This window comes from Rhizorhabdus sp. GW822-FHT03C02 (genome assembly GCF_058801765.1).
In genome coordinates this window covers 1-115,343 of the sequence record NZ_JBXANN010000015.1, presented here as the reverse complement: position 1 = coordinate 115,343, position 115,343 = coordinate 1, and the positions used below count along the sequence as shown (strand labels likewise).

Below are 115,343 nucleotides of genomic sequence, written 5' to 3'. Positions count from 1 at the left end.
CACTTCGGCGGCGAAGTCACTGCTTTCCTTCTCGATGCCTTCGCCGAGCTGGAAGCGGACATAGTCCTTCAGCACGATCGAGCCACCGGCGGCCTTGGCGGCCGACGCGATCACCTGGGCGATCGGGGTCTTGTTGTCCATCACGAACAGCTGGCTGAGCAGCGCGTTTTCCTTGCGGAACTTGGCGACGGCGCCCTCGACCATCTTCTCGATGATGTTGGCCGGCTTGCCCGATTCGGCGGCCTTTTCAGCGGCGATCGCGCGCTCGCGCTCGATCACGGTCTGGTCGAGGCCATCCTCGGTCAGCGCCTGCGGGAAGGCTGCCGCGATGTGCATCGCGATCTGCTTGCCGAGCGCCTCGAGCTCGGCGACCGGGGCATCGCCCTCGAGCGCCACGAGCACGCCGATCTTGCCGAGGCCGGGGGCCGCCGCGTTATGGACATAAGGCACGACCGCGCCCTGCGACACTTCGACGACCTTGGCGCGACGCAGCGTCTGGTTCTCGCCGATGGTGGCGATGTTCGCGGTCAGCTTCTCGGTGACGGTGCCGCCCTCGGGCCAGGCCGCGGCGCCGAGCGCCTCGATCTCGTTGCCGGTCGACAGCGCGAGCTTGGCGACGGTGCCGACGAAATCCTGGAACTGCTGGTTCTTCGCGACGAAGTCGGTTTCCGAGTTGACCTCGACCGCGGCGCCACGGGTGCCCTCGACGGCAACGCCGACCAGACCTTCGGCCGCGGTGCGGCTCGACTTCTTGGCGGCGGTGGCGAGGCCCTTGGTGCGCAACCAGTCGATCGCGGCGTCCATGTCGCCGTTGTTCTCGGTCAGCGCCTTCTTGCAGTCCATCATGCCGGCGCCCGACTTCTCGCGCAGGTCCTTGACGGCAGCAGCGGTGATCTCCGCCATATTCTCGTTCCTTCTCAGTTGAGCGAACAGGGGCTCAGTTAACGAACAGGGGGAGAAGCGTTGCCGCCTCTACCCCCGCTCCTGTCGATCGGAACCGGGTCATGATGATGACATCATGGCCCGGCCCGCTTGTTCTCGGCCTCCGGGCAGATGCCCGGACGACCTTAGCTGGTGGCGAGCGCGGCCTCGACCGGCGGCTCGACCGCCGCGCCGAAATCCTCGCCGCGAACCTGGCGGGCATCGTTGCCGCCGCGGGTCGCCGCTTCGGCCACCGCATCGCAGTAGAGGCGGATCGCGCGCGCCGCGTCATCGTTCGCCGGGATCGGGAAGGCGATGCCGTCGGGCGAGACGTTCGAATCGAGGATCGCGACGACCGGGATACCCAGCGTGTTGGCTTCCTTGATCGCCAGCTCTTCCTTGTTGGCGTCGATCACGAACATGACGTCCGGGATGCCGCCCATGTCGCGGATGCCGCCGAGCGACAGCTCGAACTTGTCGCGCTCGCGGGTGAGCTGGAGCACTTCCTTCTTGGTGAGACCATGGGTGTCGCCCGAAAGCTGCTCCTCGAGGGTCTTGAAGCGCTTGATCGAACCCGAGATCGTCTTCCAGTTGGTGAGCATGCCGCCCAGCCAGCGATGGTTGACATAATGCTGACCCGAACGGAGCGCCGCGTCGCGGATCGGCTCCTGCGCCTGGCGCTTGGTGCCGACGAACAGCACCTTGCCGCCATGGGCGACCGACTGGGCGATGAAGTCGAGCGCGCGCGCCATCAGCGGCACGGTCTGCGACAGATCGATGATGTGAACGCCGTTGCGATCCCCGAAGAGATACGGCTTCATCTTCGGATTCCAGCGGTGAGTCTGGTGACCGAAATGTGCGCCGGCGTCGAGCAACGCCTGCATGGAGACGGTGGGAGCCGCCATAGGATTTTCTCCTTACCCGGTTTGACCTCTGTGGGGCAGGAACCGGGAAACCCGGCACCGGTATGTGCGCCCCACATGTGGAATGGGCGCGCCTTTATGCGACCCGCCGTTGGAAATCAAGGCTTGACTGATGGGAACAAAAAGAGAACACAGGGAACGTGGAGCCGTTTCACGCGCTTTCGGTGGCATAAAATGCGCCGGCACGAGGGGGACGGACGACGATCGAAGGACGAAGATAATGCTTCATGTTCTGAGCCTTGCCACTTTCGCCGCCGTACTGACCCTATCGCTTGCCGTTCTCGTGTCGACGATTCGCGCCGAACTGCCGCTGATCCTCAAGGCGCTCGGCGCCGTTCCCGAACCGGTCGCGCCATTGCGCCCGCGCGGCGAGCGCCGCGTGCGGGTGATCAGGCAGGCCCGCCTGGTCCCGCCGCCGGCGCTGGCGCTGCGCGCCGCCTGACCCGCGAATAGGAAAAGGCACTGAACGGAATCGTCGCTAGATAAAAGAGCATCAGCAGGCTGAGCGTATGCCAGGGCACGGTGAACAAGGCCGCACCCGCCATCGCGACGATCAGCAGCGCGGGCAGTCGCCAGCCGCGCGAGATGTGCAGCGACGACCAGCTATAGGTCGCGACATCCGAGATCATCAGCGACCCCGACATCACCGCCCAAAAGCAGATGAAGGCCGGTTCGCGGAAGAAGGCGACATCGCTCCACAGCCAGAGCGCGACCGGCACCAGCATGATCCCCGCCCCCAGCGGCGCCGGAACCCCGGTAAGGAAGCCCGCACTCTTGCGCGGCTGATCGACGGTATCGAGCGCGGCGTTGAAGCGCGCGAGGCGAAGCGCCGCGCACACCGCGTAGCAGAGCGCGAAGATCCAGCCGAAGCGCGGAATGTCCTGCAGCGACCACAGGAACATGATGATTGCGGGCGACACCCCGAAGGCGATCACGTCGGACAGCGAATCGAGTTCGGCGCCGAAGCGGCTCTCGCCCTTGAGCATCCGCGCGACGCGGCCATCGAGTCCGTCGAGGACGCCGGCGATCGCGATCGCGAAGAGCGCCTTTTCCCAGTCGCCGCCGATCGCGAAGCGCACGCCGGTGAGGCCCGAGCACAAGGCGAGCGCCGTCACCGCATTGGGAGCGACCGCGCGTGCGGGAATGCCGCGGCGGATATTCTCGCGACGAGGGCGCATCACTGGGCCACCCCGATCGCCCGTTCGGGCTCACCGAGCCCGGCGATCACGGTCTCGCCGGCAATGGTCCGCTGGCCGATCGCGACCCGGTGGCCGGTGCCTGCCGGAAGATAGACGTCGACCCGGCTGCCGAAGCGGATCAGGCCGATCCGCTGGCCGAGACCGACGATATCGCCCGGCTTGACGAAAGGGACGATCCGCCGTGCGACGAGGCCGGCGATCTGGGTGAAGCCGATCCGGGTGCCGTCGGCGCCCTCGACCAGGATATGCTGGCGTTCATTCTCCTCGCTCGCCTTGTCGAGATCGGCGTTGAGGAAGCTGCCGGGAATATAGGCGACCCGCTTGATCATACCGGGGATCGGGGTGCGGTTGATATGGACGTCGAACACCGACATGAAGATCGACACCCGGGTCATCGGCGCATCGCCCAGACCCTCCTCGCCGGCCATCTCGCGCGGCGGCGGCACCGTCACGATCATCGTGACCAGCCCGTCGGCGGGCGCGATCACCAGCCCCTCGCCAACCGGGGTGGTGCGGATCGGATCGCGGAAGAAGGCCGCGACCCAGATCGTCACGCCCGCCATCGGCCATGCCAGCGTTTCCCAGGCCATCAGCGCGAACACCAGCGCGATCACGGCGGCGAGGAGCACGAATTTGCGGCCTTCGGGGTGCACGCTGGGCCAGCGCCACTTGACCGACGTGGTGCCGATGTCCGGTTTGTCGAGTGATGTCATCGCCCCACCCTAATGCCGCGCCGCGGTAGTGACAATCGCCGCGGCACCGGCCGGGTTCCATCGGCCTTGCGAATATCGACGCTCGAAGGTTGATCGCGGCGATATCGTGCAATAGGGACCCGGAGGAATTTTCTTACGGGAGTATGTGGGATATGGCGAAGATCAAGGTGAAGACCCCGCTCGTCGAGATCGACGGCGACGAGATGACCCGGATCATCTGGGAATGGATCCGCGAGCGCCTCATCAAGCCCTATCTCGACATCGATCTCGAATATTTCGACCTCTCGGTCGAGCATCGCGACGAGACCAACGATCAGGTCACGATCGATTCCGCCAAGGCGATCCAGAAATATGGCGTCGGCGTGAAGTGCGCGACGATCACCCCCGACGAAGCGCGCGTCGAGGAGTTCAAGCTCAAGAAGATGTGGAAGTCGCCCAACGGCACGATCCGCAACATCCTGGGCGGCGTGGTGTTCCGCGAGCCGATCGTGATCAAGAACGTCCCCAGGCTGGTGCCGGGCTGGACCGATCCGATCGTCGTCGGCCGCCACGCGTTCGGCGACCAGTATAAGGCGACCGATTTCCTCGTCCCTGGCCCCGGCAAGCTGCGCCTCGTCTGGGAAGGCGACAATGGCGAGAAGATCGACGAGGAAGTGTTCCAGTTCCCGGGCGCCGGCGTCGCGATGGGCATGTACAATCTCGACGAGTCGATCCGCGATTTCGCGCGCGCCAGCATGAACTACGCGCTCGACCGCAAATGGCCGCTCTATTTGTCGACCAAGAACACGATCCTCAAGGCCTATGACGGCCGCTTCAAGGATCTGTTCCAGGAGGTGTTCGACGCCGACTTCGCCGACAAGTTCAAGGCGGCCGGCATCGTCTACGAGCATCGCCTGATCGACGACATGGTCGCCTCGGCGCTTAAGTGGAGCGGCAAGTTCGTCTGGGCCTGCAAGAACTATGACGGCGACGTCCAGTCGGACACCGTCGCGCAGGGCTTCGGTTCGCTCGGCCTGATGACCTCGGTGCTGATGTCGCCCGACGGCAAGACGATCGAGGCCGAGGCGGCGCACGGCACCGTCACCCGCCACTATCGCATGCACCAGCAGGGCAAGGCGACCTCGACCAACCCGATCGCATCGATCTTCGCCTGGACCCAGGGCCTGGTGTTCCGCGGCAAGTTCGACGAGACCCCGGACGTCGTGAAGTTCGCCGAAACCCTCGAGCGCGTCTGCATCGAGACGGTCGAAGCCGGCGGCATGACCAAGGATCTCGCGATCCTGATCGGCCCCGACCAGCCCTGGATGACGACCGAGCAGTTCTTCGAACAGATCCGCGTCAACCTCGAAAAGGAAATGGCCGCCTGGGCCTGATCCTTTCCGAAGGCATTGGCGACGACATGTCACCCCGGCCTGACCGCCGGGGTGATTTGTTTTGGGGGCTGCCCACTTGGCTTTTTCGTCATGCTGAAACAAGTTCAGCATGACGGTGGGTAAGTGGTACCGTTACAAAGATTAATCTGCCGCTTCCGGTGATCTTACATGCTCACGCCGGACGCCCAGTCCGACGATCCGCGCCGGAATCCGCTGGAGCAGCGGCAAGCGGTCGAGCATGCGCAGCGCCCAGGGTGGAGTCCTTTCGCCCGTGTCGCGCGATAAAGTCGGTCCCAGGATGTTGGCATGGACCGCGCGCTGCATCGCCTGCACCACCCGGGTCGGGAACATCCGCCGCGCCTGGACCTTCGCGAGCAGCCCGTCGACGTCCGCGCCGGCGGCCAGCGGGGCGGCGAGGATGTTGGCGGCGGCGACCGCGTCCTGGATCGCCAGGTTGATGCCGACGCCGCCCACCGGCGACATCGCATGCGCGGCATCGCCGATCGCGAGCAGCCCGGGACGATGCCAGCGGGTCAGCCGGTCGAGCGACACCGAAAGCAGCTTCACATCGTCCCACGAGCCGATCTCGCCGACGACCGCGGCGACCTCGGGCACGGTGTCGGCGACGCGACGGCGAAAGGCCTCGATCCCGAGCGCGCGGATATGGTCGGCACCGCCCTTGGCGAAGACGAAGGCGCATTGCCAATAGGCGCCGCGGTCGATCATCGCGATCACCGTGCCGGCCGCGAACTGGCCGATGGTGCGGTTGCCGGGCTGGTCGGGCTTCGACAGCCGGAACCAGAAGACGTCGATCGGCGCTCCCAGATCCTCGCGCGGGAGCCCGGCGGCATCGCGCAGCACCGAACCGCGCCCGTCGGCGGCGATCACCAGCCTGGCCGCGATCGCGCGCCCGTCCTTCAGCCGGACGCCGGTCACCCTGCCCGCTGCCTCGATCAGGCCGACCGCCTCGGCATTCATGTCGAGGTCGAAACCCGGCAGGCGCCGTGCCTCGCCGGCGACGAAGTCGAGAAACTCCCATTGCGGCATCATCGCGATGAAGCGGTGGCGGACCGGCAGATGGCGGAAATCCGCGACGCGATAGTCATGGCCGCCGACCCGCGCACTGACCTCCGCGACCTGATCATGGTCGCGTGCGAGCAGCCGTTCGGCCAATCCGAGCTCGTCGAACAGCGCGATCGTCGACGGATGAACGGTGTCGCCGCGAAAGTCGCGCAGGAAGTCGCCATGCTTCTCGAGCACCCGGGTCGGCACCCCCGCCCGCGCGAACAACAGCCCCGCCATCATCCCCGCCGGCCCGCCGCCGACGATCAGCAATGGCGATATCGAGGCTCGGTTCATCGCAATCTCCCATCGGCGAACGCTTCGGCTGGCATTTTGCACTTTCAGCCGCCAAAGTCCCAGCATGGCTTTTTCGCTCAATACCGTCGCTTTCAGCGATGCGCTGGTGATCCTGGGGGCCGCCGGTCTCGTGATCCCCGCCTTCGCGCGTCTGAAGATCTCGCCGGTGATCGGCTTCATCCTGGTCGGGGCGCTGGTCGGCCCGACCGCGCTCGGCGCGCTCGTCCCCGAACATCCCTGGCTCTATTATGTGACGATCAGCAATCCGCACGCGATCGAGCCCTTCGCCGAATTCGGCATCATCCTGCTGCTGTTCTCGATCGGGCTCGAACTGTCGTTCCGGCGATTATGGGCGATGCGCAAACGGGTGTTCGGGCTCGGCTCGGCCGAATTGCTGATGTCGGCGGCGATTCTCGGCGGAGGCCTCTATCTGACCGGCCAGGGCTGGGGCGGCGCGCTGGGGCTGGGGCTCGCGCTCGCGCTGTCGTCGACCGCGCTCGTCCTGCCGATCGCGGGCACCACCGGCGCGGTCGGCCGCAATGCCTTCGCGATGCTGCTGTTCGAGGATCTGGCGCTGGTGCCGATCATCTTCATCCTCGGCGCGCTGGCGCCCTATGGCGCGTCCGGCGGCTGGGACGGAATCGCGCGGACGCTGGGCTTCGGCATCGCGACGATCATCGTGATGATGGTGGGAGGGCGTTTCCTGCTGCCGCGGCTGTTCGCGCAGGCCGCGCGCGCGAAGAATCCCGAACTGTTCCTGTCGGCGAGCCTGCTCGTCGTCATCCTCGCCAGCGTCGCGACCACCGCCTCGGGCCTGTCGCCGATCGTCGGGGCGCTGCTGGCCGGCATATTGATCGCCGAGACCGACTATCACGCCGAGGTCGAACTGGTGACCGCACCGTTCAAGGGGCTGGCGCTTGGGGTGTTCCTGATCTCGGTCGGCATGTCGCTCGACCTGCCGATGATCCTCGAGAACTGGCCGACGCTGGCGCTGGCGGTCACCGGCGTGGTCGTGATCAAGACCCTGATCACCGGGCTGCTGCTGCGCTTCACCGGCGCGGCGCGCGCGGTGGCGACCGAAACCGGGCTGCTGATGTCGGCCCCTTCCGAGACGACGTTGATCGTGCTCGGGGTCGCCGCGCAGGCCGCGCTGATCGCGCCGCAGACCGCCGCCTTCTGGCAGATGGTCACCGCGATCGGCCTGACGATCACCCCGGTGCTCGCGCGAATCGGGCATGACGTCGCGCTGCGAATCTCGGCACGCGAGCATGACGGACCGCAGGAGGCGCCGCGCGAGACCAGCGGCCGGGTGGTCATCGCCGGGTTCGGCCGGGTCGGCCGGCTGGTCGCGCAGATGCTGGATGCGCACAAGCGCCCCTATCTGGCGATCGACGCCAATATCGACACGATCGTTCATGTCCGGCGCCGCGGCTATAATGCGACGTTTGGCGATATCACCCGCCCCGGCATGCTCGAACATCTGACGCTGGAAGATGCGAGCGCGCTGATCCTGACGATGGACGATCCGGTCCAGACGGTGCGGATCACCCGTCGCGCGCGCGCGCTCCACCCCGACCTGACGATCGTAGCCCGCGCCCGCGACCCCAACCATGCCGCCGAACTCTATCGCGCGGGAGCGACCGACGCGGTGCCCGAGACGCTCGAAAGCTCGCTGCAACTGTCCGAAGCGGTGCTGGTCGATCTCGGCATCGCGATGGGACCGGTGATCGCCTCGATCCACGAGAAACGCGCCGAACTGCGCGCCAAGATCATGGAGATGAGCGAGACCGACCGCGAGCCGCCGATCCGGGGACGGCGGCTGAGGGACGCGGGCACGGAAGTTTAGGTCAACTTATCAAGGGGATGCTTCCCCTTGTTCTTCGTCACCCTGAACTTGTTTCAGGGTCCACCGTGCGACAAGGGAGCGTTCCCGAGCGGTAGAGTGGATGCTGAAACAAGTTCAGCATGACGGTGTCCGGGGGTCGGGTTAGGCCGGCACCTTCGCGAGCAGGTCCTTCACCGCGGCGACTGCATCGGCGGCCTTCGCACCATCGGGACCGCCGCCCTGCGCCATATCGGGGCGGCCACCGCCGCCCTGCCCACCGAGCGCCGCGACCGCGGCCTTGACGAGATCGACCGCGCTGATCCGGCCGACGAGATCGTCGGTGATGCCGACCGCGACGCTGGCGCGGCCTTCGTTGACCGCGACGATGGTCGAGACCCCCGATCCGATCCGGCCCTTGGCCTCGTCGACCAGCCCGCGGAGCCCCTTGGGATCGAGCCCCTCGACGACCTGCGCGAGGAAGGCGATGCCGGCGACGTCCTCGGGCCCGGCGGCTTCGGCCTTGGCGGCCCCGCCGCCGAGCGCGAGCGCCTTCTTCGCTTCGGCGAGTTCGCGCTCGAGCTTGCGGCGTTCCTCGACCAGCGCTGCGATCCGGCCCGGGACCTCGTCGGGCGAAGTCTTGAGCGCGGCGGCGGCTTCCTTGAGCCGCTCGTCGCGACCGTTGAGCCAGACCCGTGCCCCCTCGCCGGTCAGCGCCTCGATGCGGCGCACGCCGCTGGCAACCGCGCTTTCGCCGATGATCTTGAAAATGGCGATGTTGCCGAGCGCCGACACATGGGTGCCGCCGCACAGTTCGACCGAATAGCTGTTGGTGTCGGCCTGCCCCATCGACAGCACTCGGACCTCATCACCATATTTTTCGCCGAACAGCGCCATCGCGCCCGCGGCGATCGCGTCGTCGGGGGTCATCAGCCGGGTCGTCACATCCTCATTCTCGCGGATATGGCGGTTCACCTCAGCCTCGACCACGGCGATGTCCTCGGCGGTCATCGGCTTGGGATGCGAAAAATCGAAGCGCAGCCGATCAGCGGCGACGAGGCTGCCCTTCTGGGTGACATGGCCGCCCAGACGGTTGCGCAGCGCCGCATGAAGCAGATGGGTAGCCGAGTGATTGGCGCGGATCCGGCTACGGCGATCGCCGTCGACCGATAGCTGCAGCGCATCGCCGGGCTTGACCGTGCCGGCCTTGACCACGCCCTGCATCGCGTGAAGCCGGCCCAGCGGCTTCGACGTGTCGCCGACCTCGATCAACAGACCGTCTTCGCCGCGGATCGTACCCGCATCGCCCATCTGGCCGCCGCTTTCGCCATAAAAAGGCGTCTGGTTGGTCACCAGCATCACCTCGTCGCCGACGGTCGCGCTATCGACCTTCTTGCCGTCCTTGACGATCGCGATCAGCTGGCCTTCGCCCTGTTCGCTGACATAGCCGGTGAATTCGGTGCCGCCATGTTCCTCGGCGATGTCGAACCAGACCTCGGACGAGGCCTTGTCACCCGACCCCTTCCAGGCGGCGCGGGCGGCGGCCTTCTGTTCCGCCATCGCCGCGTCGAAGCCGGCGCGATCGACCGACAGCCCCTGCGCGCGCAGCGCATCCTCGGTCAGGTCATAGGGGAAGCCATAGGTGTCGTAGAGCTTGAAGGCGACGCTGCCGGCCAGCGTGTCGCCCTGCGCCATCGATCCGGTCGCCTCGTCGAGCAGCCGCAGGCCATTGGCGAGCGTCTGACGGAAGCGGACCTCCTCGAGCTTGAGGGTCTCCTCGATCAGCGGCTGGGCGCGGACCAGTTCGGGATAGGCGGCACCCATTTCGGCGACCAGGCTCGGCACCAGGCGGTGCATCAGCGGCTCGGGGGCGCCGAGCAGATGGGCGTGGCGCATTGCCCGGCGCATGATCCGGCGCAGCACATAGCCGCGACCTTCGTTGGCGGGCAGCACCCCGTCGGCGACGAGAAAACCCGCCGAGCGCAGATGATCGGCGATCACCCGGTGCGACGCCTTGTTGGCGCCGGTGGTGACGGTCTTGGTCAGCTCGCCCGACGCCGCGATCAGCGCCTTGAAGGTGTCGGTGTCGTAATTGTCATGGACGCCCTGCATCACCGCGGCGATGCGTTCGAGCCCCATGCCGGTGTCGATCGACGGCTTGGGCAGGTTCCCGACGATCTGGTTGTCGAGCTGCTCGAACTGCATGAACACGTTGTTCCAGATCTCGACGAAGCGATCGCCATCCTCGTCGGGGCTGCCGGGAGGGCCGCCGGGGATATGATCGCCATGATCGTAGAAGATCTCGGAACAGGGACCGCACGGACCGTTGTCGCCCATCGCCCAGAAATTATCCTTGGTCGGAATACGGATGATCCGGCTTTCGGGAAGCCCGGCGATCTTCTTCCACAGGTCGAACGCCTCGTCGTCGGTATGATAGACGGTGACGGTCAGCCGGTCCTTGTCGAGCCCCCAGTCGCGGGTCAGCAGGGTCCAGGCATGGGTGATCGCCTGGTCCTTGAAATAATCGCCGAACGAGAAATTGCCGAGCATCTCGAAGAAGGTGTGATGGCGGGCGGTATAGCCGACATTGTCGAGATCATTATGCTTGCCGCCGGCCCGCACGCATTTCTGCGCCGAGGTCGCGGTCGAATAAGGCCGGGTCTCGAGCCCGGTGAAGACGTTCTTGAACGGCACCATCCCGGCATTGACGAACATCAGCGTCGGGTCGTTGTGCGGCACCAATGGCGCCGACGGCACCACCGCGTGCCCGGCGGCCGCGAAATAGTCGAGGAAGGATCGGCGGATGTCGTTGGTCGAAGTCATTCCGACGACTTAGGCGACCCCATCGCAATATGGAAGATGCCGGACATCGTACCGGCGTCGAACATCGCGAAACCCGATCGATCTTCGTTCAATGGCTGTCGTCGTCCGGACGGTCGACGCAGCCGAACAGCCTGGGCAGGCCCTTGCGCTGTTCGGGGGCCATCGTCTGGACGGCGGGCCGATCGATATAATTCTGTTCCTCGCGGACCAGCTCGAACCGGCCATTGTCGGCCTTGCGCCACATCAGATAGCCGCACATCAGCTCGAGATTGACATAGCGCGCGGTGAAATCGGCGGCGACATAGAGGCCGGGGCGCGTCGCCTCGGGCGGGTCACGGGTCCAGGTCAGCCGGGTGACGACCCGCCCCTGCCAGGCGCCCGCCTCCGCCGCGAAGCGCCGGCCGGCATCCTCGTAGAGCGCGGGCGTCAGATAGGCGGTCATGCTGGGCCCGATCTGGCGATAGGCACGTGCATAGTCGCCCTTGTCGCGCGCCTCGAAATAGGCGGCCGTCGCCGCCAGCACCGCGGCATGTTCGGCGGTGCTGCCGATCGCGTCGCCATCGTCGATGGGGGGCGGCCCAGCGGCGGGCAGCAGGATCGCGGCCAGACCGGTGAGCAGCGCACCTGCCCTATGCATAGGCATAGGGACCACCGGCTTCGAGCGCCTTGTGATAGGCGGGACGCGCATGGATGCGGTCGAGCCATTCGATGATCGTCGGACGGCGGCCATCGAGTTTCAGCCGCTGGCGGGCGGCCTCGAGCGGAAAGCTCATCATGATGTCGGCGGCGCTGAAGGTGTCGCCGGCGAACCAGCGATGGGTGGCGAGTTCAGCCTCGACATAGTCGATATGCGCCATCGCCATCTTCTTCACCCGGCCGCGCGCGACCCAGCCGAACGGCCCCATCTTGGCGATGACGAGGCTGAGCAGCAGCGGCGGCATCAACGACCCTTCGGCATAATCGAGGAAATAGCGCCAGCGCAGCGCGCCGTCGCCATCGGGCGGCGGGCCGAGTTCGCCGCGGGCGACCGCGACCAGATATTCGACGATGGTGGCGGTCTCGGCGACGATCCGGCCGCCATGCTCGATCACCGGCGATTTGCCGAGCGGGTGGATCTTGAGCAACTCGGGCGGCGCCAGCATCGTCTTCGGGTCGCGCTCGTAGCGCCGTACCTCATAGTCGATGCCGAGTTCCTCGAGCAGCCAGAGCACGCGCTGCGAGCGCGAATTTTCGAGATGATGGACGATGACCGTCATGCGCGCCTCCCCCGAGCGATCGGAATCGATCGATCGGAGCCGAACGATCAGACTGGGCGACTATAAGCTCAGGACGGCTCGTTGATATAGACCGCCATTTCATTTCCCGACGGCTCGCGGAAATGGAAACGCCGCCCGCCCGGAAAGGCGAAGATCGGCCGGGTGACGGTGCCGCCCGCCTGTTCGACGGCGGCCAGCGCCGCTTCGAGATCGTCGGTCTCGATCACCGCGAGCGGCGCCGCGGTCGTATCCGACGAATCGCCGTTGAGCCCGAGATCGCAACCCGCGCCGATCGTCGCGGCATAATCGGGGCCGAAGGCTGTAAGATCCCAGCCGAAGGCGCTGGCGAAGAAATCGCGGCTGGCGGCGATATTGCCGACCGGCAGCTCGACATAGTTGAGACGCGCACTGGCCATCATCATGGCTCCTCGATCAGCTGGCCAGGTCGGCCGGAGCGATGGCGGCGCCGAAGACGCCGCCATCATCGGTTCGATCAGATATCGTCGCTATCGTCGGGACCGACCATCAGCGCGTCGCCGACCCCGGCCGAATTGGCGCGGATCGCGGCTTCGAGCCGGGCGGCGACTTCGGGATTTTCGCGCATATAGGTCTTCGAATTCTCGCGGCCCTGGCCGATCCGGATCGAATCATAGCTGAACCAGGCGCCCGATTTCTCGACGAGACCGGCCTTGACGCCGATATCGAGCAGTTCGCCGACCTTGGAGATGCCCTCGCCATACATGATGTCGAATTCGACCTGCTTGAACGGCGGCGCGACCTTGTTCTTGACCACCTTCACCCGGGTCGCGTTGCCGACGATATCGTCGCGATCCTTGATCTGGCCGGTGCGGCGGATGTCGAGACGAACCGACGCGTAGAATTTGAGCGCGTTGCCGCCGGTCGTCGTCTCCGGGCTGCCGTACATCACGCCGATCTTCATGCGGATCTGGTTGATGAAGATCACGGTGCACTTCGACCGGCTGATCGAGCCGGTGATCTTGCGCAGCGCCTGACTCATCAGCCGGGCCTGGAGGCCGACATGGCTGTCGCCCATCTCGCCTTCGATTTCGGCGCGCGGAACGAGCGCCGCGACCGAATCGATCACCAGCACGTCGATCGCGTTCGAGCGGACCAGCGTGTCGGTGATCTCGAGCGCCTGCTCGCCGGTGTCGGGCTGCGAGACGATCAGTTCGTTGATGTCGACGCCGAGCTTCTTGGCATAGACCGGGTCGAGCGCATGTTCGGCGTCGACGAAGGCGGCGGTGCCGCCCAGCTTCTGCGCCTCGGCGATCACATGGAGCGCCAGCGTGGTCTTGCCCGAGCTTTCGGGGCCGAAAATCTCGATGACGCGGCCCTTGGGCAGGCCGCCGATGCCGAGCGCGATGTCGAGCCCGAGCGAGCCGGTCGATACCGCCTCGACCTGCATCGCCTCGCGCGAGCCGAGCTTCATCGCCGATCCCTTGCCGAAGGCGCGGTCGATCTGCGCAAGCGCCGCTTCGAGGGCCTTCTGCCTGTCCATGCTTGCCACGTCCTTGGGGGTTCCTATCAGTTTCAACTGTGCCGACATGCGTGCCGCTCCCTCGTAGATAGCGCGTACCGAAGCTTCAATGGCTAAAGAGGTACACGAAATGTTCCGAGAGAACAAGAAGAGAACATAAAGGGATTTTAAGAGGCTTTCTCCATCAGCACGTCGCGGGCGGCGGCGCAGATCTGCTGGACCGAGAAGGGCTTGGGCAGGAACCCGATACGATCGATGTCGATCGATTTGCGCAGCTGTTCCTCGGCATAGCCCGACATGAAGATGATCGGCAGGTCGGGCTTGAGCTCGCGCGCGGCGCGCGCCATCGCCGGCCCGTCCATCGTCGGCATCACCACGTCGGAGATCACCAGGTCGATCGCCTCGTCGCTTTCGAGGATCTCGAGCCCCTCCTCGCCATTGGTGGCGGTGACGACCTTGTAGCCCTGGCGGGTGAGCGCGCGCTCGGCGACCGCGCGGACCATCGCCTCGTCCTCGACCAGCAGAATCGTGCCGGTGCCCCACAGCTCGGTGCTGGGCACAACCGCGACCGGCTTGGCGGCGACCGCCGCGGGCGCGCTCGCCTCGTGCACCGGCAGATAGATGACGAAGCTGGTCCCCTTGCCCATTTCCGATTCGGCGAAGATGAAACCGCCGGTCTGCTTGACGATGCCGTAGACGGTCGACAGGCCGAGGCCGGTGCCCTTGCCGACCTCCTTGGTGGTGAAGAAGGGCTCGAAGATCTTGGTGATGATCTCTTCGGGAATGCCGCTGCCGGTGTCGGAAACCTTCATCGCGGTATAATCGGTGACCGGCATGATCTCGACCCCCATGCGCTTCACCTCGGCGGCGGGCAGCGCATAGGTCTGGATGCTGAGCGCGCCGCCGTCGGGCATTGCGTCGCGGGCATTGACCGCGAGGTTGACGATCACCTGCTCGAGCTGGCCGGGGTCGGCGCGCACCGTGCCGAGATTGCGGCCATGGCTGACGTCGAGGGTCACCGTCTCGCCGAGCAGGCGCTTCAACAGGTTCGAGATTTCCGAGATGACGTCGGGCAGTTGCAGGATCTGCGGGCGCAGCGTCTGCTGGCGCGAGAAGGCGAGCAACTGCCGGGTCAGCGCGGCGGCGCGGTTCGAATTCTGCTTGATCTGCTGGATGTCGTCATAATCGCTGTCGCCGGGCATGTGGCGCATCGTCATCAGGTCGCAATGGCCGATGATCGCGGTCAGGATATTGTTGAAATCATGGGCGACGCCGCCCGCGAGCTGGCCGACCGCCTGCATCTTCATCGCCTGGGCGACCTGGCGCTTGAGCCGCGATTCCTCGCTATTGTCCTTGAGGCTGAGCAGCACCGTCGCATCGCCGAGCCCCTTGGTCGCGGCGATCGTCAGCGAGACATTCTCCTCGGGACGTTCCTTGAGCCGGACCGCGAGGTCGGTCGCCGAGCCGCGCCCCTGCGAGAAGCGCCGGACCGCGTCGGACACCGCCGCCTTGTCGTCCTCGACGACGAGATCGCTCGGATAGACGATCGACGATTCGGGGCCGAGCCCGGCGGCGCGGGCGAACGGCTCGTTCATGAAGCTCATCCGGCCGTCGGCCCCGGCGAGCGCGAGCCCGAGCGGCAGCATGTCGAGCAGGCCGTGGAGATTGCTGGTCGCGAGCAGCTGGCGTTCGTGCTGCAGCGCGAGCCCCGGATCCTCATCGAGCATCAAGAACAGGGTGGCGCTGACATCCTCGTCGTCGAGCGGGACCTGGAGCATCCGGAGCGGGGCGGCGTCGCGCGGATCGGCGGCGAGGCGGATATGGTCGCCGTCGGAGCGGAGCAGTTCGGCGAGCGACCAGCCCGACATCGGCGCCTCGCTGCTGCCGAGCGCGCGCCGCCGGAACACCGCGTTGCCCGACAGGCCGATGCCGTTGCCGTCGACCATCACCGCCATCATCCCGGCGCTGCCGAGCCTGCGCCCAGGTTCGCCGGCGATCATCCGCGATATGTCGCCGATGCTGTCGATATGGCTGGGCTTGCGGAAGCGCCAGACGACATGGCGGCCATCCTCGCCGGTGCGCCGCAGGACGACGTCGACCACCCCGCGATCGGTGACGAGCTTCTCGATCGCGGCGAAGCCGTCGCGCCGCGCGGCGATGTCGGCATCCTCGAGCCGCTTGCGCGAGGCCGGCGGCAGCGGCAACGCCGGCGGGGTCGGCAGGCCGCCGAACCAGCCTTCATATTGGCGGTTCGCGCACAGCAGCCGTCCGTCGGGCCCGGTGATCGCGAGCGCGGCGTCGGCGTCCTCGATCGTGCCGAGCAGCAGCGTCATGTCGGGATAGCGCCCGACCGCCAGATTGGTCCGCCGCGCCGCGATCGCGACCAGCGCGCAGATCAGCGCGCTGACCGCGAAGGCGAGGAAGAAGGCGACCGCGAGCAGGGCATCGTCGGTCGCGCCCCAGATCAGGGCGGCGGTGCCAAGCGACGCCACGCCGATCAGCAGGGCGAGGATCGGATAGAGCTTCGGCGTCGAAACCGACGGCTGCAGAAAGATCGCAGGAGAACGCGTGGCCATACGCCCTTCTGTTCTCCGGCCCCATCGCCACGTCAAGCATTTCGGGGGCGCCATCGTGCCGGCCGCCCCGTATGGAAGGGCCGTTCAGTCGATGAGCAGCCCGCTGGCGACCGGAATCCGCGTGGCCGAACAGGACCAGCTCGCACCGTCGTCGTCCGACAGATGGAGCGATCCACCGCGATCGACGATCGCGATCATGCCGTCGCGGGCGGCGATACAGCCGGTATCGACGATGCCGTCGAACCAGCGCGGACTGCCCCCGCCCAGCGGCTCCAGCGGCCCGTAGCCGTCGATCGGCCGCCGATAGACCGCGCCCTGCGCCGCGAACGGATCGACCGATGCCGACACGAACATGTCGTGCCGCCCGAAGGCAACCGCCGAGCAATGCTCGGCGTGCAACCCGCGCCGCTCGACGGTCCAGCTCCGCCCGGAGTCGCGGCTGATGCACAGCCCGACCGCGGCCGCCGCGATCAGGAGATCGGGCCGGGTCGGATGGGTGCAGACCTGGTGGACATCATGGTCGATGGCGATGGTCGGGGCCCAGCTGCGCCCGGCGTCGGTCGATCGCACGATGCCGCCGACATGGACATTGGCGAGCAGCGCCGCGCCGTCGCAGCTCGCCGCCATCGACCGGATGCCGAGCGGCGGCCCCATCAGCTTGCCGTCGACGATCGCCGCACCGGCGTACCAGCGGTCGCGGCCCTCGACCGCATCGAAGCCCGTCAGCCGGTGCAGCGTGCCATCGGGATCGAGCCGCAGCACGTCCGCATCGTCGGTGCCGACGAAGATGGCGTCGTCGACGGCGACGCAGCAGGAGAGCGGGGCTTCGCCGTTCGCGACCTCACGCCATTCGCCGCCGGAGGTTCGCCGATAGAGCCCATGCGCGCCGACGATGGCGAGCATGCCGCCCTGCCCGTCCGACGCCAGCCCGCGCACCGGCTGCCCGGCGAAGTCGTGACCGACGGCGTCGCCCGCAACGGTGAACAGCCCGTCATACCAGGTCGAGACCAGCAGGGTAGGTGTCGGCATCGCGGCTTGTCCTATCGGTCCTGGCGCGGCCCTGGCCGACCGGACGGCCGATCGTGCCGCGTTCGCGCCGCCGCTTCAATGGCCGGCGGCGCGAAACCGGAGGCGTGCGCTCACCAGATGCGGATGCGCTCCTCGGCCGGCAGATAGAGCTTCTGACCGGGCTTGGGCTGATAGGCCTCATACCAGGGATCGAGGTTGCGGACGACCGCGGCGCGCTCGGTCGAGGGCGCGTGCGGATCGGTCAGCAGACGCTGGCGCAGATTGGCCTTGCGATAGCTGCGGCGCCAGACCTGCGCCCAGCCCAGATAGAAACGCTGGTCGCCGGTGAAGCCGTCGATCACCGGCGCCGGCTTGCCGCCGAGCGACAGCTTGTAGGCGTCATAGGCGACGGTCAGGCCGGCGAGATCGGCGATATTCTCGCCCTGGGTGAGCGCGCCCTGGACATGCATCCCCGGCAGCGGTTCATAGGCGTCATATTGCTTGACGACCTTGTCGGTGAGCGCGCCGAACGCCTTGACGTCGGCCGGGGTCCACCAGTCGGACAGCCGGCCGTTCTTGTCATATTTCGCGCCCTGATCGTCGAAATGATGGCTGAGCTCATGCCCGATCACCGCTCCGATGCCGCCATAGTTGACCGCGGCGTCGGCATTGGGATCGAAGAAGGGCGGCTGCAGGATCGCCGCGGGGAAGACGATCTCGACCATGCCGAAATTGGCATAGGCGTTGATCTCCATCGGGGTCATTCCCCACTCGCTGCGGTCGAGCGGCTTGCCGAGCTTGTTCAGGCCACGCTGCCATTCGAAGATGTTCGACCGCACGACATTGCCGAGCAGATCGTCGCGCTTGATCACCACCGACGAATAATCGCGCCATTTGTCGGGATAGCCGATCTTCGGGGTGAAGGCGGCGAGCTTCTCATGCGCCTTGACCTTGGTCTCGGGGGTCATCCAGGCGAGCTTGTCGATGCGCAGGTCCATTGCCGCGATCACGTTGCGCACCAGCTTGTCGGCGGCGGCCTTGGTCTCCGGCGTGAAGAAGCGCTTCACATATTCCCGGCCGAGATCCTCGCCGATCTGGTCCTTGACCAGATTGACGCCGCGCTTCCAGCGCACCGAATTCTCCGGGGTGCCGCTGAGCACGGTCTGGTTGAACGCAAAGTCGGTGGCGACGAAATCCTTCGACAGATAAGGCGCGGCGGCGTTGATCGCGTTCGCGATCATATAATCCTTGAGCACCTCGATCGGGGTCGCCTCGATCAGCTTCGCCATGCCGGTGAAGGCGCTCGGCTGCGCGACCAGGAAGGCCGGCTGCGCATCGACCCCGGCTTCCTTGAGGAAACCGTCCCAGTCGAAGCCGGGTGCGTTCTTCGCGAAATCGGCGCGCGCCCATTTATTGTAGGTCTTGGTGCTGTCGCGCGAATCGATCCGGCTCCACTGGACCTTGGCGATCTCGGTCTCGAAGGCGACGATCGCCGCGGCGCGGGCGTCGGCATTCGGCTCGCCGGCCAGGGTCAGCAGCTTCGCGACGAACGCCTTGTAGGCGTCACGGGTCTTGGTGATCTCGGCATCGGTCTTCAGATAATAATCGCGATCGGGCATGCCGAGGCCGCCCTGGGCGCTGCTGACGATATACTGCTCGGGTTCCTTGTCGTCCTGGCCGACATAGAGAATGAACGGGACATTGGTGCCCGCCTTGCGCAGCTTCGCGAACTCGACCGCGACCGCGCCCTTGTCCTTCAGCGCCTTGATCTCGGCAAGGGTCGGCGCCAGCGGCGTGATGCCGGCGGCATCGATCGCCTTTTCGTCCATGAAGCTGGCATAGAAATCGCCGATCCGGGTGCCGGGCTTCTTCGACACATCCTCGAGGATCGCATGGCTGCGCGAGGTCGACAGGTCGTCGAGCACGGTGAACATGCCATAGTTGGAGCGATCGGCCGGGATCGGCGTCGCCTTGGCCCAGCCCGCATTGGCATAATCGTAGAAATTGTCGCCGGGGGCGACGCTGAGATCCATGCCCTTCGCGTCGAAGCCGAAGCTGCCATAGGTCGGCCTGGCGGGGGCCTTCGCCGCGGCGGGTGCGGCAAAGGCGCCGGCTTCGGGCACGAGCATGCTGCTCGCGGCCAGGGCGATCAGGATATTTTTCATGGAAAACCTCGGTGTATGATCTGACTATGACGCCGGCTTATCATCAACCGTGTCAGGATCAACCCTCGGGATGTTGCAGCTGGTGCGCGCGCTCGATCCGCTGGCGGGTGCGCAGCACCCATTTATGGTTGACCCAGATCCGCCAGAACAGCGCCGAGGCGAGATAGCCGACCGCCGCCGACACCGTCGCGATCACGAACAGGCCGACGATCAGCGCGGGGGCCGCCGACGAGGCGAGCCAGTTCACCCATTCGCCGATCGACGCGCCATGGTTGATCATCGTCGTGACGGTGCTGATGTCGGCGGTCGAATGGACGAAGCGGTTGCCGACGACGATCGCCAGATAGAGGATGAACGGGGTCGTGGCCGGATTGCTGAGGAAGGTTCCCGCCACCGCGATCGGCACATTGGCCCGGCACGGCAGCGCGAGCAGGCAGGCGCCGATGATCTGGATCCCAGGGATCATCAGGAAGATGCCGACGATCAGCCCCAGCGCCACCCCGCGCGGCACCGAGCGGCGAGTGAAGCGCCACAGGCTGGGTTCGAGCGCGCGATGCGCGAACGGGCGCAGCCAGCGTATCTCCTCGAGCGATTCGCGCGTCGGCGCATTGTTGCGCCACCAGTTGCCGATGCGGGTGAACATGACGGTCGCGCCTAGCCCCGGTCGCGCAGCAGGCGCTGCTTCTCGCGATTCCAGTCGCGGGCCTTTTCGGTCTCGCGCTTGTCGTGCATCTTCTTGCCCTTGGCGAGCGCGAGTTCGACCTTCGCCCTGCCCCGGCCGTTGAAATAGATGGCGAGCGGGATCAGCGTCATCCCTTCGCGGGTGACGGCGGTGCGCATCTTTTCGATCTGGCGGCTGTGCAGCAACAGCTTGCGCGGCCGTTTGGGCTCATGGTTGAAGCGGTTGCCATGGCTGAACTCGGGCACGTTCGAGTTGACCAGCCAGACCTCCTCGCCCTTCACCTCGGCATAGCTTTCGGCGATCGAGCCTTCGCCGAAGCGCAGCGACTTCACCTCGGTACCGGTCAGCGCGATGCCCGCCTCGAAAAAATCCTCGAGGAAATATTCGTAACGCGCACGCCGGTTCTCGGCGACGATCTTGGTCTTTTCGAACTCTGGTGGGCGCGGACGTACCATCTATCAGCCTGTCAAACCTGCATGGGCAAGCGCTGCATCCACGGCCTTCCGGCTCGCTTCCGACGGCCAGGTCATGGGCATGCGCAACTCTGCCGGGAAGTCCGCATAAGTGCGGGTCAGCGCATATTTGATCGGTCCGGGTGAAGCGTCGGTGAACAGCGCCTGGTGGAGCGGGAAAAGCCGGTCCTGCAACAGCAGCGCGTCGGCCCAGCGGCCTTCGGCGCAGGCGGCCTGGAAATCGGCGCACAGCCGTGGCGCGACATTGGCGGTGACCGAGATGCAGCCCGCCCCGCCCATCGCCATATAGCCGAGCACGGTATCGTCATTGCCCGAGAGCTGGCAGAAATCGGTGCCGCAGCCCAGGCGATGCGCCGAAACCCGCTCGACCTTGCCGCTGGCGTCCTTGATCCCGACCACGGTCGGCAGTTCGGCGACCCTGGCGAGGGTTTCGGGCAGGATGTCGTTCACGGTGCGGCTCGGCACATTGTAGACGATGATCGGCAGGTCGCAATTCTCGGCGAGATAGCGATAGTGGAGCATGATGCCGTCCTGGTTGGGACGGTTATAATAAGGCAGCACCACCAGGGCGGCGTCGGCACCGGCCTTTTGCGCGTGGCGCATATGGTCGAGCGCCGCCATGGTGTCGTTCGATCCGCAGCCGGCGATGACCGGCACCCGACCCTTCGCCTGGTCGATGCACACCTTCACGACATGATTATGCTCGTCGATCGACATCGTCGCGCTTTCGCCGGTCGTGCCGCACGGAACGAGCGCGCTCGAACCCTCGTCGATCTGCCAGTCGACGAAGGCCCGGAACAGTTTTTCGTCGAACGCCCCGTCGCGAAACGGCGTCACCAGGGCTGGTATCGACCCACTGAACATTCCACTCTCCCTTCACCTCGGGCTGCTGGTCGGGCATAGAGGCATGATGATGAACGCCCGAGATCGCGCTGCGCCCAATAGGTTTTCCGGAGCCGGCCTGTCCAGCGGCGTGCGTCGTCTTTTTGTACCGGGGCTGCTGCTGGCGTCGACCGCGGCGCTCGCGGTGATGGCCGCGCCCGAGCTGGTGAGCCCCGCGCCGACCGCGCCGCCGGCCGGTTTCTCGGTGTGGAACGACAACGCCCTGAGTGCCGCGATCGTCGAATGGCGGCGGCTGCGCGGCAGCGATTCGCTGGCCTTCGCCGATTATGCCGCCTTCCTGACCGCGCATCCCGGCTGGCCCGGCGACACCGCGATGCGCAAGGCGGCCGAGCGGCGGATCGATCCGAACAATTATGATCCGCGCTATGTCGTCACCTTCTTCACCCGCTATCCGCCGCTGACCGCCGCCGGCCAGGCGCGCTATGCCGAGGCGCTGTCGTCGACCGGCCGTCCGGCCGAGGCCAAGGCGGCAGCGGTCGCGGCCTGGGCGACGAAGGGGCTCTCGCCCGACGACGAGGGCCGACTGATGACCCGGTTCGGTTCGCAGCTGACCGCGGCCGATCATGACAAGCGCATGGAACGGCTGTTGTGGGACCGGTCGGCGGCTGCGGCACAGCGCCAGCTGGCGAACGTCTCGGCGGCACGGCGCCCGCTCTATGCCGCGCGGCTGGCGCTGATCCGCAACGATCCGCAGGTCGAGACGCTGGTGGCCGCGGCCGGCGAGGCCGCCAACCGCGATCCGGGCTTCGTCCTCGACCGCGCGCGCTGGATGCGCGATCGCGCCAACAGCGCCGGCGCACGGATCTGGCTGGCGCAGTCGCGCGACTTCTCCGGACTGCCGTTCGACGCCGCGACCTGGCTCGACACGCTGCTGAGCTTCGCCACCGCCTGCGCCGCCGACGGCCAGAACGACCTGGTGGTGGCGATCGCCAAACATGCCGAGGCGACCTATCCGTCGGGCACCAAGATCCGCGAACGGCCGTTCGACGAGCGCGACGACTATACCAGCCTGATGTGGCTGGCGGGCACGGTCGCGCTCGAAAAGCTCAACCGTCCGGCCGATGCGATGGCGATGTTCGACCGCTATGCGCGCGCCGCGCAGAGCCCGCAGAGCCAGACCAAGGGCTGGTACTGGGCGGGTCGCGCCGCCGAGAAGGCCGGCCGTAGCGACTGGTCGCGCAGCTATTATGCGCAGGCCGGCGCGCATATCGACCAGTTCTACGGCCAGCTCGCCTCCGAGCGGCTGGGCCGCGACCTCGCCATGCCCGCCGAACCGCCGCGCGGGGCGATCCCGGCGGGCGAGCGCGCCTCGTTCGAGGCGAGCGAGGTGGTGCGCGCCGCGCGGCTGCTCGGCCGGCAGGGCCAATGGCAGGACCAGACCGCGTTCGTGCGGCTGATCGCCGGCAACGCCAGGACCGATACCGATCATATCCTGGCGGGCGACCTGGCGCTGGCGATCGACCGGCCCGACCTGGGCGTGATGGTATCGCGCGCGGCACGGACCAGCGGCACCGCCGATCCGTTGCGCTTCGGCTTCCCGCAGGTCGCGGTGCCGCCGGCAATGGCGAGCCACTGGACGATGATCCACGCGATCAGCCGCCAGGAAAGCCAGTTCGACCGCCAGGCGACGAGCCGCACCGGCGCGCGCGGGCTGATGCAGCTGATGCCCGGCACCGCCAAGGAACAGGCCGGCAAGCTCGGCCTCGCTTTCGATCCAGGCAAGCTCGCCGAGCCCGCCTATAACGTCATGCTCGGGTCGAGCTTCTTCGACCGCATGCTGAATTATTATAATGGCAGCTATGTGCTGGCGATCGCCAGCTACAATGCCGGGCCCGGCAATGTGAACAAGTTCATCCGCGCCAATGGCGATCCGCGCATGCCCGGGGTCGATGTGGTCGACTGGATCGAGGCGATCCCGTTCCAGGAAACCCGCGGCTATGTCCAGCGGGTGCTCGAAAATGCGGTGGTCTACGACCTGCTGAACCCCGAAAAGTCGCGCGCCGCCACCCGCAACCGGCTCTCGGCCTATCTCGGCAAGTCCCAGCCAGGCTAAAAAGCGCGAGTTCGACATATCTGTTCGCACGATATGTTATAACGCCCGAAACCGCCGGCCGGTAACATTTACCACCTCATCGCCGGGGCGGCCTCCAACTGCCTTGCATCCCCCGACATCGCCTGCTAGTCGCCCGGCAACCCATGCAGGGACGTCGCGAGACGCCCCCTTTTTGGCATGGGGCCAAATCCATTTGGGGGATGTGAAGCGCGTGGAGAATTCCGGCGGTATTCAGGCTAGCCTCAGCGGACGTTATGCTACGGCGTTGTTCCAGCTGGCCCGCGACGAGAATGCGATCGACGCCGTTTCGGCCAGTCTCGCGACACTCAAGGCCGCGCTCGGCGAATCGGAGGATTTCCGTCGCCTGGTGACCAGTCCGCTGGTCGGGCGCGATCAGGCGGTGAAGGCGGTCGCGGCGATAGCCCCGACCCTGGGCCTCGATCCCACCACCACCAAATTCCTCGGCGTGCTCGCGCAGAACCGGCGCCTCGGCCAGACCGGCGCGGTGATCCGCGCCTTTGCCGGCCTCGCCGCCCGTCATCGCGGCGAGATCACCGCCGAAGTCACTTCCGCCCATCCGCTCTCGACCGCGCAGGTCGACGAGCTGAAGGCGAAGCTCAAGGGCCAGCTCGGCCGGGACGTCGCGGTCGAACTGACCGTCGATCCCGCGATCCTGGGTGGCCTGGTCGTCAAGGTCGGCTCGAAGCAGATCGACGGCTCCATCCGCTCCAAATTGAACACTCTCGCGATTGCGATGAAAGGCTGAACATGGACATCCGCGCCGCAGAAATCTCCAAGGTCATCCGCGACCAGATCGCCAGCTTCGGCACCGAAGCGCAGGTATCCGAAGTCGGCCAGGTGCTGTCGGTCGGCGACGGCATCGCCCGCATCCACGGCCTCGACAATGTCCAGGCCGGCGAGATGGTCGAATTCTCGAACGGCATCCAGGGCATGGCCCTGAACCTCGAGGCCGACAATGTCGGCGTCGTGATCTTCGGGTCGGACAGCCAGATCAAGGAAGGCGACGTCGTCAAGCGCACCGGCGCGATCGTCGACGTGCCGATCGGCAAGGAACTGCTCGGCCGCGTGGTCGACGGCCTCGGCAACCCGATCGACGGCAAGGGCCCGATCGCGACGACCGAGCGCAGCCGCGTCGAGGTCAAGGCCCCCGGCATCATCCCGCGCAAGTCGGTGCATGAGCCGGTGCAGACCGGCCTCAAGGCGCTCGACGCGCTCGTCCCCGTCGGCCGCGGCCAGCGCGAGCTGATCATCGGCGATCGCCAGACCGGCAAGTCGGCGGTCGCGATCGACACCTTCATCAACCAGAAGGCGTCGCATCAGGGCACCGACGAGAGCAAGAAGCTCTATTGCGTCTATGTCGCGATCGGCCAGAAGCGTTCGACCGTCGCCCAGCTCGTCAAGACGCTCGAAGAAAACGGCGCGATGGAATATTCGATCGTGGTCGCCGCGACCGCGTCGGACCCCGCCCCGCTCCAATATCTCGCGCCCTACACCGGCGTCGCGATGGGCGAATATTTCCGCGACCGCGGCATGCACGCGCTGATCGTCTATGACGATCTGTCGAAGCAGGCGGTCGCCTATCGCCAGATGTCGCTGCTGCTGCGCCGCCCGCCGGGCCGCGAAGCCTATCCGGGCGACGTCTTCTATCTGCACAGCCGCCTGCTCGAGCGCGCCGCCAAGCTCAACGACGCCAACGGCAACGGCTCGCTGACCGCGCTGCCGATCATCGAAACCCAGGCGGGCGACGTGTCGGCCTACATCCCGACCAACGTGATCTCGATCACCGACGGCCAGATCTTCCTCGAGACCGACCTGTTCTACCAGGGCGTCCGTCCGGCGATCAACGTCGGCCTCTCGGTCAGCCGCGTCGGTTCGGCCGCGCAGACCAAGGCGATGAAGAAGGTCGCCGGCTCGATCAAGCTCGAGCTCGCCCAGTATCGCGAAATGGCGGCATTCGCGCAGTTCGGTTCGGATCTCGACGCCTCGACCCAGAAGCTGCTCAACCGCGGCGCGCGTCTGACCGAGCTGCTCAAGCAGCCGCAGTTCCAGCCGCTGCCGTTCGAAGAGCAGGTCGCGTCGATCTTCGCCGGCGTGAACGGCTATCTCGATGCGGTTCCGGTCCGCGACGTCACCCGCTACGAGGGGGCGCTGCTGTCCGAGCTGCGTTCGAAGCATGCCGACGTGCTCGGCGGCATCCGCGACACGAAGGATCTGGGCGACGATCTCAAGGCGAAGCTCGCCGCGGCGATCGACGCGTTCACGAAGACCTTCGCCTGAGGTCATGAGCCCGGAGCACTCCCTCCTCGCCTGGACAGCGCTGGCGGTGGCGCTGGTGCTGACGCCTGGTCCCGACACGATGCTCGTGGTCGGCAATGCCTCGCGGCGCGGTTTCCGCGCCGGGATGGCGGCCGCCTCGGGGATCATGCTCGGCGGCGTCTGGTACATGGCGCTGTGCGGCTTCGGGTTCCTCAGCATCCTCAACGCGGTGCCGAGCCTGTTCACGATCGTGAAGATCGCGGGCGCGCTCTACCTCGCATGGCTGGGCGTCCAGCTGCTGCGCGGCGCGCTGAAGCCGGCGGTGAAGGTCGAAGAGCCCGCGCATCTGGGAGCCCCGTTCCGGCAGGGTTTCCTCAGCACGGTGCTCAACCCCAAGGTCGCGGTCGTCTTCCTGGCGGCGCTGCCCCAGTTCGTCGGCACCGGCCCCGATGCGCCGATGCTCGGCGTCGGGCTGATCGCGATCGTCTACGGGATCGGCTTCCTGTGGTGCCTGATCCTGTCGGCGCTGGCGACCAGCATGGGTCGCAAGGTCGGCCAGAGCGGGGTCATGCGTTGGTTCGAAGGCGTGCTCGGCGCCGCTTTTCTTGGTCTTGCGGGCCGTCTGGCCCTGGCGCGGAACTGATAGATTATGCCAAGTTTGAAGAGCCTCAAGGTCCGCATCACATCGGTGAAGTCGACCCAGAAGATCACCAAGGCGATGAAGATGGTCGCCGCGGCCAAGCTGCGCCGCGCGCAGATGGCGGCCGAGGCCGGCCGTCCCTATGCCGAGCGGCTGAGCGCGGTGATGGCGAGCCTCGCCTCGAAGGTCACCGTCGGTCCGCAGAGCCCCAAGCTGCTCGCCGGCACCGGCAATGACCAGGTTCACCTGCTCGTCGTCGCGACCTCGGAACGCGGCCTGGCGGGCGCGTTCAACAGCAACATCGTCCGCGCGGCGCGCAAGACCGCCGACAGCCTGATCGCCCAGGGCAAGACGGTGAAATTCTACCTGATCGGCAAGAAGGGCCGCGCGGTCATCTCGCGGCTCTATCCGGGCAAGATCGTCCACCAGGTCGACCAGACCCACATCAAGAATGTCGGCTTCGCCGACGCGCATGTCGTCTCCGAGGACCTGATCGCCCGCTATAATGGCGGCGAGTTCGACGTCGCGCATCTGTTCTTCGCCAAGTTCCAGTCGGCGCTGGTCCAGGAACCGACCGAGATCCAGATCATCCCGGTGCCGCTGTCGGCGTCGGCCGCCACCGCGACCAGCGGGGCGTCGGCCGCGGTCGAATATGAACCCGACGAGGAAGCGATCCTCGCCGAGCTGCTGCCGCGCAACGTCGCGATCCAGCTGTTCCGGGCGATGCTGGAAAATGCCGCGTCCGAACAGGGCAGCCGCATGACCGCGATGGACAATGCGACCCGCAACGCCGGCGACATGATCAACAAGCTGTCGATCCAGTATAACCGGACCCGGCAGGCGGCGATCACCACCGAACTCATCGAAATCATCGCCGGTGCGGAAGCGCTCTAAGCGATAGGAACTGGCGCGTCAGCGCCGCAGCGAAGCAGGGGCGCAGCAGCGCCCGGACAACGAACGAAGGCAGCAAGGAAGACACCATGGCTACCGCAACCACCACCAATGTCGGCCGCATCAGCCAGGTCATCGGCGCCGTCGTCGACGTGACCTTCGACGGCGAACTGCCGGCGATCCTGAACGCGCTCGAAACCAGCAACAACGGCAACCGCCTGGTGCTGGAAGTCGCGCAGCATCTGGGCGAGAACACCGTCCGCACGATCGCCATGGACGCGACCGAAGGCCTGATGCGCGGCCAGGAAGTGTCTGACACCGGTTCGCAGATCCGCGTGCCGGTCGGCCCGATGACGCTCGGCCGCATCCTCAACGTGATCGGCGAGCCGATCGACGAGCGCGGCCCGGTCAACGCGGCCGAAACCGCCCCGATCCATGCCCCGGCCCCGCTGTTCGTCGACCAGTCGACCGATGCCAGCATCCTCGTCACCGGCATCAAGGTCATCGATCTGCTCGCGCCTTATGCGAAGGGCGGCAAGATCGGCCTGTTCGGCGGCGCCGGCGTCGGCAAGACCGTGCTCATCCAGGAACTGATCAACAACATCGCCAAGGGCCATGGCGGCACCTCGGTGTTCGCCGGCGTCGGCGAGCGCACCCGCGAGGGTAACGATCTCTATCACGAGTTCCTCGACGCGGGCGTCATCGCCAAGGATGCCGACGGCAACCCGACCCCGGAAGGATCGAAGGTCGCGCTGGTGTTCGGCCAGATGAACGAGCCGCCGGGCGCGCGTGCCCGCGTCGCGCTCTCGGGCCTGACGATCGCCGAATATTTCCGCGACGTCGAAGGCCAGGACGTGCTGTTCTTCGTCGACAACATCTTCCGCTTCACCCAGGCGGGTTCGGAAGTGTCGGCACTGCTCGGCCGCATCCCGTCGGCGGTGGGCTATCAGCCGACCCTGTCGACCGACATGGGCGCGCTGCAGGAGCGCATCACCTCGACCAACAAGGGTTCGATCACCTCGGTGCAGGCGATCTACGTGCCCGCCGACGATCTTACCGATCCGGCGCCGGCAACCTCGTTCGCCCATCTCGATGCGACCACCAACCTCAACCGCGCGATTTCGGAGCTGGGCATCTACCCGGCGGTCGATCCGCTCGACTCGACCTCGCGCATGCTCGAGCCGCGCATCGTCGGCCAGGAGCATTATGAGACCGCCCGTGCGGTCCAGGAAACCCTGCAGAAGTACAAGTCGCTGCAGGACATCATCGCGATCCTGGGCATGGACGAGTTGTCGGAAGAGGACAAGCTGACCGTCCAGCGCGCCCGCAAGATCCAGCGCTTCCTGTCGCAGCCGTTCCATGTCGCCGAGGTCTTCACCGGCATCAGCGGCAAGTTCGTCGCGATCGAAGACACCGTGAAGTCGTTCAAGGCGGTCGTCGAAGGCGAATATGACCATCTGCCGGAAGCCGCCTTCTACATGGTCGGCGGCATCGACGAAGTCGTCGAGAAGGCCAAGAAGCTGGCTGCCGACGCGGCGTAACGACATTGGCCCCTCCCTTTCGAGGGAGGGGGGAGAGATTGCATGGCAGACCTTCACTTCGAACTCGTCACCCCGGAAAAGCTGCTCCGCTCGGAGGAGGTCTATATGGTGGTCGTCCCCGGCACCGAGGGTGATTTCGGCGTGCTCGCGGGGCATGCCCCGTTCATGTCGGTCGTCCGCTCGGGCGAGCTGTCGATCTATTCGAGCCCGACCACGGTCGTCTCGCGGATCCATGTCGAAGGCGGCTTCGCCGAGGTCAACGAAAAGGGCCTGACGGTCCTGGCGGAGCAGGCGACCGAAGCCTGATCGCCCTGCCCGACCGGTAGAAAGGCCCGGCCCGCCTCTGGCGCGGCCGGGCTTTTTCGTTTCGGTCCCCCTTCCCCAGCGGTTAAGCGCTTCTTCAACAGTCTCGGTTAGCAATGCTCCGGCGGCCCTGTATCGGCCATGTTGGGGTTGAGTACCGATGAGTGCATTCGGCAAACGTGGATCGATGACGAACGGCGCCAAGCCCGCCTTCGGCGTGGCGCAGCCGATGTGGACCAGCGACACCGCCCCCGCCGGCGGCGCGCAGTTCCCGCCGCTCAGCGCGGATCCCTTTGCCGCTACAGCCCCTTTCTCCGCCGCCAACCCGTTCGCGGACCTGCCGGCCTTCGATCTCGACAGCCCGCTGTCCGACGCGACCCCGGCGGCGCCGCGGGTCAACGATGCGATGGCGCGGCTCGCGATCCGCGAGGCCGCCTCGGGCGAGGCCGGGCGATCGAAGGTCGAGGGGTTCGAGGCGTCGATCCACAAGATCAAGGAGCAGGTGCTCCCTCGGCTGCTCGAACGGGTCGACCCTGAGGCGGCGGCGACGCTGAGCAAGGACGAACTGGCCGAGGAGTTCCGGCCGATCATCGGCGAGGTGCTCGCCGAACTGCGGATCACCCTCAACCGCCGCGAGCAGTTCGCGCTCGAGAAGGTGCTGGTCGACGAACTGCTCGGGCTCGGGCCGCTCGAGGAACTGCTCGGCGATCCGCTGATCACCGACATCATGGTCAACGGCCCCGACCAGACCTATGTCGAGCGCAAGGGCAAGCTCGAGCTCGCGCATATCAGCTTCCGCGACGAGGAGCATCTGTTCCAGATCGCCCAGCGCATCGTCTCCAAGGTCGGCCGCCGGGTCGACCAGACCACCCCGCTGGCCGACGCGCGGCTCGCCGACGGCAGCCGCGTCAATGTGATCGTGCCGCCGCTGTCGCTGCGCGGCACCGCGATCTCGATCCGCAAATTCTCGTCCAAGCCGATCACCCTCGACATCATGGCGAAGAGCGGATCGATGAGCGACCGGATGGCGACCTTCCTCAAGATCGCCGGCGCGTCGCGCTTCAACGTGGTGATCTCGGGCGGCACCGGCTCTGGCAAGACGACGATGCTCAACGCGCTGTCGAAGATGATCGACCCGGGCGAGCGGGTGGTGACGATCGAGGACGCCGCCGAGCTGCGTCTCCAGCAGCCGCACTGGCTGCCGCTCGAGACGCGTCCGGCCAATCTCGAGGGCCAGGGCGCGATCACGATCCGCGACCTCGTCGTCAACGCGCTGCGCATGCGCCCCGACCGCATCATCCTGGGCGAAATCCGCGGGCCCGAATGTTTCGACATGCTCGCGGCGATGAACACCGGCCATGACGGTTCGATGTGTACCCTCCACTCGAACAGCCCGCGCGAGGCGCTGGCGCGTATGGAGAATATGGTGATGATGTCGGACATCAAGGTGCCCAAGGAGGCGATTTCGAAGCAGATCGCCGACTCGGTCGACCTGATCGTCCAGGTCAAGCGGCTGCGCGACGGTTCGCGCCGGGTAACCAGCATCACCGAGGTGATCGGCATGGAAGGCCCGGTGATCATCACCCAGGAGCTGTTCAAGTTCGAATATCACGCCGAGGACAATGAAGGTAAGATCGTCGGCGAATATGTGCCGGCGGGCCTGCGCCCCTATACGGTCGAGAAGGCCCGGCAGTACGGCTTCGACCAGCCCCTGCTCGACACCTGCCTGGAATGATCAGCCGCCGTCCTTGAGCCAGAAGGCCGCGAGGAAGATCGCGCCGATCAGCCCGACGATCGTGAGCAACGGCCACGGTATCCAGCCCGGTCTGCCGCGACCCATCCGCCGGTGCCGCAGCCAGTCGCCGAGGATCGACACGATGGTCAGCGCGACGAAAATCAGGGTCGGGACCGCATAGTCCGATTGCACTCGCACGATACTCCGTCATGGTGGCGGCTCCCCTCACGATCAGGAGAGCGTCCTTGCGCCACCCGTTACTGAGTTTCGCCGCCGCTGTCGTCACCCTGCCCGCGATGCTGGCGGTTCCCGCCATGGCGGCGGCCAAGGCGGATCCCGCCATCGAAAAGGCGATCGCCGATCCCCGCCGCAGCGAGGCCAATCGCGCGCGTGACGTCTATCGTCATCCGGCGGCGACGCTCGCCTTTTTCGGAGTGAAGCCCGGACTGACCGTCGCCGAATTCTACCCGAGCGGGGGATGGTTCACCGAAATCATCGCGCCGACCCTGAAGGACCGCGGCCATTATATCGCGGTGCCGCCATCGTCCGAAAAATCGGTGACGGCGTTCACCGCGCTCGCCGCGAAGAACAAGGACTGGTGGGGACCGGCGACGATCGCGCCGTTCGACAAGACGGCGCCCAGCAGCATCCCGGCGGGATCGGTCGACGTCTTCTTGACCTTCCGCAACGTCCACAACCTGATCATGGCGGGCGACGATGTCGCGGCGAAGGCGTTCGCCGACTTCCATGCCGCGCTCAAGCCCGGCGGCGTGCTCGGGGTCGAGGATCATCGCCTGCCCGAGGACAAGGACAGCGCGCTCGAGAAAAGCAGCGGCTATATCAAGATTTCGACGGTGGTCCGGCTGGCAACCGCGGCGGGTTTCAAGCTGGCCGGGGAGTCCCCGGTCAATGCCAATCCCAAGGACAGCCATGACTGGCCGAAGGGGGTGTGGACGCTGCCGCCGACCTATGATCTCGGCGATGTCGATCGCGCCAAATATAAGGCGATCGGCGAAAGCGATCGCTTCACGCTGAAGTTCGTGAAGCCCTGATCGCGATCACCCGCCCGTTCCCCGGAGGGAACGGGCGGCCTGGATCACTTCACTTCAGATTGTTGATCTGTTCCTGCATCGCGGCCAGCTGGGCCTTGAGCAGATCGACCTCGGTGGTGGGAGCCTCCGTGGTGGGCTTGGTCGGCGCGGCGCCCGGCGCCCCGACCGGCGGCTTGAAGGCCGAGGCGGCGGCTTCGAACATCGCCATGTTGCGCTTGGCGATCTCGGCGAACGGGCCGCCCGCGAACGCGCCCTCCATCGCCTGGCGGAACTGGGTCTGGTTGCGGCGGAACGCCTCCATCGAGGCTTCGAGATATTGCGGCACCATCGACTGCATCGAATCGCCGTAGAGCGAGATCAGCTGGCGCAGGAAGCTGACCGGCAGCATCGTCTGGCCGCGGGTTTCCTCTTCCATGATGATCTGGGTGAGGACATTATGGGTGATGTCCTCCTCGGTCTTCGCGTCGATAACCTTGAAGTCGCGGCCTTCGCGCGTCATCGCCGCGAGATGCTCGAGCGTGATGTAGCTTGAGGTTTCGGTGTTGTAGAGCCGGCGATTGGCGTATTTCTTGATGATGACCGTTCCCGATCCGTCCGAAGATTTCGCCATATCGCCCCATCCTTGTCAGTCTATGGAGCCCAACATAGCATCAAATCTTTCCGCGCCGCAACACAGGCCGCGTCCGCTGCCCCTGTTCCTGGAATTGCTGCGCAGCGAAACCCAGGACGACCCGGCCCGGATGCGCGCGGCGCTCGCCGGATTGAAGGCCTATCAGACCGCGCCGCGTGCACCCCGCGCCGACCCGCCCGAGGTCGTCGCCCGCCAGGGCCGCGCCACATTGTTCGGCTATGGCGGCGCAGGCCGGACGATCCTGTTCGTGCCGTCGCTGATCAACGGATCGGAAGTTCTCGACCTCGCCCCCGGAAATTCGTTGATGCGGTGGTTCGCTGCCGAAGGCATGCGGCCGCTGCTGCTCGATTGGGGCGAGCCCGCGCCCGATGAGCGCGACCTGTCGGTCGGCGGCCATGTCGAGCGCTATCTGCTGCCGTTGATCGACGCCGCCGGACCCGAGGTCGCACTGGCCGGCTATTGTCTGGGCGGAACGATGGCGATCGCCGCCGCGGCGCTGCGCAGGGTTGCAGCATTGATCCTGATCGCCGCACCCTGGGATTTTACGGGCTTTCCTTCGCAAGCGCGGGAGGGGCTGGCCGAACTCTGGACGCACAGCGAACCGGGCGCCGAAGCCCTGGGCCTGCTGCCGGTCGAAGTGCTGCAACAGGCGTTCTGGAATCTCGATCCGCAGCGGACCGTCGCCAAGTTCGAGGCGTTCGCCGGCAAGGATCCGGCGAGCCCGGCGGGCGCGAATTATGTCGCGGTCGAAGACTGGGCCAATGGCGGCGCGCCGCTGACGCTCGCCGCCGGCCGGGAATTGCTGCGGTCGTTCATGACCGACAATGGCAGCGGCGACGGCCATTGGCAGGTCGGCGGACGGACGATCGACCCGGCGGCGATCGGCTGCCCGATCCTCAACATCGTGTCGACGGTCGACCGGATCACCCCCGCGGCCACCGCCTGGGCCGGCGGCGAGCGGATCGAACTCGCGCTCGGCCATGTCGGCATGGTCGTCGGCAGCCGTGCGCAGGCGCAGCTCTGGGCGCCGATTCGCGATTGGCTTTCGCAGGTGCGGCATAGCTGATAGCAGCCGTTCACAGGCGGCAATCACCGACTCGGGACCGAGAAGGCAGCCATAGCCTTCGCCGATGCGGCCGCCGCAGCAGGAGCATTTTGATCATGGTCGATATCGTCATTACCGGCGCCAAGCGCACCCCCGTCGGCAGTTTCCTCGGGTCCTATGCCACCCTCCCCGCGCATGAGCTCGGCGCGATCGCGATCAAGGCCGCGCTCGAACAGGCCGGGGTCGATCCATCCGAGGTCGAGGAGGTGCTGCTGGGCCAGGTGCTCGGTGCCGCGCAGGGCCAGAATCCCGCGCGCCAGGCAGCGATGAAGGCCGGGCTGCCCAAGGAGGTGACCGCGGTCGGGGTCAACCAGCTGTGCGGTTCGGGGCTGCGGTCGGTGGCGATGGCGGCGCAGGCGATCCAGTGCGGCGACGCGGCGATCATGGTTGCCGGCGGCCAGGAGAATATGTCGTTCGCGCCGCATGCGCAGTTCCTGCGCGCCGGGCACAAAATGGGCCCGGTCAGCCTGGTCGACACGATGACGCATGACGGGCTGACCGATGCGTTCAACGACTATCATATGGGCATCACCGCCGAAAATCTGGCCGAGCAATATCAGATCACCCGCGCCGAGCAGGACGCGTTCGCGGTCGGCAGCCAGAACAAGGCCTCGGCGGCGCGTGCCTCGGGCCGTTTCCGCGACGAGATCGTGCCGGTGACGATCAAGGGCCGCAAGGGCGACACGATCGTCAGCGACGACGAATATATCCGCGACGGCGCGACGATCGAATCGATGGCGGGGCTGAAGCCGGCGTTCAAGAAGGACGGCACCGTCACCGCCGCCAACGCCAGCGGGATCAACGACGGCGCCGCGGCGCTGGTGCTGATGTCGGCCGACGAGGCGGCCAAGCGCGGCGCGCCGGTGCTCGGCACGATCCGGTCCTGGGCGACCTGCGGCGTCGATCCGGCCTATATGGGGATCGGCCCGGCGCCCGCGAGCCGCAAGGCGCTCGAAAAGGCCGGCTGGACGCTCGCCGACCTCGACCTGATCGAGGCGAACGAGGCGTTCGCGGCACAGGCGCTCGCGGTCGGCAAGGAACTCGGCTGGAACCCCGACATCGTCAACGTCAATGGCGGTGCGATCGCGATCGGCCACCCGATCGGCGCCTCGGGCGCGCGGGTGCTGACGACTTTGCTCTACGAGATGGAGAAGCGCGACGCCAAGAAGGGTCTCGCCACGCTCTGCATCGGCGGCGGGATGGGCATCGCGATGTGCATCGAACGGTAAGATAGTCCGTCCTGCCCATCCGGGTCGGGGGGCAGGCACCAAGAAGAAGGGCCGGTCAGCAATGACCGGCCCTTTTCATGTTCGGCTTATTTCGGGTTGGCCTTGAGCCAGTCGAGGACATTGTCGGGGGCGCTGACGCCGTACGGATCCTCGTCGCTGCCATCGTCGTTGATGCCGGGTTCCTCGAACCAGGCGACGATCGTGCCGTCGTCGACGACCATCGCATAACGCCACGAACGGTCGCCGAAGCCGAGATGGTCCTTGTTGATCAGCATGCCCATGCGGCGGGTGAAATCGCCCGAGCCGTCGGGCAGCAGCTTGGTCTTGCTGAGGCCGAGATTCTTGCCCCACTGGAACATCACGAAGGCATCGTTGACCGACAGGCAATAGACCTCGTCGGCGCCGGCGGCGCGCAGTTCGTCATAATTGCGCTCATAGGCCGGGCATTGCTCGGTCGAGCAGGTCGGGGTGAAGGCGCCGGGCAGCGCGAACACGACCTGGCGGCCGTTGCCGAACAGGTCGCCGGTCTGGACGTCCTGCCAGCGGAACGGATTGGGGCCCTCGACGCTCTCGTCGCGGACGCGGGTCTTCAGGGTGACATTCGGGACTTCACGGCCGAGCATATATTCTCCTCCTCTGTGTGGACGGGAGCCAGGTGCCGAAAGCCGGGTGATCGATCCAATTGGAAAGAATGGTCTCAGTGATCGAGAACATCGAACACAAGATCAGCGGATCGGCCCCTCGGCCCGTCCCTGAACGAACTGATCGACATAAGGGTTTCCCGAATCGTAGAGCCGATCGCGCGGACCGCGCCAGACGATCTTGCCCTGGTAGAGCATCGCCACGCGGTGGGCGATCTTGCGCGCCGAGGCCATGTCGTGGGTGATGGTGAGCGCGGTCACCCCGAGATCCTCAACCAGCTCGACGATCAGATCGTTGATCACGTCGGCGCGGATCGGATCGAGCCCGGTGGTGGGCTCGTCGAAGAAGATGATCTCGGGCCGCGGCGCGATCGCGCGCGCCAGCGCGACACGCTTCTGCATGCCGCCCGACAGCTCGTTGGGATGAAGATCGAGGATCGTCGTCGACAGCCCGACCCGCTCGAGATTCTCGGCGGCGATCTTGCGCATCCGCGTGGCGTCCTTGGCGCGGCCCTGGGTCAGCGCGAAGGTGACGTTGCGCCAGATCGGCAGGCTGTCGAACAGCGCCGATCCCTGGAAGAGCATGCCGAACTTGGCACGGGTGCGCTCGAGCTCGCGCCCGGACATATGGGTGACGTCCTCGCCATCGATCGTCACCTGCCCGCGATCGGGCCTGACCAGGCCGAGGATGCATTTCAGGGTCACCGACTTGCCGCTGCCCGACTGGCCGATGATCGCCATCGACTCGCCGCGCTCGATCTCGAGATTGACGCCGTCGAGAACCTTGTTGGGGCCGAACGTCTTGGCGACGTCCTTGAGGACGATCTTGTGCTCGGCCATCAGCCGAACGCCACGAGGGTGATGATCATGTTCGACAGCAGGATCATGATGAAGGCCGACACCACCGCATCGGTGGTCGCCCTGCCCACCCCGGCCGCACCGCCCTGGGTGTGGAAACCATGATAGCAGCCCATCAGCGCGATGAAGAAACCGAAGAAGGCCGATTTCACCAGCGCCATCTGCAGGTCGGTGGCGGTCAGGAACTGGCGGGTGGTGGTCAGATAGCCGGTCGGGCTGAAATCGAGCTTGTAGACCGACACGAAATAGCCGCCGAAGATGCCGATCGCGTTGGCGGCGAGCACCATCAGCGGGGTCGCGATCAGGGCCGCCAGCAGGCGCGGGGCGATCAGATAGCGATAGGGATCGGTCCTGAGCGTGGTCATCGCGTCGAGCTGTTCGGTCACCCGCATCGTGCCGATCTCGGCCGCCATCGCCGACGAGACCCGGCCGGCGACCATCAGGCCGACCAGCACCGGCCCGAGTTCGCGGACGATGCCGAGCACGACGATCGCCGGCACCGTCGAGGTGGCGTTGAAGCGCGAGCCCGCGGTGAAGGTCTGCTGCGCGAGCGCGGCGCCCGAGAAGATCGCGGTCATGCCGACGACCGGCAGCGAGAACCAGCCGATCTGCATCAGCTGCTCGAGGAACCGCCCCGGATAATAAGGCGGGCGCACCGCGCGCGACACCGTGGTCCAGGTGAAGATGCCGACCCGTCCGACCGCCGCCAGCGCCGAGAGCAGCAGGCCGCCAATAGGCGCGAAAATACCGATAATCAGCTTAGAAATCTGAGCCACCATGTCATGTCCAGAGCCGCTGATAGCGGGTGCCGAGCCCGGTCAGCAACTCATATTGCGACAGACCGGTGACGGCCGCGGCACGATCGAGCCGGTAATCGACCTCGATCCAGTCGCCCTCGGCGACATCGCCATCGCCGAGATCGATCGCGATCAGGTCCATCGACACCCGCCCGGCAAGCGGAAAGCGCGCATCCGCCAGGCGGGCGCTGCCCTGCCCGGCAAAGGCGCGCAGATAGCCGTCGGCATAGCCGAGGTTGAGGATGGCGATGCGCCGCGGCGTGGTCGCTGTGAAGGTCGCGCCATAGCCGACGGTGTCGCCGGCCGGCACGTCGCGGACCTGCAGCACCTGCGCCTCGACCCGGACCACCTGGCGGATATGATCCTGCGCCTCGATCCGGGGAATGCCGCCATAGAGCGCCAGGCCCGGCCGGGTCAGGTCGAACCCATAATCGGGCCCGAGACACACCCCTGCCGAATTGGCGAGGCTGTAGCGATCGGCCTTCACCTGGTCCGCGACCGCGACGAAACCGGCCCGCTGCACCGCATTCATCGGGCTGTCGGGCTCGTCGGCGCAGGCGAGATGGCTCATCAGCACGTCGATCCGCAACCCGTCGAGCAGCCCCGACGATGCCTCCTCGACGGTCAGGCCGAGCCGGTTCATGCCCGTATCGACCATCACGTCGCACGGCCGGCCAGGCGCCGCCCATTTCCAGCGCGCGACCATCGCCGCGCTGTTCAGCGTCGGCCGTGCCGACGATGCGATCGCGACCGGCAGATCCTCTTCGCGCACCCCGTGCAGCACCGATAGACGGACGCCGTCGGGCAAGGCGCCCAGTGCTGCCGCTTCGCCCCAGGTCGCGACGAAGAAATCGCGGCAGCCGGCGGCGGCGAGCCGGTCGATCACCGCCCTGGCGCCCAGCCCATAACCGTCGGCCTTGATCGCGGCGCCCGCCGGAGCCCCCGCCGTTCTGCCGAGCCAGCGCCAGTTGGCGACCAGCGCTTCGCCATCGAGAATCAGTCGCAGGGGGGCATCTTCAGGGGTCACCCGAGCCCGATAGCCGCCCGCTCCTCGCTAATCCAGTTCCTTGCCGCTGGTCTCGGGCAGGCCGAAGACGGTGACCACCAGCGCCAGCGCGGTCACGCCGACCGTGTACCAGAGCCCCGCGAAAGGATCACCGGTCCGCGCGACGATATATTGGCTGATGAAGGGCAGGAAGCCGCCGAAATAGCCGGTGCCGATATGATAGGGCACCGACATCGACGTATAGCGCACCCGCGCCGGGAACAGCTCGACCAGCAGCGCCGCGACCGGGCCATAGGTCATCCCCGACAGGAAGCCGACGCCGACCAGGCACAGGATGATCTTCAGGAAGGCCGCGGTTCCGGGCACGATCTTGGCGAGATCGTAACCGGCCGCCTCGAGCGCCGCCTCGATCGCATCGGCATCGGTGCCGGCGACCGGCTTGCCGCCGATCGTCACCGCGGTGGCGCCGCCGGCCGGCCCCTCGACCTTGGTGTAGGCGACGCCCTTTTTCGACAGGACGTCGAGGACCTTGCCGCACTCGGTCGCCTGCCCCTTGGTCGCGAACGGATCGTAGCGGCAGTCGCTGCCGGTCACGACGACCGGCGCGCGCTCCATCGCCGCGGCGAGGCCGGGATTGGCGGCGGCGGCCATCCAGTGGAACAGCGGGAACAGCAGTATCAGGGTCAGCGCATAACCGATCACAATCGGCTTCTTGCGCCCGACCCGGTCGGACAGCCACCCGAACAGCACGAACCACAGGACGTTGACGATCGCACCGGCCCCGACGATCAGCCGCGCCGGCGTGTCCTCGATCCGCAGCGTGTTCTGGAGGAAATACAGCGCCTGGAACTGCGCGGTGTACCAGATCACGGTCAGCCCGGCGGCGATCCCGAACAGCGCGACGAGCATCAATTTTATCCGGCTCCAGCTTGCGAAGCTCTCGCGCAACGGGTTTTTCGCGGTCTCGCCCGCGGCCTTCATCGCCTGGAAGACCGGGCTCTCCTTGAGCTTGAGCCGGACCCACAGCGAGATCGCGAGCAAAGCGAGCGAGAACAGGAACGGGATCCGCCAGCCCCATGCGGCAAAGGCATCCTTGTCGACGAACAGGTTCGACACCAGCACGACCGCCAGGCTGAGCAGGAAGCCGCCGATCACCCCGGCCTGGATGAAGCTGGTATAGAAGCCGCGGCGCCTGGCCGGGGCATGTTCGGCGACATAGATCGCCGCCCCGCCATATTCGCCGCCCAGCGCCAGCCCCTGGAGCACGCGCAGGAACACCAGCAGGATCGGCGCCCACACCCCGACCATCGCATAGGTCGGCAGCATGCCGACCCCGGCGGTCGCGACGCCCATCAGCGCGATCGTCACCAGGAAGGTATATTTGCGCCCGAGCCGGTCGCCGAGCACGCCGAACAGCACCGCACCGAGCGGCCGCATACCGAAGCCGACACCGAAGCTGGCGAGGAAGATCAGAAAGCTGACCGCGGGGTTGTCCGAGGGGAAGAAATGCCCCGCGACGATGTTGGCGAGGGTGCCGTAGACGAAGAAATCATACCATTCGAATACGGTGCCGAGCGTCGAGGCCACGATCACCAGCCGATCGCGCTTCACGTCGATCGACCGCTCCCCCGCCCCGGCTTCCGTCCCCGCCATATCCGCTCCCCAGCTGCTATCGGTTCGACCTATGGCAGGCTCGCCGCCCGGGCAAGCGTGGAGCGTCGCGCAGCCCTTGAAGCCGGCCCGGGCTTTCCTATCTCAACCGCGTCGACCGTGCCCGGATGGGGCGGCCGGCACCGCCCGGCGGATGGTCCGCGGGCAACATGGTCCATCGCTTCGAGAAGGAAGACCTTATATGCGTAGCCTTGATTTCGCCCCCCTGCTCCGGTCGTCGATCGGTTTCGAGAATCTCAACCGGCTCGTCGATTTCGCGACGCGCGGCGAGGGCGACAGCTATCCCCCCTATAATATCGAGAAGACCGGCGACGGCGCCTATCGCATCCAGATGGCGCTCGCAGGCTTCACCCGCGACGAGATCGACGTCACCGTGCAGGACAATGTCCTGATCATCGTCGGCCGGACCGCCGAGGCCGCCGAGGGCGACCAGCCGCAATATCTACACCGCGGCATCGCCAAGCGCGCGTTCGAGCGCCGTTTCCAGCTCGCCGACACCATCAAGGTGACCAAGGCCGGCTATGACAACGGCCTGCTCAATGTCGAGCTGGTTCGCGAGATTCCCGAGCACAAGAAGCCGCGCCGGATCGAAATCGACGGTTTCGACGCGCAGCCGGTGATCGACGCCGCCCCGGAGAAGGTCGCCGCCTGAACGCTTGCCTGATCTGAAAGTCCAAGGAAGCCGGGCCCGCAGGGGTCCGGCTTTTTTCTTGTCGGTTCAGGCTATGATGTCGGGGATCAGCATGTCCTCGAGATGGGCGATCTCGTCCTTGAGGCGGAGCTTGCGCTTCTTGATGCGGGCGATCTGGAGCTGGTCGATCGCGGTGGCCGAGAGCAGCGCCTCGATCGCCGAGTCGAGATCGCGATGCTCCTGCCGGAGGATCTCGATTCGCCGCGCCACCACATCATTGTCCAAAGCGTCGCTCCTCGCCCGATCGAGGGCGAAGCATATCGGCAAAGCCCGGCATGGCTCAAGAGCGCGGGTTCATCCCACCCGTGCTTTTACGGATTTGCATCCGAAACGGTTAGTCGTGTCTTCTGTCAGACCTGAGCCATGCATCTGGGCGAGACATGGCGCCTGAATCATGATCTACTCGTGGGTCTGTCGGTGATGAAAAGGAGACAACGTCTATGTTGAACACTCATTCGTCCGCCCTTCTTGCCAAGCACGCCGGTATCGAGGCTCGCATAGCTGCGGAAACCCGCCGTCCCTCGCCCGATGGCGCACTGATCAGCCAACTCAAGAAACAGAAGCTGAAGATCAAGGAAGCCCTCGCGCGCCTTTAAGCGCCGCGCGACTCGGGTCGCTCCAACATTATGCCAATTGGATTGGGGGTCAGCGGACCCTCAATCCCGGGCGGCGGACATGGCCGTCCCCAATCGGCAGCCGCACGGCATGGCTCGTCGACAGCGGCGGACCCGACGACAGCGACTGAGCCTTGGCCAACGGCTTGCGGGCCAGCAGCGGATCGACCGTCCTGTCGAAGACGATCCCCATTCTCTTGCCGCGGATCCACGCGATCTGGCCCATGACCGGGCCGATGCCGCGCAGTTCGACCTCGACGCAGCAGCCGAGATCATAGTCGACCTGGGTCTCGGCCATCAGGCCGGTCGCCGACAGGTTGCGGACGCGTATCTGCTGATGCTGGCGCACGACATCGCCACAGGCACGGATCGTGCCCAGCAGCAGCATCGAATCGCGCGGCCGGCGGCGATCCACCCCACCCCGATTTACGCTTCGCCTCGTCATAGCCATCCCCGTCGACCGGAGGGCACAAGGCCCTCGCACAACTGGGGCAGTTGAACAGCAAAGCTTGGACAATCGGTTAAGATTGGACCGAACGCCGAAGCCGCATCGCGCGAAGGCAATAAAAAAGCGGCCCGCGAGCCGCCATTCCCTATTCTTCGCGCGAGATCTTCTCGTTGCGCTCGTGGCGTTCCTGCGCCTCGACGGTCATCGTCGCGATCGGACGGGCTTCGAGCCGGCCGAGCGAGATCGGTTCACCGGTCACCTCGCAATAGCCATATTCGCCCTCTTCGATCCGGCGCAGCGCGGCGTCGATCTTCGAGATCAGCTTGCGCTGGCGGTCGCGGGTGCGCAGTTCGATCGACCAGTCGGTTTCCGAAGACGCCCGATCGGTCAGATCGGGTTCGCGCAGCGAATCGACCTGGAGCTGCTGGAGGGTTCCTGCCGACTCGCGCAGGATCGATTCCTTCCACGCCAGCAGCTTGGCCCTGAAATAGGCCTGCTGGCGATCGTTCATGAAATCTTCGTCGGAAGACGGCCGATAACCGTCGTCAGCGGAATAGGCATTCAACGCCGCCTGTTCCTGGTTGTTCAGCACGCCACTCAGCGAGGTCGCCATCCCACTCTCCGCCCAATCGGCCCGGGAATTTGCCTTCACTCTGGCCAAACCCAGACGTCGCCCAAGCGCGGCCTATAGAGAGCGGCTATCGGCTGCACAAGCGCTGAACGGACACTCGATAAGCGCCAAGCCGATAAAAAATCGTGGATAAAATGCGAAAAGACCGGCCCCGCTTGTCGGGACCGGTCCATTTCGGATCAAGTCGTTGCATGTCCTCTCGGCATGCCGCCCGATCGGCCGCCTCAGCCGCCGCTGCCCTTGGCCGCGGCTTCGAGCTGAGCGAGGGTCATGCCGATGATCGGCCCGTTGGGCCCCTTGGCGAAGGCGCTCTTGGGCAGCTTCACCTTGGTGTTGGGTGTGGCGACGACGACGAACTCGCCCTCGACCGAGTCGACCTTGCCGACGGCGCCGCCGCTCTGATCGGTGATCGCAGTCCCCGGGGTCAGCGCGGCAACGAGCTGATCCTGCTGGCCCGCGGCTGCACCCTTGGCGGCGTTTTCGAGCTCGACCTTGGTCATCGAGATCAGCAGGCCCTTGTCGCTCTGCGCGAAGGCCGAGACCGGCAGGCTCGCCTTCACCACGCCGGTGTTGACCACCGCCTGGTCGCCCGCGACCGATTCGACGGTGCCGACGGCACCGCCCTTGGCGTCGAGAACCGATGCGCCTGCCGTCACATTGGCCTTGGCCGGCGCGGCAGCGGGTGCGGCCGGTGCCGTCTCCTGAGCGAGGACAGGGGCCGCAGCCGCTGTCGCCAGGAAAGCCGTCGCAAGAAAAGCAGCTCGCAAAGTCATACGGAACACTCCTTTTACAGATAAACAGATGCTACCGATATTCTGGTGCCATCGACGCCCGATCGATGGTTCGGGTTCCATTCGTTACGCTCAGTGTCGGTCAATCGAGCCGATAAAGGGGCGAAACGATCCGCACGGCGCTGTTGTCGCCGACGACGATCACGATCGGACGCCGGTAAAAATATTGCGCGGAGAAGGGCCGCGCGGCATAGGCGCGGCATGCATGACATACGCCTGATCCGCGATAACCCCGCTTCGTTCGATGCTGGCCTGACCCGCCGCGGCGCCGCCCCTCTTTCGGCGGAGCTGCTCGCGCTCGACGAACGCCGCCGCGCGATCGCCACCGAGTTGCAGGCCGCCCAGACCCGCCGCAACGAGGCGTCGAAGGCGATCGGCCAGGCCAAGGCGCAGAAGGACGAGGCGACCGCATCGGCGCTGATGGCCGAGGTCGCCGCGCTGAAGGAACGGATGCCCGCGCTCGAGAACGAAGGCGGCGATGTCGAGGCCCGGCTGAACGCCGCGCTGGCGGCGATCCCCAACCTGCCCGCCGACGACACCCCCGATGGTGCCGACGAGGACGACAATGTCGAGCAGCATCTCTGGGGCACGATCCGCCAGTTCAATTTCGAGGCGCGCGAGCATCCCGACTTTGCCGGCCCGCTGGGTCTCGATTTCGAGAGCGCGGCGGCGATCTCGGGTGCGCGCTTCGCGGTGCTCAAGGGCGGCATGGCGCGGCTGTTGCGCGCGCTCGGCCAGTTCATGCTCGATCGCCAGACCGATCGCGGTTTCACCGAATGCGCGCCGCCGCTGCTGGTGCGCGACGAGGCGCTGTTCGGCACCGGCCAGCTCCCCAAATTCGCCGAGGATCTGTTCCAGACCACCGACGGCCGATGGCTGATCCCGACCGCCGAGGTCAGCCTGACCAACATGGTACGCGAGAAGATCCTCGCCGAGGCCGATCTGCCGATCCGGCTGACCGCGCTCACCCCCTGCTTCCGCTCCGAGGCCGGCGCCGCCGGTCGCGACACTCGCGGGCTGATCCGCCAGCACCAGTTCGACAAGGTCGAACTGGTGGCGATCACCACCCCCGACCAGTCCGACGCGATGCACGAGGAGATGACCCGGGCCGCCGAGGCGATCCTCGAGGCGCTCGAACTGCCGTATCGCCGCGTGCTGCTGTGCACCGGCGACATGGGCTTCAGCGCGCGCAAGACCTTCGATCTCGAAGTCTGGCTGCCGGGGCAGCAGCGTTATCGCGAGATCAGCAGCATCTCCAACTGCGGCGACTTCCAGGCGCGCCGGATGGAGGCGCGCTACCGCCCGGCCGGCGAGGCCAAGGGGACGCGCTTCGTCCATACTCTCAACGGATCGGGGCTCGCGGTCGGCCGCACGCTCGTCGCGGTGCTGGAGAATTACCAGCAGGCCGACGGATCGGTGCGCATCCCCGAGGTCCTGGTCCCCTATATGGGCGGTATAACCGAGCTTCGCGGTTGATGCGCATCCTGCTGAGCAACGACGACGGCGTCGAGGCGCCCGGGCTGGCGGTGCTCGAGGCGATCGCACGCCAGCTCTCGGACGACGTCACCATCGTCGCCCCGGCCGAGGAACAGTCGGGCAAGGGACGCTCGCTGAGCCTGACCAGTTCGATCCGGCTGCGCGAGCTCGGCCCGAAACGCTTCGCGGTGACGGGAACCCCGACCGACGCGGTGATGATGGCGCTCGGCCTGATCATGAAGGACAATCCTCCGGACCTGATCCTGTCGGGGGTCAATCGCGGTGCCAATCTGGGCGAGGATGTCAGCTATTCGGGTACCGTCTCGGCGGCGATGGAAGGCGCCCTCGCCGGCATCCGCGCGATCGCGCTGAGCCAGGTCTATCCCAAGGAGGATGCCGGCATCGGCGTCGGCAACAATGTCAGCTTCGCGACCGCCGAAGCCTGGGGCGTTCGCGCGGTGCAGCCGCTGCTTGATGCCGCGTGGGCGCCGCGGACGCTGGTCAACATCAACTTCCCGGCCGTCGCGCCCGATGCCGTCCAGGGGATCAGGGTGGTGCCGCAGGGTTTGCGCGATTATGGCCGAACCGTCATCGATCGCCGCGTCGATCCGCGCGGCTTCGATTATTATTGGCTCAATCTCGGCCCGGTGGCGCACACCGCGCAGGAGGATACCGACCTCGAGGTGATCCGCGAGGGCATGATCACCGTCACCCCACTCCATTGCGACCTGACCCATCGCGCGTCGATGGCGGCGATCGAGCGCCTCTATAGCTGAACGGCGATCGGTCAGGCGGTTCCGGGCGCCAATGCGCCGGTCGCCTGATCGATGCTCGCGGCGAGATCGCGCTGGCGGAACGGCTTGGCGAGCATCGCGACCCCGGCGGCCAGATCGAGGTCGGCCGAGGCATAGCCGGTCACCAGCACGATCGGCATCATCGGCGCTCGCGCCCGCACCTCGCTGGTGAGCATCGCACCGTTCATCCCCGGCATCAGATAATCGCTCACCAATATGTCGAAACGCTCGCGATCGAGCAGGTCGAGCGCCTGGGCGCCCGACGAGGCCTGGCTGACCCGATAGCCCATCTCCACCAGCAATTCGGTGGTGCCCATCCGCACCATATCCTCGTCGTCGACCACCAGCACATGGCCGCGTCCGCCGACCGGCGGACGCCCGATCGCGACAGGGCGCTGTTCGACCACCTTCGCGGTGCTGCGCGGCAGCCACAGGCCGGCCCTGGTGCCCGCCCCCGGCGCGCTTTCGAGTGCGAAGGCACCGCCGGACTGCGCGGCAAGGCCATGGACCATCGACAGGCCGAGCCCGGTTCCCCTGCCCTGCGCCTTGGTGGTGAAGAAGGGCTCGATCGCCCGCCGCAGGGTCGCGGCGTCCATCCCCTGCCCGGTATCGGCGACCGACACATGGACATAGACGCCGGGCTCGACGCCATGATCATTGTCGGCCGCGAGCTGCTCCTCGGCGACGCCGAGGGTCAGGGTGCCGCCTTCGGGCATCGCATCGCGGGCATTGATCGCGAGGTTGAGGATCGCCAGTTCGAGCTGGTTGGGATCGACATGCGCCGGCGCGATGCCGGGACCAGCATCGATCCGCACCGCGATCGCCGAGCCGAGCGAACGCTGGACGAGGTCGGACATGCCGTGGACCAGCGCGGGGACGTCGACCGCCCGCGGCTGGAGCGCCTGACGCCGGGCGAAGGACAGCAGCCGCGCGACCAGCGTCTTGGCGCGTTCGGTGCTGGCCATCGCCGCGTCGATCAGCCGCTTGCTGCGCGGCTCGGCGCCGTGGCGGACCTGCAACAGATCGAGCGAGCCCATGATCGGCGCCAGCAGATTGTTGAAGTCGTGCGCGACGCCGCCGGTCAGCTGGCCGAGCGTTTCGAGCTTCTGCGCCTCGTGAAGCTGGGCCAGCGCGGCCTCGCGCTCGCCGATCGCGGTGCGCACCCGTTCCTCGAGCGAGGCGTTGAGCCGTTCGACCTCCTCGTCGCGATGGCGCAGCGCCTCGTCGGCATAAGCGAGCGCCAGCGCGATCGCGTCGATTTCGAGCGTGCCGGTCGGCGGCAGGTCGAACGGCTCGCGCCGACCGAGCGCCGCCGCCCCCAGCGCGAGCTTTTCGACCCCCAGCGTCGCCTGCCGGGTCCAGCGCAGCGCCACCGCGCCACCGATCACCAACAGGGCGAAGACGACCACCAGCCCGCCGAAAAACGCGACCCACAGCCCGCCATCGAGCTGGCGCCGCGGCGCCGCCACGACGAAGGTCCATCCGCTCACCGGCGACCGGCTGAACGCCGCATAGGTCTTGACCCCGTCGAGCGAGGTCAGCGGTTCGACCCCCTCACGCTCGCGGTGGATCGCCGCGATCATCGCGGGAGTCGCCTTGTGGCCGACGAACTTGTCGGCATCGCGGTTGCGCCAGACCATCGTCGAGGTCGTGTCGAGGATCGCACCATACCAGCCCGGCGGAAAGCGTTGCCGGCTGAACACCGGTTGCATCGCATGCGGCCGCATGATCACCGATATATAATAAGCGGCACCGCCACCGCGCATGATCGGCACGTCGACGCACAATATGTTGGGCTCGATCAGGCCGTGGGTGAGATCGCAGATCCGGGTACGGCCCTGGTCGAGCACCGGCCAGATCCATTTCGGATCGGGCCCCTTGGGCAGCCTGGTGCCGGCGGGCAGCCGGGTGTTGACCAGTTGATGGCCGAAGCGATCGCCGACCACCACCCAGGCATCGGCGCTGTAGAAGGCCGATCGCGCCTCGCGGTCGACGGCAGTCCAATCCTCATGCGCGACGCTCGGCGACTGGGACAGCGCGCGCAGCAGCGCCTCATGGCGGGCGAATTCGCCATCGACGACCCGCGCCATCGCCCGCGCCGTATCCATCGTCTGCAATCGGGCCTGCTCATGGGCGAAGCTGTAGGCGCTGTAGAGCAACACGCCGAGGCTGATCAGCGCGATCGCCAGCAGCATCGCCAGCAACCGCAGAAACCCCGTACGGATCGACTGCGACCCCGCGGGCAACCTTCGGTCGCGAAAGATGGATGGCCTGTTCAAATGTCGCGTACGCCCCACACCGGATTCGACGTTATCCCAACCAAAGCGCTGATACGAGAGGCATTTGACGAGAATGGGCAGCCCGACGCGGACGGTCCTCCTTGGCGTCGACGCCTCCGGATCGGCGCGCCGATTCCGCACATCGGCTGCCGGGACGCGGGCGCAGCCTGCCTGGGAAGGTCGAACCGACAGTCGCGGCTATCCGGCCGGAACCCCGCTCTTTGATGATGCGGATCAATCCGGTCCAAGATAAGGTCGGAAACGGGGGTGAAGATATGCGCAATCCGCAGCGAATAGCGAACCGGAGCGTCATGGCATGAGGGCCGCTGGTCTCGCCCTGCTCCTGACGATCACGCTGTTTTTCGCGGCCAGGGCCGACGCGCTCAACCCCGAACGGGCGCTGAGCGCTTACAAACATTCGCGCTGGACGGCGATGGAGGGCGCACCGGCGATCATTTACACGCTCTCCCAGGATCGCGCCGGCTATCTGATCATCGGCACCGCGACGGGCCTGTATCGGTTCGACGGGCTGACCTTCGAACATATCCCGTCCCGCGATCCCGAAATCAGCCGGGGCGGCCGTATCACCCAGATGCTCAATGCCCGGGACGGCACGATCTGGCTGACCTACACGACCGGTCACATCGCCACCTATCGCGATGGCGTGCTTCGCCTCGACCGCTCGGTACCGCCGACGACGGTCGAACCGCAGAGCATCGTGCAGACCCGAGATGGAACGATCTGGGTGAGCTTGCCGGGAGGAGGCCCAGCCCTCCTGCGACGCCAGGCCGGAAAATGGGAAAAGATCATTCCCGATCTCAATGTCAGCGACACCACGCACATCGTCGACATGTTCGTTTCAAAGACCGGATCGCTCTGGCTGCTGACCTATCGCTCGATCTACGTCCAGCGCGGACGGCAGCAGCACTTCGATCGGGTATCCGATGTCTTCGGACGCACCAAATTGAGCGAAGACCGGAACGGCCGCATCTGGGCCTCCGACGACCGCGGCACGAGACCGCTGCTGCCGACCGATTCCGGCGAACATCATTTTCCCACCCCGCCCTTTCACCGCTGGACCGCCATCACCAAATTCGATCGCGACGGCAATCTCTGGATCGCCAATGGCCAGGGCCTGTTTCGAGTCCGATCCCCGACCCCAGGCAGTTTGAAATCGTCGGCGGAAAGGCTGGACCATGTCGAAGGCATGACGTCCAAGGACGGCCTGACCGCGGATACGGCGACGCCGCTGTTCGAGGATCGCGAGGGTAATATCTGGGTCGGCACCACCCGCGGCCTCGACCAGTTTCGCGACGTCAGCGTCGTCGAGGAACCTGCGTTGACCGCGGGTTCGGGCAGGAGCATCGGCCTGCTGGCCGCGTCCGACGGGTCGGTCTATGTCGGCGCGGCGGACTCGCTCTACCGTATCGCGCCCGGCGGGCGCCCGCACATCGTCGCCAAGCCGCTCACCGAGCCCAGGCTGATCTGCGAGGCGCCGGGCGGCGAGATCTGGGCGATGGGCAATGATGCCTTCGTTCGGGTCCGCGGGCGTGTGGCCAAACGCATGGCGGTCCCGTTACCCTTCACGAAGCTCGGCCCTTACGACCTGGGGGGCTGCACGACCGATCGCCGCGGCGTGCTTTGGGTTTCCCGCTATTGGGCCGGCAATCCGGATAGCGGCCTATTCACGCTGAGCGCGGGGCGATGGCGGCACCGGCCGTTCGCATCGGGCGACTGGCCGAAGGCGCTCGAGAGGACATCCGACGGACGCCTCGTCGCGTGGCGGATGTCGGGCGACGTCGGGATACTCGACGCGAATGGCAGGATGGTGCGTCGTCTGGCGCGGTTGCCGCTGTCCAACGATCATATGCTGCAAGTCATGGGCGGGAAGATCATCCTTGGCGGCGAAGCCGGCCTGGTGAAAATCCAGGACGGCAAGGTCCGGACGATCGATCCCGGCCGTTTTCCCTGGCTGGCCGATCCCACCGGCCTCGTCGAAACACCGGCTGGCCAAAGCTGGATATTGGGACGCGCCGGCATCGTCGGATTCAGGACGAGTGCGCTGGACCGTGCGTTTGTCGACCGCCGCGCCCCTCTCGCCGCCACCGTCCTGGACTTCCAGGACGGCCTCCCCGAAGTCCGCAATCTGGTGAGCCAGCATGGCGCGGTGCGGGGCGGCGATGGGCGCATCTGGTTCGCCACGGTCGGCGGCGTGGTCTGGATCGACCCCGCCAAACTCGTTCGTAATGCGTTGCCGCCGCTCGTGCATATCCGGAACCTGACGGCGGGTTCGCTGCAATATCGCGACCCGCCAGCCTCGATCGATCTCACCCGCGGCACGACCAATATCGCGATCCGCTATGCGGGACTGAGCCTCACCCTCCCGCAGCGCGTGCGCTTCCGATACCAACTCGAGGGTGTCGACGACAAATGGGTCGATCCCGGCACCCGGCGCGAAGCCTTTTACACGAACCTGGGTCCCGGCACCTACCGCTTCAAGGTGATGGCGGCGAACAATGACGGCCTATGGAACCGGCAGGCGGCGACGGTTCAATTCACGATCCCGCCGACCTTCGTCCAGTCGATCTGGTTCAAGCTGCTCGGTGGCCTGCTGCTCGCCCTGTTCGTCTGGGCGATCGTCCGCATAAGGACGCGCGCGGTGCGTGCGCGACTGCAGGCCCGCTTCGATGCGCGCATCGCCGAACGCGAGGAGATCGCGCGCGAACTCCATGATACGCTCCTCCAGAGTATCCAGGGGCTCATCCTCGGGGTCCAGTTGACCGTCGAGCGCTTGCCCTCGGATGATGGACTGCGCCAATCGGTCGAGCAGGTGCTCGACCGTGCCGACACGGTCCTCGGCGAAGGACGGGACAGGGTTCAGGCGCTCCGCAGCGATATTGCCCCCGAAGACCTGCCCGATGCCCTGGCCCGAGCCGGGGCCGAGCTCGTTCCCGGCCCCGAGCCGGCCTTTCAATTTCTGCTCGAGGGCGTTCCCCGCGCGGTGCGACCGGCCGTCAGCCGCGAGCTTCTCCGCATTGCCGAGGAGGCACTCCGCAACGCGGCGCATCATGCCTCGGCAAGCAAGATCCTGATCCGGCTGGGATATCGCCGCCAGGCGCTTTGCCTCGTCGTCAGCGACGATGGGTCGGGTATCCCCGGCGCGATCCTGGGCGCCGGTCGGCGCGACGGCCATTTCGGCCTTCTGGGCATGCGCGAACGGGCGGCACAGATCGCCGGGCAGCTCGAGATCATCTCGGCCGACGATCGCGGGACCGAGGTGCGGCTGTCGATACCGGGCCGCGTCGCCTATCAGGGCTATCGGACGAGGCTGCGCGATCGGTTCCGAGCAGGTTCAGCCCGTACCGGGTGATCGAGGTCCGGATCCGCGAAGCGCCGCTGTGCACGGCGATCCCCATGGTCGCTAGAGCATTTTCAAGTCAGGTGGCATCACCTGACGGCTCGGAAAATGCGGAAAACAAAGGCTATTAGAGCATGTCCTGATCAATCTGATCAGGACATGCTCTAATATATGCTGCTCATGATGAAGCCGTCGCCATGCGGCGTCATCGGCCGGGGACTCGCTTCGGCGTAGAGGGGTATGTTGAACCGGGGGCAATAATGGGTCACCACGCTCTTGCGGGTTCGGTCCGGCGATACCGGCATGCCGCCATGGACGAGGTCGGCGTGCCAGATGAGCACATCGCCGCGGCGCGCGAGAAACTGGCCCCGTGCGATGTTCCTGGCAGCGACCTGTCTTTCGATCTGACCGATATGCTCGTTCATGAGCCGATCCAGATGGTCCTGCGGAACGCCCGATCGCTGCGCCTCCGAGACGCTTTTGAAGCCGGCATAGCTGAACTCCGGAAAGCGGTGGCTGCCGGGATAATAGAAGAGTTCGCCGGCGCCGGGCGTCACGTCTTCGAGTGCGATCCAGGATGCCGCGAAATCCCTCGGCAATGAATAAGCGACATAAGCCGAATCCTGGTGCGCCTGTTGCCCCGATCCACGCAGGAATGTCAGGGTCTGGGAGGCGAGCGGCCTGCATTCGAACAACAGGCTCAGATAGCGCACGAGCGTCGAACTCAGGATGAGATCGCGGATTGCGCCGGAATGGACATGAAGGTCGAGCGCCTTCGCCGCGTTCGAGCGGATTTCGGGCCGCCACGCCAACGGGTGCGGCGACACCGCATGGCATTCGAACAGCACGGACGAAAGGAGGCCACCATAAGCCTGGCCCAGAGCGGATTCGGCCGCGTCGAGCAATTTGTTCGGAACGGCCCTGGGAAGAACCATATAGCCGTTGGCGATGAAGAACCGCAGCCGCTCCGCCTCCTCGCTCGTGATCATGCCGATCTCATAGCGGCCGGCGACGCGATCAACCGCGTCCGGGGCGTCGATCCACAGACCGCCATGGATCGAGCGCGGACGATGGGCATCGGGGGCGCGCGACGCCGCCGGAGCCGGCAGATAACCGCGCGCCAGACCGCGAGTGCGATAATGGTCATAGGCCGAAGCCGTCGCCGCCCGCGCCAATTCAGCCCGCACCAGCGGATAGCGGCTGCGATAGAAATCCTCGTCGAAGGGCGACGGCAGGCGCCCCTGGGCCCGCCCGAGCCGCTCGTAATGGACTCGTCCCGACGGGATTGTCCGATTTCGGACGGCTTCGGCGACATCGGGATATTTGCCGAGATACCATTGCTCGTCAAACACCATGTCACTCATGATTGGCCAGCCCCGATGGCGCGATTCGATGTAAGGATGAACTCATCGGCAACCGACTCGTTGAAAAGATGGCGCAAGATTACATGATGTTGACCGACCCGTCTTTCGTTCGACGAACGATAGAGGAAAAATTCCGGCCGGAGACGCCCCGGCTATTGGAATCGTTGCTGACGGAGGCGGGGTTCGACCCCGACAATTATCGGCAGGCGTCTCCGGACCTTGCGGCGCTGCGGACAGACAACCAGGCCATCGTTCATTTCCTGACCCATGGCGTGTCCGAACGCAGGGGGTTCCCGATCGACCTCAACGTCCGGGCTATCCGCGAGCTCAGCCGGATAAGGCTGCGGCGACCGGGATATCTCGCGGAAATGCGTTCGGCGCTCTGTCACGCCTATGCGAACGGGTTGCCCGGCGACGATCCCGCGACATTTGCGGAAGGGGCCAGGCGACTCGCCGAACTCCGCGGGGCGGGATGCCGGCCCTATATTCTCATCGGCGACAGCCATTCGCACGTCTTCAGGCGCTCACCGGTCGGCCCGGGCACCTGGCTGACCCCGCTTCATCTGCTCTACAGCGCCGGCTCTGCGCGCAGTCTGGTCAATCCCGCATCCCGATCCGGCTATGGTCGCCGGATCGCGGCGCATGTGCAGGGATTTTCCGAAGCAGGCGATCCCTTGCCGATCCTGATCCAGTTCGGCCAGGTCGACATCGAATTCGTCAGCACCTTCCACCGCGTTCGCGATGGGCTGCGCCAACTCGACATGGGCTATTATCATCGCTTCTGCGACGAGGTCGTCGAGGCCTATATGGCCTTTCTGCTGGCGACCTTCGACCGCAGGGACAATATCGCCATCATCTCGATCTTCCCGCCGGCCCTGTCCGACGAACGATGGCGCGAAGGATATATCAACGGCCATGTCATGGGCCTGGAAGGCGATCGGGATGCCGGGGAGATGCGAAGCGCCATCGCCCAACTCGAAATTCCGACGCTCCGCCAGCGCACGGATATCCATGCCCATTTCAACGGCCGGCTTGAAAGCGCATGCCGGCGGTCCGGCTTGCGTTATGTGAACGCCTTTAACGGGCTGCTGAAAGATGGCCTGCTGGATCGGCGCTACGTGCCGACGACACGGGGTGCCGATCATCACCTGGAATATGCCGCAACCGAGGACTTCGCCTCCAAGCTGCTGTTCGATCAGACCCGGCGATAGACCCGGGCGCCGCAGTCATCGGCCCCCTCGACTTCCGGTTGCCGCCGTGGAAAGCTGGGGGATGGCCGCCATGCAAGATCCAGAACCCGGCCCCGATCCGGGCGCCATCCTGATTCGGCCGCTGGTGCCGGCCGATGCGCCGGCGGTGCTCGATCTCGCCCGGGCGGCCGGGACCGGCCTCACCAACCTGCCCCCCGATGGCGATGCGCTGCAGGCGCGGATCGCGCGCAGCGTCGCGTGTATCGACGGGCGCAGCGATGCCGGCGCGATCATGCTCGGAATCGAATGCCACGGCACCATCCGCGGTTGCGGCATGATCTTCCCCCGGGTCGGGGTCGAGTGGCCCTTTTACAGCTATCGGATCAGCCATACGACCCAGCGGTCGAGCCTCGACCGGCGCAGCGTCCGTTTTCCGGTGCTGACCCTCACCAACGATCTCGAGGATTGCGCCGAGGTCGGCGGGCTGATCGTCGATCCCGGCCTGCGCAAAGGCGGGTTCGGCCGGGCGATGGCGCGCAGCCGCTATCTGTTCATGGCGCAGCATCGCGCGCGCTTCGGCGAGCGGGTGATCGCCGATCTGCGCGGCTATCTCGATGGAAAGCGATCGCCGTTCTGGGACGCGGTCGGCGGGCGCTTCTACGACATGGAATTCGACGAGGCCGACCGGATCAACGGCACCACCGGCAACCAGTTCATCGCCGATCTCGGCCCGCGTCACCCGATCTACGTCAACATGCTGTCGGCCGAGGCGCAGGCGGCGATCGGCCGCGTGCATGACGATGGTCGCCCGGCGCAGGCGCTGTTGGTCGAGGAAGGCTTTCGCGAGGAAGGCTATGTCGACATCTTCGACGCCGGACCGACGATGGTCGCGCCGATCGACCGGCTGCGGGCGGTCGCAGGAGCCCGCCATGGCGGAGTCGCGGCGATCAGCGAAACGCCGCTGCCCGACGCGTGCGACAGCCTGGTCGCGACCGGCCGCGACGGCGCCTTCCGCTGCACCCGCGCCGCGATCTCCGTCACCGCCGACGGTGTCGTCATCGACCGCGCCAGCGCCGAGCGGCTGTCGGTCGGGCTGGGCGACATGCTGATCCACACCGGCTTTTGAGACCGAGACCATGACCACGCGCGAGATCAATTTCGACGGCCTGATCGGGCCGATGCACAATTATGCGGGGCTCTCGCTCGGCAATATCGCCAGCGCCAGCAATGCCGGCGCGATCTCGCAGCCGCGCGCGGCAGCATTGCAGGGGCTCGCCAAGATGCGCCGGCTGATCGACCGCGGCCTGCTCCAGGGCTTCCTGCCGCCGCCACGGCGCCCCTATGTCGCGGCATTGCGCGCGCTCGGCTTCGACGGTGGCAGTGACGCCGCGGTGCTCGCCCGGGCCGCCGCCGAGGATCCTTTGCTGTTCAACACGATCTGTTCGGCCTCGGCGATGTGGGCAGCGAATGCCGCAACGGTGATCGCCGGCGCCGACAGCGCCGACGGCCGCGTCCATCTGCTCACCGCCAATCTCGCGACGATGCTCCACCGCAGCTTCGAGGCGCCCGCGACCGAGGCGCTGCTGCGCACCCTCTTCGGCGACGATCGCCATTTCGCGGTACACCCCGCTTTGCCCGCGACCGCGCATTTCAGCGACGAGGGCGCCGCCAACCATATGCGGCTGACCGCCGCGCATGGCGAAGGCGGGGTCAACGTCTTCGTCCATGGCGCGGCTCGCGGCAGCCGCTTCCCCGAGCGCCAGGCCAAGCGCGCGGGCGAGGCGGTCGCGCGGATCGCAGGCGCCCACACCGCGATCCACACGCTCCAGTCGCAGGCGGCGATCGAGGCCGGTGCCTTCCACAACGACGTCGTCGCGGTGGCCAACGAGAATGTCCTGCTCGCCCATGCCCGGGCGTTCGAGGATCGTGACGGACTGTTCGCGGCGCTGGATGCCCAGATCCCGGGCTTCGTGGCGGTCGAGGTCGACGGGATCAGCCTCGAACAGGCGGTGTCCTCCTATCTGTTCAACTCGCAGCTGCTCAGCCTGCCGGAGGGCGGCATGGCGCTGGTGCTCCCCGCCGAGACCAGGGCCCAACCGCAGGTCTGGGCGGCGGTCGAGGCGATCCTCGCCGCGAACAATCCGATCAACGAAGCGATCATCGTCGATGTCCGCGAGAGCATGCGCAATGGCGGCGGCCCCGCCTGCCTGCGGTTGCGGGTGCCGGTCGACGAAGGCCAGCACGCCGCGATCGATCCGCGCTTCCTGCTCGACGAGCGGCGATGGGACGCGCTCGTCGGGCTGGTGGAGGCGCATTGGCCTCAGCAAATCGACGCGCGCGATCTCGCCGATCCGGCGCTCTGGGCCGAGGCGCACGCCGCGCATGACGCGCTCGATCACTTGCTGGGTTTGAACAACTGAGCGGGATGGCGCAGAAGGCTGATATGTTGTTCGTCCGTCCGGCCGTTGTCGCCGATCTCGCCTCGCTGATGGAACTCGCCGTGCTGTCGGGGCGCGGCTTCACCAGCCTGCCCGAAGACGAGGCGACCCTGCTCGATCGCCTCACCTTGTCCGAGGCCAGCTTCGGCGGCCGGATCGCGCCGCGCGAAGCCTGGTACACGCTGATGCTCGAGGACAGCGAGACCGGGCGGATCGAGGGGCTCGCCGGGGTGCGCGCCGCGGTCGGGGTCAACCGGCCGCATTTCTCGTTCCGGATCATGACCCTCGCCCAATTCTCGTCGGCGATCGCGACCCGCTTCGACCATCAGGCGCTGGTGCTGGTCAACGAATGTTCGGGCTGGACCGAGGTCGGATCGCTCTATCTGCGGCCCGAGCGGCGCAGCGGCGGCGCGGGCAGCCTGCTGGCGCGGTCGCGCTACATGCTGATCGGCGCCGAGCCGGCGCAATTCTCCGAGACGGTGATGGCCGAGCTGCGCGGCTATTTCGCGCCCGACGGCACCTGCCCCTTCTGGGAAGGGGTCGCGAGCAAATTCTTCCGGCTGCCGTTCGACCAGGCCGACCATATGGTGATGTCGACCGACGGCCAGTTCATCCTCGATCTCGCGCCGCGCCACCCGATCTATGTCGAACTGATCGATGCCGCCGCGAGCGACGCGATCGGCCGGGTCCATGTCGAGGGCGAGGCCGCGCGGGCGATGCTCGAACATGAGGGCTTTCGCGGTTCGGGACTGATCGACATCTTCGACGGCGGCCCGACCTATTCGGCGCCGCGCGACACCATCACCACCATATTGCGGGCAAGCCCGCTGCCGGTCGCGATCGGGTCGGTCGCGGGCATGACCGAGCATCTGGTGTCGACCGGGTCGATCGGCGGGTTCCGCGCGACCCGCGCGGCGGTCGACAGCAGTACCGGCGCTGCCGTCATCGACGCCGATACCGGCGCGCTGCTGCAGGTGAAGCCAGGCGACATGATCAGGGTGAGACTATGATGCAATCGACCGATCCCGCCACCGGCCAGGTGATCTGGGAGGGCGAGGCCGCCTCCCCCGCCGCGGTCGCCGCCACGGTCGAACGCGCTCGCGGCGCGCTGCCCGGCTGGGCTGAAACCCCGATCGACGAGCGGATCGCGACGCTGCGCCGCTATGCCGCGATCCTCAAGGAGCGCACCGACGACATCGCCCGCGACATATCGCGCGAGACCGGCAAGCTGCTGTGGGAGACCCGCGCCGAGCTCGGCTCGATGATCGGCAAGGTCGAGATCTCGATCGCCGCGCAGGCCGAACGCACCGGCACCCGCGAGGCGGCGATGGCGTTCGGGCGGGCGGTGCTGCGCCACAAGCCGCATGGGGTGATGGCGGTGCTCGGCCCCTATAATTTTCCGGGCCACCTGCCCAACGGCCATATCGTGCCGGCGCTGCTCGCGGGCAATGTCGTGGTCTTCAAGCCGTCCGAGGAAGCCCCGCTCACCGCCCAGCATATGGCGCAGGCGCTGCGCGACGCCGGGGTGCCCGAGGCGGTGTTCGCGGTCGTCCAGGGCGGCCGCGATACCGGCGCCGCGCTGATCGATGCCGATATCGACGGGCTGCTGTTCACCGGTTCGGCGGCGACCGGGGCCCATTTCCGCCGGGCGATGATCGACCGGCCGCATGTCATCCTCGCGCTCGAACTCGGCGGCAACAATCCGCTGATCGCCTGGGGCGATGCCGAGGCATCGGCCGCGGCGATCGTCCAGTCGGCCTTCATCACCACCGGCCAGCGCTGCTCGTGCGCGCGCCGGCTGATCGTCCCCGAAGGCGTCGAGGGCAATGCGATCGTCGAGGCGGTCCACACCCTCGCCTCGCGGCTGCGGATCGGCGCATGGGACGATCCCGAAGAGGCCTATATGGGGCCGCTGATCTCGGCGCGCGCCGCCGCCCAGGCGATCGACGCGACCCAGGCGCTGGTGACGAAGGGCGCCCGGCCGCTCCATCCGTTCGAACGGCTCGACCGCAGCGAGGCGTTCGTCACCCCGGGCATCTACGACGTCACCGGGGTCGACGTGCCCGATGCCGAGATTTTCGCGCCGATCCTGCAGGTGATCCGCGTCGCCGATTTCGACGCGGCGATCGACGCCGCCAACCGCACCAGCTTCGGCCTGTCGGCCGGATTGCTCAGCGACGATCCCGACCTCTGGCGCCGCTTCGTCGCACGGTCGCGCGCCGGGGTGGTCAACTGGAACCGGCCGACCACCGGCGCCGCGGGCAATATGCCGTTCGGCGGGCTCGGCGCGTCGGGCAATCACCGGCCGAGCGCTTATTATGCCGCCGACTATTGCGCCTATCCGGTCGCCAGCTTCGAGGCCGACGGGCTGATCGACCAGACCGCCGATCTCGCCGCCCGGTTGCTGTGATCGATTCCCACCGCGCCGCATTGGAGGCCGCCGCCGCGGCCCCCATGCTCGCGCAGACCCGCGCCTGGGCGCTGGTCAACAGCGGATCGCGCAACCTGGCCGGTCTCGCGACGATGGCGGGGCTGCTCGCCGACGCCTTCGCGATCCTCCCGGGCACGGTGCGGCTGCGCGAAGCGATACCGGGCGAGGAGATCGACCGCGACGGCCATGCCGTGGTGCTCGGCTTCGGTCGTAACCTCCATGTCCGGGTGCGCCCCGACGCGCCGGTCCAGTTGCTGCTGACCGGCCATATGGACACGGTCTATCCGGCCGATCATCCGTTCCAGGCGCTGACCGAACTGGACGGCGGCGCGGTGATCAACGGCCCCGGGGTCGCCGACATGAAAGGCGGGCTCGCGCTGATGCTCGCCGCGCTCGCCGCGATCGAGGCCTCCCCGCTCGGCGCGCGGATCGGCTATGAGGTGGTGGTCAATTCGGACGAGGAGATCGGCTCGCCCGGTTCGGCGGCGTTGATCGCCGAAGCCGCACGCGGGAAATTGGCGGCGCTGACCTACGAACCATCGGCGCTGCCCGACGGAACGCTCGCCGGCGCCCGCCCCGGCAGCGGCAATTTTTCGATCGTCGTCACCGGCCGCGCGGCGCATGCCGGCCGCAACCCGCAGGACGGGCGCAACGCGATCGTCGCCGCGGGCGACCTCGCGCTGCGGCTGTCGCGCGCGGTGCGGCCCGGCCTGTCGATCAACCCGGCGCGGATCGATGGCGGCGGTCCGAACAATGTCGTGCCCGCGCAGGCGATCCTGCGGGTCAATCTGCGCCCCGCCGTCCCGACCGACCAGATCGCAGCCGAGGCTTTGCTGCGCGAACTGGTCGCGGCGGTCGCCGCCGAACATGATGTCGGCATCCATATCCATGGCGGTTTCGGCCGCCCGCCCAAGCCGATCGACGGCCCCGCCGAGGCGCTCTACCGGCTGGTCCAGTCGAGCGCGGCGGCGCTCGGCCAGACGATCGGCTGGCAGCCGACCGGCGGGGTGTGCGACGGCAACAATATCGCTGCCTGCGGGGTGCCCGTGGTCGACACGATGGGTGCGCGCGGTGGCGCGATCCATTCGACCGACGAATATCTGATCACCGGCAGCCTGCCCGAGCGCGCGCGCCTGTCGGCGCTGGTCATGCTGCGGCTGGCCGAACGAGGATTGGGCTAACCGTCGTCATTTGCCTGTGACGGCAATCGTCCACGCATGTGATCGCGCTGCCGCCGCGATGGCGTGCAACCGCCGGATCGACCTGCAATAGCCGGGGCATGCCCATACCGACCGCCGATGCCCGCCTCGACTTCGTGCCCGGCGATGCGACCGGGCTGGCAATCCCGACGCATGGCGCTGCGCTGCTGGCGGGCGGCGCCGATTGGCTGACGACGGCGTTCCGGGCATTCGGCGCGCTGTCGCCCGACAATCGGATCACCGCCATCACCCGGTTCGATCCCTGTGCCGGCGGCAGCACCGGCCGCAAATATCTGCTCTCGGTCGCCTATGCGCGTCCGCAGGCCGGGCTGCATGACGATCTGTTCGTCAAATTCTCGCGTGACTTCGACGATCCGCGCCGCGACCATGCCCGGTGGGAGCTCGAGGCCGAGGTCAGGTTCGCGGCGATCTCGCGCCTGCCCGGCTTTCCGATCACCGTGCCAGTGGCCGCCTTCGCCGATTATCAGCATGTGTCGGGCAGCGGGCTGCTGATCACCGAGCGGATCGGCTTCGGGACCGGCGGGATCGAGCCGCATCATGCGAAATGCCTCGATCATGATCTCGACGACCCGATCGGCCATTATCGCGCGATCATCAAGGCGCTCGCGCGGCTCGCCGCCGCGCACCGTTCGGGGCGGCTCGCGCCGGACATCGCCGCGCGCTTCCCGTTCGACCCGATCGCCGCCGCGGCCCGCGACCCGATCCGCCACGATGCCGCGAAGCTGCGCGAGCAGGTCGCGCGCTACGCCGACTTCGCCGCGCGCCATCCGCAATTGCTGCCCGCCAATATCCGCTCGGCGGCGTTCATCGAAACGCTCGATCACGAGGTCGGCCGCTTCGTCGCGCATGAGGCGGCGATCAAGCGCTTCCTGCAGGGCGATCCCGACCTGATCGCGCTGTGCCACTGGAACGCCAATATCGACAATGGCTGGTACTGGCGCGATCCCGACGGCGAATGGCAGTGCGGGCTGATGGACTGGGGCCATGTCGGCCAGATGAACCTGGCGTTCGCGCTGTGGGGCTGCCTGAGCGGGGCCGGGGTGGATCTGTGGGACGCGCATCTCGACGAATTGCTGCGCCTGTTCGTCGGAGAACTGGCGCTGCAGGGCGGCCCGCGGATCGCCGTCGACGAGATCGGGCTCCATCTCGAACTCTATGTCGCGACGATGGGGCTCGCCTATCTGCTGGCGACGCCGCCGCGGATCGCCGCCCGTCTGCCCGCGATCGCGCACGCGTCGGGGCCGCACGATCCGATCTTCCGCGACGACGAGGCCGCCCGCGCCCAGCTCCACATGACGACCGCCTTCCTCAACCTGTGGCAGACCCGCGATTTCGGGGCGAGTCTCGACCTGCTGCTCGCGCGGATCGGCGGCTAGAAAAGGCGCAACAGGAGCATCGCTGCCAGAGTCAGCATCGTCACCCCGACGAGGCCGTCGAGCAGCTTCCAGGCGATCGGGCGCGCGAAAACCGGGGCCAACAGTCGCGCGCCATAGCCGAGCGCGGCGAACCAGGCGAAGCTGGCGCTCACCGCACCGGCGACGAACACCGGCCGGAGCGCCGCCGGCTGGCTCGCGCCGACCGACCCCATCAGCAGCACGGTGTCGAGATAGACATGCGGGTTGAGGAAGGTGAACGCCGCGGTGCCGCCGATCGCCCCCGCCAGCGTCATCGGCGGCCGATCGGCCAGCACCAGCGCCGACGGGCTGGCGGCGCGGCGCAGCGCGGCGATGCCGTACCAGGCGAGGAACCCCGCGCCGCCCAGCGTCAGCATCGATGCGAGCCCCGGCACCATGGTCAGGACGATGCCGAGCCCGCCGACCCCGGCGGCGATCAGCACCGCATCGGCCGCGCCGCAGAACAAGACGATCGGACCGACATGCTCGCGTCGCAGCCCCTGGCGCAGCACGAAGATATTCTGCGCGCCGATCGCGACGATCAGCGCAGCGGACAAAGCGAAGCCGTTGAGGAAGGCGGGAAGGAGATGGGTCATGCCGTCCCAATGCGTGAACTGATCTATGCAGAATAGCTAAACTTTCTACATCAGATTAAGCCAGGCTAATGATCGACTATCTCGCCCTCGATGCCGTTGCCGCGGTGGTCCGCGAAGGATCGTTCGAACGCGCCGCGGCCCTCCTCAACGTCACGCCATCGGCGATATCGCAGCGCGTGCGCGGCCTCGAGGAACGGATCGGCAGCGTCCTGATCGTCCGTGGCCAGCCCTGCCGGCCGACCGCGGTCGGCGCGCGGCTCTGCGCGCATGTCGAACAGGTCCGGCTGATGGAGGCCGACATGGCCGGCGTGCTGCCGGGGCTCGTCTCTCCGCGCACCGCGACGCCGACGATCCGGGTCGCGGTCAATGCCGATAGCCTGAGCACCTGGTTCGCGCCCGCCGCTGCCGCCTTCGCGGCCGAGACCGGCGCGCTGCTCGATCTGGTGCTCGAAGACGAGACCCGGACCGCCGAGCGGCTGCGCGACGGCGACGTACTGGCGGCGGTGACCTCCGATCCGGTGCCGGTGCAGGGCTGCCGCACCCTGAAGATCGGGACGATGCGCTATATCGCGACCGCCAGCCCCGATTATATGCGGCGCCATTTCCCCGACGGGGTGACCGCGGCCGCGCTCGACCGCGCGCCGATGCTGCGCTTCGATCGCCGCGACCTGCTGCAGGCCGAATGGGCACGCCTGGCCTTCGGCATCGATCTCAAGGCGCCGACCCATTGGGTTCCGGCGAGCCGCGCCTTTCTCGACATGGCGATGCTGGGGCTCGGCTGGGCGATGAATCCGGCGAGCCTGGCCGAGCCGCATATCGGCAAGGGCGCGCTGGTCGACCTGTTGCCGGGCAAGCCGCTCGACGTCGCGCTCCACTGGCAGGTCAGCCGGATCGGCGCCGGGCTGCTGGCCAAGCTGACCGACGCCACCCTCGCCGCGGCGCGCCGGTCGCTGCGCGGGCTGTGACGCTTTCGACACAATGACGTTGCAATTCGACGAACGACCTGTGCGCTTCGGTCAACCGTCTTGCGCCGCAGCAACTTTCGTGAGGAACTGCCTACAATGATGTAAAAAGGGGACAATCGTGAACGCCAGGCAGTTTCACCGTCTCGGCCGCACCGGGCTCAAGGCGCTTCTCACCACTTCGATGCTGGCCAGCGCGGGTGCAGCATTCGCGCAGAATGCTGCGGTTCCGGTCGATGCCGGCGCCGGCGATGGCGAGATCATCGTCACCGCGCAGAAGCGATCCGAAAGCATCCAGAAGGTGCCGATCAGCCTTCAGGCGATCGGGACCGCGACCCTCGAACAGCATCAGGTCAACAATGTCGACGACTATGTGAAGCTGCTCCCCTCGGTCAGCTACCAGTCGTTCGGCCCCGGCCAGAGCCAGCTCTTTTTCCGCGGCATCGCCAGCGGCGGCGACGGGCTGGCCGGCGGCGCGCTGCCGACCAGCGGCGTCTATCTCGACGAGATCCCGGTCACCACGATCGGTGCGATGCTCGACGTCCATGCCTATGACTTCGCCCGCGTCGAGGCGCTGTCGGGGCCGCAGGGCACGCTCTACGGCGCGAGCTCGCTGTCGGGCACGCTCAGGATCATCACCAACAAGCCCAACAAGGACAAGTTCGAGGCGGGCTACGACCTGACCGCGAACAAGTTCGGCAAGGGCGATTTCGGCGGGGTCGCCGAAGGTTTCGTCAACGTCCCGCTGTCCGAGACGATGGCGGTGCGCGCGGTCGGCTTCTACCAGCATGACGGCGGCTATATCGACAACACCCCGGGCACCCGCACCTACACGCTGTCGGACAGCGACCCGACCAACGACAAGACCGTCACCAACGCCAAATATGTCGAGAAGAATTTCAACGACGTCGACACCTATGGCGGGCGGATCGCGCTCGGCATCGACCTCGACGACGACTGGACGATGACCCCGACGGTGATCGCCCAGCACCAGAAGACCAACGGCGTCTTCCTCTACGATCCCAAGGTCGGCGACCTCGAGGTCCACGACTTCACCCCCGATTTCACCAGCGACAAATGGTATCAGGCGGCGCTGACGATCGAGGGCAAGCTGTCGAACTGGGACGTGCTCTATTCGGGCGGCTATCTGCAGCGCTCGATCGATATCCAGAACGACTATAGCTATTACACCGTCTATTACGACAATGTCCCCGGCTATACGAACTTCCCGACCCCGTCGGGCGGCTTCCTCGATCCGACCCAGAATTTCCACAACCACCAGGCGATCACCAAGCAGACCCACGAGCTGCGCATCGCATCGCCCTCGGAGGCGTCGCTGCGGCTGACCGCGGGCATGTTCATGCAGCGCCAGGCCAACCATAATGTCGCCGATTATTATGTCCCGGGCCTCGGCGCGACCGGCACCGGTCTCGCGGTGATCGGCGACGACATCTTCTACACCAACACCCATATCGTCGCGCGCGACTATGCCGCGTTCGGGCAGCTCGCCTATGATATCGCCCCCGGCCTGACCCTGACCGCCGGCATTCGCGGTTTCTTCTACAAGAACACGCTGACCGGCTTTTCGGGCTTCGCCGGCAATGCCACCGGGGCCGGCTGCACCCTGCCCGTCACCAGCGCCTGCCAGACGATCGACAAGAAGGCGAGCGAGTCGGGCGAGACCCACAAGGTCAATCTCAGCTGGCAGATCGATCCCGACCGGATGATCTACGCGACCTATTCGACCGGCTTCAGGCCCGGCGGCAACAACCGCCGCGTCGGGATCAACCCCTATGATTCGGACACGCTCGACAATTTCGAGGCAGGCTGGAAGACGAGCTGGTTCGACCGCAAGCTGCGCTGGAACGGCGCAGTCTATTATCAGAAGTGGAACAAGCTCCAATATGCCCTGGCCCCGGTCGGCTCGGCGGGCGTGACCAACGTCTACAACGCCGGCGACGCACGGGTGTACGGGATTGAGTCCGACATCATCCTCACCCTGGGCGGGCTGAGCCTGTCGGCGACCGGATCCTATAACGACGCCAAACTCACCACCGACTTCTGCCAGATCGGCGCCAGCGGCAATTCGGATTGTTCGACCGGCGTGTTCGCGGCGCCCAAGGGCACCCGCCTGCCGATCCAGCCCAAATTCAAGGGATCGGCGACCGCGCGCTACACGATCGATGTCGGCGGGCATGAGAGCTTCGTCCAGGCGAGCACCCTCCACCAGGGCAGCACCCGCTCCTATCTCGGCATCCTCGAAGGCTCGATCCTCGGCGATACGCCGTCCTTCACCACCTTCGACTTCTCGGCCGGGACCAAGTTCGGCAGCCTGAGCGTCGAGGCGTTCATCCAGAACGCGTTCGACAAGCGCGGCCAGCTCAGCCGCAACAGTTTCTGTGCGCCGGTCTATTGCGGTCAGTTCTATCGCGTCTATCCTGTCAAGCCACAGCAGTTCGGTTTGAAGGTCGCCCAGCGTTTCTGACCCGGAACATCCTCATCTGAACCAAGGCGGCGGGGCCGACGACGTCCCGCCGGTCGTCCGCTCGCTCGGTCTGCCGATGGCAACCGCGCTGGTGGTCGGCAACATGATCGGATCGGGCGTCTACATGCTGCCCGCCAGCCTGGCGCCCTATGGCTGGAACGTCATCCCCGCCTGGGGGCTGACGATCCTCGGCAGCCTGGCGATCGCCACGGTGTTCGCCGGGCTGTGCCGGGCGATGCCGCGCGCGGGCGGCCCCTATGTCTATGCCCAGGCGGCATTCGGGCCGATGGTCGGCTTCTTCATCGCCTGGGCCTATTGGATCTCGCTGTTCGTCGGCAACGGCGCGATCGCGGTCGCGGCGGTGAGCTATATGTCGGCGTTCGTGCCGGCGCTCGCCGCCAATGCGGCGCTGTCGACGGGCGTGACGATCCTGCTGGTGTGGACGATGACCGCGATCAACCTGCGCGGTGCGCGGTCGGCGGGCTGGGTCCAGCTGATCACGACATTGCTCAAGATATTGCCGCTGATCGCGGTGGTGATCATCGCCGCGGTCGCCGCGCCGACCGGCGCGCTGGCGCTGCCCGATCCCGACCATCCGCGGATCGGCCTCGCCGCGATCAGCACCGCGGGCACCCTCACCCTCTGGGCGTTTCTCGGCCTCGAAAGCGCGACCGTGCCGGCGGGCAAGGTCGTCGATCCCGAACGCACCATCCCGCGCGCGACACTGGGCGGCACCGCGATCACCGGGCTGATCTATCTGTTCGCCTGCTCGGCGGTGATCCTGCTGCTCGCTCCGACGGTCGCCGAACATTCGGCCGCGCCCTTCGCCGAGGTGATCGGCCGCTACTGGGGCCCGCGCGCGTCGCAGGTCGTCGCGCTGTTCGCGATGATCAGCGCGCTCGGCGCGCTCAACGGCTGGATTCTGCTCCAGGGCGAGATGCCCGCGGCGATGGCGGCGGGCGGGGTCTTCCCGCGCGCGCTGGGGAAGCTCGCCGCCAACGGCGTGCCGGTGCGCGCGCATCTGCTGTCGAGCGGGCTGGTGACGATCGTGCTGCTGTTCAACGCCAGCAAGAACACGGTCCACCTGTTCACCTTCGTCGCGCTGCTCGCGACCACCGCCTCGCTGGTGATGTATGTGATGGTCGCCGCCGCCGCGCTCAAGCTCGGCGGGGTGCGGCGCTGGATCGCAGTCGCGGCTTTGCTCTATGCGTTGTGGGCGCTCTACGGCGCCGGGCCCGAGGCCAATATGTGGGGCGCGGTGCTGATCGCCGCCGGCGCACCGATATGGTGGGCGATGCGTGGCGGCACCCGTCCGACAGTCGTGGCCTGAACCGTCAGCTATAGGCGTCGAGCCAGATCCACGCCGCGTCGATCGAGGTGAAGAACTGGCCGCTGCTGCCGCTGTAGCGCTGGCGCAACTCCATCTTGGCGAGGCTCGAGGCGACCAGCGCGGCGACCCGGTCGGTCGGCAGATAGGTGCGCGCGATCCCGGTCCGCAGCTGATCGAGGATCTCGGGCGAATGCACCGCCTGATCGCGCAGATCGCACAATATCCGCGCGCTGCCGAAACGCGCCCGCTTCGCGCGCAGCACGCTGTCGATCTCGCGAAAATGCCCGACCAGCATCTCGCTGCCCCAGCGCCCGCGACCGACCACCATCACCAGATTGGATTCGGCCCGGTCGGCGATGACGATCCCGTGCGCCGGCGCCCGCTCGCGCAGCCGCGCGAACTGGCTCCGCTCATCCTCATGCTCATAAGCTTGGTTCGAGACCTGCGGCATCCGTCATTCCCTGGTTGAGGGGGCCAGATGCCGCCGATCGGATTAAGGTTCGGCAAAAGCGGTTCGATTCGAATATCCGATCGATCATCCTTTGGTCGAACCGGCCGACGTCACTCGTGGCGCAGCGCGTCGATCGGCTTGCGGCGGGCGACCTGCCAGGACTGGCTGCCGATGCTCGCCAGCGCGAGCAGGAAGGCGATCGCCCCGGCGGCGGGAAACAGCCAGAGGTGCAGCGGCACATGATAGGCGAAACCGTTCAGCCAGGCGCGCATCGCCCACCAGGCGACCGGCCAGGCGATCAGATTGGCGAGCAGCACCGGCCGGCTCATCTCGAACAGCAGCAACGTCACGATCTGGCCGGTGCGGGCCCCCAGCGCCTTGCGGATGCCGATCTCCCTGGTGCGGCGTTCGGCGGCGGAGACCGACAGGCCGACCAGCCCCAGACAGGCGAGGAAGGCGGCGATCCCGGCGAAGACCGCGAACAGGGCGGTGTTGCGCGCGAGGTCGCGGTAGAGCCGCTCGAGATGCTCGCTGACGAAGCTGCGGCGGATCGGGCCGGGCTGGCCGGTGCTGCGCCACAGCGCGTCGATCGCCGCCAGCGTCTCGGGGATATCGCGGCCCGCCAGCTTGATCGAGACGATCCCCGCCCCGCCCGGCATCGCCGGCCGGTCGAGATAGAGGGTCGGCTTGATCGCGGTTTCGACCGAGGTGAGCGCGAAGTCGGGCACCACCGCGACGATCTGAACGCGGATATCGGCGCCGCCGCCATCGGGCGGGATCGGCACCGTCTCGCCGATCGCCGCGGCGGGATCGGAAAAGCCGAAGCGCCGTGCCGCGGTCCGGTTGATCACGATCCGCGACGGCACCGCCTGGCCGGCCGCGGGCAGCGCGGCGAGCGTGCCCGCGATCGGCACCACCCCATAGAGCGCGAAGCCGCCGGGCAGCATCGACACGAAGTCGGTCGGCACCCGCTCGCCGCCGACCTGCAGGAAGGCGAAGCTGCTGCCGTCGAGCAGTTCGGTACCGCTGCACGACACCCCGCGCACCCCCGGCAGCCGCGCCACCTCCTGCCCGAAGGCCACGGGGCACGGCGCCTCGATGATCAGCATCTGGTCGATATCGACCCGCAGCGCCTCGCGCATCGCGAAACTACGCTGCTGCCAGACCACCACGAGCGCGATCAGCAGCCCGATCAGGATCGCGAACTGGCCGGTCACCAGCAGGCCGCGCAGCCATCCGCGTCCCTGGCGCCGCCCCAGCGGCCCGGCATCGCGCAACACCGCGATCGGCGGCAGCGACGCCAGCAGCAGGGCGGGATAGGCGCCGGCGGCGAGCCCGATTGCGACCGCGCCGAGGCCGAGCCAGACGAGCAGCGCGGGGTGATCGAGATAGTCGAACATCGCCTCGGTTCCGAGGAAGGCATTGACCCGCGGCAGGACCAGCTCGACCGCCGATGCCGCGATCAGGCTGGCGATCAGCACCGTCGCCACCGCCTCGCCGAGGAATTGCGCGGCGATCTGGCCGCGGCTGGCGCCGTTTGCCTTGCGCACTCCGATCTCGCGGCGGCGGCGTGCCGACAGCGCGACGCTCAGATTGACGAAATTGGCGATGGCGATGAACAGGATCAGCCCCGCGACGAGACTGCCGATCCGCAGCCGCTCGCGCGCCTCGGGGTGGAAGCCCTCGTGCAACGCGAGCCGGTCGATCCGCACCAGGCGCATCGCATAGGCGCCGCGCATCGGCAGCGGCAGCAGCCCGGTGATCAGCGCACCGATCCGCCGTTCGACCGCAGCCGGCGCGGCACCGGGGCGCAGCCGCATATAAGTGCGTGCGCCGATCGAGAAGCCCTCGCCCGGCTCGGCCGACTGCTGGGCGAGCGCCGATCGTGTCGCGAGCCCCGAGGCGAAGATGCCGCGGGTGAGATCGGTGCGGTGGGCGGGCGGATCGGCGACCACCGCGCGCAGAACCATCGGCTGCCCGGCGAGATCGATCGCGCTGCCGAGCGCATCCGCTCGCCCGAACAGCCGGATCGCTGCACTGCGCGTCATCACCAGCCCGTCGGGCCGGTCGAGCGCATGGCGCGGATCGCCGCGGAGCGGCGACAGGCGTAGCAGGTCGAAGATGCCGGGATCGGCCCAATAGATCCTGGTCCGCTCGCCGCTTGCCCCCCGGCGCAGATCGACCTCGTCCTCGGCAAGCCGCGCCACCGCCTCGACATCGGCGAGGTTCGCGCGGATCAGCGCCGCGGCGCGGCCGTTGCTCGCCTCTTCGTAGTTGGCGGGCATGCCCGGACCGCTCAGCACCGAGATGCCGAGATAGATGCGGTCATGATCGGGCAGATAGGTGTTGAAACCGAGCGCGGTGCGCGCGGCGAGCGCCATCAGGATCGCACCGGCAAGCCCGATCGCGAGGCCGAGGATCGCGATCGCCGACAACAGCCGGGTGGCGGCGAGACCACGTCCATAAGCGATGGCGAAATGGCGGATGCGGGCGGCGGGACCGAACCCCGCGCTCATAGCCGGGTCTCCCCGACGACGCGACCGTCGAGCATCGCGATCGTCCGGTCGGCGGCGGCGGCATGGGCCGGCGAATGGGTGACCATCACCACCGTCGTCCCCGATCGCGCCGCGGCCCGGAGCAGATCGATCACCGCATCGCCATGCGCGCTGTCGAGATTGCCGGTCGGCTCGTCGGCAAGGATCACCCGTGGCGACGCCGCCAGCGCCCGTGCGATCGCGACCCGCTGCTGCTGGCCGCCCGACAGCTGCCGCGGACGATGCTGCGCGCGGTGGCCGAGCCCGACCTGTTCGAGCACCTCGCCGACCCGCCCCCGCCGCACCGCCTCGCCCGGGCGATAGAGCAAGGCGATCTCGACATTCTCGGCGACGGTCAGATCGTCGACCAGGTTGAAGTTCTGGAAGACGAAGGCGAGATGCGCGCGGCGATGCCGGACGAGCGCGCCATCGGACAGCCCCGCCATCTCTTCGCCCATCAGCCGGTAGGAGCCGGCACTGGGCAGGTCGAGCAGGCCCAATATGTTGAGCAGGCTCGACTTGCCGCACCCCGACGGCCCGATCACCGCGACGAACTCGCCCGCGGCGATCTCGAGCGCGACCTCGGCGAGCGCGTGCGTCTCGATATCCCCGCTGCGATATACCCTGCTCAACCGGTCGAGTGCGATCATGGCCATCCTCTGCCACCGATCGTCGGACCGGTGCGCGGTTGCCATATTAGCCCTGATTCGACCGGACAAAAAATCAGCGATCCCAGAAGCTTATGATGGCGTTCCGATGCACGACCCAAGGAAACCGTCCGGATCCGTACATATTGAACCCGTCCGCCGAACATGGTTACTCGCATGCGATGGAGATGCTCGACGCGATATTGGTGATCGACGACGACCGTGACGTCCTGCAGGCGGCGGAGTTCGTGCTGGCCGGCCATGCCCGCAGCATCGTCACCGCCGATTCTCCCGACGCCGCGCACGATCTGATCGGCTCGACCCGCTTCGACTGCGTGCTGCTCGACATGAATTTCGCCGCCGGCGATCGCAGCGGTCGCGACGGGATGGCGATGCTGGCGGCGATCAAGGCCGAGGATCCGGCCCTCGCGGTGATCCTGACCACCGCCTTCGGCGCGGTCTCGCTCGCGGTCGAGAGCCTAAAGCTCGGCGCCCACGACTTTCTGCTCAAGCCATGGCGCAACGACGCGCTGGTGGCCGCGGTGCGCGCCGCCGCCGCGCAGAGCCGGGCGGCGCGGACCCCGCCGACGCTCGACGAGGTCGAACGCGCGGCGATCGCCGGCGCGCTCGATCGCCATGACGGCAATATCGCCCAGGCCGCGACCGCGCTCGGCCTCAGCCGGCCGGCGCTCTATCGGCGCATGGCCAAGCATGGGCTCTGACCGCGCCGCGCTGGCCGCCCGCCTGTCGATCGGCGGATGGCGGCTCCTGCTCGCGGCCTGCCTGGTCGCCGGCCTGATCCACGCCCTGACCGCGCATTATCTGCTGACCGCCTTGCCGATCGCCGCCGCGCTCGCTCTCACCCTGTTCGATCTGTGGCGGCTCGCGCTGCGCCCCACAGGCGCGCCCGCAGCGGTCGATGTCGCGGCTATGCCGGGCGGCGCGCAGCGGCTCGAACAGGCGCTCGCACTGCTCGACGCGGTGACGATCGGTCTGTTCCTGCTCGATGCCGACGGCCGGGTGCGCTTCGCCAACCGCGCCGCGCGGCTGCTCGCCGGCTTCGAGATCGGCCGGCTGCACGACATCGCGCTGCTCGGCGCCGGGGAGGCCGACGCCATTCTCGCGATCCCGGTCGGTGGGCGCCGGATCGTCACGCTCGGTGACGGCCGGTCGCTGCTGGTCTGGATCGGCGCGCTGTCGATCCCCGGCGGCGCCACCCAAAGGCTCGTGTCGATGCAGCTGGTGACGGGGGAACTCGACGCGGTCCAGCTCGGCGCCTGGCACCGGATGACGCGCGTGCTCGCGCATGAGATGATGAATTCGCTGACCCCGATCATCGCGCTGTCCGAGGGGCTGAACGACGTGCTCGCCGCCGACCCGCGCCTGGCCGATGCCGCCGCGACGATCGCGCGGCGCAGCCGGCATCTGATGGATTTCGTCGAACGCTACCGGACGATCGCCGACCTTCCCGAACCTTGCCGCCGCGAGGTCGATCTCGCCGGCTTCCTCGCGGGGATCGATCGGCTCGTGCGCGACGGGCTTGCGGCACGGGGGATCGATTTCGCCGTCGAGCGGATCGATGCCGGCCTGGTGCTGCCGATCGACCCGGCCTTGATCGAACAGGCGCTGATCAACCTGATCGGCAATGCCGCCGACGCGCTGGCGGGAATCGCCGATCCGCGGATAAGGCTGGCCTGCGCCAATCGCTCCGACGCCGTCATATTGTCGGTCCGCGACAATGGCCCGGGGGTCGCCGACGAGCTGATCGAGGAGATCTTCGTGCCCTTCTACACCGGCAAGCCCGGCGGTGCGGGCATCGGCCTCACCCTCGCCCGGCAGATCGCGATCGCGCATGGCGGCAGCCTGTCGGCCAACCGCCCCGGCGATCGCGGGATCGGGTTCGGTCTCCGCTTGCCAAAGGCCCCCGTGGCGATATCGGTCCACTCTTGAAAAGACTGTCGGCGCGATCCATCTGGCCGCCGTCTTCAACCGAGAGAGTGATGCCGCGCTTATGACGACCGACACGACCGCCGCGCCCCAGACCCATGCTTTCGAGGCCGATGTCTCGAAGCTGCTCCACCTGATGGTCCACTCGGTCTATTCGGACAAGGATGTCTTCCTGCGCGAACTGATCTCGAACGCCGCCGACGCCTGCGAGAAGCTGCGCTACGAGGGCATTGCCGATCCGGCGCTGCTCGGCGACGATCCGCAGCCGCGCATCACCCTGACCCTCGATCCCGAAGCGCACCTCCTGACGATCGAGGATAACGGCATCGGCATGACCGCCGCCGATCTCGGCGAGACCCTCGGCACGATCGCGCGCTCGGGCACCAAGGCGTTCATGGACCGGATCGTCGCCAGCAAGGCCGACGACGCCAAGGGCGGCGAGGACACCCAGCTGATCGGCCAGTTCGGGGTCGGCTTCTATTCGGCGTTCATGGTCGCGTCGAAGGTCGACGTCGTGTCGCACCGCGCCGGCACCGATGCGCCCGCGATCTGGTCGTCGGACGGCCTCGGCACCTACAGCATCGCCCCGGTCGCGATCGAGGACGCGCCGGCGCGCGGCACCCGCATCACCCTCCATCTGATGGAGGATGCGCATAAATATGCCGAGCGCTACGAGATCGAGCGCATCGTCAAGGCACAGTCGGGGCATGTCCCGGTGCCGATCCTGCTGCGCGAGAAGCCCGATGCCGAACCGGCCGAGATCGCCGACGGCAAGGCGCTGTGGACCCGCCCCAAGGCGGAGATCAGCAAGGAGGATTATACCGACTTCTATCGCAGCGTCGCCGGCCAGTATGACGAACCCGCGCTGACCCTCCATTACCGCGCCGAGGGCCGCTACGAATATTCGGTGCTCGCCTTCATCCCCGAGACCAAGCCGTTCGACCTGTTCGATGCCGATCGCAAGGGCCGGATGAAGCTCTATGTCCGCCGCGTCTTCATCACCGACGACGCCCAGTTGCTGCCGCGTTACCTGCGCTTCGTGCGCGGCCTGGTCGATTCGGCCGACCTGCCGCTCAACATGTCGCGCGAGATGATCCAGGACAGCCCGATCCTCGCCACCATCCAGAAGGGCGTGACCGGCAAGGTGCTGTCCGAGCTCGAGAAGCTCGCTACCGGCGATGCCGACGCCTATATCAAGCTGTGGGAAACCTTCGGCGCAGTCCTCAAGGAAGGGTTGTACGAGGATTATGAGCGGCGCGAGACGCTGCTGCGCCTCGCCCGCTTCAAGTCGACCGCCTCGGGCGACGGCTGGCGTTCGCTCGCCGACTATGTCGAGGCGATGAAGGAGAACCAGACCGCGATCTATTATGCGGTCGGCACCGATCTCGACCGGCTCGCGACCTCACCCCAACTCGAGGGTTTCCGCGCGCGCGGGATCGAGGTGCTGCTGTTGCCCGACCAGGTCGACAGCTTCTGGGTGACCGCGGGGATCGACCATGACGGCAAGCCGTTCAAGTCGGTGACCCAGGGCGCGGCCGACCTGACCCTGATCCCGCTCGCCGACGGCGCGCAGCCGCCTTCGGCCGAAACCAGCGCCGAAGTCGGCGACTTCCTCGGCTTCGTGAAGACGACCCTCGGCGATGCGGTGTCCGACGTCCGCGCCTCCGACCGGCTGACCGACAGCGCCGCCTGCCTGGTCGCGCCCGAGAGCGGGCTCGACCGCCAGCTCGAAAAGCTGCTCGCCAGTGCCGGCCAGTTGCCAGCCGCCGGCAAACCGGTGCTCGAGATCAACCCCGGCCACAGCCTGATCGCAAAGCTGGCGGCGATCGGCGCCGACGAGGAAAGCTTCCGCACCGACGCGGCGCATCTGCTGCTCGACGAGGCCAAGATCGCCGATGGCGAGCTGCCGACCGATCCGCGGGCCTTCTCGGCAAGGCTAGCGCGGCTGATCGAGCGCGCCGCAGGATAAGCCTTCAGGCGGGGAGGAAACCCGAACGGAGCAGCCGGTCGACCGAATCGCGAGCGACCGGCGCCCGTTCGCCGTTGACCAGCTCGATCTCGCGGTTGCGGCCGGCGCCGCTGACCCCGGCGACCGCGTCGCGCGCGACCCACCAGCTGCGGTGGGTCTGCTCGCCGATCCGCCCGTCCATCTCGGCGATCGCGTCGCGCAGCCGCAGGAACAGCAATTCGCTGCCTTTCGGACCGTGGACGCGGACATAATGGTCCTCGCTTTCGAGCGCGAGGATCTCGCCTTCGAAGCGCGGACTGAGCCGGGCGTGCAGCCGCGGCGACGCGGCTGAGACGGCCGACGGCGGCACCACTATCGGCGTGGCCGCCGCCGGCGCCAGCGCGCCCGGGGCCACGCCGGCATCGATCGCCGGCCCGGGATTGATGAAGCTGCGCGCGCGCGGCATCGCCGCATCATAATATTGGAGCAGATGGGCGTCGGCGCGTTCGGCCCACCCGACCACCATCGTCACCAGCAGCGAGCAGAGCAGCGCGAAGGGCAGCAGCCCCGAATAGCCGCCGAGCAGCCTTATCTCGTCCCACCCCGCCATCCGCCAGACAAAGGCGAGCGGGAAGCTCGAGAAGATCATCCCCCAGAACACCAGCGAGCCCTGCGGCAGCCCGGTCGCGCGCGCCATCCATCGCCAGAACAGCAGCATCGGCCGGGCAAGGATATAGGCGCCCATCAGCAGCGCCCACCAGCGTCCGACTCGCTGGAAGAAATCGCCGCCGAGATAGGAGCCGAACGGTCCCAGAAAGCCGACGACGGCGGCCACGGGCAGGATCGCCCAGATCTCCAGCAGGAAGCGGCGGACCCGTTTCACGTAGGTCTCTCTCCATTTCGCGAAGCGCGAACCGCCACCATGCCCATTTTCCGGGGGTTTTCAAGCGCGGCAACCACGTAACGGAATCGCGCTTGCCCGCCGTTCGCGATCGGCCATCTGGCCTCTCAAGCCGCCACCGACCGCATCTTCGCCGTTCGGGCGGCGCCAACAGGAGCCATATTATGACCCGCTTTTTCGACACCCATGCCATGCTGATCGCTCTCTGCGCGCTGGCCGCCCATACCGCGACCTTCGCTTTCGCGATCGCCTGAGCGCCGTTCGCCGTCCCGAAGCGCGGGTTCCCGAGAGGGCCCGCGCGTCGAGTTGCCCCGATCAGTCGGCAGCGTCCTCTGCCACCAGGTCGCCCTGGTCGATATCATAGCGCAACAGGTCGCCGGGCTGGCATTCGAGCACCAGGCAAAGCTTCGCGAGGGTCGCGAAGCGCAGGCCGCGCACCTTGCCCGACCGGAACATCGACAATTGGGTTTCGCTGATGCCGATCCGCTCGGCGATCGCCTTCGCTTTGGCGCCCCGCGCCGCCAGCACCGCGTCGAGCGTCACCTTCACCGGCATGTCAGACGAATTCCCCGAGTTCCCGGCGGAGCGCGGCAGCCTCATCCTGGATCCGGATCGCGAGCCGCAGCATATAGGCGGTCGCGATCAGCGCCAGCCCGACGGTGCCGATCGTCAGCGCCGGCACGTTGAAGATCGCGAAACTTCCCATGCCCCGACGCACGGTCAGCGCCAGGATGATCGGCGCGGTCGCGATCGTCGTCGCGGCGCCGAGCAGCAGCGCGCCGCCGATCCGGGTCAGCGCCGATGCCAGCAGCGGCCGAAACACCGGCCCCTCAGCGGCCAGCACGCCGAACAACTGTCGCACCGTCCAGATCGCCCAGAGGTAGAAAAGGCTCGGCAGCCAGCTCAGCGCGATCCGCTGGATCGCCGCCGCCCCGAATGCCGATGCCCGCAGGCACAGCACGAACAGGGTCAGCGCCATCATCGCGACGATCAGCGCCATCACGATCCCCGCCACCACGCGAAACTGCCGCGCGCGCCGGACGAAATAGGCGTCGTTGCCCGCCATGGTTTCGGCGCTCATGCCATCTCCCTCCGGCTCAGATGCAGCGTCATCGCGATCAGGGTCAGCACCCCGCCCGACAGGCCGAGCAGCAATGCCAGCCTGCCGCGTTCGGCATGTTCGGACAGGATGTTGAGCGGCATCATCCAGGGGATATAGACACCTTCGGGCAACGCGCTCGCCATCACCGCGAAGAAGGTGCCCGCCACGCCGAGGGTCAGCCCCGGCACGAAACTGCGGTAGCGCAGCGACACCCAGAGCTGGACCATCGCCAGGAACAGCGACGCCCCCAGCATCCCGCCGAGCAGCCGCCCGGCCTGCGGCCAGGGAAAGGGCCCGGTCGGCGCGCGTCCGGGGGCGAGGGCATGGAGCAGGCCGTCGACCAACCATATCTCGATCGCCAGCAGCGCCGACATCAGCGCGACCGCCCCCATCAGCACGATGCTCTTGGCCAGGAACAGCCGCCAGCGCGGCACCGCCAGCGACAGGATATGGTCCCAGGCGCGCGGCCCATGCTCGATCTGGGCGATCAGGGTCGCGAGCGCGGTGATGCTCATCGGCAGGATGAAGAAGGACCATAGCCCCGTGGTGCCGTCCATCGCCTCAGACCAGGGCATCAGCCGATGCCGCAGACACAGCAGCCCGAGGAAGGTCGCAACCAGGCTGGGCGCGACCAGACACAAGGTCAGCGCCAGCGATCCCTTGAGCTTGCGGATTTCGACGCGCAGCGATGTCAGCATCATGCAGCCTCCCGGTCGAGCGCCTCGACCTCTTCGAACATGTCCTCGAGCGAGCGCCGGCTGCGCGCCAGCGCCACGACATCGATCCCGGCGCCGACCAGATCGCGGTTGATCGCTCCGATCTCGCCATCGGTGCCGCGTTTCAGCGTGATGCGGAGCCCCTGCCCGGTCGTCGCCACCGCATAGTCCATCGCCGCGAGCGCCTGCGCCGCCGCGACGGGATCGTTCGCCTGCAGATCGATCCGCGCCGCGCCATCGGACAGCAGCGCGCCGATCGCCCCCTGCCGCGCCAGCCGGCCATGGTGCATCAGCCCGACATGGGTGACGATCTGCTCGACTTCGGACAGGAGATGGCTCGACAGGAACACGGTCGCCCCGACCCGCTCGGGCATCTGCCGGATGATCGTCCGCATGTCGCGAATGCCGGCGGGATCGAGCCCGTTCATCGGCTCGTCGAGGATCAGCAGCCTGGGGCCGCCGAGCAGCGCCCGCGCGAGGCCGAGCCGTTGCCGCATCCCCAGCGAATAATGGCCGACCTTGCGATCGGCGCTGTCGCGCAGGTCGACCAGTTCGAGCACCCGGTCGATCTCGCCGGCGGGCAGCCGCAGCAACCGCCGCGCGCCGTCGAGATTCTCGCGGCCGGTCAGCTGGTCATAGGTCGCGCGCGCGTCGATCAGCGATCCGATATGGCGGGCCGCCGCGATCCGGTCGGCGGCGACATCGTCGCCGAAGATACGGACGCCGCCGGCATCCGGGCGGAGCAGCCCCAGCATCAGCCGGATCGTGCTGGTCTTGCCCGCGCCGTTGCGCCCGAGAAAGCCGTAGATCGATCCGGGTTCGACCCGCAGCGCCAAATCCCGCACCGCCCAGCGCGCGCCGAAACGCTTGCCGAGATCGTCGCTTTCGATCGCCAATTGGTCGTCCATGCGCGGTCATCCCTCGTCGCCTGCCGACTCGATAATTTAAGTATTACTTAAATTCAAGTCGAGAGACTCCGCCGCTATCCGGTCAGGTCGCAGGGTTCAGCGCCGCAGCAAGCGCCCCCATCCGCGATCGGCGAGGATCGCCTGCGCGGCATTGTGCCCCGGTGCGCCGGTGACGCCGCCGCCGGGATGGGTGCCCGCCCCGCACATATAGAGGCCGCGGATCGGTCCGCGATAATCGCCATGCCCGAGCACCGGCCGCGCCGCCCAAAGCTGGTCGAGCGCCATATGGCCATGCATGATGTCGCCGCCGACCAGGCCGAAGGTCCGTTCGAGGTCGAGCGGCGACAAGATCTGCCGGCCGACCACCGATGCCGCGAAGCCCGGCGCATGCTGCTCGACGGTGGCGATGATATGATCGGCGGCGGCTTCACGCTCGTCGTCCCAGCTTCGCTGGCTTCCGTCGGGATTGGCCGGCAGCTCGGGCGCGAATTGCTGGCAGAACAGGCTCGCGACATGGCTGCCCTGCGGCGCGAGGCTGTCGTCGATCGTCGAGGGGATCAGCATCTCGACGATCGGCGCCTTCGACCAGCCATAAGCGCGGGCGTCGACGAACGCCTCGTCCATATAGTCGAGGGTCGGTGCGATGATGATGCCGCTGCGATGATGCTCGCCGCCATCCTGTCCCTGGCTCGGCAGAACGGTGAAATCGGGCAGTTCGGACAGCGCGACGTTCATCCGGAACGTCCCCGAACCAGCACGGAACCCCTTCATCCGATGGCGGAAATCGGCGTCGAGATCGGCCTGGTTGAGCAGCTTTCGATAGAGCAGCCCCGGCCCGACATTGGCGGCCACCACCGAGGCGAAATATTCCGCCCCGCCTTCGGTGCGCACCCCGACCGCCTTCCCGCCATCGACCAGCACCTGCGCGACCGGCGCCTCGGTCTCGATGACGACCCCGACCTCCTCGCACGCGGCCTTCATCAACTGGGTGATCGCCCCCATCCCGCCGACGGCATGGCCCCAGGCGCCCTTCTTGCCGTTGACCTCGCCGAAGACATGGTGAAGCAGGACATAGGCCGATCCGGGGGTGTCGGGGCTGGCATAGTTGCCGACCACCGCGTCGAAGCCGAACGCCGCCTTGACATGCTCGTTCTCGAACCAGCCGTCGAGGAAGTTGCGCGCGCTCTTGACGAACAGGTCGAGAATGTCGCGCTGCGCCGGCAGCGACAGGCCCGCGACCTTGCGCCCCTGCGCGCCCGCGCGGATCAGTTCGACGATGCCGCCGCCGGCATTGGGCGGGATCTTGAGCGCGAGATCGCGCAGCACCTCGGCGACACCTTCGAGCGCATCATAATAGCGCGGCAATATCTCGGCATCGGCGGCCGAGAAGCGCCGGAACTCGGCCTGGGTGCGATCGAGCCCGCCGCCGAGCTTCAGATAGCCGCCTTCCCAGGGCAGGAAGTTCGAGATCGGCCGTTCGAGGATCGTCAGCCCGCGCTCGCGCAACTTCATGTCGGCGATGACGCGCGGCTGGAGCAGGCTGACGGTGTAGCTCGCCACCGAATTGCGGAAGCCGGGATGGAATTCCTCGGTCACCGCGGCGCCGCCGACCACCGCCCGCCGCTCGAGGATCCGGACCTTGAGCCCCTTGCGCGCCAGATAGAAGGCGCAGACGAGCCCGTTATGCCCGCCGCCGATGACGACGACGTCCTGTTGCGTTGTCATTCTTGAAACCCCACCCTCAAATCTCTCCCGCGACGCTGTTCGCGCTCCACCCCGCTGCCGGCTTGTGCGGCAGCCGCGCCTCGGGGATCAGCGCCCGCAGCTTGCGCGCGAAGCTGCGCAGACAGACCTCGCTCTCACCGAGCGGACCGGGCACGAAGCTCGGCGCCGCCATCCCTTCCTGGACGCGCGCAACCAGATCGGTGTCCTCGGCGTTGACCTGGCGGTTGATCCGCCAGTTGAGATAGCGTGCCGCCTTCATTTCGCGCCGGTCGTCGGGCAGCGCATAGGCGATCTCGCGGATCATCGTCCGCGTCGGCGACACCGGCAGGAACTGCATGAAGTCGATCTGGTCGGCATAGATGTCGAACGCCGTGTTCGGCCACAGCTTGAAATAGAGCCAGAAACGCTGGCGATCGTCCGTGAGATGCGCGACCGGCGGCAGCAGCTTGCGGTACAGCGCCTCGCTCGGCGAAGCCGGTGCGCCGTCGCGGATCGGCCCGCCGAGCCGGTCGACCCACTGGCCCGCGGCGATATCATAGCCCGGGCCGAACAGCCGCTTGAGCCCGGGATGCGCGACTGGGATATGCAGCGCGTCCGAGTAATTGTCGGCGATATTCTTCCAGTTGACCTCGCGCGGGCGCATCGTCACCCGGCCGATCGCGCGCATGTCCTCGAAGCGATAGGGCGCGATCTCGGCCTCGTGCGGCGCCATCATCTCGGCGACCGACGGCCCTGCCCGTTCGATCTGCACGAACACGAAGCCGCGCCAGACTTCGACCGCATATTCGGGCAGGCCATGCCGCCCGAGGTCGAGCCCGGGATAATCGGCACGGTTCGGAACCCCGGTCAGTCGCCCGTCGGTCGCATAGGTCCAGGCATGATAGGGACAGACGAGCCGGCGCGCGCAGCCCTCGGCACCATCGAGCAGCCGCGCCGCGCGGTGGCGGCAGACATTCGACAGCGCCCGCACCCGGCCGTCGTCGCCGCGGATCGCGACCAGCGGCTCGCCGGCCACCGACAGCGACTGCCAGTCGCCCGGATGGGGGATGTCGCTCAGATGGCAGACCAGCTGCCACGACCGGCGGAAGATCCGCGCCTGTTCGAGCGCGAAGGCCTCGGGATCATGATAGAGCCAGCCCGGCAGGCCGAACCCATCGTGCGGATCGACCGCCGCCCCCGTCTTCACCGCCTGCAACGCCATCGTCTCGATCCATATGCCGACCAGCGCCCATCACTGGCCCGCCGACGCGCGGCGCGCAACCTCCCAGCATCGGTCCGCTGGCGGCGGTTGTCATCATGCGATTGACTTCGAGAGGCTATATATCGGGATCAGCGACAATTTCCGGTGATCCATATAGAATGGGGGGCGGTCTCGGGGTCGCCATGCGCGATCGATATCGAGGTATGAACTCCAACCATAAGGCTAGGTGGCATGGCGAACATCGAAGGCACGGCAGGCCCCGACATCCTGATCGGTACCGATGACGACGACCGGCTCGATGGTCGCGAGGGCAACGACCTCATCATCGGCGGCCTTGGTGACGACGTGCTGATCGGCGGCGCCGGCGTGGACATGGTTTCTTATGCCGGTGCGGGCAGCGGCGTGAAAATCAATCTGACGCTGACGACGGCCCAGACGACCGCGACCGACGGAAAAGACATATTGTCCGGATTCGAGAATCTCCGCGGGTCGGGATTCGGCGATACCCTGATCGGGAATGCCGGCGCCAATATGATCGTCGGTGATGCCGGCAACGACATCATCGACGGCGGTGATGGCAACGACATCATTCTCGGGGGCGCGGGCAGCGACAGACTGACCGGCGGACTGGGGATCGACACACTCAGCTATGCCGGCGATCCGGGCGGCGTGACGGTCAGCCTGGCCATTGCCGCCCTTCAGCATAGCGGAGGCTCGGGCAACGACACGGTCGCGGGGTTCGAGAATCTCACCGGCTCCGCATTCGATGACCGGCTGGTAGGCGACGCCGGCGCCAACATCATCGCCGGGGGCGCCGGCGACGATGTTCTGGACGGCGGGGCCGGCAACGATCTCCTCGACGGGGGCGCCGGTTTCGATATCGTATCCTATGCCGGATCCGCCTCCACCGTGAACGTCTCGCTGGCGATCATGACGGCGCAGAATCTGGCGGCATCGGGACGCGACACGCTGGCGTCGATCGAAGGCCTGATCGGCACGATCTTCGGCGACCGGCTGGTCGGGAACGACGGCGACAACATATTGACCGGGGGCGGCGGCAACGACCAACTGACCGGCGCGGCCGGCAACGACATCCTGCGTGGCGGGGCCGGCAGCGACATATTGCGCGGAGGCGACGGGGTCGACCTGGTCACCTATGACGATGCGACGTCGCGGGTCGTGGTCAACCTGATGATAGACGGCACCGTCCAGCACACCCGCGGCAGCGGCAACGACTCGATGACCGCCATCGAAAATCTGACGGGCTCACGCTATAACGACGTCCTTCAGGGCAGCACCGGCGCCAACATCATCCATGGCGGAGCGGGCGACGACCGGATCGACGGCGGCACCGGTGCCGACCAGCTGTTCGGCGATGCCGGGATCGACACCGTCGGCTATGGATCGACCATTGGCGGCGTCACCGTCGACCTGAACATCTCGATCGCCCAGAACACCGGCGGCGGCGGTATCGATACGCTGAGCGGGTTCGAGAATTTGAGCGGTTCACGATATGATGACAGGCTGACCGGCGACGGCGGCGCCAACATCATCAGGGCCGGCGCGGGCAGCGACATCGTCGCTGGCGGCGCCGGTAACGACCAGCTTTTCGGAGAGGGCGGGGTCGATTATCTCGACGGTGGCGCGGGCCAGGATATGCTGAACGGCGGCACCAGAGGCGATCTGTTCATCGTTTCGGCCGCCACCGACAGCGCCGTCGGCTTCGGCGACATCATCGCCGACTTCCATCACGCCGAAAAGGATCGGATCGACCTGAGCGGCCTTTACGGCGGAACCTTGAGCTTCATCGGTACGGGCGCATTCTCGCATCATGCCGGCGAACTGCGTTACGCCCTGTCCGGCTCGGACCTGTTCGTCAGCGGCGATATCGACGGAGACGCCATCGCCGATTTCGAGATCCGCCTCGTCGGCGTCCAGGAGATCGTTGCGGCGGATTTTCTGTTTTAGGAATTGGGGCGGATTCAGCCCGGATATCCCTTGGTTTCCGCGGGGCCGACAGACATTTCATCTGGTTCGAAATGGGATGGCGCCGCTTCGCGTCCTCCCGCCCCGGTTGCGCGCTCCACGAGGTTCGGCAAGGATATGGCGCCCCCGCGAAGAGAGCCGTCATGAGCATCGCCGATCCCCGTCTCGTCATCTGCCCAAGCTGCGCCACCGCCAATCGCGTTCCCGCCGACCGGCTGGCGGCGGGCGGCAAATGCGGCAAATGCGGATCGGCGCTGTTCGGGGGCGAGCCGGTCATCCTCACCGCCGCGAATTTCGACGCGCACGCGACCCGATCCGACCTGCCGCTGCTCGTCGACTTCTGGGCCGACTGGTGCGGCCCGTGCCGGCAGATGGCGCCGGCCTTCGCCGCCGCGGCGGCGCAACTCGAGCCGCAGTTGCGGCTCGGCAAGCTCGACACCGAGGCCGAGCAAGCAATCGCCGGGCGCTATGCGATCCGATCGATCCCGACGATGATCCTGATCACCAAAGGCCGCGAGATCGCGCGGCAATCGGGGGCGATGCCGGCTTCGGCGATCGTCCAATGGGCGCGGGGCGCGATGCCGCGCTGAGCGAGCCTGTTGTAAAGACGCGGCCGATCATCGACAAAAGCCGGACAATCGGGGGGATGTTGGCGCATGAAGCTGCCTGGGGGGGCGTCGGGATCCTATCGCGCGCGATTTGCCGCGACCATCGCGATCACGGCGATGTTCGCCGGCGTGCCGATCGGCGTCGTTCGCGCGCAGGCGGCGGATGCGTCATCGACGCCGGCCGACGTCGATGCCCAAGCGATCGCGGCTTATGATCAGGGCCATTATGCCCGGGCTTCGGCGCTGCTGGCAGCGATCCCGGCGCCGACCGCGGCGCGCGCGCTGGCGCGCCGGCTGAACCTTGCGGCGATCTTCGAACTGGCGGCGGGCGACGGCGGCAAGGCGCTCGCCGATCTCGACCGGGCGACGACCTTGCTCGCCGCCGTCCCGAATGCGACCGCCGCCGATCGCCTGACGCTGCTCGGCAACCGCGCGGTCGTTCTGGGCCGGCTCGGCCGCTATCGCGAGGCAAAGGCCGCTCTGGACGATCTTCGGGTCCGCCGCGCGGCAGCGACGACCGCCGATGCGCCCGAGGCCATCGCGGCGCTCGGCAACGCCGCGGTCGCGGCCTGGCGCGCGGGCGATATCGAGACGCCGGGGCCGATCTTCGCCCGGCTCGCCGATCGCCTGCGGGCGGCACTCTCGCCTCCCCCCGCGCTGCTCGCCGCGACTCTTGCCAACCAGGCCGGCGTCGCCATCGCCACGCTCCAGCCCGCTTTGGCGATCGGCGCCGCGAAACAGGCGCATGCGCTCGACCTCGGGCTGCGCGGCGAGACGGCCGCCGGTTCGCTGCGGACTATGGTGCTCGAGGCGCAGGCATCATCGGCCGGCACCGGCTGGGCCGATTATCGCGAAGCGGCGAGCCGGGTCTCGGCGGCCTTCAATCTCGCCCGCGAGCATCGCGACGCAAGCGATCCGACCCGCTACAGCCTCGACATCTTCGCCTATCTGCCGCTGCTCGATCCGCGCGCCGATTTTCCACAACTGCTCGACCTGATCGACGGCGCCGACCGTGCCTTCTATCTCGACCGCAATCGCATGATCCATCCGTCGTTCGCGACGCCCGGGGAGGAGGTCGCCTTCAACCGCGACATGATCGCGCTGGCCCGGCAACTCGGCAACGGCATCACCGTCCAGCTCGATGCCTACAGCATCGCCAAGGCGCTTGCCGATGCCGGCGACAGCGCGGGCGCGTTGCCCTGGGCCCGGATCTCGCTCGATCGGCTGATCGACCGCTTCGACTTCAAGGCGATCGACGACACCCCTTATCGACTCTATCTCGATCTGCTCGAAAAAACGGGCCAGGTGCCCGCTGCCGAGGCGTTGCGGCAGCGGCGGCAACGCGCCGACACGGTGCTGGCCGCGGCCGACCGGATCGAACAGGATTTCTACCGCGAACGCAGTGGCCCGGCGGACAATCTGGCGCTGGTCGACAAGCAGCTCGCGCTGCTCGCCGACTATCCGGGGCCGCAAAGCTATCGCTATGGCAATGCGCTCGATTACAAGGCGATATTCCTGTCCGAAGCCGGCCGCCCCGAAGAGGCGATCGCGACGCTCGAACAGTCGATCGCGATCACCCGGGCAGTGCTGGGCCCGCTCGACGACGACATGCTGCGGCAACTGCGCTTCTATGCCCAGTTGCTGACCCAGTCGGGCCGCACCGCCGAAGCGCGTGCTGTGCTCGCCGAGGCGATCCGCAGCGAATCCTACCGGCGCGATCCTGGCCGCGACACCGTCAGCCTCTATATCCAGGCCTTGACCGACAGTGGGCAGACCGACGCCGCGCTCGCCTGGGCGAACCGCCAGCTCGCGCAATATGACCGCGAAAGCGCGCTGATCGCTTCGAAGAAGCGTCATAATGCCGAACTCGCCGCCCAGGGCGGCGTCGGCGACATCGTCATCGACAATGATCTCAGCACCGACGAGTTGTTCGACAAGGTCGGCGTGCTGCTGGCGATGGGCCGCTACGCCGAGGCCGAGACGATCGGACGCGAGATCGTCCGCCGCCGCGCGGCGATCGGGCGGATCGATTATGAAAGCTATCGAGGCCACAATGTCCTCGGCCTCGCGCTGCTCGGCCGCGCCGACCATCCCGCCGCCGAACGCGAATTCGCCGCGGCGCGCAAGGTTCTCGACGGGCTGAAGGCGGTCGAACCACTCGCCTATGACGAGAATGCGCTGCTGCTCGCCAGGGCCCGGCTGGCGATTCCCGAACGTCGCGGCAGCGCGCTCGATATGCTGACGCCGCTGGTCGACCATGCCCGCAATAGCCGGCTGGGCCGGGTTCAGGCGATCGGCGGTTCGGCTGCCGCCGCCTCCGGCGGGCTGCGCCAGGCCGATCTGTTCGCGCTCTACGCCGACGCACTCTGGGCGCGGGATCCCGGATCGCCGGCATCGAGCGGTCTTGCCTTCGCGGCGATCCAGGAGGCCATGGCCAATCCGGCGAGCCGCGCGGTGGCGCAGGCGGCGGCACGCGCCGCCGCCGAACGCCATGGCCCGGAACTCGGCGCACTGGCCCGCGAGCGTGAGGAACTGGTCGCGATCTGGCGCGACATCGACCAGAAATTCGCCGCTGTGGTCGGTGGAAACGACCAGCAGGCCGAAACCGAACGGGCACGGCTGATCGCCGCCAAGGCGACGCTCGAGCAGCGCTTCGCGGCGATCGACGACCGGCTGCGGGTCGATGCCCCCGAATATCATGCGCTGGTCCAGCCGGGGGCATTGTCGGTGGCGCAGGCCCAGGCGCTGCTCGGCCCCGACGAGGCCGCACTGATCATATTGCCGACCGACCATGGCACCCATCTGATCGCCGTCACCCGCGACGCGCTGCAATGGAGCCGGTCGGCGCTGACCGCGTCACAGGTCCGCGCAATGGTCGCGCGGCTGCGCAGCGATCTCGACCCCAGCCCCAAGGCCGATCCGGTCGAGGCGAAGCAGCAGCGCTGGGCCTATGATCGCAGCACCGCCTTTGCGCTCTACCAGCAGTTGATCGCCCCGATCCTGCCGACGATCCAAGGCCGCAAACAATTGTTCGTCGCGGCCGACGGCGCGTTGGCTTCGCTGCCGTTCGGAGTGCTGGTCACCCGCGCCCCGCAGGGCGACGATGCCGACATGGCGGCGATGCGCGCCACCGGCTGGTTCGAGGATGATGTCGCGCTGGTCCAGATCCCGTCGCTCCAGTCGCTCCAGTTCCTGCGCAGCCTGCCGAAACGCACGGCCGCGAACCAGGCAGGCCCGATCAGCTTCGTCGGCTTCGGCGATCCGGCGCTCGCCGACAGCGCGATGCTGCGCGGCCTGGGCACCACCGCGTCGAGCCGCGTCGGCCGCGGCATCAGCCCGTCCGCGCTCGCCGGGATCGGCCTGTCGCGCGACGGCGGCGCTCTGGCCGATGTCAGCCGGATCCGCGAGCTTCCGAGCCTGCCGGGCACCCGTACCGAACTCGAAAATCTGCGCGCCGCGCTCGGGGCTCCCGAAAGCGCGCTTCATCTCGGCGCCGACGCCAACGAGGCGCGGGTGCGGTCGATGCCGCTCGCCGGCGATCGGATCATCGCCTTCGCGACCCATGGCGTGACCGCCGGCGAGCTTCAGGGGATCGCCGAGCCCGGACTGATCCTCAGCCCGCCGGCCGAGGCGACCGCCGATGATGACGGCTATCTTTCGGCGTCCGAAATCACCGCGCTCCGGCTCGACGCCGATTGGGTGATATTGTCGGCGTGCAATACCGCCGCCGGCGACGGCAAGGGCACACCGGGTCTTTCGGGGCTGGCGCGCGCCTTCTTCTACGCCGGCGCGCGCAACCTGCTCGCCTCGCACTGGCCGGTGTTCGACGACATCGCCGCGCGGATCACCGCCGACGCGATCCAGCGCCAGCAGGCCGATCCGTCGCTCACCCGCGCCCAGGCGCTCCAACGGGCCACCCAGGCGATCCGCAACACCGCCAACGATCCCTCGACCGCGCATCCCGCGGCGTGGGGCCCCTTCACCCTCGTCGGCGACGGCGAATGACCGAGCAGAAGGCCTGTCCATGAAGATATCGATGATCGCGCCCGAACTGCGCAAGGCGACCCGGTTGATGTCGATGCCGCTGCCGGTCCGCTCGGCGCTCGGACGCGGCATCGTCCGGCGGCTGATGGGGCTGGTTCCCGACGTGAAGCAGGACGATGTCCGGATCGAGGTGCCGGGCGGCGACGCCCCCGACCTGCGCATCTATCACCCCAAACGCGTCGTATCGGGCGCCGCGCTGTTCTGGATCCATGGCGGCGGTTTCGTGATCGGCAATGTCCGGCAGAGCGATCGCTTCTGCATCGAGGTCGCCCGAGATCTCGGCATCACCGTCGTCGCCACCGGTTACCGGCTCGCGCCCGAACATCCCTTCCCCGCCCCGCTCGACGATTGCCATGCCGGCTGGCAATGGCTGCTGCGATCGGCGGAGACATTGGGGATCGATCCGCATCGTATCGCGATCGGCGGCCAGAGCGCGGGCGGTGGCCTCGCCGCCAGCCTGGTCCAGCGCATCCAGGACGGCGACGGCATCAAGCCCGGCGCGCAATGGCTGTTCTGTCCGATGCTCGACGACCGCACCGGCGCGCGGCGCGAGCTCGATGCCGTCAGCCATCGCCTCTGGAACAACCGCCTCAACGCCTTCGGCTGGGGCGCCTATCTGGGCACGGCGCCCGGATCGGCCGAGCTTGCGCCTTATGCCGCGGCGGCGCGGCGCCAGGATCTGCGGGGGTTGCCGCCCGCGTGGATCGGGGTCGGCGATGTCGATCTGTTCTGCGACGAGGACCGCGACTATGCCGCGCGGCTGCAGCGGGCCGGGGTCGAGACCAGCCTCGATATCGTGGCCGGCGCGCCGCATGGCTTCGAGGCCTGGGCCGCGGACACCGATCTGGCCCGTCGCTTCATCGGCCGGGCGAAGACATGGCTGAGCGAGATGCTGATCGAGGGCGAGGCGGATTGATCGGCGGAAACGAAACCGGTGCATTCGCGACCATCAGGGTCGCGAATGCACCGGTCCCGAGGGTCAGAGCTTGCCGCTGAACGACACGCCGATGATGCGCGGATCGTTGTAGACCGCCGCCATATAGTTTTCGATCACGCCCTTGAGGTTCTTCTCGTTGGTGATGTTGCGAGCGAACAGCGCGATCTCGTAGCGGCTGTCGGGGCCGCTATAGCCGATCTTGAGGCCCCCTTCGAAATTGCCGTTCGAGGTGAACTCCTTGGTCTTGTACAGCACATAGCTGGTATAGCCCTGCAGGTTCCAGTCGGTCGACACGAACAGCTTGGCACCGCTCGCGAGCGGGACATCGTAACGCCCTGCGAAGTTGAGATTATATTTCGGGGCATTCGGCAGCGGGTTGCCGTCGATCTGCGCGAACACCGCCGGCGAACCGAACACCGGACGGGTGATCGTCGGATCCTCGACGGTGCAGACCACCACCCCGTTGAGCGCACAGACCTGCGCATAGACGCGCTTGTCCTTGATCTCGCTGTGCAGCAGGCTGAGGCCTGCGGTCAGCGACAGGTTGCGCACCGGGCGCAGCTCGGCATCGGCTTCCATGCCGTAGGCCTTGGCCTTGTCGGCGTTGAACAGCACGCCATTGCCGTTGCTGTCGTTACCGTTGAGCTGGATGTCCTTGACCGTATAGGCGAAAGCGGTCGCGTTCAGGCGCAGCTTGTTGTCGAACAGGCTGCTCTTGAAGCCGGCTTCCCACGAAAGGATCTTTTCCGAATTGGCGGTGGTGAAGTCCGAATTGAACACCGCCGAACGGCCCTGGATGGTCGGCCCGCGGAAACCCTTGGCGACCCGTGCATAGACGCTGACATTGGGATCGACCTGGTAGAGCGCGCTCAGATCCCAGCTCGGCTGCTTGTCCGACAGGCGGACATAGCGGCGACCGGTATAGGTCACCGCACCCGCCGCGGTGTCGGCGGTCTTCACCAGCCGGGTCTTCTTGGTGTCCTTGGTCTCGCGGATGCCGCCGGTCAGGGTCAGCGCGTCGGTGACCTGATAGCTGACCTGGCCGAACAGCGCATAGGAGGTGTTGATGTCGCGCAGCCGCACCCAGTTGTTGGGATTGCGCGCGGCGGTCGTCAGGAAATAGGCGCGCTGGTAGAAATCGGTGGTGTCGCGCCCGTCGAAATAGAAGCCGCCGAGCTGCCATTTGAACGGCCCGTCGCCATCACTGGCGAGGCGGATTTCCTGGGTGATCTGGTCGAGATCGCGGATCTGGCCCTGCGACTCGCCGAAGCCGTTGGGAACGCCGTTGACCGGGAAGTTCGCCGCGGCGCCGCCATCGGTATCGCCGCGGCTATAGCCGTTGGTGGTCTCGTAGGCGGTAATCGAGGTCAGCGACACGCCGCCGAAATCATAGGTCGCCTTCACCGACGCACCATAGGTGTCATAGGCCTGCGGATTGTTGTTCGCCTCGTCGAACGCGACCTGGGTGCGCGACGCGTCGGACTTGTTGCTGCCCTTCTTGATCGCCTGGCGCAGGAACAGCGTCGAGGTGCCGTCATAGTTGCGGGCATGGCCCGATGCGAGGATCGAAAAATCCTCAGTCGGGGTCAGCAACAGCTGGAGGCGGACGTCGCGCTCGTCATAGCCGCCCATCGCATTCTTCTTCGGGGTGACGGTGCCGTCAGCGCTGGTGCCGGTGAAGACGTTGTCCACATAATCGTCGCGGTGCTGGTAGAGCGCCGACAGGCGGAACGCGATCTTGTCGGCGACGATCGGGCCGCCGATGCCGCCGTCGAAGGTGATCGTGTTGTAGCTGCCATAGGAGGCCGAGGCCCGGCCCGACAGTTCCTGGGTCGGACGGATCGTGTCGAACTTGATGATGCCGGCGGTGGTGTTGCGCCCGAACAGCGAACCCTGCGGCCCGCGCAGCACCTCGATCTGCTGGACGTCGAACACCGGGTTCGATTTCAGCACGACATGTTCGAGAACGACGTCGTCCTGGATGATCGACACCGGCTGCGACGCGCCGAGATAGAAGTCGATATTGCCCAGGCCGCGAATGTAGAAGCGCGGGAAGATCCGGCCGGTGGTCGTTTCGGCGTAGAGGCTCGGCACCTTGCCCGACAGCGCGAGCAGCGTGTCCTCGCCGCCGCTCTGGAAGGCGCGCAGATCCGATCCGCCGACGACGCCGACCGACACCGGAACCTTCTGCAGATTCTCGGAACGGCGCTCGGCGGTGACGGTGATCACCTCGAGATCGTCGACATCGGCGCCGCTGGCTGCGGCCGCGGGCGCGGTCTGCGCCGAGGCGGCGTTGGCGCAGATAAGCGCACCGAAGGCGACGCCGATCAGCGCCGCGGTCTTGAAGGCAGGATAAGACAAGATAGAACCCCTTGATGGGCGCGATAGCCGCGCTCCGGATATGTTTTCCCTCGCCGCCATTTCACGGAAATGACGGCTATATGACAGTCTTCATTGGCTTTTCACGAAGGCCTGGGCAGCGACTAGACCCGATTTGTGTCCAGATCGTGACAGAGGTGGCGCCTCGGCAACGCGGCCCTGGGCGGCGCCTGGGGGCACCATCTATTGCAATGCAACATGGGTGTTGCACGCGCCACCGGCTGGGCTAGACTCGTTTCGAAGCGGGGGAGTCGAACATCATGAATCGTGCCAGCAGCGAAAGCCTTCCGAAGCCCACGCCGCGCGGTTCCGACTCGGCGACGCTCGCCGCCGAGATCGTCGAGCGGCTGACCTACCGGATCGGCAAGAATGCGGTCGCCGCGAAGACCCATGACTGGCTGGCGGCGACGATCCTGGTGATCCGCGACCGGGTGATCGACCGCTGGATCGAATGCACCCAGAAAGATTATGAGACCGGCCGCAAGCGGGTCTATTATCTCAGCCTCGAATTCCTGATCGGCCGGCTGATGCGTGACGCGGTCTCCAACCTCGGCCTGATGCAGGAGATGTGCGACGCGCTCGCCACCCTGGGAGTCGAGATGGACGTCATCCGCGAACTCGAGCCCGATGCCGCGCTCGGCAATGGCGGTCTCGGCCGGCTCGCCGCCTGCTTCATGGAGTCGATGGCGACCGTCGACGTGCCGGCCTATGGCTATGGCATCCGCTATGTGAACGGCATGTTCCGCCAGGAGATGGCCGACGGCTGGCAGGTCGAACTGCCCGAGACCTGGCTTGCGCACGGCAACAACTGGGAGTTCGAACGGCGCGAGGCGAGCTACGAGATCGGCTTCGGCGGGGTCGTCGACCTCGCGGCGGCCGACGGCAGCGGCGATCATGCCCGCCACTGGAAGCCGCAGGAGCGCTTCATCGCGACCCCTTATGACACGCCGGTGGTCGGCTGGCGCGCCGACCGCGTCAACACGCTGCGGCTGTGGACCGCGCAGCCGATCGATCCGATCCTGCTCGACGCGTTCAACGCCGGCGACCATATCGGCGCGCTCGCCGAGAGCAACAAGGCCGAGACGCTGACCCGCGTCCTCTACCCCGCGGACTCGACCCCCGCGGGTCAGGAATTGCGGCTGCGCCAGGAATATTTCTTCTCGTCGGCCTCGTTGCAGGACATCGTCCGCCGCCACATCCAATATTTCGACGATATCCGCACCTTGCCCGACAAGGCTGCGATCCAGCTCAACGACACCCATCCGGCGGTGTCGGTCGCCGAGTTGATGCGGATCCTGATCGACATCCACAATCTCGAATTCGACGAGGCCTGGGACATCACCCAGCGCACCTTCGGCTATACCAACCACACCCTGCTGCCCGAGGCGCTCGAAAGCTGGCCGGTGCCGCTGTTCGAGCGGCTGCTGCCGCGCCACATGCAGCTCGTCTATGCGATCAACGCCAAGCTGCTGATCGGCGCACGCCGCGACAAGAATTTCGACGGCGGCCAGATCAGCGCGATCTCGCTGATCGACGAAGGCGGCGACCGCCGGGTGCGGATGGGCAATCTCGCCTTCGCCGGATCGCACAGCGTCAACGGCGTGTCGGCGCTCCACACCGAACTGATGAAGGAAACGGTGTTCGCCGAATTCCACCGGTTGTTCCCCGATCGCATCAACAACAAGACCAACGGCATCACCCCGCGGCGCTGGCTGATGCAGTGCAACCCCGGGCTGACCGCGCTGCTGCGCGAGGCGATCGGCGACGCCTTTCTCGACGATGCCGAGGCGCTGGTCGCGCTCAAGCCGTTCGCCGACGACAGCGCCTTCCAGGAGAAGTTCGCCGCGGTGAAGCGCGCCAACAAGATCGTGCTGAGCAACCTGCTGCGCGAGCGCATGGGGGTCCGCATCGATCCCGACGCGATCTTCGACACCCAGATCAAGCGCATCCACGAATATAAAAGGCAGTTGCTCAACATCATCGAGGCGATCGCACTCTACGACCAGATCCGGTCGCATCCCGAGCGCGACTGGGTGAAGCGGGTCAAGCTGTTCGGCGGCAAGGCCGCGCCCAGCTATCATAACGCCAAGCTGATCATAAAGCTGGCGAACGACGTCGCCCGGGTGATCAACCATGATCCGGCGGTGCAAGGCCTGCTCAAGGTCGTGTTCGTGCCCAATTACAATGTCTCGATGGCCGAGATCATGATGCCGGCGACCGACCTGTCCGAGCAGATCTCGACCGCCGGCATGGAAGCGTCGGGCACCGGCAACATGAAGTTCGGGCTCAACGGCGCGCTCACCATCGGCACGCTCGATGGCGCCAATGTCGAGATGCGCGACCATGTCGGGGCCGACAATATCAAGATTTTCGGGCTGACCGCCGCCGAGGTGTCGGAGAAGCGATCGTCCGAATATCGGCCGCGCGCGATCATCGAGAGCTCGCGCGAGCTCAACCAGGCGCTCAGCGCGATCGCCGGCGGGGTGTTCTCGCCCGACGACCGCAACCGCTACAAAAGCCTGGTCGACGGGCTGTACGACCATGACTGGTTCATGGTCGCCGCCGATTTCGACAGCTACGCCGCCGCCCAGCGCGAACTCGACACGCTGTGGGAGGACAAGCCCGCCTGGAACGCGATGGCGATCCGGAACGTCGCGGGCATGGGATGGTTTTCGTCGGATCGCACCATCCGCCAATATGCCACCGAAATCTGGAATGCCCTCTAGCGCGTCGACCTGCCTCCCCGCCCCCGTTCGTGCCGCGCCCGCTCGCGGCATGCATGCGACTCTCCTCGATCAGAACGGCCCGACGTGACCCTGCTCTCCCCAGCCGAGATCGCCGCAATCGTTGACGGGACCCATGGCGATCCGTTCGCGGTGCTGGGGGTGCATGCCGCCGACAAGGGCCTGGTCGCCCGCGCCTTCATCCCCGGCGCGACCGCGGCTACGGCGCTCACCCTCGCCGGCAAGCCCGCCGGCACGCTCGCATTGGTCGATCCCGCCGGCCTGTTCGAAGGCCGGCTGTCGATCCGCAAGGCGCAGCCGCTACGCTATGCCGCGGCGAACGAGGCCGATCGCTGGACGGTCGGCGATCCCTATAGTTTCGGGCCGGTGCTCGGGCCGATGGACGATTATTTCATCGGCGAAGGATCGCATCTCAGGCTGTTCGACCGGCTCGGCGCGCACAAGATCCACCATGACGGCGCCGACGGGGTGCATTTCGCGGTGTGGGCCCCCAATGCCCGCCGGGTGTCGGTGGTCGGGCTGTTCAACCGCTGGGATGGTCGCCGCCATGCGATGCGGCTGCGCCGCGACACCGGCATCTGGGAGATCTTCGTCCCCGACATCGGCGAGGACGAGCCCTACAAGTTCGAGATCGTCGGCAAGGACGGCAAGGTCCAGCCGCTCAAGGCCGATCCCTTCGCCTTCCGGTCCGAGCTGCGCCCCGCCACCGCATCGATCACCACTGCCCCCTCCAGCCATGCCTGGGGCGACGCCGCGCACCGCGACCATTGGCGCCAGGCCGATCCGCGCCGGCAGCCGATATCGATCTACGAGGTCCATGCCGGGTCGTGGCAGCTCGACGAGCATGGCGGCTTCCTGAGCTGGGATGCGCTGGCCGACCGGCTGATCCCCTATGTCGTCGACATGGGTTTCACCCATATCGAGTTCATGCCGATCAGCGAATATCCCTATGATCCGTCATGGGGCTATCAGACCACCGGCCTCTATGCCCCGACCGCGCGCTTCGGCGAGCCCGAGGGTTTCGCACGCTTCGTCGACGGCGCCCACCGCGCCGGCATCGGGGTGTTGCTCGACTGGGTGCCCGCGCATTTCCCGACCGACGCCCACGGCCTCGCCCGCTTCGACGGCACCGCGCTCTACGAGCATGCCGATCCGCGCAAGGGTTTTCACCCCGACTGGAACACCGCGATCTACAATTTCGGACGGCGCGAGGTTGCCGCCTTTCTGATCAACAACGCGCTGTACTGGGCCGAGAAATATCATCTCGACGGGCTTCGGGTCGATGCGGTCGCGTCGATGCTCTACCTCGATTATTCGCGCAAGGCCGGCGAATGGCTGCCCAACGACCGGGGCGGGCGCGAAAATCTCGAGGCGGTCGATTTCCTCCAGCGGATGAACGTCGAACTTTACGGCCACCATCCCGGAGTGATGACGATCGCCGAGGAATCGACGAGCTGGCCGAAAGTGTCGCAGCCGGTCCATGAAGGCGGGCTCGGCTTCGGCTTCAAATGGAATATGGGGTTCATGCACGACACGCTGCGCTACATGGCGCGCGAGCCCATCCACCGCGTCCACCATCACAGCGACATCACCTTCGGGCTGCTCTACGCCTTCGGCGAGAATTTCGTGCTGCCGCTCAGCCATGACGAGGTCGTCCATGGCAAGGGTTCGATCCTGGGCAAGATGGCCGGCGACGACTGGCAGAAATTCGCGAACCTTCGCGCTTATTACGCGTTGATGTGGGGCTATCCGGGGAAGAAGCTCCTGTTCATGGGTCAGGAATTCGCGCAGCGCGCCGAATGGAGCGAGGAACGGGCGCTCGACTGGCATCTGCGCGACGCGCCCGCGCATGAGGGCGTGCGCCGGCTGGTGCGCGACCTCAACGCCGTCTACCGCACCCGCCCGGCGCTCCATGCCCGCGATTGCGAGGCCGAAGGCTTCCAGTGGGTGGTGGTCGACGATGCCGCCAATTCGGTGTTCGCCTGGGAGCGCCGCGCGCCGGCAGCGCCCCCCGTCACGATCATCAGCAACATGACCCCGGTGCCCCGCCATGGCTATGGCCTGAAACTGTCGCGGCCGGGCGACTGGGCCGAAATCATCAACAGCGATGCAACGATCTATGGAGGGACCGGAATGGGCAACAGCGGACGGGTTCGAGCCGACGAAAATGGTTACGCGTCCGTCACACTGCCGCCACTCTCGACGATCATGCTGGAGGCGATCTGATGGCGCGGGGCAGCGAGCGAACCCTGGCCAAGGCAGGCATCGGCACCAGGAGGGCTGAACAGATGAGCGATCGACGCACCCAGCCGCTGGCGCGCGACGCCATGGCCTATGTCCTGGCCGGCGGCCGCGGCAGCCGGCTGTTCGAACTGACCGATCGCCGCGCCAAGCCCGCGGTCTATTTCGGCGGCAAGGCGCGGATCATCGACTTCGCGCTGTCGAACGCGCTCAATTCGGGCATCCGCCGGATGGGGGTCGCGACCCAGTACAAGGCGCATTCGCTGATCCGCCACCTCCAGCGCGGCTGGAACTTCCTGCGCCCCGAGCGCAACGAAAGCTTCGACATATTGCCCGCCAGCCAGCGCGTGTCCGAGCATCAATGGTATGAGGGCACCGCCGACGCGGTTTTCCAGAATCTCGACATCATCGAGGCCTATGATCCCGAATATATGATCATCCTGGCGGGGGATCATATCTACAAGATGGATTATGAGCTGATGCTGCGCCAGCATGTCGAGGCCGGCGCCGACGTCACCGTCGGCTGCCTCGAGGTCCCCCGGTTGGAGGCGACCGGCTTCGGCGTGATGCATATCGACGAGCAGGCGCGGATCATCGACTTCGTCGAGAAGCCCGCCGATCCGCCGGCGATGCCGGGCAAGCCCGACGTCGCGCTGGCGTCGATGGGCATCTATGTCTTCAACACCAAATTTCTCGCCGACCAGCTGCGCCGCGATGCCGACCTGATCGATTCCAGCCATGATTTCGGCAAGGATCTGATCCCCTATATCGTCGAGAACGGCAAGGCGATCGCCCATCTCTTCTCGCAGAGCTGCGTGCGCGCCGACAGCGAGCCGGCCGCCTATTGGCGCGACGTCGGCACGATCGACGCCTATTGGGAAGCCAATATCGACCTGACCGACGTCGTGCCCCAGCTCGACATCTACGAACGGCAATGGCCGATCTGGAGCTATGCCGAGGTCACCCCGCCGGCCAAGTTCGTCCACAACGAGGCCGGCCGCACCGGTTCGGCGACCTCGTCGCTGGTCGGCGGCGGCTGCATCGTCTCGGGCGCCTCGCTCCACCGCAGCCTGTTGTTCCCCGACGTCCGGGTGAACAGCTTCTCGTCGATCACCGAGGCGGTGATCATGCCCGGCTGCGTGATCGAGCGCGATGCCCGGCTGCACAAGGTGGTGATCGACCAGGGGGTGCGGATTCCGACCGGACTGGTCGTCGGCGACGATCCGATCGCCGATGCGCGGCGCTTCCGCCGGTCCGAGAAAGGCGTCTGCCTGATCACCCAGGACATGATCGACCGTCTGGCCTGATCGGATGCGCGTCCTCTCGGTCACCTCGGAGCTTCACCCGCTGATCAAGACCGGCGGGCTCGCCGACGTCGCGGGCGCGCTGCCGCTCGCGCTCGCCGCGCAGGGCGTCGCTGTGCGATCGCTGCTCCCCGCCTACCCCTCGGTGCTCAAGAAACTCACCAAGCCCAAGGTCGTCCATCGCTATCGCGACCTGTTCGGCGGCCCGGCCCGCATCCTCGCGACCGAGATGCGCGGGCTCGACCTGCTGCTGCTCGACAGCCCGACCCTGTTCGCCCGCGACGGCGGCCCTTATGGCGATGCCGCCGGGCATGACTGGCCCGACAATTGGCGGCGCTTCGCGGCGCTGTCGGCGGCGGCCGCCGATATCGCCGCCGGCGCGATCCCGGGGTGGAGCGCCGATCTGGTCCACGCCCATGACTGGCAGGCCGCGCTCACCGCCGCCTATGTCCGCCATGGCCGGCGCCCGCGGACACCGGTGGTGGTCACCATCCACAATCTCGCCTTCCAGGGGCGGTTCGAGGCGCGGATCTTCCCCGAACTCGGCCTGCCGCCCGAAGCGTTCGCGCTCGACGGCGTCGAATATTATGGCGGGGTCGGCTATCTCAAGGCCGGCCTCCAATATGCCGATGCCATCACCACGGTCAGCCCGACCTATGCCCGCGAGATCCGCACCCACGAGTTCGGCATGGGCCTCGACGGGCTGCTGCGCGCGCGCGGGGCATCGGTCCACGGCATCGTCAACGGCATCGACACGATCGAATGGGACCCGGCGACCGATCCCGCGCTCGCCGGCGGTTTCTCGGCCCGCGCACTCGGCAATCGCCGCCGCAACCGCGTCGCGATCGCCCGGCGGTTCGGCCTGCGGCCGTCGAAGGGGCCGATCTTCGCGATCGTCAGCCGGCTGACCTGGCAGAAGGGGATCGACCTGATCATCGACGCGGTCGATGCGATCGTCGCCGGCGGCGGACAATTGGTGGTGCTCGGATCGGGCGACGGCGCGTTCGAAAACCGGCTGCTGACCGCCGCCGACCGTCATCGCGGCCAGATCGGGGTGGTCACCGGCTATGACGAGGCGCTCGCCCATCTGATCCAGGCGGGGTCGGACGCGATCCTGATCCCGTCGCGCTTCGAGCCCTGCGGCCTCACCCAGCTTTATGGCCTGCGCTACGGCAATGTCCCGATCGTCGCCCGCACCGGCGGCCTCGCCGACACGCTGATCGACGCCAACGAGGCGGCGGTCGCGGCCGGCGTCGCGACCGGCATCGTCCACGAACCCGGCTCGGGCGACGCGCTGAAGGCCGCCATCGCCCGCGCCTTCGCCTTGTACGCCGAACGCAGTGCATGGCAGGCTATGCAAAAAGCCGGGATGTCCGCGGATTTTTCGTGGAATCGCAGCAGCCGCCGCTATGCCGAACTTTATCGATCGCTGTTCACGGGGGAAATCGAAGCGTGACGATCAGCCGTACCACCACGCCCTTTGCCGACCAGAAGCCCGGTACCTCGGGCCTGCGCAAGAAGGTGCCGGTCTTCCAGCAGCCGGGCTATCTCGAGAATTTCGTCCAGTCGATCTTCGACTCGCTCGACGGCTTCGCGGGCAAGACGCTCGTCGTCGGCGGCGACGGCCGCTACTATAATCGCGAGGCGATCCAGATCGTCGTGCGGATGGCGGCGGCGAACGGCTTCGGCACGATCCTGGTCGGGCGCGGCGGCATCTTGTCGACTCCGGCGGCGAGCCATGTGATCCGCAGCTATGGTGCGTTCGGCGGGATCGTGCTGTCGGCGAGCCATAATCCCGGCGGGCCGACCGAGGATTTCGGGATCAAGTATAACATCGCCAATGGCGGCCCGGCCCCCGAGAAGATCACCGATGCGATCTTCGAAAAATCGAAGACGATCGCCCGCTATCTGACCCTCGACACCCCCGACGTCGATCTCGACAGCGACGGCGATACCCCGGTCGGCGATGCGATCGTACGGATCATCGATCCGGTCGCCGATTATGCCGCGCTGATGGAGCAATTGTTCGATTTCGACGCGATCCGCGCGCTGATCGGATCGGGCTTCCGGATCGCCTTCGACGCGATGAGCGCGGTGACCGGCCCCTATGCCCACGAGATCCTCGAAAAGCGGCTCGGCGCTCCGGCGGGAACGGTGCGCAACGGCACCCCCCTGCCCGATTTCGGCCACCACCATCCCGACCCCAATCTGGTCCACGCCAAGGCGCTCTACGACGAGCTGATGGGCGCCGAGGCCCCTGATTTCGGCGCGGCATCGGACGGCGACGGCGACCGCAACCTGATCATCGGCAAGGGGCTGTTCGTGACCCCGTCGGACTCGCTGGCGATGCTCGCGGCCAATGCGCATCTCGCCCCGGGCTACAAGGCCGGGCTCAAGGGGATCGCCCGGTCGATGCCGACCAGCGGCGCCGCCGACCGGGTCGCCGCCGCGCTCGGCATTCCGCTCTACGAAACCCCGACGGGGTGGAAATTCTTCGGCAACCTGCTCGACGCTGGCATGGCGACGATCTGCGGCGAGGAAAGCGCGGGCACCGGCTCGGATCATGTCCGCGAGAAGGACGGGCTGTGGGCGGTGCTGCTCTGGCTCAACATCCTCGCGGTACGGCGCGACAGCGTCCAGGCGATCGCCACCGAACATTGGGCGCGGTTCGGGCGGAATTATTATGCACGCTACGATTATGAAGGCGTCGACAGCGCCGCCGCCGACGCGCTGATGGGCGAATTGCGCAGCAAGCTCGCGACCCTGCCCGGTGAGGCCTTCGGCGATCTCCTCGTCGAGGCCGCCGACGATTTCGCCTATCTCGATCCGGTCGACGGATCGACCAGCAAGGCGCAGGGCATCCGCATCCTGTTCGTCGGCGGATCGCGGATCGTGTTCCGGCTGTCGGGCACCGGCACCTCGGGCGCAACGATCCGGGTCTATATCGAGCGTTACGAACCCACCGACGGCGATCTCGGCAAGGACACCCAGGCGGCGATCGCCGATCTGGTCGCGGCGGTCGAGCCGATCGCCGGCATCGCCCGCCACACCGGCCGCACCGCGCCCGACGTTGTCACCTGATGGCCAATCTGCCGCCTCCCGAGCATTTCGGCGCAACGGTCACGCCCGACGGCGTGCACTTCGCCTTGTGGTCCGAGACGGCCGAGGCGGCCTGGGTATCGCTGTTCGACGACCAGGGCCTCGAATTCGCGCGCATGCCGCTCGAGCGCGGGCCGGCCGACATCTTCCAGGCGACGATCCCCGGGGTCGAGGCGGGGGTCCGCTACGGCTTCCGCACCGACGGCCCCTATGATCCCGCCGCCGGCCGCTGGTTCGATCCGGCCAAGCTGCTGATGGACCCTTATGCGCTCGCGATCGACCGGCCCTATGCCTATGATCCGCGGCTGGCGGCGCCGCGCCACGACAATGTCGATACCGCGCTGCTGATGCCCAAGGCGATCGTCACCGCGCTGCCGGCGCCGGTCGTCCCCGCACCGCCGCTCTTCGCACCGGGCGGTCTGATCTACGAGGCATCGGTGCGCGGGCTGACGATGCTCCACCCCGATATCCCGGCCGAGCAGCGCGGCACCGTCGCCGCGATCGCCCATCCGGCGATCATCGCCCATCTCAAGGCGATCGGGGTCGGCGCGATCGAACTGATGCCGGTCGCCGCCTGGATCGACGAGCGCCATCTCGGGCCGCTCAACCTCGTCAACGCCTGGGGCTATAATCCGGTCAGCTTCATGGCGCTCGACCCTCGGCTCGCACCCGGCGGGATCGCCGAACTGCGCGCCACCGTCGAGACGCTCCATACCGAGGGGATCGGGGTGATCCTCGACGTCGTCTTCAACCATAGCGGGGAGAGCGACCGGCTCGGTCCGACGCTGTCGCTGCGCGGGATCGACAGCCATGCCTATTTCCGCACGCTCGACGATTCGGCCGAACTCGCCAATGAGAGCGGCACCGGCAACACCCTCGACTGCGCCCACCCCGCCACCCGCCGGCTGATCCTCGACACGCTGCGCCATTTCGTAAGCCACGCCGGGGTCGACGGTTTCCGCTTCGATCTCGCGCCGATCCTCGGCCGCGACACCCATGGCTTCGATCCGCGCGCGACGTTGTTTCGCGAACTCGCACGCGATCCGCTGCTCGCCGACCGGCTGCTGATCGCCGAGCCCTGGGACATCGGCCCGGGCGGCTATCAGCTTGGCAATTTCGCCGACGATTTCCTCGAATGGAACGACCGCTACCGCGACGATATCCGCCGTTTCTGGCGCGGCGATCCCTACAGCATCGGCGATCTCGCCACCCGGCTCGCCGGATCGTCGGACATTTTCGGCCATCATGGCCGCACCCGCAGCCGATCGGTCAATTTCGTCGCGGCCCATGACGGGTTCAGCCTCGCCGATCTGGTCGCCTATCATCACAAGCATAATGTCGCGAACGGCGAGCAGAATCGCGACGGCCACAACGACAATATCTCCTGGAACAACGGCGCCGAGGGGCCGACCGACGACCCCGCGATCACCGAGGCGCGCCGGCGCGACGTCAAGGCGCTGCTATCGACGCTGTTCGCCTCGCGCGGGGCGATCATGCTGACCGCGGGCGACGAGTTCGGCCGGACCCAGCGCGGCAACAACAATGCCTATGCGCAGGACAACGAGATCACCTGGCTCGACTGGACCGGCCGCGACCGCGAGATCGAGGCGCATGTCGCGCGGCTGTCGGCGATCCGCGCCGCGCATCGCGCGATCGCCGACCCGCAGTTGCTTGGCCCCGCCGATGTCGACTGGCTGCGGCTCGACGGCGCCGAGTTCAGCCATGACGACTGGCACGAGCCCCATGCCGCGCTGCTGATGATGCTGCTCCATCTGCCCGAGCAGCCGGCCCGCGTGGCGATCGCTTTCAACCGCACGCAGGCGACGGTCGATCTGTCCCCACCGGTTCGCGAGGGGTGCCGCTGGCGCCCGCTCGACGGCACGGCGATGCAGATCGGCCCGCGCAGCGTCGCTTTCCTGATCGAGGAGGATATTGATGGCCGGTGATGTCGACTGGTGGCGGGGCGCCGTCCTCTATCAGGTCTATCCACGATCCTATCAGGATACGAACAGCGACGGCATCGGCGATCTGCCCGGCATCACCCGCCGGCTCCAGCACATCAAGTCGCTCGGCACCGACGCGATCTGGGTGTCGCCCTTCTTCAAATCGCCGATGGCCGACATGGGCTATGACGTATCCGACTATCGCGACGTCGATCCGATGTTCGGCACCCTCGCCGATTTCGACGAACTGCTCGATCGCGCGCACAAGCTCGGGATGAAGGTCATCATCGATCTGGTGCTCAGCCACAGTTCCGACCAGCATGAGTGGTTCAAGGAGAGCCGCGCCGACCGGACCAATCCCAAGGCCGATTGGTATGTCTGGGCCGATCCCAAGCCCGACGGCACCGCCCCCAACAACTGGCTGTCGATCTTCGGCGGGCCAGCCTGGGAATGGGACGGCACCCGCATGCAATATTATATGCACAGTTTCCTGACGTCGCAGCCCGATTTCAACTTCCACAATCCCGACGTCCAGCAGGCGTTGCTCGACGAAGCGCGCTTCTGGCTCGATCGCGGGGTCGACGGCTTCCGGCTCGACGCGTGCAACCATTATTTCCACGACGCTCAGCTGCGCGACAATCCGCCGGCGCCGATGTCGGCCGCGCACGACATCCAGCAGAGCAACCCCTACGGCTTCCAGGACCATCTCTACGACAAGACCCAGCCCGAAAATATCGGTTTCCTCAAGCGTTTCCGCGCGCTGCTCGGCGATTATCCGGGCACCGTCGCGGTCGGCGAGGTCGGCGATGGCGACCGCTCGCCGACGACGGTCGGACTCTACACGTCGGGCGGCGACGCGCTCCATTTCTGCTACACCTTCGATCTGTTCGGATCCGAATTTTCGGGCGACCATTTCCGCAAGACCGTGAGCAAGTTCGAGGAAGCCGCCGCCGACGGCTGGGTCTGCTGGGCCTTTTCCAACCATGACGTGATGCGCCACGTCACCCGCTTCACCAGGCGCGGTGACAACGCCCTCGTCATCGCCCGGCTGGCGATCCTGATCCTGGTCGCGCTGCGCGGCACGATCTGCCTCTATCAGGGCGAGGAACTCGGCCTCAGCGAGGCGGACATCGCCTTCGAGGATCTGCGCGATCCTTACGGCATCCGCTTCTGGCCCGCCTTCAAGGGCCGCGACGGCTGCCGCACGCCGATGCCGTGGGGCTCCACCGAATTCCAGGCCGGGTTCACCACCGCCAAGCCCTGGCTGCCGATTCCCGACATGCACCGCGCGATCGCGGTCGACACCCAGGACGGCAATCATGACTCGATATTGTCGCATTATCGCCGCGCGATCCGTTTCAGGCATCGCCATCCCGAACTGATGCGGGGCGACCTGGTCTTCCCCGACGCCCCCAAGGACCTGCTGGTGATCGTGCGCAGCTTCAAGGCGCACAAGATGCTGTGCGTGTTCAACCTGTCGCGACGCTCGATGCGGTGGAAGATTCCCGCCGATCTGCCTCCCTTCGTCCGCGACCCGACCTCGAGCAGCTTCGCCGGGCTCGACGAGACCGACGTGCTGGTGCCGCCGCTCGGCTATCTGTTCGCGCGCAGCTGATCGCCGAAGCGTCACGGGTGATCGCAGCCCCGTGACGCTTCGTCGTTGCATCGCAACATTATCGATTGATATAACATTACATGGCCGCTAAACCCCGTCGGGTTCAGGGTCAGGAATGATATAGCATGACATCAATCGCTCGTTTGTCCGCCACCATCTCGCTCGCGGCGGCGGTCGCCGCGCTCCAGCCGGCCTCGGCCGCCGAAGACGCCCCCGCCGGCACTGACGCCGACTACCACGCCCAGCCCGGCGGCGAGATCATCGTCAGCGCACCGATCCACCGCGACCGCATGGACGTGCTGTCGGGCACCTCGGTGCTCGCCGGCGCCGCGCTGACCGAGGCGGTCCGCCCGACCCTGGGCGAGACCCTCTCCCATACCGCCGGCGTCTCGGCGACCTCGTTCGGTCCCAATGCCTCGCGGCCGATCCTGCGCGGCCTGCAGGGCGAGCGTGTCCGCGTGCTCACCGACGGGATCGGATCGGTCGACGTGTCGAACACCAGCGTCGACCATGCGGTGGTCGTCAATCCGCTGCTCGCCGATCGGATCGAGGTGCTGCGCGGACCGGAATCGCTCCTTTACGGATCGGCCGCGATCGGCGGCGTCGTCAATGTCATCGATAAGCGCATCCCCCGCTCGGTCCCCGACGAGGCTTTTCATCTCGACATGACCGGGGGCTATGGCACGGCCTCGAACGAACGCTCGCTCGGCGGCGCGCTCGACGTGCCGGTGACGTCGAAGCTCGTCCTCCATGTCGACGGCACCTATCTCAAGACCGGCGATCTCGACATCGGCGGCTATGCGCTGACCCCCGAAAAGCGCGCCGAGGCTCTGGCCAGCGCACGCCTGCCGGTCGATCCCGACAATCCGATCGACTTCGCCGGCAATGCCGCGATCAAGGGCAAGCTGCCCAACAGCGCCGGCAAGACCTGGACCGCCGGCGTCGGCGCCGCCTATATCACCGAAACCGGCAATTTCGGCCTGTCCTACAGCCATTATGACAGCCTGTATGGGGTGCCGATCCGCTATGCGACGCTGCCGGGCGAAGGCCAGGAGGCACCGCGTCTCGACATCGTCCAGAACCGGCTCGATTTCCGCGGCGAGATCAACACCGGTGGCGGGCTGTTCCAGACGATCCGGGTGCGGTCGGCCTTCGCCCATTACCGCCATTACGAACTTGGCGAAGACGGGTCGATCGGCACCGCCTTCTACAATAATGGTTATGAAGCCCGCGCCGAGGCGGTCCAGACCGATCGCGGCGCCTGGAAGGGCGTGATCGGCGCGCAGCTGTTCGCACGCGACTTCAACGTCGTCGGCGACGAGGCCTTCCTGCCCAAGAACTCGACCGACCAGATCGGCATCTTCACCCTCCAGCAGCTCGATTATGGCAGGCTCAAGATCGAGGGCGGCGCGCGCTACGAGCATACTCTGGTCAAGGCGCTTCCGCTCGAGCGCCAGACGCAATTCTTCAACGGCAGCCGTAGCTTCGACACGCTGTCGGGTTCGATCGGCGCGTCCTACGGCCTCAACGACAATTGGCGGATCGGCGCGAACCTGCTCCACACCGTGCGCGCGCCGGCGGCCGAGGAGCTGTTCGCCAACGGCCCGCATGCCGGCACCGAGGCCTATGAGATCGGCGGCCCCGGCTTCAAGACCGAACGGTCGAACGGGGTCGAGGCCGTCCTCCATGGCAAGGGACCGGGCTTCACCTTCGACGCCTCGATCTACCACAACTGGTTCGACAATTTCATCTACGACACCCAGACCGGCGCGGTCGAGGACGGGCTGCCGGTCTATCAGTTCAACCAGGCCAAGGCGCGCTATTACGGGATCGAGGCCGAAGGCAGCCTCGAACTGGCGACGATCGGCAGCTACACGATCAAGGCCGACGCGCTCGGCGACTATGTCCATGCCAATATCGTCGGCAACGGCCCCGCCCCGCGCATCCCGCCGCTCCGCCTGCTCGGCGGGCTCGAGGCGAACAGCGACCGGATCGGCGGCCGGGTCGAGGTCGAGTGGTCCGACAAGCAGAAGCGGATCGCCGATTTCGAGACCCCGACCGACGGCTTCACCATGGTCAACGCCTCGCTGACGATCCATCCGCTGCCCGACAATGCGGCGACCACGGTGGTGCTGTCGGCGAACAACATCTTCGACGTCAACGCCCGCCGCGCCGCGAGCTATCTGAAGGATTTCGCGCCGCTGTCGGGCCGCGACTTCCGGATCACCACGCGGGTAAGCTTCTGATCCTCGATCCGGGAGAGCCGCCCTGGCTCTCCCGGATCGCCACGCCTCTACAATGCGGTGATATCGCAGCCCCGGAAGATCAGTTCCTTCCCCGGTATCGGCTGCAGCCTTACGAAATATTTCGCCGCGGGAGCGGATGCCTCCGCCTTGCGTACGAGCAGCAGATGCCCCTTCGAGATCGGCATCGGCGTCTTGATGTCGACGGTCACCGCGTTCGCACCGTCGGCGACGCTCACCATCACCTTGCAGTCGATCAGATAGGTGGTCCCCGCCGTCGCCTGCCAATGCACCTCGATCTCGGGCGGCTCGTCGCCGCCGTACATCCCGACCCTGGGATCGACCGGATCGGCGCTATATTCGATCGGCGTGTAGAAATAGAGATAGGCGAACGGGTTGCCCGGGGTGATCATGTTAAGACTGAACTTGGGCGGCGGAATCTTGCCGACCACCACACCGGCATTCTTCAGCGCCGCCTGCTTTTCGGCATCGGTCAGGTTGACCGAAATCTTGTTGTTGAAATTGGCGGTCAGCGGCGCGGCCTGACCGGCGAAGGCCAGGAACAAGGGCGCCGCAGCAAGACAGCTCAAGATCGATAGGCGCTTCATGGCTTTCTCCCCAGAAAAGCGGAGCCACGTACCGAACGCGAATCGATCCTGATCGGCGTCTCGTCCTGCCCCTGGGACAGGCTGCACCGCTTTGATCTTGCTGGCGCGTGGAAAATACATGACACGCGATGGCACGCGGGATAATCCGCCTGCCGATGACCGGCCTGCGCGCCTTCTTCCGCCACCATGCGGCGCTTGCGATCCTGATCGCGGTGCTGGCGATCGCGGTGCGCGCGCTGGTTCCCGCCGGTTATATGACCAGCGCATCGGCGACCGGCCTCACCGTCGAACTGTGCAGCGGCGTTACCGGCAAGACGATCACCATCGCCCTGCCCGGCACCGGGCATCGCGATGACGGACAGGGCAAGAGCCAGGCCGACAGCCCCTGCGCCTTTGCCGGGCTGGGTGGCGGTGCGCTGGCCGCGGTCGATCCGTTCCTGCTGGCGATCGCGATTGCCTTCATCCTTGCCACCGGCCTGTTGCCGGTGGCGCTGCGACTGCCGCGCGGGACCGCGCAGGTCCGTCCACCGCTGCGAGGTCCGCCCCTGATCGGCTGAGCGTCCGGGCATCCGCCCGCGGCGCCCCATGTCCGTTCAACAGGGGTCTATCATGTCCATCGCCTGCCGCCGCGCGCTTGCGGCCCCATTGCCGTTGCTATTGCTGTTGCCGTCGCCCGCCCTCGCCGAAGATCTGCCCGCCGACGATGCCATCCTGGTCGTCGGCCAGACCGGCGCCCCGATCAGCGTCGAGCCGCGCGGCCTCTCGGTCAGCCTAGGCCAGGAGCAGTTCGCCGGGGTCAACGCCTTCAATGTCGAGGATCTGATCAAATATGCGCCCGATTTCTTCGTGCGCACCCGCTATATCGGCGACAACAACGCCGTCCCCGGCTTTCGCGGCACCCATAGCAGCCAGAGCGCGCGGTCGCTGGTGATGGTCGACGGCTTCGTCGTTTCCAACTTCCTCGGCAACAGCTTCGCTTTCCCGCCCGCCTGGGGGGTGGTGAGCCCATCCGAGGTCAGTCAGTTCGATATCGTCTATGGCCCCTATTCGGCGCGCTATCCGGGCAATTCGATGGGCGGGATCGTCAACATCACCACCCGCGCGCCCGGACGGACCGAGGCGTTCGGCACGGTGCAGGGCTTCGTCCAGCCCTATCGCCAATATGGCACCCATGACAGCTTCTTCGGGGGATCCGCCGAGGCCGGCTTCGCGCTCAAGCAGCAGGACGGCCCCTTCTCGATCCGGGTGTCGGCCCGGCGGCTGCGCAATGACGGGCAGCCGATGCAGTATTACCAGCTCGTCGCCGGCGGCACCGGCGCGGCGACTCCGGTCAGCGGCGGCGTGATCGATCCCGCGCTGATCACCCGCACCCCGGTGGCGGGGGACTATGCGCGGGTCGACACGCGCCAGGACCAGTTGCGCACCCAATTGCGCTTCGACAGCGGCGACATCCATGTCGAGGGGCTGTTCACCTATTGGTGGAACGTCGAGAAGACTCTCCACCCGGTCAGCTATCTGCGCGACGCCGCCGGCAACCCCTTCTACGGATCGACCGCCAACGGCGGCCGGGTCAGCCTGAACGGCACCGTCTATACGCTCAACCCGGCGAGCAATTTCAACCTCGGCATCGCCGACAAGGACGAGTGGCTCGGCGGCGTGAAGATCGCAGCACCCCTCGCCGGGTTCGATCTGACCGCCAACCTGTCGACCTTGCGCTTCGATCGTCAGGATGCGCGCCGGTCGAACGGCTATGCCGCGGGCCTCGCCAACGGCGCCGGTCAGCTCACCCGGCAGGGACCGACCGGCTGGTACACCGCCGACCTGATGGCAACCCGGTCGGTCGGCCGCCATGCGCTCGCCTTCGGGGTCAACGCCAACCGCTACGACACCGACCAGACGGTGTTCGGCACGACCGACTGGCGCGCCGCTTCGGGCCGGACGCTGCGGACGCGGACCTTCGGGCGCACCCGCCTTGTCGGCCTGTTCGCCGAGGACGAGATCGGGCTGGGTGATGCGATCAGCCTCACCGCGGGCCTGCGCCATGACGATTGGCGCGCCTTCGGCGGCGGGCTGATCGGTCTCGCCACCACCCTCGCCTATCCCGCCCGCCACGACAGCGCGTTCAGCCCCAAGCTCTCGGCCAAATGGACGATCGCATCCGACTGGGCGGCCGAACTGAGTCTCGCGACCGCGACCCGTTTTCCGACGGTCGGCGAGCTGTTTCAGGGCTCACTCAACGGCGATGGATCATTCAATATCAACAGCTTCGATCCCGATCTTAAGGCCGAACATAGCCGCGACGCCAATCTGCTGCTGCGGCATGAGCTCGGGCCGGTGACGCTGACCGGCAGCCTGTTCTGGCAGCGCGTCCGCAACGCGATCTTCTCCTATGTCGGCTTCAACCAGAACGGCGTGTCGACCTCGACCTTCAAAAATATCGACCGCACCCGCCAATATGGGGTGGAACTGATCGCCGAGACGAAGGACTGGCCGGTCGACGGGCTGAACCTCGACGCCAATGCCGCCTGGATCGACGCGATCACCGCGCGCAACCGCGCCGACCCGGCCTCGGAAGGGGTGCAATTCCCGCGCATCCCGCGATGGCGGCTCGGCGGCAATCTGCGCTACGCAATCACCCCGAAATTGCAGGGGGTGCTCGGCATACGCTACGCCTCGCGGCCCAATTCCGACCTCGACGGGCTCCAGCGCGGCGACACCTATGGCTATACGTCCGAACTCTTCTCGCTCGACGCGAAGCTCAACTGGCGGCTCGGCGACGGCCTGCGGCTGTCGGCCGGGGTGAACAACCTCACCAACGACAAGGCCTGGGTGTTCCACCCTTATCCGCAGCGCACCTTCCTGGTCGAAGCGGGGTGGTCGCTATGAGCGTCGTCCGGCCCGGAGCCCGCTGGTACAATGCGGTGTGGCGCTGGCATTTCTATGCCGGGATGCTCTGCATACCGTTCGTGATCTGGCTCGCGCTCACCGGCACCCTCTATCTGTGGAAACCGCAGATAGAGGCCCTGATCGACCGACCTTATGCGCATGTTGCGATGAAGGTCGGCCCGCGCGCCGACGCCGCATCGATCGCCTCGGCGGCGGTCGCCGCGATGCCCGGATCGACGCTCAAGCAATATCAGCTTCCCGATACTACCGACCAGGCGGTGCAACTGCTCGTCGGCACCGGCGGCGGCGATGTCCGTGTCTATGTCCATCCGCAGACGCGCGCCATTCTCAAGACCGTGTCCGAAGAGGACCGGCTGATGCGGCTGGTGTTCCGCCTCCATGGCGAACTGCTGATCGGCGATCCCGGCAGCTGGATCGTCGAGACCGCGGCATGCTGGGCGATCGTCATGATCCTGACCGGCGTCTACCTATGGTGGCCGCGCGGTGCGACCGGTCTCGCTGGGGTGATATGGCCGCGGCTCGGCCGGGGCGGCCGGGCCTTCTGGCGTGATATCCACGCTGTTACAGGGATTTGGATAAGCATCCTCGCATTGCTTCTCATCCTGACCGGCCTCCCCTGGGCCAATGGCTGGGGCAGCTATCTGAAGGAGGTGCGGGCGATCACCGGCGCCGTCGACGGCCCGCAGGACTGGACGACCGGCGGCACGCACGAGGGTCATGGCGGGCACCATATGGCCATGTCCCACGCCCCGGCCGACTTCGCCGCGCTCGACCGCATCGTACCGAACGTCGCCCCGCTCGGCCTCGCCGCGCCCGTGCAGATCGCCCCGCCATCGGCACCCGACGGGCTCTGGACCGCCAGGTCCGATGCCGCCGACCGCCCACTGCGCGTCACCCTCAAGGTCGATGGCGCGAGCGGCACGATCCTGAGCAGCAAGGATTTCGCCGACCGCCACTGGATCGATCGCGCGGTCGGCTATGGCATCGCCGTCCATGAAGGTGCGCTGTTCGGCCTAGCCAACCAGCTGCTCGGCACGCTGACCGCCGCCGGCCTCGTCCTGCTCGCGTCATCGGGCGCGGTGCTGTGGTGGCGGCGGCGCCCGGCCGGCCTGCTCGGCGCGCCGATCCCGCTCGGCCGACCGCGCTTCGGCCCGCTGCTGGTCGCGGCTATCGCCATGCTGGCGATCCTGTTTCCGATGTTCGGCGCGACCCTGGTCGCGATCCTGGTCGCCGAGCATGCGGTTTTTCGCCGAATTCCAGGCTTGGCACGCTGGCTGGGGCTCGTAAGAGCGAAGCGTGCGGCGGCGTCATAGGACCGCAACCTAATCCCGTCAGGAGGATCGGATGACGACCATGATCTCGAGGCGCAGCCTGATCGGCGCCGGCACCGCCCTGCTCGCCGCCCCCGCCATCCTGCGCGCGCAGCAGGTGTTCGCCGCCTATCCGTTCCGGCTCGGCATCGCCTCGGGCGATCCGTCGTCCGACGGCTTCGTGATCTGGACGCGGATCGCGCCCGATCCGCTCGCCGAGCATGGCGGGGTGCCGATGAAGCCGATCGCGGTCGACTGGTTCGTCTATGACGATCCGCTGCGCAAGACGGTGGTCCGCAAGGGCACCGCCACCGCCTGGCCCGAACTCGGCCATGCGATCCACGTCGAACTCGACGGGCTCGAGCCCGACCGGCCTTATTGGTACCGCTTCTTCATCGGCAGCGAGAAGAGCGTGCTCGGGCGCAGCCGCACCCTGCCGCGCGAGGGCGCGCCGCTCGACCATATCCGCTTCGGGGTCGCCGGCTGCCAGAATTACGAGGACGGGCTCTACACCGCCTATCGCCATCTCGCCGACGAGGATGTCGCCTTCGTCTGGCATTATGGCGACTATATCTATGAGGGCAAAGCCCAGTCGGTGCGGATGAACCAGGATGGGATCGCCCGCGGCCAGGTTCGGACCCATGCCGGCGACGAGCCCTATAGCCTCGACGATTATCGACGCCGTTATGCCCAGTACAAGACCGATCCCGACCTCCAGCTCGCCCACGCTGCCGCGCCGTGGTTCGTCACCTTCGACGATCATGAAGTCGTCAACAATTATACCGGGCTCGATACCCCGGCCCATGTCCCGCCCGAGATTTTCGCCCAGCGCCGCGCCGCCGCCTACCAGGCCTATTATGAGAATATGCCGCTGCGCCGCAGTTCAATGCCCGCACAGGGCGGGATGCAGATCTATCGCCGCCGCCGGCTCGGCAACCTGCTCGACGCCCATTTCCTCGACACCCGCCAGTTTCGCAGCCCGATCCCGTGCGGGGGCGACTTCAACCCGGCCTGCCCCGAGACCGCCGCACCCGGCGCCCAGGTGCTCGGCAGCGCGCAGGAGCAATGGCTCGCCAAGGGATTGCGCGGCGGCGCCCGCTGGAACTTCGTCGCCCAGCAGGTGATGATGATGCCGCTCGACCGGCGGCGCCCCAATGACGACGGGCCGAAGCCGATCCTCAACATGGACAGCTGGGCCGGCTATGATGCCGCCCGCGAGCGGGTGCTCGGCGATATGGCGGGCCTGGGCAATGTCGTGGTGATGACCGGCGACGAGCATCAGAATTTCGCCGGCGAACTGCGCCGCGACGCCGGTCGCGGCGAAGCGGTCGCGGTCGAGTTCGTCGCCACCTCGATCAGTTCGGACGGCAGCGGCGGCGAGATGAAATATGGCGCCGACCGGGTGATGGCCGACAACCCCTTCCTCAAATTCTGCAATTACCGCCGCGGCTATGCGATCGCCGAGGTCCGCGCGGATAGCTGGTCCACCCATTTTCGCGTCGTCGACCAGATCGACACCCCCGGCGGCACGATCTCGACGCGCACCGTCGCGACCGTCGAGCGTGGCAAGCCGGCGATCAGTCTGGCCTGACCAGCCCGCGCCGCGATGGCAGCCGGTCGAGCACCCCGCGCCGCCAGCGGTCGTCGGCGGCCCCCCAGCGCGCGATCTCGTCGAGATTGCGCAGGCAGCCGCGGCACAGTCCCGAGGCCGGATCGATCGCGCAGATCTTGGTGCAGGGGGAGTCGACCGCCATCGATGCCCCTTCCGCCATCGCACGCCCGGTGGCAAGCGGAGGCGATGACCAGCATCTACCGAATCATGACCGCCGACGACCAGGCCGGCTTCGTCCGCGACGGCCTCTTCGAAGGCAGCGCGCTCGATCGCGCCGATGGCTTCATCCATATGTCGACCGCCGATCAGGTCGCGGGCACCCTCGCCGCCCATTTCGCCGGGGTCGAAGGGCTGGTGCTGCTCCGCATCGATCCCGATCGGGTCGCACCCGACGTGAAATGGGAGGCGTCGCGTGGCGGCATGCTCTTCCCCCATCTCTACCGGGCGCTCGCGGCAAGCGACGTGATCGCGACGATCGCGATCGTACCGGGCGAACCGCTGGAGCTCTGATACGCGATCTCGAAGATGCTGACGCATCCTCGATCGATTTGCTCAAGCGCCGCACGGGCTGATACCGGCCTATTCGACGAAGCGTTTGGAAATGCGCCGAAACGAACGGCGCGATCCTTCCGATCGCCCTGCCGGCTCGCCATCTGGGCCGCACAGGGCGAACGAAAGGAGCTCGCATGGCCACAATCCTGCTCACGGCGCGCCGCCGGACGCGTCGCATCCTGATCTTCGCGATGCGCCGCTGGCGAAGCGCGCATGACGCCGGCGAGCCGGCGCAGGCGGCGCTGTTCGCCGGCCTTGCGCCTTATGGCTTCGGCGCGCTCGCCCCGGTCCTCGACAGCCTCATCACCCTGTTCGAGGCGTCGATGGAGCGCGCCTTCCGTGCGGGGCCGGCCAGAGCCCGCACCTTGTCCGGCGACGAACGCCGCCTGCTCGACCTGCTCGAAGCCGGCGCGGCGCCGGAACGGCCCGACCGCCCGATGGAGAATGTACTGCAGATCGCGATCCGATCGACCCGGATCATGATCGATTTCATCGGGCGCGCGCTCCCCGACGACATCGGTGGTGGATCCCGACGCCTCTACGCGGTCTGATCCCGCGGGATCAGTCCGCGCGATCCAGTATCGCGCGGACCGCCGCCTCGGACTGGGCATGGAGCGCCCAGAAGTCGCGTACCCCACCGCCCGCCAATCGGGCCTGCAGCACCGCGAGATGCGAATGCCAGCCTCCGCCGAAATTGGCCATGCCGGCCGGGCCCGAAATCCCTTTATGGGTCAGCACGAGCCGGGTCCTGTCGCCTTCGGCGAACAGTTCGAACCGTGCCTCGCCTTCCTTGCCCCCGTCCCAGCTGAACGCGAGCAGACGCGGCGGATCGATCTGCGTCACCCGCTCGGCGGCACGCGCGCCTTTGCCGGCCCGATATTTCTCGGGATAGGGGACGTCGTCCTCGGACAGATTGTCATGGTCGAAGATCAGTTCGACCGCGCCGCCCTCACGCTGTTCGACTTCGCCGCCGGCAAACCAGCGCGCGCGCAGATCGGATTCGGTGAGATAGCGCCACACCGTCTCGACCGGTGCGTCGAGCAGCCGTTCGATCCGGATCGTATCGGGGGCAAGCGGTTCGATGGCGATCATGTCACGCTCTCCATGGCGGCGGCGAGGCTGGCGAGGATCATTGTCCAGCCCTGGCGGGTGGGTTCTTCATAGGCGGCCCAGGCCGGATCCATGTCATGGGTGAGGGTCAGGGTGGCCCCTTCGCCTTTCGCGGCGATCGCGATCGTCACCCGGGTCCATTCGCCCTCCCCGGCCGGATCGGCGCGGAACAGGAAGATGAGCCGGTGCGGACGATCGATCGCCTCATAGAGGAGATGATGTTGCGCATCGCCGGCCGCGCGGCGCTCGACGATCAGCGCGCGACCGCCGACCCGCGCGTCGATCTCGACCGTCCGCATCGCGCCATCGGGGGTCGCGAACAGGAATTTTCCGGCGATCGCCGGATCGAGCCAGGCATCGAACAGCGCCTCGGGTACCACATCGAAGTCGCGGGTGACGGTCAGGATGATCGGGCCGGTCATGCCGGCAACTCGTAGAGCTGGACCCAGTTGCCGACGCCATCGTCGAATTGCGCCATCGTCGGCATCCCCGGATGCAACACCGGCGGTCCCGTGAACGCGACGCCGCGCGCGAGCAGCCGTGCATATTCCGCCGCGATGTCGAGCGACTGGAAGGCGATGGCCGGAATGCCCTTGTCGTAACAGCCCTGGCGAAAGGCGATCGCCCAGTCCTGCACCGCCGGTTCGATCGAGAGTTCGACATCGGCCGGCCCATCGGGCGCGACCATCGAGATCCATTCATAGGGCCCCGCCGGAAAGCGCTGCTTCACGACGAAGCCGAGCGTCCCGGTATAGAAATCGACGGCCTTCTGCTGATCGGTGACCATGATGCTGGTGAGCGCGAGCTTCATTCGGGTTTCTCCTGTTCGGCCTTGAGCAGATTTTCGAGGATATCGAGACGGGCGTTCCAGAAATGCTCCCACTGGCGCAGCCAGGTCTGCGCCTCGCGCATCGGCTCGGCCTTGAGCCGGCACAATATCTGCCGCCCCGCCCTGCGGCGATCGACCAGCCCGGCGCGCTCGAGCGCGCGGACATGTTTCGAGGCACCGGCGAAGCTCATCGCATGTGGCGCCGCCAGTTCGCCGATGCTGCGTTCGCCGCCCGACAGGCTGACAAGCATCGCCCGGCGGGTCGGGTCGGCCAGCGCCGCGAAGGTTTCGTCGAGTCGTTCAACCATATGGTTTAATATCAAGATACAGGACCAGATAGTCAACCTTCCGGTTGAATGACATGCCCCCCATCCCACCGTCATGCCGAACTTGTTTCAGCATCCACCGTGCGACGGGGGAAACGTTCCCGAGTATTGAAGTGCACCCTTTGGTTGAGACAGGGAAATCGGAAACAGATCACAGTGTGGCCAATGCGGGCGGGGCGAGCCCCGCCCGCATTGGCAGCTTCGCCTCATATTCTTCCGGTGTCAGGTAATCGAGCGCGGAATGCAGCCG

General features: G+C 66.9%; 97 protein-coding genes (1 of these 97 running past the window's edge). 50 read left to right on the top strand and 47 right to left on the bottom strand.

Annotated features, from left to right (window positions below; all coding sequences use genetic code 11):
• Both tsf and rpsB read right to left on the bottom strand, forming a co-directional pair.
• Window positions 1–903, bottom strand: partial view of a translation elongation factor Ts gene (gene tsf / locus AC1RM6_RS26950; RefSeq protein ID WP_493107084.1) — the 5' portion only. The gene continues 21 nt to the left of window position 1, outside the view; only the first 903 of its 924 coding nucleotides appear in the window; the start codon lies at window positions 901–903; its stop codon lies beyond the left edge, outside the window.
• A gap of 164 nt (window positions 904–1,067) precedes the next feature.
• Entirely contained in the window at window positions 1,068–1,826 is a 759-nt protein-coding gene (gene rpsB, locus AC1RM6_RS26945; protein WP_493107080.1) for a 30S ribosomal protein S2, read from the bottom strand.
• Between the two features lie 238 nt (window positions 1,827–2,064).
• Here rpsB and AC1RM6_RS26940 point away from each other — a divergent pair, with 238 nt between their 5' ends.
• Complete coding sequence (locus AC1RM6_RS26940; RefSeq protein WP_493107078.1) at window positions 2,065–2,286, top strand: hypothetical protein; 222 nt, start codon at window positions 2,065–2,067, stop codon at window positions 2,284–2,286.
• On the opposite strand, the gene AC1RM6_RS26935 is transcribed toward AC1RM6_RS26940, so the two are convergent.
• Together AC1RM6_RS26935 and AC1RM6_RS26930 are read right to left on the bottom strand one after the other, a co-directional pair.
• On the bottom strand, window positions 2,234–3,022 hold the full coding sequence (locus AC1RM6_RS26935) for a CDP-alcohol phosphatidyltransferase family protein (protein ID WP_493107076.1): 789 nt from the start codon (window positions 3,020–3,022) through the stop codon (window positions 2,234–2,236). The genes AC1RM6_RS26940 and AC1RM6_RS26935 overlap by 53 nt on opposite strands.
• Window positions 3,022–3,756, bottom strand: a complete 735-nt coding sequence (locus tag AC1RM6_RS26930) for a phosphatidylserine decarboxylase (protein ID WP_493107074.1) — start codon at window positions 3,754–3,756, stop codon at window positions 3,022–3,024. The genes AC1RM6_RS26935 and AC1RM6_RS26930 overlap by 1 nt, the downstream gene beginning before the upstream one ends.
• A gap of 152 nt (window positions 3,757–3,908) precedes the next feature.
• On the opposite strand from AC1RM6_RS26930, the gene AC1RM6_RS26925 reads away from it, so the two are divergent.
• On the top strand, window positions 3,909–5,129 hold the full coding sequence (locus AC1RM6_RS26925; RefSeq protein ID WP_493107072.1) for an NADP-dependent isocitrate dehydrogenase: 1,221 nt from the start codon (window positions 3,909–3,911) through the stop codon (window positions 5,127–5,129).
• 141 nt (window positions 5,130–5,270) lie between these two features.
• Here AC1RM6_RS26925 and AC1RM6_RS26920 read toward each other — a convergent pair whose 3' ends face one another.
• Complete coding sequence (locus AC1RM6_RS26920; protein WP_493107070.1) at window positions 5,271–6,488, bottom strand: FAD-dependent oxidoreductase; 1,218 nt, start codon at window positions 6,486–6,488, stop codon at window positions 5,271–5,273.
• Window positions 6,489–6,552: 64 nt separating this feature from the next.
• Here AC1RM6_RS26920 and AC1RM6_RS26915 point away from each other — a divergent pair, with 64 nt between their 5' ends.
• Window positions 6,553–8,334, top strand: a complete 1,782-nt coding sequence (locus AC1RM6_RS26915) for a cation:proton antiporter domain-containing protein (RefSeq protein ID WP_493107068.1) — start codon at window positions 6,553–6,555, stop codon at window positions 8,332–8,334.
• 141 nt (window positions 8,335–8,475) lie between these two features.
• Here the strand turns inward: AC1RM6_RS26915 and alaS are convergent, their stop codons facing one another.
• From alaS to dapA, 11 genes are all read right to left on the bottom strand, one after another.
• Window positions 8,476–11,133, bottom strand: a complete 2,658-nt coding sequence (alaS, locus tag AC1RM6_RS26910; protein WP_493107066.1) for an alanine--tRNA ligase — start codon at window positions 11,131–11,133, stop codon at window positions 8,476–8,478.
• An 88-nt stretch (window positions 11,134–11,221) separates the two neighbouring features.
• Complete coding sequence (locus AC1RM6_RS26905; RefSeq protein WP_493107064.1) at window positions 11,222–11,770, bottom strand: DUF4019 domain-containing protein; 549 nt, start codon at window positions 11,768–11,770, stop codon at window positions 11,222–11,224.
• The gene (locus AC1RM6_RS26900) at window positions 11,763–12,389 is read right to left on the bottom strand and encodes a glutathione S-transferase family protein (RefSeq protein ID WP_493107063.1); all 627 of its coding nucleotides are present in this window, start codon (window positions 12,387–12,389) and stop codon (window positions 11,763–11,765) included. The genes AC1RM6_RS26905 and AC1RM6_RS26900 overlap by 8 nt, the downstream gene beginning before the upstream one ends.
• Window positions 12,390–12,457: 68 nt before the next feature.
• The gene (locus AC1RM6_RS26895; RefSeq protein WP_493107061.1) at window positions 12,458–12,805 is read right to left on the bottom strand and encodes a VOC family protein; all 348 of its coding nucleotides are present in this window, start codon (window positions 12,803–12,805) and stop codon (window positions 12,458–12,460) included.
• Window positions 12,806–12,882: 77 nt separating this feature from the next.
• Window positions 12,883–13,956: a recombinase RecA gene (gene recA, locus AC1RM6_RS26890; protein WP_493107059.1), complete on the bottom strand. Its 1,074-nt coding sequence runs from the start codon at window positions 13,954–13,956 to the stop codon at window positions 12,883–12,885.
• Window positions 13,957–14,054: 98 nt separating this feature from the next.
• Window positions 14,055–16,463, bottom strand: a complete 2,409-nt coding sequence (locus AC1RM6_RS26885) for a hybrid sensor histidine kinase/response regulator (protein ID WP_493107057.1) — start codon at window positions 16,461–16,463, stop codon at window positions 14,055–14,057.
• Between the two features lie 84 nt (window positions 16,464–16,547).
• Window positions 16,548–17,492: a sialidase family protein gene (locus AC1RM6_RS26880; RefSeq protein WP_493107055.1), complete on the bottom strand. Its 945-nt coding sequence runs from the start codon at window positions 17,490–17,492 to the stop codon at window positions 16,548–16,550.
• Between the two features lie 110 nt (window positions 17,493–17,602).
• Window positions 17,603–19,636 carry a M13 family metallopeptidase gene (locus AC1RM6_RS26875; protein ID WP_493107053.1) on the bottom strand — a complete coding sequence of 678 codons (2,034 nt, stop codon included), beginning with the start codon at window positions 19,634–19,636 and terminating at the stop codon, window positions 17,603–17,605.
• Window positions 19,637–19,694: 58 nt separating this feature from the next.
• Entirely contained in the window at window positions 19,695–20,279 is a 585-nt protein-coding gene (locus tag AC1RM6_RS26870; RefSeq protein WP_493107051.1) for a DUF2062 domain-containing protein, read from the bottom strand.
• An 11-nt stretch (window positions 20,280–20,290) separates the two neighbouring features.
• Window positions 20,291–20,773 carry an SsrA-binding protein SmpB gene (gene smpB / locus AC1RM6_RS26865; protein ID WP_493107049.1) on the bottom strand — a complete coding sequence of 161 codons (483 nt, stop codon included), beginning with the start codon at window positions 20,771–20,773 and terminating at the stop codon, window positions 20,291–20,293.
• Between the two features lie 3 nt (window positions 20,774–20,776).
• Window positions 20,777–21,655, bottom strand: a complete 879-nt coding sequence (gene dapA, locus AC1RM6_RS26860) for a 4-hydroxy-tetrahydrodipicolinate synthase (RefSeq protein ID WP_493107047.1) — start codon at window positions 21,653–21,655, stop codon at window positions 20,777–20,779.
• Between the two features lie 49 nt (window positions 21,656–21,704).
• Between dapA and AC1RM6_RS26855 the strand changes: the two genes are divergently transcribed.
• The 8 genes from AC1RM6_RS26855 (at window position 21,705) to AC1RM6_RS26820 (ending at window position 31,134) form a co-directional block, all read left to right on the top strand.
• Window positions 21,705–23,747 carry a lytic transglycosylase domain-containing protein gene (locus AC1RM6_RS26855; protein WP_493107146.1) on the top strand — a complete coding sequence of 681 codons (2,043 nt, stop codon included), beginning with the start codon at window positions 21,705–21,707 and terminating at the stop codon, window positions 23,745–23,747.
• Window positions 23,748–23,958: 211 nt separating this feature from the next.
• Window positions 23,959–24,513 carry a F0F1 ATP synthase subunit delta gene (locus tag AC1RM6_RS26850; RefSeq protein ID WP_493107144.1) on the top strand — a complete coding sequence of 185 codons (555 nt, stop codon included), beginning with the start codon at window positions 23,959–23,961 and terminating at the stop codon, window positions 24,511–24,513.
• 2 nt (window positions 24,514–24,515) lie between these two features.
• Window positions 24,516–26,045 carry a F0F1 ATP synthase subunit alpha gene (gene atpA, locus AC1RM6_RS26845; protein ID WP_493107045.1) on the top strand — a complete coding sequence of 510 codons (1,530 nt, stop codon included), beginning with the start codon at window positions 24,516–24,518 and terminating at the stop codon, window positions 26,043–26,045.
• A 4-nt stretch (window positions 26,046–26,049) separates the two neighbouring features.
• Window positions 26,050–26,667 carry a LysE family translocator gene (locus AC1RM6_RS26840; protein WP_493107043.1) on the top strand — a complete coding sequence of 206 codons (618 nt, stop codon included), beginning with the start codon at window positions 26,050–26,052 and terminating at the stop codon, window positions 26,665–26,667.
• Window positions 26,668–26,673: 6 nt separating this feature from the next.
• On the top strand, window positions 26,674–27,558 hold the full coding sequence (locus AC1RM6_RS26835; protein ID WP_493107041.1) for a F0F1 ATP synthase subunit gamma: 885 nt from the start codon (window positions 26,674–26,676) through the stop codon (window positions 27,556–27,558).
• 86 nt (window positions 27,559–27,644) lie between these two features.
• The gene (gene atpD / locus AC1RM6_RS26830) at window positions 27,645–29,096 is read left to right on the top strand and encodes a F0F1 ATP synthase subunit beta (RefSeq protein WP_493107039.1); all 1,452 of its coding nucleotides are present in this window, start codon (window positions 27,645–27,647) and stop codon (window positions 29,094–29,096) included.
• A 42-nt stretch (window positions 29,097–29,138) separates the two neighbouring features.
• Complete coding sequence (locus AC1RM6_RS26825) at window positions 29,139–29,402, top strand: ATP synthase F1 subunit epsilon (RefSeq protein ID WP_493107037.1); 264 nt, start codon at window positions 29,139–29,141, stop codon at window positions 29,400–29,402.
• Between the two features lie 157 nt (window positions 29,403–29,559).
• Window positions 29,560–31,134: a TadA family conjugal transfer-associated ATPase gene (locus AC1RM6_RS26820; RefSeq protein ID WP_493107035.1), complete on the top strand. Its 1,575-nt coding sequence runs from the start codon at window positions 29,560–29,562 to the stop codon at window positions 31,132–31,134.
• On the opposite strand, the gene AC1RM6_RS26815 is transcribed toward AC1RM6_RS26820, so the two are convergent.
• Window positions 31,135–31,332, bottom strand: coding sequence for a hypothetical protein (locus AC1RM6_RS26815; protein WP_493107033.1), 198 nt, complete (start codon window positions 31,330–31,332; stop codon window positions 31,135–31,137).
• 98 nt (window positions 31,333–31,430) lie between these two features.
• Here AC1RM6_RS26815 and AC1RM6_RS26810 point away from each other — a divergent pair, with 98 nt between their 5' ends.
• Window positions 31,431–32,186, top strand: coding sequence for a class I SAM-dependent methyltransferase (locus AC1RM6_RS26810; RefSeq protein ID WP_493107142.1), 756 nt, complete (start codon window positions 31,431–31,433; stop codon window positions 32,184–32,186).
• A gap of 49 nt (window positions 32,187–32,235) precedes the next feature.
• On the opposite strand, the gene phaR is transcribed toward AC1RM6_RS26810, so the two are convergent.
• Window positions 32,236–32,796 (bottom strand): polyhydroxyalkanoate synthesis repressor PhaR, encoded by a 561-nt coding sequence (gene phaR / locus AC1RM6_RS26805; protein ID WP_493107031.1) that lies wholly within the window; start codon window positions 32,794–32,796, stop codon window positions 32,236–32,238.
• Between the two features lie 94 nt (window positions 32,797–32,890).
• On the opposite strand from phaR, the gene AC1RM6_RS26800 reads away from it, so the two are divergent.
• Together AC1RM6_RS26800 and AC1RM6_RS26795 are read left to right on the top strand one after the other, a co-directional pair.
• On the top strand, window positions 32,891–33,883 hold the full coding sequence (locus AC1RM6_RS26800) for an alpha/beta hydrolase (RefSeq protein ID WP_493107029.1): 993 nt from the start codon (window positions 32,891–32,893) through the stop codon (window positions 33,881–33,883).
• Between the two features lie 95 nt (window positions 33,884–33,978).
• Complete coding sequence (locus AC1RM6_RS26795; protein ID WP_493107027.1) at window positions 33,979–35,151, top strand: acetyl-CoA C-acetyltransferase; 1,173 nt, start codon at window positions 33,979–33,981, stop codon at window positions 35,149–35,151.
• An 86-nt stretch (window positions 35,152–35,237) separates the two neighbouring features.
• On the opposite strand, the gene AC1RM6_RS26790 is transcribed toward AC1RM6_RS26795, so the two are convergent.
• The 5 genes from AC1RM6_RS26790 to AC1RM6_RS26770 all read right to left on the bottom strand — a co-directional run bounded on the left by AC1RM6_RS26790 (window position 35,238) and on the right by AC1RM6_RS26770 (window position 40,106).
• On the bottom strand, window positions 35,238–35,774 hold the full coding sequence (locus tag AC1RM6_RS26790; RefSeq protein ID WP_493107025.1) for a peroxiredoxin: 537 nt from the start codon (window positions 35,772–35,774) through the stop codon (window positions 35,238–35,240).
• Window positions 35,775–35,876: 102 nt separating this feature from the next.
• On the bottom strand, window positions 35,877–36,632 hold the full coding sequence (locus tag AC1RM6_RS26785) for an ABC transporter ATP-binding protein (RefSeq protein ID WP_493107023.1): 756 nt from the start codon (window positions 36,630–36,632) through the stop codon (window positions 35,877–35,879).
• Entirely contained in the window at window positions 36,632–37,417 is a 786-nt protein-coding gene (locus AC1RM6_RS26780) for an MlaE family ABC transporter permease (RefSeq protein ID WP_493107140.1), read from the bottom strand. The genes AC1RM6_RS26785 and AC1RM6_RS26780 overlap by 1 nt, the downstream gene beginning before the upstream one ends.
• Window positions 37,418–37,430: 13 nt before the next feature.
• On the bottom strand, window positions 37,431–38,474 hold the full coding sequence (alr, locus tag AC1RM6_RS26775) for an alanine racemase (protein ID WP_493107021.1): 1,044 nt from the start codon (window positions 38,472–38,474) through the stop codon (window positions 37,431–37,433).
• A gap of 27 nt (window positions 38,475–38,501) precedes the next feature.
• Window positions 38,502–40,106: an MFS transporter gene (locus tag AC1RM6_RS26770; protein WP_493107019.1), complete on the bottom strand. Its 1,605-nt coding sequence runs from the start codon at window positions 40,104–40,106 to the stop codon at window positions 38,502–38,504.
• Between the two features lie 199 nt (window positions 40,107–40,305).
• On the opposite strand from AC1RM6_RS26770, the gene AC1RM6_RS26765 reads away from it, so the two are divergent.
• Complete coding sequence (locus AC1RM6_RS26765) at window positions 40,306–40,776, top strand: Hsp20 family protein (RefSeq protein ID WP_493107017.1); 471 nt, start codon at window positions 40,306–40,308, stop codon at window positions 40,774–40,776.
• A 66-nt stretch (window positions 40,777–40,842) separates the two neighbouring features.
• Here the strand turns inward: AC1RM6_RS26765 and AC1RM6_RS26760 are convergent, their stop codons facing one another.
• Window positions 40,843–41,040: a YdcH family protein gene (locus AC1RM6_RS26760; protein ID WP_493107016.1), complete on the bottom strand. Its 198-nt coding sequence runs from the start codon at window positions 41,038–41,040 to the stop codon at window positions 40,843–40,845.
• A 215-nt stretch (window positions 41,041–41,255) separates the two neighbouring features.
• On the opposite strand from AC1RM6_RS26760, the gene AC1RM6_RS26755 reads away from it, so the two are divergent.
• Complete coding sequence (locus tag AC1RM6_RS26755; RefSeq protein ID WP_493107014.1) at window positions 41,256–41,411, top strand: DUF465 domain-containing protein; 156 nt, start codon at window positions 41,256–41,258, stop codon at window positions 41,409–41,411.
• Between the two features lie 49 nt (window positions 41,412–41,460).
• Here AC1RM6_RS26755 and AC1RM6_RS26750 read toward each other — a convergent pair whose 3' ends face one another.
• The 3 genes from AC1RM6_RS26750 to yajC all read right to left on the bottom strand — a co-directional run bounded on the left by AC1RM6_RS26750 (window position 41,461) and on the right by yajC (window position 43,164).
• Window positions 41,461–41,817: a PilZ domain-containing protein gene (locus tag AC1RM6_RS26750; protein ID WP_493107013.1), complete on the bottom strand. Its 357-nt coding sequence runs from the start codon at window positions 41,815–41,817 to the stop codon at window positions 41,461–41,463.
• 205 nt (window positions 41,818–42,022) lie between these two features.
• Entirely contained in the window at window positions 42,023–42,490 is a 468-nt protein-coding gene (dksA, locus tag AC1RM6_RS26745; RefSeq protein ID WP_493107011.1) for an RNA polymerase-binding protein DksA, read from the bottom strand.
• A 242-nt stretch (window positions 42,491–42,732) separates the two neighbouring features.
• Window positions 42,733–43,164: a preprotein translocase subunit YajC gene (gene yajC / locus AC1RM6_RS26740; RefSeq protein ID WP_493107009.1), complete on the bottom strand. Its 432-nt coding sequence runs from the start codon at window positions 43,162–43,164 to the stop codon at window positions 42,733–42,735.
• 336 nt (window positions 43,165–43,500) lie between these two features.
• On the opposite strand from yajC, the gene serS reads away from it, so the two are divergent.
• On the top strand, window positions 43,501–44,775 hold the full coding sequence (serS, locus tag AC1RM6_RS26735; protein ID WP_493107007.1) for a serine--tRNA ligase: 1,275 nt from the start codon (window positions 43,501–43,503) through the stop codon (window positions 44,773–44,775).
• The gene (surE, locus tag AC1RM6_RS26730) at window positions 44,775–45,551 is read left to right on the top strand and encodes a 5'/3'-nucleotidase SurE (RefSeq protein WP_493107005.1); all 777 of its coding nucleotides are present in this window, start codon (window positions 44,775–44,777) and stop codon (window positions 45,549–45,551) included. The genes serS and surE overlap by 1 nt, the downstream gene beginning before the upstream one ends.
• A gap of 11 nt (window positions 45,552–45,562) precedes the next feature.
• On the opposite strand, the gene AC1RM6_RS26725 is transcribed toward surE, so the two are convergent.
• Window positions 45,563–47,815 carry a hybrid sensor histidine kinase/response regulator gene (locus AC1RM6_RS26725; RefSeq protein WP_493107003.1) on the bottom strand — a complete coding sequence of 751 codons (2,253 nt, stop codon included), beginning with the start codon at window positions 47,813–47,815 and terminating at the stop codon, window positions 45,563–45,565.
• Window positions 47,816–48,164: 349 nt separating this feature from the next.
• Between AC1RM6_RS26725 and AC1RM6_RS26720 the strand changes: the two genes are divergently transcribed.
• The gene (locus AC1RM6_RS26720; RefSeq protein ID WP_493107001.1) at window positions 48,165–51,218 is read left to right on the top strand and encodes a sensor histidine kinase; all 3,054 of its coding nucleotides are present in this window, start codon (window positions 48,165–48,167) and stop codon (window positions 51,216–51,218) included.
• A gap of 152 nt (window positions 51,219–51,370) precedes the next feature.
• On the opposite strand, the gene AC1RM6_RS26715 is transcribed toward AC1RM6_RS26720, so the two are convergent.
• Window positions 51,371–52,570: a phytanoyl-CoA dioxygenase family protein gene (locus AC1RM6_RS26715; protein WP_493106999.1), complete on the bottom strand. Its 1,200-nt coding sequence runs from the start codon at window positions 52,568–52,570 to the stop codon at window positions 51,371–51,373.
• 2 nt (window positions 52,571–52,572) lie between these two features.
• Between AC1RM6_RS26715 and AC1RM6_RS26710 the strand changes: the two genes are divergently transcribed.
• The 7 genes from AC1RM6_RS26710 (at window position 52,573) to AC1RM6_RS26680 (ending at window position 61,225) form a co-directional block, all read left to right on the top strand.
• Window positions 52,573–53,781, top strand: coding sequence for a hypothetical protein (locus tag AC1RM6_RS26710; RefSeq protein WP_493106997.1), 1,209 nt, complete (start codon window positions 52,573–52,575; stop codon window positions 53,779–53,781).
• 70 nt (window positions 53,782–53,851) lie between these two features.
• Window positions 53,852–54,886: an arginine N-succinyltransferase gene (locus AC1RM6_RS26705; protein ID WP_493106995.1), complete on the top strand. Its 1,035-nt coding sequence runs from the start codon at window positions 53,852–53,854 to the stop codon at window positions 54,884–54,886.
• 10 nt (window positions 54,887–54,896) lie between these two features.
• On the top strand, window positions 54,897–56,180 hold the full coding sequence (locus tag AC1RM6_RS26700) for an N-succinylarginine dihydrolase (RefSeq protein ID WP_493106993.1): 1,284 nt from the start codon (window positions 54,897–54,899) through the stop codon (window positions 56,178–56,180).
• A gap of 23 nt (window positions 56,181–56,203) precedes the next feature.
• On the top strand, window positions 56,204–57,208 hold the full coding sequence (locus AC1RM6_RS26695) for an arginine N-succinyltransferase (protein WP_493106991.1): 1,005 nt from the start codon (window positions 56,204–56,206) through the stop codon (window positions 57,206–57,208).
• The gene (gene astD, locus AC1RM6_RS26690) at window positions 57,205–58,608 is read left to right on the top strand and encodes a succinylglutamate-semialdehyde dehydrogenase (RefSeq protein ID WP_493106989.1); all 1,404 of its coding nucleotides are present in this window, start codon (window positions 57,205–57,207) and stop codon (window positions 58,606–58,608) included. Before AC1RM6_RS26695 ends, astD begins: the two co-directional genes overlap by 4 nt.
• Window positions 58,605–59,810 carry a hydrolase gene (locus AC1RM6_RS26685; RefSeq protein WP_493106987.1) on the top strand — a complete coding sequence of 402 codons (1,206 nt, stop codon included), beginning with the start codon at window positions 58,605–58,607 and terminating at the stop codon, window positions 59,808–59,810. The genes astD and AC1RM6_RS26685 overlap by 4 nt, the downstream gene beginning before the upstream one ends.
• A gap of 98 nt (window positions 59,811–59,908) precedes the next feature.
• Complete coding sequence (locus AC1RM6_RS26680; RefSeq protein ID WP_493106985.1) at window positions 59,909–61,225, top strand: hypothetical protein; 1,317 nt, start codon at window positions 59,909–59,911, stop codon at window positions 61,223–61,225.
• Here the strand turns inward: AC1RM6_RS26680 and AC1RM6_RS26675 are convergent.
• Window positions 61,222–61,839, bottom strand: coding sequence for a LysE/ArgO family amino acid transporter (locus AC1RM6_RS26675; RefSeq protein WP_493106983.1), 618 nt, complete (start codon window positions 61,837–61,839; stop codon window positions 61,222–61,224). The genes AC1RM6_RS26680 and AC1RM6_RS26675 overlap by 4 nt on opposite strands.
• Window positions 61,840–61,907: 68 nt before the next feature.
• Between AC1RM6_RS26675 and AC1RM6_RS26670 the strand changes: the two genes are divergently transcribed.
• The 3 genes from AC1RM6_RS26670 to AC1RM6_RS26660 all read left to right on the top strand — a co-directional run bounded on the left by AC1RM6_RS26670 (window position 61,908) and on the right by AC1RM6_RS26660 (window position 66,616).
• Window positions 61,908–62,804, top strand: a complete 897-nt coding sequence (locus AC1RM6_RS26670) for a LysR family transcriptional regulator ArgP (protein WP_493106981.1) — start codon at window positions 61,908–61,910, stop codon at window positions 62,802–62,804.
• A 118-nt stretch (window positions 62,805–62,922) separates the two neighbouring features.
• Window positions 62,923–65,286 carry a TonB-dependent receptor gene (locus AC1RM6_RS26665; RefSeq protein WP_493106979.1) on the top strand — a complete coding sequence of 788 codons (2,364 nt, stop codon included), beginning with the start codon at window positions 62,923–62,925 and terminating at the stop codon, window positions 65,284–65,286.
• Window positions 65,287–65,362: 76 nt separating this feature from the next.
• Complete coding sequence (locus AC1RM6_RS26660; protein WP_493106977.1) at window positions 65,363–66,616, top strand: amino acid permease; 1,254 nt, start codon at window positions 65,363–65,365, stop codon at window positions 66,614–66,616.
• 4 nt (window positions 66,617–66,620) lie between these two features.
• Here the strand turns inward: AC1RM6_RS26660 and AC1RM6_RS26655 are convergent, their stop codons facing one another.
• From AC1RM6_RS26655 to AC1RM6_RS26645, 3 genes are all read right to left on the bottom strand, one after another.
• Entirely contained in the window at window positions 66,621–67,067 is a 447-nt protein-coding gene (locus AC1RM6_RS26655; RefSeq protein WP_493106974.1) for a hypothetical protein, read from the bottom strand.
• 110 nt (window positions 67,068–67,177) lie between these two features.
• Window positions 67,178–69,583 carry an FtsX-like permease family protein gene (locus tag AC1RM6_RS26650; RefSeq protein ID WP_493106972.1) on the bottom strand — a complete coding sequence of 802 codons (2,406 nt, stop codon included), beginning with the start codon at window positions 69,581–69,583 and terminating at the stop codon, window positions 67,178–67,180.
• Complete coding sequence (locus AC1RM6_RS26645) at window positions 69,580–70,251, bottom strand: ABC transporter ATP-binding protein (RefSeq protein WP_493106970.1); 672 nt, start codon at window positions 70,249–70,251, stop codon at window positions 69,580–69,582. The genes AC1RM6_RS26650 and AC1RM6_RS26645 overlap by 4 nt, the downstream gene beginning before the upstream one ends.
• A 143-nt stretch (window positions 70,252–70,394) precedes the next feature.
• On the opposite strand from AC1RM6_RS26645, the gene AC1RM6_RS26640 reads away from it, so the two are divergent.
• The 3 genes from AC1RM6_RS26640 to htpG all read left to right on the top strand — a co-directional run bounded on the left by AC1RM6_RS26640 (window position 70,395) and on the right by htpG (window position 74,164).
• Window positions 70,395–70,970, top strand: a complete 576-nt coding sequence (locus AC1RM6_RS26640) for a response regulator (RefSeq protein WP_493106968.1) — start codon at window positions 70,395–70,397, stop codon at window positions 70,968–70,970.
• A complete protein-coding gene (locus AC1RM6_RS26635; RefSeq protein ID WP_493106966.1) occupies window positions 70,960–72,198 on the top strand; it encodes a sensor histidine kinase in 1,239 nt (412 codons plus the stop codon). The genes AC1RM6_RS26640 and AC1RM6_RS26635 overlap by 11 nt, the downstream gene beginning before the upstream one ends.
• Before the next feature lie 61 nt (window positions 72,199–72,259).
• Window positions 72,260–74,164, top strand: a complete 1,905-nt coding sequence (htpG, locus tag AC1RM6_RS26630; RefSeq protein ID WP_493106964.1) for a molecular chaperone HtpG — start codon at window positions 72,260–72,262, stop codon at window positions 74,162–74,164.
• Window positions 74,165–74,168: 4 nt separating this feature from the next.
• On the opposite strand, the gene AC1RM6_RS26625 is transcribed toward htpG, so the two are convergent.
• The 7 genes from AC1RM6_RS26625 to AC1RM6_RS26595 all read right to left on the bottom strand — a co-directional run bounded on the left by AC1RM6_RS26625 (window position 74,169) and on the right by AC1RM6_RS26595 (window position 80,696).
• Complete coding sequence (locus AC1RM6_RS26625) at window positions 74,169–75,026, bottom strand: LytTR family DNA-binding domain-containing protein (protein WP_493106963.1); 858 nt, start codon at window positions 75,024–75,026, stop codon at window positions 74,169–74,171.
• Between the two features lie 333 nt (window positions 75,027–75,359).
• Entirely contained in the window at window positions 75,360–75,599 is a 240-nt protein-coding gene (locus AC1RM6_RS26620; protein ID WP_493106960.1) for a helix-turn-helix domain-containing protein, read from the bottom strand.
• Between the two features lies 1 nt (window position 75,600).
• Window positions 75,601–76,125, bottom strand: a complete 525-nt coding sequence (locus tag AC1RM6_RS26615) for a hypothetical protein (RefSeq protein WP_493106959.1) — start codon at window positions 76,123–76,125, stop codon at window positions 75,601–75,603.
• Window positions 76,122–76,847 carry an ABC transporter permease gene (locus AC1RM6_RS26610; protein WP_493106958.1) on the bottom strand — a complete coding sequence of 242 codons (726 nt, stop codon included), beginning with the start codon at window positions 76,845–76,847 and terminating at the stop codon, window positions 76,122–76,124. The genes AC1RM6_RS26615 and AC1RM6_RS26610 overlap by 4 nt, the downstream gene beginning before the upstream one ends.
• Window positions 76,844–77,770, bottom strand: a complete 927-nt coding sequence (locus AC1RM6_RS26605; RefSeq protein ID WP_493106956.1) for an ABC transporter ATP-binding protein — start codon at window positions 77,768–77,770, stop codon at window positions 76,844–76,846. The genes AC1RM6_RS26610 and AC1RM6_RS26605 overlap by 4 nt, the downstream gene beginning before the upstream one ends.
• A gap of 96 nt (window positions 77,771–77,866) precedes the next feature.
• Window positions 77,867–79,495, bottom strand: a complete 1,629-nt coding sequence (locus AC1RM6_RS26600; RefSeq protein ID WP_493106954.1) for a phytoene desaturase family protein — start codon at window positions 79,493–79,495, stop codon at window positions 77,867–77,869.
• A gap of 16 nt (window positions 79,496–79,511) precedes the next feature.
• Window positions 79,512–80,696 carry an aromatic ring-hydroxylating oxygenase subunit alpha gene (locus tag AC1RM6_RS26595; RefSeq protein WP_493106952.1) on the bottom strand — a complete coding sequence of 395 codons (1,185 nt, stop codon included), beginning with the start codon at window positions 80,694–80,696 and terminating at the stop codon, window positions 79,512–79,514.
• Between the two features lie 231 nt (window positions 80,697–80,927).
• On the opposite strand from AC1RM6_RS26595, the gene AC1RM6_RS26590 reads away from it, so the two are divergent.
• The 4 genes from AC1RM6_RS26590 to AC1RM6_RS26575 all read left to right on the top strand — a co-directional run bounded on the left by AC1RM6_RS26590 (window position 80,928) and on the right by AC1RM6_RS26575 (window position 88,250).
• On the top strand, window positions 80,928–82,664 hold the full coding sequence (locus AC1RM6_RS26590; protein ID WP_493106951.1) for a calcium-binding protein: 1,737 nt from the start codon (window positions 80,928–80,930) through the stop codon (window positions 82,662–82,664).
• A 161-nt stretch (window positions 82,665–82,825) separates the two neighbouring features.
• Complete coding sequence (gene trxC, locus AC1RM6_RS26585; RefSeq protein WP_493106949.1) at window positions 82,826–83,272, top strand: thioredoxin TrxC; 447 nt, start codon at window positions 82,826–82,828, stop codon at window positions 83,270–83,272.
• A 66-nt stretch (window positions 83,273–83,338) separates the two neighbouring features.
• Window positions 83,339–87,295 carry a CHAT domain-containing tetratricopeptide repeat protein gene (locus tag AC1RM6_RS26580; RefSeq protein WP_493106947.1) on the top strand — a complete coding sequence of 1,319 codons (3,957 nt, stop codon included), beginning with the start codon at window positions 83,339–83,341 and terminating at the stop codon, window positions 87,293–87,295.
• Window positions 87,296–87,314: 19 nt separating this feature from the next.
• Window positions 87,315–88,250 (top strand): alpha/beta hydrolase, encoded by a 936-nt coding sequence (locus AC1RM6_RS26575; protein ID WP_493106945.1) that lies wholly within the window; start codon window positions 87,315–87,317, stop codon window positions 88,248–88,250.
• Between the two features lie 63 nt (window positions 88,251–88,313).
• On the opposite strand, the gene AC1RM6_RS26570 is transcribed toward AC1RM6_RS26575, so the two are convergent.
• On the bottom strand, window positions 88,314–90,692 hold the full coding sequence (locus AC1RM6_RS26570; protein WP_493106943.1) for a TonB-dependent receptor: 2,379 nt from the start codon (window positions 90,690–90,692) through the stop codon (window positions 88,314–88,316).
• Between the two features lie 218 nt (window positions 90,693–90,910).
• Here AC1RM6_RS26570 and AC1RM6_RS26565 point away from each other — a divergent pair, with 218 nt between their 5' ends.
• The 8 genes from AC1RM6_RS26565 to AC1RM6_RS26530 all read left to right on the top strand — a co-directional run bounded on the left by AC1RM6_RS26565 (window position 90,911) and on the right by AC1RM6_RS26530 (window position 105,842).
• On the top strand, window positions 90,911–93,376 hold the full coding sequence (locus AC1RM6_RS26565; RefSeq protein ID WP_493106941.1) for a glycogen/starch/alpha-glucan phosphorylase: 2,466 nt from the start codon (window positions 90,911–90,913) through the stop codon (window positions 93,374–93,376).
• Window positions 93,377–93,466: 90 nt separating this feature from the next.
• The gene (gene glgB / locus AC1RM6_RS26560) at window positions 93,467–95,620 is read left to right on the top strand and encodes a 1,4-alpha-glucan branching protein GlgB (protein ID WP_493107139.1); all 2,154 of its coding nucleotides are present in this window, start codon (window positions 93,467–93,469) and stop codon (window positions 95,618–95,620) included.
• 62 nt (window positions 95,621–95,682) lie between these two features.
• Window positions 95,683–96,942, top strand: coding sequence for a glucose-1-phosphate adenylyltransferase (glgC, locus tag AC1RM6_RS26555; protein ID WP_493106939.1), 1,260 nt, complete (start codon window positions 95,683–95,685; stop codon window positions 96,940–96,942).
• Between the two features lie 4 nt (window positions 96,943–96,946).
• On the top strand, window positions 96,947–98,395 hold the full coding sequence (gene glgA, locus AC1RM6_RS26550; RefSeq protein WP_493106938.1) for a glycogen synthase GlgA: 1,449 nt from the start codon (window positions 96,947–96,949) through the stop codon (window positions 98,393–98,395).
• A gap of 2 nt (window positions 98,396–98,397) precedes the next feature.
• On the top strand, window positions 98,398–100,020 hold the full coding sequence (locus AC1RM6_RS26545) for an alpha-D-glucose phosphate-specific phosphoglucomutase (protein WP_493107137.1): 1,623 nt from the start codon (window positions 98,398–98,400) through the stop codon (window positions 100,018–100,020).
• Window positions 100,020–101,984: a glycogen debranching protein GlgX gene (gene glgX / locus AC1RM6_RS26540; protein WP_493106936.1), complete on the top strand. Its 1,965-nt coding sequence runs from the start codon at window positions 100,020–100,022 to the stop codon at window positions 101,982–101,984. Before AC1RM6_RS26545 ends, glgX begins: the two co-directional genes overlap by 1 nt.
• Entirely contained in the window at window positions 101,974–103,596 is a 1,623-nt protein-coding gene (gene bglA / locus AC1RM6_RS26535; protein ID WP_493106934.1) for a beta-galactosidase BglA, read from the top strand. The genes glgX and bglA overlap by 11 nt, the downstream gene beginning before the upstream one ends.
• 125 nt (window positions 103,597–103,721) lie before the next feature.
• Complete coding sequence (locus AC1RM6_RS26530) at window positions 103,722–105,842, top strand: TonB-dependent receptor domain-containing protein (RefSeq protein ID WP_493106932.1); 2,121 nt, start codon at window positions 103,722–103,724, stop codon at window positions 105,840–105,842.
• Window positions 105,843–105,889: 47 nt separating this feature from the next.
• Here the strand turns inward: AC1RM6_RS26530 and AC1RM6_RS26525 are convergent, their stop codons facing one another.
• Window positions 105,890–106,447, bottom strand: a complete 558-nt coding sequence (locus AC1RM6_RS26525) for a hypothetical protein (protein WP_493106930.1) — start codon at window positions 106,445–106,447, stop codon at window positions 105,890–105,892.
• 128 nt (window positions 106,448–106,575) lie between these two features.
• Here AC1RM6_RS26525 and AC1RM6_RS26520 point away from each other — a divergent pair, with 128 nt between their 5' ends.
• Genes AC1RM6_RS26520 through AC1RM6_RS26505 form a run of 4 tightly spaced genes read left to right on the top strand, consistent with a single transcriptional unit; the run spans window position 106,576 to window position 112,255 of the window.
• Window positions 106,576–107,004 carry a DUF2946 family protein gene (locus AC1RM6_RS26520; RefSeq protein ID WP_493106928.1) on the top strand — a complete coding sequence of 143 codons (429 nt, stop codon included), beginning with the start codon at window positions 106,576–106,578 and terminating at the stop codon, window positions 107,002–107,004.
• Window positions 107,005–107,056: 52 nt separating this feature from the next.
• Window positions 107,057–109,333 (top strand): TonB-dependent receptor, encoded by a 2,277-nt coding sequence (locus tag AC1RM6_RS26515; RefSeq protein WP_493106926.1) that lies wholly within the window; start codon window positions 107,057–107,059, stop codon window positions 109,331–109,333.
• Window positions 109,330–110,667: a PepSY-associated TM helix domain-containing protein gene (locus AC1RM6_RS26510; RefSeq protein WP_493106924.1), complete on the top strand. Its 1,338-nt coding sequence runs from the start codon at window positions 109,330–109,332 to the stop codon at window positions 110,665–110,667. Before AC1RM6_RS26515 ends, AC1RM6_RS26510 begins: the two co-directional genes overlap by 4 nt.
• A 31-nt stretch (window positions 110,668–110,698) precedes the next feature.
• A complete protein-coding gene (locus AC1RM6_RS26505; protein WP_493106923.1) occupies window positions 110,699–112,255 on the top strand; it encodes an alkaline phosphatase D family protein in 1,557 nt (518 codons plus the stop codon).
• On the opposite strand, the gene AC1RM6_RS26500 is transcribed toward AC1RM6_RS26505, so the two are convergent.
• Window positions 112,242–112,418 (bottom strand): DUF1289 domain-containing protein, encoded by a 177-nt coding sequence (locus AC1RM6_RS26500; RefSeq protein WP_493106922.1) that lies wholly within the window; start codon window positions 112,416–112,418, stop codon window positions 112,242–112,244. The genes AC1RM6_RS26505 and AC1RM6_RS26500 overlap by 14 nt on opposite strands.
• 44 nt (window positions 112,419–112,462) lie before the next feature.
• Between AC1RM6_RS26500 and AC1RM6_RS26495 the strand changes: the two genes are divergently transcribed.
• On the top strand, window positions 112,463–112,786 hold the full coding sequence (locus AC1RM6_RS26495) for a DUF952 domain-containing protein (protein WP_493106920.1): 324 nt from the start codon (window positions 112,463–112,465) through the stop codon (window positions 112,784–112,786).
• Window positions 112,787–112,962: 176 nt separating this feature from the next.
• Window positions 112,963–113,379 carry a hypothetical protein gene (locus AC1RM6_RS26490; RefSeq protein WP_493106918.1) on the top strand — a complete coding sequence of 139 codons (417 nt, stop codon included), beginning with the start codon at window positions 112,963–112,965 and terminating at the stop codon, window positions 113,377–113,379.
• 10 nt (window positions 113,380–113,389) lie between these two features.
• On the opposite strand, the gene AC1RM6_RS26485 is transcribed toward AC1RM6_RS26490, so the two are convergent.
• The 4 genes from AC1RM6_RS26485 to AC1RM6_RS26470 are packed head-to-tail and all read right to left on the bottom strand — an operon-like array spanning window position 113,390 to window position 115,075.
• The gene (locus AC1RM6_RS26485; protein ID WP_493106916.1) at window positions 113,390–113,920 is read right to left on the bottom strand and encodes an SRPBCC family protein; all 531 of its coding nucleotides are present in this window, start codon (window positions 113,918–113,920) and stop codon (window positions 113,390–113,392) included.
• Window positions 113,917–114,360: an SRPBCC family protein gene (locus AC1RM6_RS26480; RefSeq protein ID WP_493106914.1), complete on the bottom strand. Its 444-nt coding sequence runs from the start codon at window positions 114,358–114,360 to the stop codon at window positions 113,917–113,919. Before AC1RM6_RS26480 ends, AC1RM6_RS26485 begins: the two co-directional genes overlap by 4 nt.
• Window positions 114,357–114,749 carry a VOC family protein gene (locus AC1RM6_RS26475; RefSeq protein ID WP_493106912.1) on the bottom strand — a complete coding sequence of 131 codons (393 nt, stop codon included), beginning with the start codon at window positions 114,747–114,749 and terminating at the stop codon, window positions 114,357–114,359. Before AC1RM6_RS26475 ends, AC1RM6_RS26480 begins: the two co-directional genes overlap by 4 nt.
• On the bottom strand, window positions 114,746–115,075 hold the full coding sequence (locus tag AC1RM6_RS26470; protein WP_493106910.1) for an ArsR/SmtB family transcription factor: 330 nt from the start codon (window positions 115,073–115,075) through the stop codon (window positions 114,746–114,748). Before AC1RM6_RS26470 ends, AC1RM6_RS26475 begins: the two co-directional genes overlap by 4 nt.
• Window positions 115,076–115,343 lie beyond the last annotated feature (268 nt).

Bases quoted from the DNA above. Each gene is read 5' to 3' on its own strand.
- rpsB (WP_493107080.1), bottom strand. From the start codon at position 1,826: ATGGCGGCTCCCACCGTCTCCATGCAGGCGTTGCTCGACGCCGGCGCA.
- AC1RM6_RS26940 (WP_493107078.1), top strand. From the start codon at position 2,065: ATGCTTCATGTTCTGAGCCTTGCCACTTTCGCCGCCGTACTGACCCTA.
- AC1RM6_RS26935 (WP_493107076.1), bottom strand. From the start codon at position 3,022: ATGCGCCCTCGTCGCGAGAATATCCGCCGCGGCATTCCCGCACGCGCG.
- AC1RM6_RS26930 (WP_493107074.1), bottom strand. From the start codon at position 3,756: ATGACATCACTCGACAAACCGGACATCGGCACCACGTCGGTCAAGTGG.
- AC1RM6_RS26925 (WP_493107072.1), top strand. From the start codon at position 3,909: ATGGCGAAGATCAAGGTGAAGACCCCGCTCGTCGAGATCGACGGCGAC.
- AC1RM6_RS26920 (WP_493107070.1), bottom strand. From the start codon at position 6,488: ATGAACCGAGCCTCGATATCGCCATTGCTGATCGTCGGCGGCGGGCCG.
- AC1RM6_RS26915 (WP_493107068.1), top strand. From the start codon at position 6,553: ATGGCTTTTTCGCTCAATACCGTCGCTTTCAGCGATGCGCTGGTGATC.
- alaS (WP_493107066.1), bottom strand. From the start codon at position 11,133: ATGACTTCGACCAACGACATCCGCCGATCCTTCCTCGACTATTTCGCG.
- AC1RM6_RS26905 (WP_493107064.1), bottom strand. From the start codon at position 11,770: ATGCATAGGGCAGGTGCGCTGCTCACCGGTCTGGCCGCGATCCTGCTG.
- AC1RM6_RS26900 (WP_493107063.1), bottom strand. From the start codon at position 12,389: ATGACGGTCATCGTCCATCATCTCGAAAATTCGCGCTCGCAGCGCGTG.
- AC1RM6_RS26895 (WP_493107061.1), bottom strand. From the start codon at position 12,805: ATGGCCAGTGCGCGTCTCAACTATGTCGAGCTGCCGGTCGGCAATATC.
- recA (WP_493107059.1), bottom strand. From the start codon at position 13,956: ATGTCGGCACAGTTGAAACTGATAGGAACCCCCAAGGACGTGGCAAGC.
- AC1RM6_RS26885 (WP_493107057.1), bottom strand. From the start codon at position 16,463: ATGGCCACGCGTTCTCCTGCGATCTTTCTGCAGCCGTCGGTTTCGACG.
- AC1RM6_RS26880 (WP_493107055.1), bottom strand. From the start codon at position 17,492: ATGCCGACACCTACCCTGCTGGTCTCGACCTGGTATGACGGGCTGTTC.
- AC1RM6_RS26875 (WP_493107053.1), bottom strand. From the start codon at position 19,636: ATGAAAAATATCCTGATCGCCCTGGCCGCGAGCAGCATGCTCGTGCCC.
- AC1RM6_RS26870 (WP_493107051.1), bottom strand. From the start codon at position 20,279: ATGTTCACCCGCATCGGCAACTGGTGGCGCAACAATGCGCCGACGCGC.
- smpB (WP_493107049.1), bottom strand. From the start codon at position 20,773: ATGGTACGTCCGCGCCCACCAGAGTTCGAAAAGACCAAGATCGTCGCC.
- dapA (WP_493107047.1), bottom strand. From the start codon at position 21,655: ATGTTCAGTGGGTCGATACCAGCCCTGGTGACGCCGTTTCGCGACGGG.
- AC1RM6_RS26855 (WP_493107146.1), top strand. From the start codon at position 21,705: ATGAACGCCCGAGATCGCGCTGCGCCCAATAGGTTTTCCGGAGCCGGC.
- atpA (WP_493107045.1), top strand. From the start codon at position 24,516: ATGGACATCCGCGCCGCAGAAATCTCCAAGGTCATCCGCGACCAGATC.
- AC1RM6_RS26840 (WP_493107043.1), top strand. From the start codon at position 26,050: ATGAGCCCGGAGCACTCCCTCCTCGCCTGGACAGCGCTGGCGGTGGCG.
- AC1RM6_RS26835 (WP_493107041.1), top strand. From the start codon at position 26,674: ATGCCAAGTTTGAAGAGCCTCAAGGTCCGCATCACATCGGTGAAGTCG.
- atpD (WP_493107039.1), top strand. From the start codon at position 27,645: ATGGCTACCGCAACCACCACCAATGTCGGCCGCATCAGCCAGGTCATC.
- AC1RM6_RS26825 (WP_493107037.1), top strand. From the start codon at position 29,139: ATGGCAGACCTTCACTTCGAACTCGTCACCCCGGAAAAGCTGCTCCGC.
- AC1RM6_RS26820 (WP_493107035.1), top strand. From the start codon at position 29,560: ATGAGTGCATTCGGCAAACGTGGATCGATGACGAACGGCGCCAAGCCC.
- AC1RM6_RS26810 (WP_493107142.1), top strand. From the start codon at position 31,431: ATGCTGGCGGTTCCCGCCATGGCGGCGGCCAAGGCGGATCCCGCCATC.
- phaR (WP_493107031.1), bottom strand. From the start codon at position 32,796: ATGGCGAAATCTTCGGACGGATCGGGAACGGTCATCATCAAGAAATAC.
- AC1RM6_RS26795 (WP_493107027.1), top strand. From the start codon at position 33,979: ATGGTCGATATCGTCATTACCGGCGCCAAGCGCACCCCCGTCGGCAGT.
- AC1RM6_RS26790 (WP_493107025.1), bottom strand. From the start codon at position 35,774: ATGCTCGGCCGTGAAGTCCCGAATGTCACCCTGAAGACCCGCGTCCGC.
- AC1RM6_RS26785 (WP_493107023.1), bottom strand. From the start codon at position 36,632: ATGGCCGAGCACAAGATCGTCCTCAAGGACGTCGCCAAGACGTTCGGC.
- AC1RM6_RS26770 (WP_493107019.1), bottom strand. From the start codon at position 40,106: ATGGCGGGGACGGAAGCCGGGGCGGGGGAGCGGTCGATCGACGTGAAG.
- AC1RM6_RS26765 (WP_493107017.1), top strand. From the start codon at position 40,306: ATGCGTAGCCTTGATTTCGCCCCCCTGCTCCGGTCGTCGATCGGTTTC.
- AC1RM6_RS26755 (WP_493107014.1), top strand. From the start codon at position 41,256: ATGTTGAACACTCATTCGTCCGCCCTTCTTGCCAAGCACGCCGGTATC.
- AC1RM6_RS26750 (WP_493107013.1), bottom strand. From the start codon at position 41,817: ATGCTGCTGCTGGGCACGATCCGTGCCTGTGGCGATGTCGTGCGCCAG.
- dksA (WP_493107011.1), bottom strand. From the start codon at position 42,490: ATGGCGACCTCGCTGAGTGGCGTGCTGAACAACCAGGAACAGGCGGCG.
- serS (WP_493107007.1), top strand. From the start codon at position 43,501: ATGCATGACATACGCCTGATCCGCGATAACCCCGCTTCGTTCGATGCT.
- surE (WP_493107005.1), top strand. From the start codon at position 44,775: ATGCGCATCCTGCTGAGCAACGACGACGGCGTCGAGGCGCCCGGGCTG.
- AC1RM6_RS26720 (WP_493107001.1), top strand. From the start codon at position 48,165: ATGAGGGCCGCTGGTCTCGCCCTGCTCCTGACGATCACGCTGTTTTTC.
- AC1RM6_RS26715 (WP_493106999.1), bottom strand. From the start codon at position 52,570: ATGAGTGACATGGTGTTTGACGAGCAATGGTATCTCGGCAAATATCCC.
- AC1RM6_RS26705 (WP_493106995.1), top strand. From the start codon at position 53,852: ATGCAAGATCCAGAACCCGGCCCCGATCCGGGCGCCATCCTGATTCGG.
- AC1RM6_RS26700 (WP_493106993.1), top strand. From the start codon at position 54,897: ATGACCACGCGCGAGATCAATTTCGACGGCCTGATCGGGCCGATGCAC.
- AC1RM6_RS26695 (WP_493106991.1), top strand. From the start codon at position 56,204: ATGTTGTTCGTCCGTCCGGCCGTTGTCGCCGATCTCGCCTCGCTGATG.
- astD (WP_493106989.1), top strand. From the start codon at position 57,205: ATGATGCAATCGACCGATCCCGCCACCGGCCAGGTGATCTGGGAGGGC.
- AC1RM6_RS26680 (WP_493106985.1), top strand. From the start codon at position 59,909: ATGCCCATACCGACCGCCGATGCCCGCCTCGACTTCGTGCCCGGCGAT.
- AC1RM6_RS26675 (WP_493106983.1), bottom strand. From the start codon at position 61,839: ATGACCCATCTCCTTCCCGCCTTCCTCAACGGCTTCGCTTTGTCCGCT.
- AC1RM6_RS26670 (WP_493106981.1), top strand. From the start codon at position 61,908: ATGATCGACTATCTCGCCCTCGATGCCGTTGCCGCGGTGGTCCGCGAA.
- AC1RM6_RS26660 (WP_493106977.1), top strand. From the start codon at position 65,363: ATGGCAACCGCGCTGGTGGTCGGCAACATGATCGGATCGGGCGTCTAC.
- AC1RM6_RS26655 (WP_493106974.1), bottom strand. From the start codon at position 67,067: ATGCCGCAGGTCTCGAACCAAGCTTATGAGCATGAGGATGAGCGGAGC.
- AC1RM6_RS26650 (WP_493106972.1), bottom strand. From the start codon at position 69,583: ATGAGCGCGGGGTTCGGTCCCGCCGCCCGCATCCGCCATTTCGCCATC.
- AC1RM6_RS26645 (WP_493106970.1), bottom strand. From the start codon at position 70,251: ATGATCGCACTCGACCGGTTGAGCAGGGTATATCGCAGCGGGGATATC.
- AC1RM6_RS26635 (WP_493106966.1), top strand. From the start codon at position 70,960: ATGGGCTCTGACCGCGCCGCGCTGGCCGCCCGCCTGTCGATCGGCGGA.
- htpG (WP_493106964.1), top strand. From the start codon at position 72,260: ATGACGACCGACACGACCGCCGCGCCCCAGACCCATGCTTTCGAGGCC.
- AC1RM6_RS26620 (WP_493106960.1), bottom strand. From the start codon at position 75,599: ATGCCGGTGAAGGTGACGCTCGACGCGGTGCTGGCGGCGCGGGGCGCC.
- AC1RM6_RS26615 (WP_493106959.1), bottom strand. From the start codon at position 76,125: ATGAGCGCCGAAACCATGGCGGGCAACGACGCCTATTTCGTCCGGCGC.
- AC1RM6_RS26610 (WP_493106958.1), bottom strand. From the start codon at position 76,847: ATGATGCTGACATCGCTGCGCGTCGAAATCCGCAAGCTCAAGGGATCG.
- AC1RM6_RS26605 (WP_493106956.1), bottom strand. From the start codon at position 77,770: ATGGACGACCAATTGGCGATCGAAAGCGACGATCTCGGCAAGCGTTTC.
- AC1RM6_RS26600 (WP_493106954.1), bottom strand. From the start codon at position 79,495: ATGACAACGCAACAGGACGTCGTCGTCATCGGCGGCGGGCATAACGGG.
- AC1RM6_RS26595 (WP_493106952.1), bottom strand. From the start codon at position 80,696: ATGGCGTTGCAGGCGGTGAAGACGGGGGCGGCGGTCGATCCGCACGAT.
- AC1RM6_RS26590 (WP_493106951.1), top strand. From the start codon at position 80,928: ATGGCGAACATCGAAGGCACGGCAGGCCCCGACATCCTGATCGGTACC.
- trxC (WP_493106949.1), top strand. From the start codon at position 82,826: ATGAGCATCGCCGATCCCCGTCTCGTCATCTGCCCAAGCTGCGCCACC.
- AC1RM6_RS26580 (WP_493106947.1), top strand. From the start codon at position 83,339: ATGAAGCTGCCTGGGGGGGCGTCGGGATCCTATCGCGCGCGATTTGCC.
- AC1RM6_RS26575 (WP_493106945.1), top strand. From the start codon at position 87,315: ATGAAGATATCGATGATCGCGCCCGAACTGCGCAAGGCGACCCGGTTG.
- AC1RM6_RS26570 (WP_493106943.1), bottom strand. From the start codon at position 90,692: ATGGCGGCGAGGGAAAACATATCCGGAGCGCGGCTATCGCGCCCATCA.
- AC1RM6_RS26565 (WP_493106941.1), top strand. From the start codon at position 90,911: ATGAATCGTGCCAGCAGCGAAAGCCTTCCGAAGCCCACGCCGCGCGGT.
- glgC (WP_493106939.1), top strand. From the start codon at position 95,683: ATGAGCGATCGACGCACCCAGCCGCTGGCGCGCGACGCCATGGCCTAT.
- glgA (WP_493106938.1), top strand. From the start codon at position 96,947: ATGCGCGTCCTCTCGGTCACCTCGGAGCTTCACCCGCTGATCAAGACC.
- glgX (WP_493106936.1), top strand. From the start codon at position 100,020: ATGGCCAATCTGCCGCCTCCCGAGCATTTCGGCGCAACGGTCACGCCC.
- bglA (WP_493106934.1), top strand. From the start codon at position 101,974: ATGGCCGGTGATGTCGACTGGTGGCGGGGCGCCGTCCTCTATCAGGTC.
- AC1RM6_RS26530 (WP_493106932.1), top strand. From the start codon at position 103,722: ATGACATCAATCGCTCGTTTGTCCGCCACCATCTCGCTCGCGGCGGCG.
- AC1RM6_RS26525 (WP_493106930.1), bottom strand. From the start codon at position 106,447: ATGAAGCGCCTATCGATCTTGAGCTGTCTTGCTGCGGCGCCCTTGTTC.
- AC1RM6_RS26520 (WP_493106928.1), top strand. From the start codon at position 106,576: ATGGCACGCGGGATAATCCGCCTGCCGATGACCGGCCTGCGCGCCTTC.
- AC1RM6_RS26515 (WP_493106926.1), top strand. From the start codon at position 107,057: ATGTCCATCGCCTGCCGCCGCGCGCTTGCGGCCCCATTGCCGTTGCTA.
- AC1RM6_RS26510 (WP_493106924.1), top strand. From the start codon at position 109,330: ATGAGCGTCGTCCGGCCCGGAGCCCGCTGGTACAATGCGGTGTGGCGC.
- AC1RM6_RS26505 (WP_493106923.1), top strand. From the start codon at position 110,699: ATGACGACCATGATCTCGAGGCGCAGCCTGATCGGCGCCGGCACCGCC.
- AC1RM6_RS26500 (WP_493106922.1), bottom strand. From the start codon at position 112,418: ATGGCGGTCGACTCCCCCTGCACCAAGATCTGCGCGATCGATCCGGCC.
- AC1RM6_RS26495 (WP_493106920.1), top strand. From the start codon at position 112,463: ATGACCAGCATCTACCGAATCATGACCGCCGACGACCAGGCCGGCTTC.
- AC1RM6_RS26490 (WP_493106918.1), top strand. From the start codon at position 112,963: ATGGCCACAATCCTGCTCACGGCGCGCCGCCGGACGCGTCGCATCCTG.
- AC1RM6_RS26485 (WP_493106916.1), bottom strand. From the start codon at position 113,920: ATGATCGCCATCGAACCGCTTGCCCCCGATACGATCCGGATCGAACGG.
- AC1RM6_RS26480 (WP_493106914.1), bottom strand. From the start codon at position 114,360: ATGACCGGCCCGATCATCCTGACCGTCACCCGCGACTTCGATGTGGTA.
- AC1RM6_RS26475 (WP_493106912.1), bottom strand. From the start codon at position 114,749: ATGAAGCTCGCGCTCACCAGCATCATGGTCACCGATCAGCAGAAGGCC.
- AC1RM6_RS26470 (WP_493106910.1), bottom strand. From the start codon at position 115,075: ATGGTTGAACGACTCGACGAAACCTTCGCGGCGCTGGCCGACCCGACC.